The sequence below is a fragment of the Pseudomonas sp. W3I7 genome (assembly GCF_030816095.1).
Taxonomy (GTDB): domain Bacteria; phylum Pseudomonadota; class Gammaproteobacteria; order Pseudomonadales; family Pseudomonadaceae; genus Aquipseudomonas; species Aquipseudomonas salomonii.
Genome location: NZ_JAUSXP010000001.1, coordinates 2,635,584 through 2,743,594, shown reverse-complemented (window position 1 = coordinate 2,743,594; position 108,011 = coordinate 2,635,584). Strand labels below are relative to the sequence as shown.

At 58.8% G+C, this 108,011-nt stretch carries 132 protein-coding genes, 1 tRNA gene and 1 pseudogene (2 of these 134 cut by a window edge); 64 read left to right on the top strand and 70 right to left on the bottom strand.

Annotated features, from left to right (window positions below; translation table 11 throughout):
- A protein-coding gene (locus QF043_RS12780) for a nitroreductase (RefSeq protein ID WP_307418748.1) crosses the window boundary here: on the bottom strand, window positions 1–206 show its start. It extends 472 nt beyond the left edge of the window; only the first 206 of its 678 coding nucleotides appear in the window; the start codon lies at window positions 204–206; its stop codon lies beyond the left edge, outside the window.
- 95 nt (window positions 207–301) lie between these two features.
- Here QF043_RS12780 and QF043_RS12775 point away from each other — a divergent pair, with 95 nt between their 5' ends.
- Window positions 302–1,201, top strand: coding sequence for a LysR family transcriptional regulator (locus tag QF043_RS12775; RefSeq protein WP_307418747.1), 900 nt, complete (start codon window positions 302–304; stop codon window positions 1,199–1,201).
- Here the strand turns inward: QF043_RS12775 and treS are convergent.
- Window positions 1,198–3,264 carry a maltose alpha-D-glucosyltransferase gene (treS, locus tag QF043_RS12770; protein WP_307418746.1) on the bottom strand — a complete coding sequence of 689 codons (2,067 nt, stop codon included), beginning with the start codon at window positions 3,262–3,264 and terminating at the stop codon, window positions 1,198–1,200. The genes QF043_RS12775 and treS overlap by 4 nt on opposite strands.
- A gap of 72 nt (window positions 3,265–3,336) precedes the next feature.
- Window positions 3,337–4,095: an AraC family transcriptional regulator gene (locus QF043_RS12765; RefSeq protein ID WP_307418745.1), complete on the bottom strand. Its 759-nt coding sequence runs from the start codon at window positions 4,093–4,095 to the stop codon at window positions 3,337–3,339.
- A 322-nt stretch (window positions 4,096–4,417) separates the two neighbouring features.
- On the opposite strand from QF043_RS12765, the gene QF043_RS12760 reads away from it, so the two are divergent.
- From QF043_RS12760 to QF043_RS12740, 5 genes are read left to right on the top strand one after another with little or no spacing between them, the layout of a single operon-like run.
- Window positions 4,418–6,043, top strand: coding sequence for an APC family permease (locus QF043_RS12760; protein ID WP_307418744.1), 1,626 nt, complete (start codon window positions 4,418–4,420; stop codon window positions 6,041–6,043).
- 11 nt (window positions 6,044–6,054) lie between these two features.
- Entirely contained in the window at window positions 6,055–6,981 is a 927-nt protein-coding gene (locus tag QF043_RS12755) for a 4-hydroxyproline epimerase (RefSeq protein ID WP_307418743.1), read from the top strand.
- A 38-nt stretch (window positions 6,982–7,019) separates the two neighbouring features.
- Entirely contained in the window at window positions 7,020–7,967 is a 948-nt protein-coding gene (locus QF043_RS12750; RefSeq protein ID WP_307418742.1) for a dihydrodipicolinate synthase family protein, read from the top strand.
- Between the two features lie 60 nt (window positions 7,968–8,027).
- Window positions 8,028–9,599 carry an aldehyde dehydrogenase (NADP(+)) gene (locus tag QF043_RS12745; protein ID WP_307418741.1) on the top strand — a complete coding sequence of 524 codons (1,572 nt, stop codon included), beginning with the start codon at window positions 8,028–8,030 and terminating at the stop codon, window positions 9,597–9,599.
- Between the two features lie 3 nt (window positions 9,600–9,602).
- Complete coding sequence (locus tag QF043_RS12740) at window positions 9,603–10,859, top strand: FAD-binding oxidoreductase (RefSeq protein ID WP_307418740.1); 1,257 nt, start codon at window positions 9,603–9,605, stop codon at window positions 10,857–10,859.
- Between the two features lie 39 nt (window positions 10,860–10,898).
- On the opposite strand, the gene QF043_RS12735 is transcribed toward QF043_RS12740, so the two are convergent.
- Window positions 10,899–11,882, bottom strand: a complete 984-nt coding sequence (locus QF043_RS12735; RefSeq protein WP_056860122.1) for a GlxA family transcriptional regulator — start codon at window positions 11,880–11,882, stop codon at window positions 10,899–10,901.
- A gap of 471 nt (window positions 11,883–12,353) precedes the next feature.
- Window positions 12,354–12,959: a LysE family translocator gene (locus QF043_RS12730; RefSeq protein ID WP_056860123.1), complete on the bottom strand. Its 606-nt coding sequence runs from the start codon at window positions 12,957–12,959 to the stop codon at window positions 12,354–12,356.
- 267 nt (window positions 12,960–13,226) lie between these two features.
- Between QF043_RS12730 and QF043_RS12725 the strand changes: the two genes are divergently transcribed.
- Together QF043_RS12725 and QF043_RS12720 are read left to right on the top strand one after the other, a co-directional pair.
- Window positions 13,227–13,760, top strand: coding sequence for a GNAT family N-acetyltransferase (locus QF043_RS12725; RefSeq protein WP_307418739.1), 534 nt, complete (start codon window positions 13,227–13,229; stop codon window positions 13,758–13,760).
- Window position 13,761: 1 nt separating this feature from the next.
- A complete protein-coding gene (locus QF043_RS12720) occupies window positions 13,762–14,013 on the top strand; it encodes a hypothetical protein (protein ID WP_307418738.1) in 252 nt (83 codons plus the stop codon).
- A gap of 177 nt (window positions 14,014–14,190) precedes the next feature.
- On the opposite strand, the gene QF043_RS12715 is transcribed toward QF043_RS12720, so the two are convergent.
- The gene (locus tag QF043_RS12715) at window positions 14,191–14,352 is read right to left on the bottom strand and encodes a hypothetical protein (RefSeq protein WP_373460683.1); all 162 of its coding nucleotides are present in this window, start codon (window positions 14,350–14,352) and stop codon (window positions 14,191–14,193) included.
- A gap of 116 nt (window positions 14,353–14,468) precedes the next feature.
- Here QF043_RS12715 and QF043_RS12710 point away from each other — a divergent pair, with 116 nt between their 5' ends.
- The gene (locus tag QF043_RS12710; protein ID WP_236371168.1) at window positions 14,469–15,110 is read left to right on the top strand and encodes a hypothetical protein; all 642 of its coding nucleotides are present in this window, start codon (window positions 14,469–14,471) and stop codon (window positions 15,108–15,110) included.
- 56 nt (window positions 15,111–15,166) lie between these two features.
- Here QF043_RS12710 and QF043_RS12705 read toward each other — a convergent pair whose 3' ends face one another.
- On the bottom strand, window positions 15,167–15,508 hold the full coding sequence (locus QF043_RS12705) for a hypothetical protein (RefSeq protein WP_235593075.1): 342 nt from the start codon (window positions 15,506–15,508) through the stop codon (window positions 15,167–15,169).
- A gap of 229 nt (window positions 15,509–15,737) precedes the next feature.
- Here QF043_RS12705 and QF043_RS12700 point away from each other — a divergent pair, with 229 nt between their 5' ends.
- The gene (locus QF043_RS12700; RefSeq protein ID WP_235593076.1) at window positions 15,738–15,992 is read left to right on the top strand and encodes a DUF6124 family protein; all 255 of its coding nucleotides are present in this window, start codon (window positions 15,738–15,740) and stop codon (window positions 15,990–15,992) included.
- A gap of 84 nt (window positions 15,993–16,076) precedes the next feature.
- Here the strand turns inward: QF043_RS12700 and QF043_RS12695 are convergent, their stop codons facing one another.
- Window positions 16,077–16,901, bottom strand: a complete 825-nt coding sequence (locus QF043_RS12695; protein WP_058420407.1) for a TIR domain-containing protein — start codon at window positions 16,899–16,901, stop codon at window positions 16,077–16,079.
- Window positions 16,902–17,444: 543 nt separating this feature from the next.
- Between QF043_RS12695 and QF043_RS12690 the strand changes: the two genes are divergently transcribed.
- A complete protein-coding gene (locus QF043_RS12690; RefSeq protein WP_307418737.1) occupies window positions 17,445–17,654 on the top strand; it encodes a hypothetical protein in 210 nt (69 codons plus the stop codon).
- A gap of 3 nt (window positions 17,655–17,657) precedes the next feature.
- On the opposite strand, the gene umuC is transcribed toward QF043_RS12690, so the two are convergent.
- The 3 genes from umuC to QF043_RS12675 all read right to left on the bottom strand — a co-directional run bounded on the left by umuC (window position 17,658) and on the right by QF043_RS12675 (window position 19,659).
- Window positions 17,658–18,935 (bottom strand): translesion error-prone DNA polymerase V subunit UmuC, encoded by a 1,278-nt coding sequence (gene umuC / locus QF043_RS12685; RefSeq protein ID WP_307418736.1) that lies wholly within the window; start codon window positions 18,933–18,935, stop codon window positions 17,658–17,660.
- A complete protein-coding gene (locus QF043_RS12680; RefSeq protein WP_102368983.1) occupies window positions 18,928–19,353 on the bottom strand; it encodes a LexA family transcriptional regulator in 426 nt (141 codons plus the stop codon). Before QF043_RS12680 ends, umuC begins: the two co-directional genes overlap by 8 nt.
- A 96-nt stretch (window positions 19,354–19,449) precedes the next feature.
- Window positions 19,450–19,659 (bottom strand): hypothetical protein, encoded by a 210-nt coding sequence (locus QF043_RS12675; protein WP_236371984.1) that lies wholly within the window; start codon window positions 19,657–19,659, stop codon window positions 19,450–19,452.
- 83 nt (window positions 19,660–19,742) lie between these two features.
- On the opposite strand from QF043_RS12675, the gene QF043_RS12670 reads away from it, so the two are divergent.
- Window positions 19,743–20,423, top strand: coding sequence for an SOS response-associated peptidase (locus tag QF043_RS12670; RefSeq protein ID WP_307418735.1), 681 nt, complete (start codon window positions 19,743–19,745; stop codon window positions 20,421–20,423).
- Here the strand turns inward: QF043_RS12670 and QF043_RS12665 are convergent.
- From QF043_RS12665 to QF043_RS12575, 19 genes are all read right to left on the bottom strand, one after another.
- Window positions 20,420–21,214 carry a DNA adenine methylase gene (locus QF043_RS12665; protein ID WP_307418734.1) on the bottom strand — a complete coding sequence of 265 codons (795 nt, stop codon included), beginning with the start codon at window positions 21,212–21,214 and terminating at the stop codon, window positions 20,420–20,422. The genes QF043_RS12670 and QF043_RS12665 overlap by 4 nt on opposite strands.
- A 67-nt stretch (window positions 21,215–21,281) precedes the next feature.
- Entirely contained in the window at window positions 21,282–21,800 is a 519-nt protein-coding gene (locus tag QF043_RS12660) for a lysis system i-spanin subunit Rz (protein WP_307418733.1), read from the bottom strand.
- Window positions 21,797–22,330 carry a glycoside hydrolase family 19 protein gene (locus tag QF043_RS12655; protein ID WP_307421376.1) on the bottom strand — a complete coding sequence of 178 codons (534 nt, stop codon included), beginning with the start codon at window positions 22,328–22,330 and terminating at the stop codon, window positions 21,797–21,799. The genes QF043_RS12660 and QF043_RS12655 overlap by 4 nt, the downstream gene beginning before the upstream one ends.
- 57 nt (window positions 22,331–22,387) lie before the next feature.
- Window positions 22,388–22,774, bottom strand: a complete 387-nt coding sequence (locus QF043_RS12650; RefSeq protein ID WP_307418732.1) for a phage tail protein — start codon at window positions 22,772–22,774, stop codon at window positions 22,388–22,390.
- 2 nt (window positions 22,775–22,776) lie between these two features.
- Window positions 22,777–23,262: a pyocin knob domain-containing protein gene (locus QF043_RS12645; RefSeq protein WP_305453955.1), complete on the bottom strand. Its 486-nt coding sequence runs from the start codon at window positions 23,260–23,262 to the stop codon at window positions 22,777–22,779.
- A 79-nt stretch (window positions 23,263–23,341) separates the two neighbouring features.
- Window positions 23,342–23,980, bottom strand: coding sequence for a hypothetical protein (locus QF043_RS12640; RefSeq protein WP_307418731.1), 639 nt, complete (start codon window positions 23,978–23,980; stop codon window positions 23,342–23,344).
- A 349-nt stretch (window positions 23,981–24,329) separates the two neighbouring features.
- A complete protein-coding gene (locus QF043_RS12635; RefSeq protein ID WP_307418730.1) occupies window positions 24,330–28,259 on the bottom strand; it encodes a DUF1983 domain-containing protein in 3,930 nt (1,309 codons plus the stop codon).
- A 59-nt stretch (window positions 28,260–28,318) separates the two neighbouring features.
- On the bottom strand, window positions 28,319–28,912 hold the full coding sequence (locus QF043_RS12630; protein WP_307418729.1) for a tail assembly protein: 594 nt from the start codon (window positions 28,910–28,912) through the stop codon (window positions 28,319–28,321).
- Window positions 28,913–28,967: 55 nt separating this feature from the next.
- On the bottom strand, window positions 28,968–29,390 hold the full coding sequence (locus QF043_RS12625; RefSeq protein WP_307418728.1) for a hypothetical protein: 423 nt from the start codon (window positions 29,388–29,390) through the stop codon (window positions 28,968–28,970).
- A gap of 107 nt (window positions 29,391–29,497) precedes the next feature.
- Window positions 29,498–29,983, bottom strand: a complete 486-nt coding sequence (locus QF043_RS12620) for a hypothetical protein (RefSeq protein WP_307418727.1) — start codon at window positions 29,981–29,983, stop codon at window positions 29,498–29,500.
- Between the two features lie 852 nt (window positions 29,984–30,835).
- Window positions 30,836–31,600, bottom strand: coding sequence for a C40 family peptidase (locus tag QF043_RS12615; protein ID WP_307418725.1), 765 nt, complete (start codon window positions 31,598–31,600; stop codon window positions 30,836–30,838).
- Window positions 31,601–31,602: 2 nt separating this feature from the next.
- Window positions 31,603–32,355 (bottom strand): phage minor tail protein L, encoded by a 753-nt coding sequence (locus tag QF043_RS12610; RefSeq protein WP_307418724.1) that lies wholly within the window; start codon window positions 32,353–32,355, stop codon window positions 31,603–31,605.
- Between the two features lie 11 nt (window positions 32,356–32,366).
- Window positions 32,367–32,705 (bottom strand): phage tail protein, encoded by a 339-nt coding sequence (locus QF043_RS12605; RefSeq protein ID WP_307418723.1) that lies wholly within the window; start codon window positions 32,703–32,705, stop codon window positions 32,367–32,369.
- 3 nt (window positions 32,706–32,708) lie between these two features.
- Window positions 32,709–35,762 carry a phage tail tape measure protein gene (locus QF043_RS12600; protein ID WP_307418722.1) on the bottom strand — a complete coding sequence of 1,018 codons (3,054 nt, stop codon included), beginning with the start codon at window positions 35,760–35,762 and terminating at the stop codon, window positions 32,709–32,711.
- Window positions 35,763–35,789: 27 nt separating this feature from the next.
- Entirely contained in the window at window positions 35,790–36,092 is a 303-nt protein-coding gene (locus tag QF043_RS12595) for a DUF1799 domain-containing protein (RefSeq protein ID WP_307421375.1), read from the bottom strand.
- Between the two features lie 17 nt (window positions 36,093–36,109).
- Window positions 36,110–36,490 carry a phage tail assembly chaperone gene (locus QF043_RS12590; protein ID WP_307418721.1) on the bottom strand — a complete coding sequence of 127 codons (381 nt, stop codon included), beginning with the start codon at window positions 36,488–36,490 and terminating at the stop codon, window positions 36,110–36,112.
- Window positions 36,491–36,492: 2 nt separating this feature from the next.
- A complete protein-coding gene (locus QF043_RS12585) occupies window positions 36,493–37,164 on the bottom strand; it encodes a phage tail protein (protein ID WP_307418720.1) in 672 nt (223 codons plus the stop codon).
- A 69-nt stretch (window positions 37,165–37,233) separates the two neighbouring features.
- Window positions 37,234–37,653 carry a phage tail terminator-like protein gene (locus QF043_RS12580; RefSeq protein ID WP_307418719.1) on the bottom strand — a complete coding sequence of 140 codons (420 nt, stop codon included), beginning with the start codon at window positions 37,651–37,653 and terminating at the stop codon, window positions 37,234–37,236.
- Window positions 37,650–38,246 carry a hypothetical protein gene (locus tag QF043_RS12575; RefSeq protein WP_307418718.1) on the bottom strand — a complete coding sequence of 199 codons (597 nt, stop codon included), beginning with the start codon at window positions 38,244–38,246 and terminating at the stop codon, window positions 37,650–37,652. Before QF043_RS12575 ends, QF043_RS12580 begins: the two co-directional genes overlap by 4 nt.
- Before the next feature lie 129 nt (window positions 38,247–38,375).
- Here QF043_RS12575 and QF043_RS12570 point away from each other — a divergent pair, with 129 nt between their 5' ends.
- A complete protein-coding gene (locus QF043_RS12570) occupies window positions 38,376–38,732 on the top strand; it encodes a hypothetical protein (RefSeq protein ID WP_305453970.1) in 357 nt (118 codons plus the stop codon).
- A gap of 64 nt (window positions 38,733–38,796) precedes the next feature.
- Here QF043_RS12570 and QF043_RS12565 read toward each other — a convergent pair whose 3' ends face one another.
- The 11 genes from QF043_RS12565 to QF043_RS12515 all read right to left on the bottom strand — a co-directional run bounded on the left by QF043_RS12565 (window position 38,797) and on the right by QF043_RS12515 (window position 47,567).
- Window positions 38,797–39,189 (bottom strand): hypothetical protein, encoded by a 393-nt coding sequence (locus QF043_RS12565; RefSeq protein WP_307418716.1) that lies wholly within the window; start codon window positions 39,187–39,189, stop codon window positions 38,797–38,799.
- A 2-nt stretch (window positions 39,190–39,191) separates the two neighbouring features.
- Window positions 39,192–39,569, bottom strand: a complete 378-nt coding sequence (locus QF043_RS12560) for a hypothetical protein (protein ID WP_307418715.1) — start codon at window positions 39,567–39,569, stop codon at window positions 39,192–39,194.
- 10 nt (window positions 39,570–39,579) lie between these two features.
- Window positions 39,580–39,885 carry a HeH/LEM domain-containing protein gene (locus QF043_RS12555; protein WP_307418714.1) on the bottom strand — a complete coding sequence of 102 codons (306 nt, stop codon included), beginning with the start codon at window positions 39,883–39,885 and terminating at the stop codon, window positions 39,580–39,582.
- Window positions 39,886–39,940: 55 nt separating this feature from the next.
- Window positions 39,941–40,918, bottom strand: a complete 978-nt coding sequence (locus QF043_RS12550) for a major capsid protein (RefSeq protein WP_307418713.1) — start codon at window positions 40,916–40,918, stop codon at window positions 39,941–39,943.
- 3 nt (window positions 40,919–40,921) lie between these two features.
- Window positions 40,922–41,659, bottom strand: a complete 738-nt coding sequence (locus QF043_RS12545; RefSeq protein WP_047280233.1) for a hypothetical protein — start codon at window positions 41,657–41,659, stop codon at window positions 40,922–40,924.
- Between the two features lie 89 nt (window positions 41,660–41,748).
- Window positions 41,749–42,513 carry a hypothetical protein gene (locus QF043_RS12540; protein WP_307418712.1) on the bottom strand — a complete coding sequence of 255 codons (765 nt, stop codon included), beginning with the start codon at window positions 42,511–42,513 and terminating at the stop codon, window positions 41,749–41,751.
- A 26-nt stretch (window positions 42,514–42,539) separates the two neighbouring features.
- Window positions 42,540–43,055 (bottom strand): DnaT-like ssDNA-binding protein, encoded by a 516-nt coding sequence (locus QF043_RS12535; protein WP_307418711.1) that lies wholly within the window; start codon window positions 43,053–43,055, stop codon window positions 42,540–42,542.
- An 8-nt stretch (window positions 43,056–43,063) separates the two neighbouring features.
- On the bottom strand, window positions 43,064–44,176 hold the full coding sequence (locus QF043_RS12530; protein ID WP_373460682.1) for a minor capsid protein: 1,113 nt from the start codon (window positions 44,174–44,176) through the stop codon (window positions 43,064–43,066).
- A complete protein-coding gene (locus QF043_RS12525) occupies window positions 44,094–45,554 on the bottom strand; it encodes a DUF4055 domain-containing protein (RefSeq protein ID WP_307418710.1) in 1,461 nt (486 codons plus the stop codon). The genes QF043_RS12530 and QF043_RS12525 overlap by 83 nt, the downstream gene beginning before the upstream one ends.
- Window positions 45,554–47,044, bottom strand: a complete 1,491-nt coding sequence (locus QF043_RS12520; RefSeq protein WP_307418709.1) for a terminase — start codon at window positions 47,042–47,044, stop codon at window positions 45,554–45,556. Before QF043_RS12520 ends, QF043_RS12525 begins: the two co-directional genes overlap by 1 nt.
- A 1-nt stretch (window position 47,045) precedes the next feature.
- A complete protein-coding gene (locus tag QF043_RS12515; protein WP_307418708.1) occupies window positions 47,046–47,567 on the bottom strand; it encodes a hypothetical protein in 522 nt (173 codons plus the stop codon).
- A gap of 89 nt (window positions 47,568–47,656) precedes the next feature.
- Between QF043_RS12515 and QF043_RS12510 the strand changes: the two genes are divergently transcribed.
- Window positions 47,657–47,863: a hypothetical protein gene (locus QF043_RS12510; RefSeq protein ID WP_307418707.1), complete on the top strand. Its 207-nt coding sequence runs from the start codon at window positions 47,657–47,659 to the stop codon at window positions 47,861–47,863.
- Window positions 47,864–47,894: 31 nt separating this feature from the next.
- Here the strand turns inward: QF043_RS12510 and QF043_RS12505 are convergent, their stop codons facing one another.
- Window positions 47,895–48,329, bottom strand: a complete 435-nt coding sequence (locus QF043_RS12505; RefSeq protein ID WP_307418706.1) for a proteasome subunit beta — start codon at window positions 48,327–48,329, stop codon at window positions 47,895–47,897.
- 92 nt (window positions 48,330–48,421) lie between these two features.
- Between QF043_RS12505 and QF043_RS12500 the strand changes: the two genes are divergently transcribed.
- Window positions 48,422–48,676 (top strand): hypothetical protein, encoded by a 255-nt coding sequence (locus QF043_RS12500; RefSeq protein ID WP_307418704.1) that lies wholly within the window; start codon window positions 48,422–48,424, stop codon window positions 48,674–48,676.
- A gap of 47 nt (window positions 48,677–48,723) precedes the next feature.
- On the opposite strand, the gene QF043_RS12495 is transcribed toward QF043_RS12500, so the two are convergent.
- From QF043_RS12495 to QF043_RS12435, 12 genes are all read right to left on the bottom strand, one after another.
- On the bottom strand, window positions 48,724–49,041 hold the full coding sequence (locus QF043_RS12495; protein ID WP_187601396.1) for a hypothetical protein: 318 nt from the start codon (window positions 49,039–49,041) through the stop codon (window positions 48,724–48,726).
- Window positions 49,041–49,412 carry a chemotaxis protein gene (locus tag QF043_RS12490; RefSeq protein WP_025856073.1) on the bottom strand — a complete coding sequence of 124 codons (372 nt, stop codon included), beginning with the start codon at window positions 49,410–49,412 and terminating at the stop codon, window positions 49,041–49,043. Before QF043_RS12490 ends, QF043_RS12495 begins: the two co-directional genes overlap by 1 nt.
- Before the next feature lie 130 nt (window positions 49,413–49,542).
- The gene (locus tag QF043_RS12485) at window positions 49,543–50,055 is read right to left on the bottom strand and encodes a hypothetical protein (protein WP_307418703.1); all 513 of its coding nucleotides are present in this window, start codon (window positions 50,053–50,055) and stop codon (window positions 49,543–49,545) included.
- An 8-nt stretch (window positions 50,056–50,063) separates the two neighbouring features.
- Window positions 50,064–50,249: a Com family DNA-binding transcriptional regulator gene (locus QF043_RS12480; RefSeq protein WP_371919097.1), complete on the bottom strand. Its 186-nt coding sequence runs from the start codon at window positions 50,247–50,249 to the stop codon at window positions 50,064–50,066.
- Window positions 50,250–50,377: 128 nt separating this feature from the next.
- Window positions 50,378–50,920, bottom strand: coding sequence for a hypothetical protein (locus tag QF043_RS12475; RefSeq protein ID WP_307418702.1), 543 nt, complete (start codon window positions 50,918–50,920; stop codon window positions 50,378–50,380).
- A gap of 176 nt (window positions 50,921–51,096) precedes the next feature.
- The gene (locus QF043_RS12470) at window positions 51,097–51,294 is read right to left on the bottom strand and encodes a hypothetical protein (RefSeq protein ID WP_056861771.1); all 198 of its coding nucleotides are present in this window, start codon (window positions 51,292–51,294) and stop codon (window positions 51,097–51,099) included.
- A gap of 192 nt (window positions 51,295–51,486) precedes the next feature.
- A complete protein-coding gene (locus QF043_RS12465) occupies window positions 51,487–52,032 on the bottom strand; it encodes a hypothetical protein (RefSeq protein WP_056861770.1) in 546 nt (181 codons plus the stop codon).
- Window positions 52,029–52,607, bottom strand: coding sequence for a recombination protein NinG (locus QF043_RS12460; RefSeq protein WP_307418701.1), 579 nt, complete (start codon window positions 52,605–52,607; stop codon window positions 52,029–52,031). Before QF043_RS12460 ends, QF043_RS12465 begins: the two co-directional genes overlap by 4 nt.
- Window positions 52,604–53,074 (bottom strand): hypothetical protein, encoded by a 471-nt coding sequence (locus QF043_RS12455; RefSeq protein WP_307418700.1) that lies wholly within the window; start codon window positions 53,072–53,074, stop codon window positions 52,604–52,606. The genes QF043_RS12460 and QF043_RS12455 overlap by 4 nt, the downstream gene beginning before the upstream one ends.
- Window positions 53,074–53,880 (bottom strand): ATP-binding protein, encoded by an 807-nt coding sequence (locus QF043_RS12450; protein WP_307418699.1) that lies wholly within the window; start codon window positions 53,878–53,880, stop codon window positions 53,074–53,076. Before QF043_RS12450 ends, QF043_RS12455 begins: the two co-directional genes overlap by 1 nt.
- Window positions 53,870–54,727: a replication protein gene (locus QF043_RS30785; protein ID WP_056861766.1), complete on the bottom strand. Its 858-nt coding sequence runs from the start codon at window positions 54,725–54,727 to the stop codon at window positions 53,870–53,872. The genes QF043_RS12450 and QF043_RS30785 overlap by 11 nt, the downstream gene beginning before the upstream one ends.
- Window positions 54,728–54,938: 211 nt before the next feature.
- Entirely contained in the window at window positions 54,939–55,151 is a 213-nt protein-coding gene (locus QF043_RS12435) for a Cro/CI family transcriptional regulator (protein ID WP_056861765.1), read from the bottom strand.
- A gap of 88 nt (window positions 55,152–55,239) precedes the next feature.
- On the opposite strand from QF043_RS12435, the gene QF043_RS12430 reads away from it, so the two are divergent.
- The 5 genes from QF043_RS12430 to QF043_RS12410 all read left to right on the top strand — a co-directional run bounded on the left by QF043_RS12430 (window position 55,240) and on the right by QF043_RS12410 (window position 58,611).
- Window positions 55,240–55,899: a LexA family transcriptional regulator gene (locus QF043_RS12430; RefSeq protein WP_082463697.1), complete on the top strand. Its 660-nt coding sequence runs from the start codon at window positions 55,240–55,242 to the stop codon at window positions 55,897–55,899.
- A 48-nt stretch (window positions 55,900–55,947) separates the two neighbouring features.
- The gene (locus tag QF043_RS12425) at window positions 55,948–56,466 is read left to right on the top strand and encodes a DUF4823 domain-containing protein (protein ID WP_307418698.1); all 519 of its coding nucleotides are present in this window, start codon (window positions 55,948–55,950) and stop codon (window positions 56,464–56,466) included.
- Between the two features lie 36 nt (window positions 56,467–56,502).
- Window positions 56,503–56,742 carry a hypothetical protein gene (locus QF043_RS12420; protein ID WP_056861763.1) on the top strand — a complete coding sequence of 80 codons (240 nt, stop codon included), beginning with the start codon at window positions 56,503–56,505 and terminating at the stop codon, window positions 56,740–56,742.
- 93 nt (window positions 56,743–56,835) lie between these two features.
- A complete protein-coding gene (locus tag QF043_RS12415; RefSeq protein WP_056861762.1) occupies window positions 56,836–57,753 on the top strand; it encodes a hypothetical protein in 918 nt (305 codons plus the stop codon).
- A gap of 381 nt (window positions 57,754–58,134) precedes the next feature.
- Window positions 58,135–58,611 carry a hemerythrin domain-containing protein gene (locus tag QF043_RS12410; protein WP_056861761.1) on the top strand — a complete coding sequence of 159 codons (477 nt, stop codon included), beginning with the start codon at window positions 58,135–58,137 and terminating at the stop codon, window positions 58,609–58,611.
- Between the two features lie 162 nt (window positions 58,612–58,773).
- Here the strand turns inward: QF043_RS12410 and QF043_RS12405 are convergent, their stop codons facing one another.
- Window positions 58,774–59,202 (bottom strand): DUF2846 domain-containing protein, encoded by a 429-nt coding sequence (locus tag QF043_RS12405; RefSeq protein WP_307421371.1) that lies wholly within the window; start codon window positions 59,200–59,202, stop codon window positions 58,774–58,776.
- A gap of 223 nt (window positions 59,203–59,425) precedes the next feature.
- Here QF043_RS12405 and QF043_RS12400 point away from each other — a divergent pair, with 223 nt between their 5' ends.
- The 6 genes from QF043_RS12400 (at window position 59,426) to QF043_RS12375 (ending at window position 62,819) form a co-directional block, all read left to right on the top strand.
- Window positions 59,426–60,001, top strand: a complete 576-nt coding sequence (locus QF043_RS12400; protein ID WP_056861759.1) for a hypothetical protein — start codon at window positions 59,426–59,428, stop codon at window positions 59,999–60,001.
- 165 nt (window positions 60,002–60,166) lie between these two features.
- The gene (locus QF043_RS12395; RefSeq protein WP_056861758.1) at window positions 60,167–60,418 is read left to right on the top strand and encodes a DUF1654 domain-containing protein; all 252 of its coding nucleotides are present in this window, start codon (window positions 60,167–60,169) and stop codon (window positions 60,416–60,418) included.
- A gap of 660 nt (window positions 60,419–61,078) precedes the next feature.
- Entirely contained in the window at window positions 61,079–61,462 is a 384-nt protein-coding gene (locus tag QF043_RS12390; protein ID WP_056861757.1) for a response regulator transcription factor, read from the top strand.
- 158 nt (window positions 61,463–61,620) lie between these two features.
- Window positions 61,621–62,058, top strand: a complete 438-nt coding sequence (locus tag QF043_RS12385; RefSeq protein WP_307421369.1) for a hypothetical protein — start codon at window positions 61,621–61,623, stop codon at window positions 62,056–62,058.
- The gene (locus tag QF043_RS12380) at window positions 62,055–62,270 is read left to right on the top strand and encodes a hypothetical protein (RefSeq protein WP_307418696.1); all 216 of its coding nucleotides are present in this window, start codon (window positions 62,055–62,057) and stop codon (window positions 62,268–62,270) included. The genes QF043_RS12385 and QF043_RS12380 overlap by 4 nt, the downstream gene beginning before the upstream one ends.
- A 357-nt stretch (window positions 62,271–62,627) precedes the next feature.
- A complete protein-coding gene (locus tag QF043_RS12375) occupies window positions 62,628–62,819 on the top strand; it encodes a hypothetical protein (RefSeq protein WP_307418695.1) in 192 nt (63 codons plus the stop codon).
- Here the strand turns inward: QF043_RS12375 and ykgO are convergent, their stop codons facing one another.
- Window positions 62,820–62,975 carry a type B 50S ribosomal protein L36 gene (gene ykgO, locus QF043_RS12370; protein ID WP_307418694.1) on the bottom strand — a complete coding sequence of 52 codons (156 nt, stop codon included), beginning with the start codon at window positions 62,973–62,975 and terminating at the stop codon, window positions 62,820–62,822.
- A gap of 122 nt (window positions 62,976–63,097) precedes the next feature.
- Between ykgO and QF043_RS12365 the strand changes: the two genes are divergently transcribed.
- The 5 genes from QF043_RS12365 to QF043_RS12345 all read left to right on the top strand — a co-directional run bounded on the left by QF043_RS12365 (window position 63,098) and on the right by QF043_RS12345 (window position 65,529).
- Window positions 63,098–63,823, top strand: a complete 726-nt coding sequence (locus QF043_RS12365; RefSeq protein WP_198730133.1) for a hypothetical protein — start codon at window positions 63,098–63,100, stop codon at window positions 63,821–63,823.
- Window positions 63,820–64,383 (top strand): siphovirus Gp157 family protein, encoded by a 564-nt coding sequence (locus QF043_RS12360; RefSeq protein WP_198730132.1) that lies wholly within the window; start codon window positions 63,820–63,822, stop codon window positions 64,381–64,383. The genes QF043_RS12365 and QF043_RS12360 overlap by 4 nt, the downstream gene beginning before the upstream one ends.
- A gap of 7 nt (window positions 64,384–64,390) precedes the next feature.
- A complete protein-coding gene (locus tag QF043_RS12355; RefSeq protein WP_307418692.1) occupies window positions 64,391–64,633 on the top strand; it encodes a hypothetical protein in 243 nt (80 codons plus the stop codon).
- On the top strand, window positions 64,630–65,100 hold the full coding sequence (locus QF043_RS12350) for a hypothetical protein (protein ID WP_307418691.1): 471 nt from the start codon (window positions 64,630–64,632) through the stop codon (window positions 65,098–65,100). The genes QF043_RS12355 and QF043_RS12350 overlap by 4 nt, the downstream gene beginning before the upstream one ends.
- Before the next feature lie 69 nt (window positions 65,101–65,169).
- The gene (locus QF043_RS12345; protein WP_307418690.1) at window positions 65,170–65,529 is read left to right on the top strand and encodes a hypothetical protein; all 360 of its coding nucleotides are present in this window, start codon (window positions 65,170–65,172) and stop codon (window positions 65,527–65,529) included.
- Here the strand turns inward: QF043_RS12345 and QF043_RS12340 are convergent.
- Window positions 65,526–66,335 (bottom strand): DUF4145 domain-containing protein, encoded by an 810-nt coding sequence (locus QF043_RS12340; RefSeq protein ID WP_307418689.1) that lies wholly within the window; start codon window positions 66,333–66,335, stop codon window positions 65,526–65,528. The genes QF043_RS12345 and QF043_RS12340 overlap by 4 nt on opposite strands.
- 54 nt (window positions 66,336–66,389) lie before the next feature.
- On the opposite strand from QF043_RS12340, the gene QF043_RS12335 reads away from it, so the two are divergent.
- Entirely contained in the window at window positions 66,390–66,929 is a 540-nt protein-coding gene (locus QF043_RS12335) for a hypothetical protein (protein ID WP_307418688.1), read from the top strand.
- A gap of 24 nt (window positions 66,930–66,953) precedes the next feature.
- On the opposite strand, the gene QF043_RS12330 is transcribed toward QF043_RS12335, so the two are convergent.
- Complete coding sequence (locus QF043_RS12330; RefSeq protein ID WP_307418687.1) at window positions 66,954–67,172, bottom strand: hypothetical protein; 219 nt, start codon at window positions 67,170–67,172, stop codon at window positions 66,954–66,956.
- A gap of 109 nt (window positions 67,173–67,281) precedes the next feature.
- Here QF043_RS12330 and yejK point away from each other — a divergent pair, with 109 nt between their 5' ends.
- On the top strand, window positions 67,282–68,289 hold the full coding sequence (gene yejK / locus QF043_RS12325; RefSeq protein ID WP_307418686.1) for a nucleoid-associated protein YejK: 1,008 nt from the start codon (window positions 67,282–67,284) through the stop codon (window positions 68,287–68,289).
- A gap of 196 nt (window positions 68,290–68,485) precedes the next feature.
- Here yejK and QF043_RS12320 read toward each other — a convergent pair whose 3' ends face one another.
- From QF043_RS12320 to QF043_RS12310, 3 genes are all read right to left on the bottom strand, one after another.
- Window positions 68,486–68,845, bottom strand: coding sequence for a hypothetical protein (locus tag QF043_RS12320; protein WP_307418685.1), 360 nt, complete (start codon window positions 68,843–68,845; stop codon window positions 68,486–68,488).
- Window positions 68,832–69,206, bottom strand: coding sequence for a DUF6864 domain-containing function (locus QF043_RS12315; protein ID WP_166405635.1), 375 nt, complete (start codon window positions 69,204–69,206; stop codon window positions 68,832–68,834). The genes QF043_RS12320 and QF043_RS12315 overlap by 14 nt, the downstream gene beginning before the upstream one ends.
- A gap of 523 nt (window positions 69,207–69,729) precedes the next feature.
- A complete protein-coding gene (locus QF043_RS12310) occupies window positions 69,730–70,419 on the bottom strand; it encodes a hypothetical protein (protein ID WP_307418684.1) in 690 nt (229 codons plus the stop codon).
- A gap of 66 nt (window positions 70,420–70,485) precedes the next feature.
- On the opposite strand from QF043_RS12310, the gene QF043_RS12305 reads away from it, so the two are divergent.
- Both QF043_RS12305 and QF043_RS12300 read left to right on the top strand, forming a co-directional pair.
- Window positions 70,486–70,626, top strand: coding sequence for a hypothetical protein (locus QF043_RS12305; RefSeq protein WP_307418683.1), 141 nt, complete (start codon window positions 70,486–70,488; stop codon window positions 70,624–70,626).
- 287 nt (window positions 70,627–70,913) lie between these two features.
- A complete protein-coding gene (locus QF043_RS12300; RefSeq protein ID WP_307418682.1) occupies window positions 70,914–71,240 on the top strand; it encodes a DUF4406 domain-containing protein in 327 nt (108 codons plus the stop codon).
- Here the strand turns inward: QF043_RS12300 and QF043_RS12295 are convergent.
- Entirely contained in the window at window positions 71,237–71,578 is a 342-nt protein-coding gene (locus QF043_RS12295; protein WP_307418681.1) for a hypothetical protein, read from the bottom strand. The genes QF043_RS12300 and QF043_RS12295 overlap by 4 nt on opposite strands.
- 438 nt (window positions 71,579–72,016) lie before the next feature.
- On the opposite strand from QF043_RS12295, the gene QF043_RS12290 reads away from it, so the two are divergent.
- The 5 genes from QF043_RS12290 (at window position 72,017) to QF043_RS12270 (ending at window position 75,149) form a co-directional block, all read left to right on the top strand.
- Window positions 72,017–72,694, top strand: coding sequence for a hypothetical protein (locus QF043_RS12290; RefSeq protein WP_307418680.1), 678 nt, complete (start codon window positions 72,017–72,019; stop codon window positions 72,692–72,694).
- A 49-nt stretch (window positions 72,695–72,743) separates the two neighbouring features.
- On the top strand, window positions 72,744–72,989 hold the full coding sequence (locus QF043_RS12285; protein ID WP_307418679.1) for a hypothetical protein: 246 nt from the start codon (window positions 72,744–72,746) through the stop codon (window positions 72,987–72,989).
- Window positions 72,986–73,732: a hypothetical protein gene (locus QF043_RS12280; RefSeq protein ID WP_307418678.1), complete on the top strand. Its 747-nt coding sequence runs from the start codon at window positions 72,986–72,988 to the stop codon at window positions 73,730–73,732. The genes QF043_RS12285 and QF043_RS12280 overlap by 4 nt, the downstream gene beginning before the upstream one ends.
- A gap of 123 nt (window positions 73,733–73,855) precedes the next feature.
- The gene (locus QF043_RS12275; protein ID WP_307418677.1) at window positions 73,856–74,098 is read left to right on the top strand and encodes a DUF4224 domain-containing protein; all 243 of its coding nucleotides are present in this window, start codon (window positions 73,856–73,858) and stop codon (window positions 74,096–74,098) included.
- A 1-nt stretch (window position 74,099) separates the two neighbouring features.
- Entirely contained in the window at window positions 74,100–75,149 is a 1,050-nt protein-coding gene (locus tag QF043_RS12270) for a tyrosine-type recombinase/integrase (RefSeq protein WP_307418676.1), read from the top strand.
- Between the two features lie 100 nt (window positions 75,150–75,249).
- Here the strand turns inward: QF043_RS12270 and QF043_RS12265 are convergent.
- Both QF043_RS12265 and QF043_RS12260 read right to left on the bottom strand, forming a co-directional pair.
- Window positions 75,250–75,323: transfer RNA gene (locus tag QF043_RS12265), tRNA-Cys, on the bottom strand.
- A 212-nt stretch (window positions 75,324–75,535) separates the two neighbouring features.
- Window positions 75,536–77,818, bottom strand: coding sequence for an acylase (locus tag QF043_RS12260; protein ID WP_307418675.1), 2,283 nt, complete (start codon window positions 77,816–77,818; stop codon window positions 75,536–75,538).
- Between the two features lie 239 nt (window positions 77,819–78,057).
- On the opposite strand from QF043_RS12260, the gene QF043_RS12255 reads away from it, so the two are divergent.
- Window positions 78,058–78,435: a hypothetical protein gene (locus QF043_RS12255; RefSeq protein ID WP_056860132.1), complete on the top strand. Its 378-nt coding sequence runs from the start codon at window positions 78,058–78,060 to the stop codon at window positions 78,433–78,435.
- A 27-nt stretch (window positions 78,436–78,462) separates the two neighbouring features.
- Here the strand turns inward: QF043_RS12255 and QF043_RS12250 are convergent, their stop codons facing one another.
- Window positions 78,463–78,657 (bottom strand): hypothetical protein, encoded by a 195-nt coding sequence (locus QF043_RS12250; protein WP_065931559.1) that lies wholly within the window; start codon window positions 78,655–78,657, stop codon window positions 78,463–78,465.
- A gap of 172 nt (window positions 78,658–78,829) precedes the next feature.
- Here QF043_RS12250 and QF043_RS12245 point away from each other — a divergent pair, with 172 nt between their 5' ends.
- A complete protein-coding gene (locus tag QF043_RS12245; RefSeq protein ID WP_162843025.1) occupies window positions 78,830–78,967 on the top strand; it encodes a hypothetical protein in 138 nt (45 codons plus the stop codon).
- Window positions 78,968–79,015: 48 nt separating this feature from the next.
- On the opposite strand, the gene QF043_RS12240 is transcribed toward QF043_RS12245, so the two are convergent.
- From QF043_RS12240 to QF043_RS12220, 5 genes are read right to left on the bottom strand one after another with little or no spacing between them, the layout of a single operon-like run.
- On the bottom strand, window positions 79,016–79,777 hold the full coding sequence (locus QF043_RS12240) for an ABC transporter permease (RefSeq protein ID WP_307418673.1): 762 nt from the start codon (window positions 79,775–79,777) through the stop codon (window positions 79,016–79,018).
- Window positions 79,774–80,973, bottom strand: coding sequence for an ABC transporter substrate-binding protein (locus QF043_RS12235; protein WP_307418672.1), 1,200 nt, complete (start codon window positions 80,971–80,973; stop codon window positions 79,774–79,776). Before QF043_RS12235 ends, QF043_RS12240 begins: the two co-directional genes overlap by 4 nt.
- Entirely contained in the window at window positions 80,960–81,763 is an 804-nt protein-coding gene (locus QF043_RS12230; protein ID WP_307418670.1) for an ABC transporter ATP-binding protein, read from the bottom strand. The genes QF043_RS12235 and QF043_RS12230 overlap by 14 nt, the downstream gene beginning before the upstream one ends.
- Window positions 81,760–82,821 (bottom strand): acyl-CoA dehydrogenase family protein, encoded by a 1,062-nt coding sequence (locus QF043_RS12225; RefSeq protein ID WP_307418669.1) that lies wholly within the window; start codon window positions 82,819–82,821, stop codon window positions 81,760–81,762. The genes QF043_RS12230 and QF043_RS12225 overlap by 4 nt, the downstream gene beginning before the upstream one ends.
- 38 nt (window positions 82,822–82,859) lie before the next feature.
- Complete coding sequence (locus QF043_RS12220) at window positions 82,860–83,420, bottom strand: carboxymuconolactone decarboxylase family protein (RefSeq protein ID WP_307418668.1); 561 nt, start codon at window positions 83,418–83,420, stop codon at window positions 82,860–82,862.
- 102 nt (window positions 83,421–83,522) lie between these two features.
- Here QF043_RS12220 and QF043_RS12215 point away from each other — a divergent pair, with 102 nt between their 5' ends.
- The 22 genes and pseudogenes from QF043_RS12215 to QF043_RS12120 form a co-directional block, all read left to right on the top strand.
- On the top strand, window positions 83,523–84,434 hold the full coding sequence (locus QF043_RS12215; RefSeq protein WP_307418667.1) for an AraC family transcriptional regulator: 912 nt from the start codon (window positions 83,523–83,525) through the stop codon (window positions 84,432–84,434).
- A 158-nt stretch (window positions 84,435–84,592) separates the two neighbouring features.
- Window positions 84,593–86,143, top strand: coding sequence for a M91 family zinc metallopeptidase (locus QF043_RS12210; protein ID WP_307418666.1), 1,551 nt, complete (start codon window positions 84,593–84,595; stop codon window positions 86,141–86,143).
- 204 nt (window positions 86,144–86,347) lie between these two features.
- Entirely contained in the window at window positions 86,348–86,482 is a 135-nt protein-coding gene (locus QF043_RS30780) for a M91 family zinc metallopeptidase (protein ID WP_373460780.1), read from the top strand.
- A 184-nt stretch (window positions 86,483–86,666) separates the two neighbouring features.
- Window positions 86,667–87,563, top strand: a complete 897-nt coding sequence (locus QF043_RS12205) for a calcium-binding protein (RefSeq protein WP_307418665.1) — start codon at window positions 86,667–86,669, stop codon at window positions 87,561–87,563.
- Window positions 87,564–87,740: 177 nt separating this feature from the next.
- A pseudogene (locus QF043_RS30775) lies at window positions 87,741–88,874 on the top strand (cache domain-containing protein); the annotation flags it as partial.
- A gap of 15 nt (window positions 88,875–88,889) precedes the next feature.
- Window positions 88,890–89,735, top strand: a complete 846-nt coding sequence (locus QF043_RS30770) for a methyl-accepting chemotaxis protein (RefSeq protein WP_370589404.1) — start codon at window positions 88,890–88,892, stop codon at window positions 89,733–89,735.
- Between the two features lie 89 nt (window positions 89,736–89,824).
- Window positions 89,825–90,283, top strand: a complete 459-nt coding sequence (locus tag QF043_RS12195; RefSeq protein ID WP_307418664.1) for an SRPBCC family protein — start codon at window positions 89,825–89,827, stop codon at window positions 90,281–90,283.
- A gap of 111 nt (window positions 90,284–90,394) precedes the next feature.
- Entirely contained in the window at window positions 90,395–90,841 is a 447-nt protein-coding gene (locus QF043_RS12190) for a DUF411 domain-containing protein (RefSeq protein WP_307418663.1), read from the top strand.
- A gap of 3 nt (window positions 90,842–90,844) precedes the next feature.
- Window positions 90,845–91,288 (top strand): YqaA family protein, encoded by a 444-nt coding sequence (locus QF043_RS12185; RefSeq protein ID WP_058420418.1) that lies wholly within the window; start codon window positions 90,845–90,847, stop codon window positions 91,286–91,288.
- Between the two features lie 43 nt (window positions 91,289–91,331).
- Window positions 91,332–92,363 carry an alpha/beta fold hydrolase gene (locus QF043_RS12180; protein ID WP_307418662.1) on the top strand — a complete coding sequence of 344 codons (1,032 nt, stop codon included), beginning with the start codon at window positions 91,332–91,334 and terminating at the stop codon, window positions 92,361–92,363.
- 26 nt (window positions 92,364–92,389) lie between these two features.
- Entirely contained in the window at window positions 92,390–93,340 is a 951-nt protein-coding gene (locus QF043_RS12175; protein WP_307418661.1) for a D-2-hydroxyacid dehydrogenase family protein, read from the top strand.
- Window positions 93,341–94,028: 688 nt separating this feature from the next.
- On the top strand, window positions 94,029–95,585 hold the full coding sequence (gene glgA / locus QF043_RS12170; protein WP_305453661.1) for a glycogen synthase GlgA: 1,557 nt from the start codon (window positions 94,029–94,031) through the stop codon (window positions 95,583–95,585).
- A gap of 38 nt (window positions 95,586–95,623) precedes the next feature.
- The gene (gene treZ / locus QF043_RS12165) at window positions 95,624–97,369 is read left to right on the top strand and encodes a malto-oligosyltrehalose trehalohydrolase (RefSeq protein ID WP_307418660.1); all 1,746 of its coding nucleotides are present in this window, start codon (window positions 95,624–95,626) and stop codon (window positions 97,367–97,369) included.
- A complete protein-coding gene (malQ, locus tag QF043_RS12160; RefSeq protein ID WP_307418659.1) occupies window positions 97,366–99,450 on the top strand; it encodes a 4-alpha-glucanotransferase in 2,085 nt (694 codons plus the stop codon). The genes treZ and malQ overlap by 4 nt, the downstream gene beginning before the upstream one ends.
- The gene (locus QF043_RS12155) at window positions 99,447–102,203 is read left to right on the top strand and encodes a malto-oligosyltrehalose synthase (protein ID WP_307418658.1); all 2,757 of its coding nucleotides are present in this window, start codon (window positions 99,447–99,449) and stop codon (window positions 102,201–102,203) included. Before malQ ends, QF043_RS12155 begins: the two co-directional genes overlap by 4 nt.
- A gap of 24 nt (window positions 102,204–102,227) precedes the next feature.
- Window positions 102,228–102,497 carry a DUF2934 domain-containing protein gene (locus QF043_RS12150; protein WP_307418657.1) on the top strand — a complete coding sequence of 90 codons (270 nt, stop codon included), beginning with the start codon at window positions 102,228–102,230 and terminating at the stop codon, window positions 102,495–102,497.
- A gap of 124 nt (window positions 102,498–102,621) precedes the next feature.
- A complete protein-coding gene (gene glgX, locus QF043_RS12145) occupies window positions 102,622–104,781 on the top strand; it encodes a glycogen debranching protein GlgX (protein WP_099489000.1) in 2,160 nt (719 codons plus the stop codon).
- A 1-nt stretch (window position 104,782) separates the two neighbouring features.
- Entirely contained in the window at window positions 104,783–105,781 is a 999-nt protein-coding gene (locus QF043_RS12140) for an acyl-CoA dehydrogenase family protein (protein WP_307418656.1), read from the top strand.
- On the top strand, window positions 105,778–106,536 hold the full coding sequence (locus tag QF043_RS12135) for a PIG-L deacetylase family protein (protein WP_307418654.1): 759 nt from the start codon (window positions 105,778–105,780) through the stop codon (window positions 106,534–106,536). Before QF043_RS12140 ends, QF043_RS12135 begins: the two co-directional genes overlap by 4 nt.
- On the top strand, window positions 106,533–107,132 hold the full coding sequence (locus tag QF043_RS12130; RefSeq protein ID WP_307418653.1) for an SAM-dependent methyltransferase: 600 nt from the start codon (window positions 106,533–106,535) through the stop codon (window positions 107,130–107,132). Before QF043_RS12135 ends, QF043_RS12130 begins: the two co-directional genes overlap by 4 nt.
- The gene (locus tag QF043_RS12125) at window positions 107,129–107,788 is read left to right on the top strand and encodes a glycosyltransferase family 2 protein (protein ID WP_305453671.1); all 660 of its coding nucleotides are present in this window, start codon (window positions 107,129–107,131) and stop codon (window positions 107,786–107,788) included. The genes QF043_RS12130 and QF043_RS12125 overlap by 4 nt, the downstream gene beginning before the upstream one ends.
- A 177-nt stretch (window positions 107,789–107,965) precedes the next feature.
- Window positions 107,966–108,011: the start of a PIG-L deacetylase family protein gene (locus QF043_RS12120; protein WP_307418652.1), read on the top strand. It continues 716 nt past the right edge of the window; 46 of the gene's 762 nt are visible here — the first part of the coding sequence; the start codon lies at window positions 107,966–107,968; its stop codon lies off the right edge, out of view.

The window sequence follows — 108,011 nt, the reverse complement described above, 5'->3', positions numbered from 1 at the left end:
GCTGCCAGCAATGCGCTGGAGAGGCGCTCACGGGTCGCGCCGCTCACCACGTGTACCTGCCATGGCTGGGTGTTGCAGTTTGACGGGCTGTGCTGGGCATCAAGCAGTACACGGTTGAGTTGATGCTCGCTCAAGGGCGTCGGCAAAAACTGCCGGGTTACGCGGCGGCTGCGAGCGATATCTTGGAAAATCTCTGGCACCTTCATCGAAGCTCTCCTGGAAAAGATGCTAGCTTATTCATCACTTTGACCAGGATAAATGCACCTATGATTGTCACATTCACAACTAATAGTGATGGCTGATGGACAAGTTTCGCGCCATGCAGGTGTTTGTCACCGCCACCGATGCCGGCTCCTTCGCCGCAGCTGCCAACCTGCTTGAGCTGTCGCCGCAAATGATCGCGCGCTACATCGAGCACCTCGAACAGCACCTGCAAGTGCGCCTGCTCAACCGCACCACCCGGCGCCAGCAACTCACCGAATTCGGCCGCGCATACTACGCCCGCTGCGTGCGCGTGCTAGCCGACGTCGAAGCCGCCGACGCCCTGGCCCTGGAAACCCATGCCCAACCCATGGGCGCACTGAAGATCAGCGCAGCGCAGAACTTTGGTGCGCAAAGCCTGATGCCGGTGATCAATCAATTCCTGGCCGAGCACCCGTTGGTGGAGATCGACCTTGACCTCACAGATCGCTACGTCGACCTGATCGCCGAAGGCGTCGAAGCTGCGTTTCGCATCGGTGAGCCAGGTGTGGCCGACAGCACCAGCCTGGTGGTGCGTCCATTGCGCCCCTATCAACTGCTGGTGTGCGCCTCGCCGGCTTATTTGCAGGCCCACGGCACACCGGGGCACCCCAGTGATTTATCCAGTCACGCGTGCCTGGGCTATGTGTTCACCGACCGGGTGATGGACAAGGAATGGGCATTTACCCGCCACGGCAAAACCTATCCGGTGTCGGTCGCCAGCCGTTTGCGGGTCAACAGTGCCGATGCCCAGCTCAAGGCCGCCATCGCCGGTTTCGGCATGGTGATGGCCGCCCTCGACCTGCTTGCCCCGGCGCTGGCCAGTGGGCAACTGGTGCGGGTGTTGCCCAACTATGATGGGCCGTCCAAGCCCATGAGCCTGATCTATCCGGCAGACCGCCAACGCACGGCAAAGCTGCGGCATTTTATCGATCAGGCCATGAACGCCTTCGGGGCCTAAAGCATCGGCGACAGGCTGACCACCCGTAGCGCCAGCCCCTCATACGCGTCCAACGTGATGGTGAACTCACCCTCAGCAGTCAGATCGCCCTCAACCCGCTCGTTAATAATGTCCACCACCGGCCCCGGCGCAATGTCGGGCAGGTGCAGGGTTTCGGTCAGCGCCGTACTGCCGAAGTTAAGCGCGGTGATTTGCGTGCCCTTCCCGGCCGGCAACTCGTGAACCATGATCAGCAGCCCCGGATGCTCCACATCCGGCACCAGAATCTGGCGGCTGGCGGCGATGCCATAAGCGTTGCGCACCGCGAGAATTTTCTGCAGCTGTGACGCGAACGAGTCCGGGTCCTGCAACTGGCTGTTGAGGCTGCCGTAGAGGGTTTTCGCCCTTGGCATCTGGCCGGCGGACAGTTCGGCGTCCGGGTTCAACTCCACCAGGTCATAGGCACCGCGATGAATCCAGCGGGTGTCGCCATCGCCCATCAAGTGCGCCACCGCATCGGCCGCCAACGGCAACGCGCCGACCAGGTCCCAGCCAGACAGGGCAAACACCCCAGGCTGCATGGCGTTGTACATCACCAGCAGCACATGGATCCGGCGAATCTGCTCGATATCGGCCGGCGTGATCGCCTCCAGGTCACGGATGCCCAGGGCCGCCGTGATAATGCTGGCGGTGGTGCAAGAAACCCCATTGGTGACGAACTTGAGGTTATACGGCGCATGCTCGCCGGCCAGCCGCTCGTACATCTGCTCGCGGATATGCTCGCGCAGGCTGTTGCCGGGGAAGGTCTGGCCCTGGTAGAGGTAACTGTCGTGGGCGTGCAGGGTCCAGAAGTGCACCAGCTCCAGGGTCAGTTCATCGTGGTTTTGCAGCGCATGAATCAGGGAACCGGGGTCGATGCCCTGGCTGTGCATCTCGCGCAACATCAGGCGCAAAAATTCGGTGTCGCCCATCAGCAAGGCATGCTGATACGCCGGGCGCGTGATGAAGTCGTAGGACAGGTCGGCACCGCCGTGGGACATGGCGGCGATATCGTCGACGGTGAGGTTCAACTCCTGAAAACTGAAGCCGCCCGCCTTGCGAATCGCCCCGCCGAGCAGTTGGTTGCCGGTGATCGACAACGGGTGGCTTTCCGACCAGGCAGTGCCGTCCAGCTTGCGTTCCACGCCGAGGAAGCCGTTGGCGTCCAGACGCAGGATCTTGGCGCCCATCACATCAATGGCATGCAGGGCGTCGCCGATGATCATCTGCTGCGCGGCAAACGAAGGGTCCAGCCAGTTCAGCGACGGCTGGCCTTCCTTGAAGTAATGCAGGTACACCCAGCGGCGCGGTTTGGCGTCCACGCCAACGACCACCGGGGTTGCACTCCAGTCGGTTTCCTTGACGCCGGGCTCGAAGAAGATCACCCGCTGCAACTGGCCGACGATGTAATGCTTGTCGCGCAGCGCATCCACCTGCGCGGGGCTGAGGTTCTGCGCATCACGCCCTTCGGCCACATCGGGCAGCAAGGGCCAGTCTTCCTCGCGGATCTCGACCATGTGGTAGAGCCCCGGATAATCCTCATACGCCATCTCGGCCAGGCGGAAGTCCGCGCCCTTGCCGGTGTGGGATGGGATCACATCATCGATGATCACCGCATTGTGCGCGGCGGCCATACGCGTCAGGGCCTGCAACTGCGCCTCGGTGCCCAGCTGTGGGTCAATCTCGAAGCTGATGCGGTCAAAATTGCCATCGATGGTCGGCGTATGCCGCGTACCGTCCAGGCCGCCGGACTTTTTCAGCGGGCCGTTGTGAATGCCCTGAATGCCGATCTTCGACAACGCCTGCCACAGGCTTTCGTCGCCCAAGGCTTCGAGCACTGTGCCGTTTTCACGGGTCACAATCGAGGCCGGGTACGCGGTGAACCACACGGACGACAACGCTGAGGCATCACGCGGCCGGGTCTGGGCATACGGCTGCTGCCACAAGCGCCCTTGCCCGCTATAGAGCCTGGCCCGCTGACGCGCCGCGTTGAGCATGGATTGTTGCACCAGCCAGTTCACATGATCGTTGTCCGCCGCCGTCATAAGCCTGTTTCCTCTTGCCGTGAAAAGGTTATTGGTAAGCATAGGAGCAGCGGATGCCATGATTCGTTGCATTTACTCCAATTGCCGATACTGCCTGGGCGTAAACCCGGTCAACGCCTTGAACTGGCGGGTAAACGCGCTGTGGTCGGTGTAGCCGCATTGCAGCGCCACCTCGGTGATCGGCAGGTCGGTGTGCAACAGCCGGCGCGCATGCTCCAGGCGCACCTTCTGAATCATCTGCCGGGGCGTGAGGTGGAATACGCGTTTGCAGTAGCGCTCCAGTTGCGCCACGGAAATCCCGGCAATGCGGGTCAGCTCGCCAAGGGTGACGCGTCGGTTGAAATGCTGGCGAATGTGTTCATCCACAGCGGCCAGGCGCTGGTAGGCCGGGTGCGTTTCGCTGGCCGATTGCAGGTCCACCGAAATACCCGCCAGGCCGATGATCGTGCCCTTGTCGTTGTACAGCGGCCATTTGTGCGTCAGGCACCAGCCCGGTTCGCGGCTGCCATACAGGTGCAGCTCAAGCTGGTCTTCGAGCACAAAACCTTGCTCAAGCACGCGTCGGTCCTGCTCGGTGTAGCCCGGCCCCAATTGCGCGGGGAACACTTCGGCGCTGGTCTTGCCCAGCAGTGGATGCAGCTGTTTAAGGCCGCAGCGTTGCACCAGGGTGTGGTTGGCGAGCACGTAACGGGCGTCGATATCCTTGATGAAAATCGCGGCATTGGGGATCACATCGAGCAAGGGCAACAACTGCGCGACCCCGGCCAATAGTTGCTCGATGCTGCTGGGGCGATTGGCCTGTAGAACGCTCGCAAATGCACTGGGCACCATGGCCTGAACTCCGGTTTTTTTAGGCAGATTGCACTATGCCAGCCTCAGTATCCACACAACCTTGTGGGAGCTTGAAAGCCACACTCGGTCAAAAAATGTGGGAGCTGGCTTGCCTGCGATGCAGACGCCTCGGTCATTCAGGCAAACCGAGGTGATGCAATCGCAGGCAAGCCAGCTCCCACATAAAAGCTTAGATCGGCGGATTCAAACTGTGCCGAATTCGTCATCCACATCAACGCAAAACATCAATCGCAGCGCCCCTTGATCGGTTCAGGATATCGCCACTGCATGCCTATCCAATAACTCACAAGAAGGCGCCGCCATGTCTGCTCAAGGCAAGTTCAAGAAACAACTTTCACTGATGGACCTGACCTTTATCGGGTTAGGCGCCATCTTCGGTTCGGGCTGGTTATTTGCAGCCAGCCACGTGTCCGCCATCGCCGGCCCGGCGGGGATTATTTCCTGGTTGATCGGCGGGTTCGCCGTGCTGCTGTTGGGCATCGTGTACTGCGAACTCGGCGCCGCCCTGCCCCGCGCGGGTGGCGTGGTGCGTTACCCGGTGTACTCCCATGGCCCGTTGCTGGGCTACCTGATGGGCTTTATCACGCTGATCGCGTTTTCAAGCCTGGTGGCCATCGAAGTGGTCGCCTCGCGCCAATACGCCGCGGCCTGGTTTCCCGAACTGACCAAGGTCGGTTCCAGCGACCCGACCACCCTGGGCTGGCTGGTGCAATTGGCCCTGTTGTGCCTGTTCTTTGTGCTCAATTACCGCAGCGTCAAGACCTTCGCCATCGCCAATAACCTGGTGAGCGTATTCAAGTTCATCGTGCCGCTGCTGGTGATTGGTGTGCTGTTCACCTTCTTCAAACCGGCGAACTTCCAGACCCAGGGCTTTGCCCCGTTCGGTCTGTCGGGCATCGAGATGGCAGTGTCGGCCGGTGGGGTGATTTTTGCCTACCTGGGCCTCACACCGATCATCTCGGTGGCCAGTGAAGTGAAGAACCCGCAACGCACGATTCCGATTGCCTTGATCCTCTCGGTGCTGCTGTCGACCGCCATCTATGTACTGCTGCAAACCGCGTTCCTCGGTGGCGTGCCGACCGAGATGCTCGCCGATGGCTGGGCGGGTATCAGCAAGCAACTGGCGCTGCCGTATCGCGACATTGCCCTGGCACTGGGCGTGGGCTGGCTGGCGTACCTGGTGGTGGCCGATGCGGTGATCTCGCCCAGCGGCTGCGGCAATATCTACATGAACGCCACGCCGCGCGTGGTGTACGGCTGGGCGCAGACCGGCACGTTTTTCAAGCTCTTTACGCGCATTGATGAGAAGTCCGGCATCCCGCGTCCGGCGCTGTGGTTGACCTTTGGTTTGTCGGTGTTCTGGACCCTGCCGTTTCCGTCCTGGGAAGCGCTGATCAATGTGGTGTCGGCGGCGCTGATTCTCAGCTACGCGGTGGCCCCGGTCACCGTCGCCGCGCTGCGCCGCAATGCGCCGGGCATGGCGCGGCCGTTCCGGGTCAAAGGCATGGCGGTGCTCGGCCCGCTGTCGTTCATCATCGCCGCGCTGATTGTGTACTGGTCGGGCTGGAGCACCGTGTCGTGGTTGCTGGGCCTGCAAATTCTGATGTTTGTGGTGTACCTGCTGTGCGCACGCTGGGTGCCCACCGCGCACCTGAATCTCAAGCAGCAAGTGCGCTCGTCGGCCTGGCTGATCGGCTTTTATGCGGTGACCATCCTGCTGTCCAAGCTCGGCAGTTTCGGCGGCATCGGTGTGATCAGCCATCCGTTTGACACCCTGGTCGTCGCCCTCTGCGCCTTGGGCATCTACTACTGGGGCGCCGCCACCGGCGTACCGGCACACCTGGTGCGCCTGGAACACGAAGACGACGAAAGCGAAGCCGTCAGCGATGCGCATTACAGCGCGCCACTGTCCCCGGCCACTCACTGATGGAGCCTGTTATGAAGCGCCTGCACGTTATCGACTCCCACACCGGCGGCGAACCCACACGCCTGATAATGGACGGCTTCCCTGCGCTCGCCGGCGCAACCATTGCCGACCAGTTGCACACCTTGCGCAGCGAACACGATCAATGGCGCCGCGCCTGCTTGCTGGAGCCACGAGGCAATGACGTGCTGGTTGGTGCCCTGTACTGCGCGCCGGTCACGCCCGGCGCCACCTGCGGGGTGATCTTCTTCAACAATGCCGGCTATCTGGGCATGTGCGGCCATGGCACCATCGGCCTGGTTGCCTCCTTGCACCACTTGGGCCGCATTGGGCCTGGCGTGCACACCATCGACACGCCGGTGGGTCCGGTAGCCGCCACCTTGCACGACGACGGCGCCGTGACCTTGCGCAACGTGCCCGCCTACCGGCATCGCCAGCAGGTAGCGGTGGACGTGCCGGGCTATGGCGTGGTGCATGGCGATATCGCCTGGGGCGGCAACTGGTTTTTCCTGGTGTCGCAGCACGGCCACAGACTGGCGATGGACAACGTCGACACCCTCACCGACTACACCTGGGCGATGCTCAAAGCCCTGGAAACCCAAGGTATTCACGGTGCAGACGGTGCGTTGATCGACCATATCGAACTGTTCGCCGACGACGCCCACGCCGACAGCCGCAACTTCGTGATGTGCCCCGGCAAAGCCTACGACCGCTCGCCGTGCGGCACCGGCACCAGCGCCAAACTGGCGTGCCTGGCGGCTGACGACAAACTCGCGCCCGGCGCCACCTGGGTGCAGGCCAGCATCACCGGCAGCCAATTCGAAGGCCGTTATGAATGGGATGGCGAACGCATTCGCCCGTTCATTACCGGCCGCGGCTACATGACCGCCGACAGCACGTTGCTGATCGACGAGCAGGACCCTTTTGCCTGGGGCATCTGAGCCCGGGCCTTATTTAACTGAACGCTGGAGTTAGAACAATGAGCGACAACATCTTTACCGGTTGCATCCCTGCACTGATGACCCCGTGCACGCCTGAGCGCACACCGGACTTCGACGCTCTGGTCGCCAAGGGCCGTGAACTGATCGATATCGGCATGAGCGCCGTGGTGTATTGCGGCTCCATGGGTGACTGGCCGCTGCTGACCGAAGCCGAACGCCAGGAAGGTGTGGCCCGGCTGGTCGCCGCTGGCGTGCCGACCATCGTCGGCACCGGCGCGGTCAACAGCCGTGAAGCGGTGGCCCACGCCGCCCACGCCGCCAAGGTCGGCGCCCATGGTTTGATGGTAATCCCGCGCGTGCTGTCCCGTGGCGCTTCGGCCACCGCGCAAAAGGCGCATTTCTCGGCGATCCTCAAGGCCGCGCCGAACCTGCCGGCAGTGATCTACAACAGCCCGTATTACGGCTTCGCTACCCGCGCAGACCTGTTCTTCGAACTGCGCCGCGAACACCCCAACCTGATCGGCTTCAAGGAATTCGGCGGCGGCGCCGACCTGCGCTACGCAGCAGAAAACATCACCTCCCAGGACGATGCCGTGACCCTGATGGTCGGCGTCGACACCCAAGTGGTGCACGGTTTCGTCAATTGCAACGCCACCGGCGCCATCACCGGTATTGGTAACGCGCTGCCGCGGGAAGTGCTGCAACTGGTGGCCCTGAGCAAAAAAGCCGCCAAAGGCGACGCCAAGGCCCGGCGCCTGGCCCGTGAGCTGGAAGCCGCACTGAGTGTGCTGTCGTCTTTCGATGAGGGCTGCGACCTGGTGCTGTATTACAAGCACTTGATGGTGCTCAACGGCGACCAGGGCTACGCCCTGCACTTCAACGAAACCGACGCACTCAGCACCGCCCAACAGCGTTATGCCGAGCACCAGTACGCGTTGTTCCGCCAGTGGTACGCCAACTGGTCGGCTGAACAGAACGTCGCCTGACCCCCTCGCGCGCCGCTGTGGTTCTCACAGCGGCCAACCCTCACCTTTCAAGGACTCCCCATGACTCTGACGGGCAAGATGCTGATCGGTCAGCACGCAATCCTCGGCCATCGAGAAGCAATCCAGGCGATTAATCCCGCCACCGACCTGCCCTTGGCGCCTGCCTACCCTGGCGGCGATCGCGAGCACGTCGACCAAGCCTGTGCCTTGGCCTGGGCTGCGTTTGACACCTATCGCGACACCTCACCGGCAGAGCGCGCAGCGTTTCTAGAAGCGATTGCCGACAACATTGAAGCCCTTGGCGATGAACTGATCGAACGCGCCGCAGCCGAAACCGGCCTGCCGCGCGCGCGGATCCAGGGCGAACGCGGCCGCACCTGCGCGCAATTGCGCACATTCGCCCGCACTGTGCGCGCCGGTGAATGGCTGGACGTGCGCGTCGACACCGCGCAACCGACGCGTCAGCCATTGCCACGTGCAGACCTGCGCCAGCGGCATATTGCGCTGGGGCCGGTGGCGGTGTTTGGTGCGAGCAATTTCCCCTTGGCCTTCTCGGTGGCGGGCGGCGATACCGCCTCTGCGCTCGCCGCCGGTTGCCCGGTGATCGCCAAGGCCCATGGTGCGCATCCCGGCACCAGTGAACTGGTCGGCGGTGCGCTGGCCAAGGCCGTTAAGGACTGTGGTTTGCCAGATGGGGTGTTTTCGCTGTTGTATGGCTCAGGGCGCGAAGTCGGCATGGCATTGGTCACCGACCCGCGTATCAAGGCAGTGGGGTTTACCGGCTCACGCAGCGGCGGTCTCGCCCTGACCCAGGCGGCGCAAGCGCGGCCGGAGCCGATTCCGGTGTATGCGGAAATGAGTTCGATCAACCCGGTGTATCTGTTTCCTGCGGCGTTGCACACGCGTGCAGAGGCGTTGGCCCAGGGTTTTGTCGCCTCGTTGACCCAAGGCGCCGGGCAGTTTTGCACCAACCCTGGGTTGGTGATTGCGGTCGCAGGCGCGGCACTCGAGCGCTTTGTCGCCACGGCGAGTGAGTTGCTCCCGGCATGCGCCGCCCAGACCATGCTGACGCCAGGTATTTTCCAGGCCTATGAAGCGGGCGTCGGCAGCTTGACCGAACACGCCCAAATCGTCGCCAAAGGCATGGCGGCGCAAGGCCCGAATCAAGGCCAGGCGCAGCTGTTTGTGGCCCAGGCCAGCGCGTTTTTGCGCAATGAGCATCTGCAAGCGGAAGTCTTCGGCGCGGCCTCTCTGGTGGTGGTGTGTGCCGACGACGAGCAAGTGCGCCAGGTTTCCGAGCATTTGGAAGGCCAATTGACCGCCACACTGCACCTGGACGACGCCGACCTGGCACGCGCCCAAGCCCTGCTGCCGATATTGGAACGCAAGGCCGGGCGCCTGCTGGTCAACGGCTGGCCGACCGGTGTGGAAGTGTGCGACGCCATGGTCCACGGCGGCCCGTTCCCGGCCACCAGCGACTCACGCAGCACCTCGGTTGGCACCGCAGCGATCCTGCGCTTTCTGCGCCCGGTGTGTTACCAGGACTTCCCGGACAGCTTGTTGCCCGCTGCGCTGCAACACGCCAACCCGCTGCTGTTGCGGCGTTTGCTCGACGGCCACAGAGAGGCCTGAACCATGAGTGACAGCAACCGTGCTGATATCGCTGTGATCGGCGCCGGCATCATTGGCGTCGCCTGCGCCCTGCAATTGGCCCGGCAAGGCCAGCACGTGGTGGTCATCGACCCACAGGCGCCGGGCATGGGCGCCTCCTATGGCAACGCTGGGCATTTGGCCACCGAGCAAGTGTTCCCGATTGCCGACGTGTCGATCCTCAAGCGCCTGCCCGCCATGCTGATGGACCCCATGGGCCCGCTGCGCCTGGACTGGAAGTACCTGCCACGCGCCCTGCCCTGGTTTGCGCGGCTGTTGCTCAACCTGCGCCCGGCAAGCTACCGGCGCACGGTGGCGGGCATTCGTGCACTGAACGAGGCCAGCCTGGGCGCGTGGCAACGCCTGCTGCTGTCCATTGAGCAGCCGCAGTTGTTGCATACGGACGGTTCGTTGTTAGTGTTCGAGCGTGCTGAGTCCGGGCAAGCCATCGACGCGTTGCGTCAACGCATGCAGCAGCAGCATGTGCCGGTGGAATTCTGGCCCCGCGAGGCCATACGCAAGGCCGCACCGCAACTGAGCGAGGCGATTCAGGGCGGCCTGTTCTTCCCCGCTACAGGGCATTTTATCGATCCATACAGCGTGGTGTGCGCACTGGTGAGCGCGGCCAAGGCTTGCGGTGTGCAGTTTGTGCAGCAACGCGTGCTCGATGGGCGCCTGGAATCGGACGGCGTATCACTGCTGACCGATCAAGGCAGCCTGAGCGCTCGCCAGGTATTGATCGCCTGCGGCGCCCATTCGGCCAAACTCACCGCTGCACTCACCGGCACATCGGTCCCGCTGGACACCGAGCGCGGCTATCACCTGATGCTGCCCCACGAGCACCAGCGCCTGCCCTTTGCCGTGACCTCGTTCGAGCGCAAATTCATCATGACGCCGATGCGCGATGGCTTGCGCCTGGCCGGCACGGTCGAGTTCGCAGGCTTGGCGCGCCCCGCCAATATGCAACGCGCCTGGCAGTTACACCGCTTGAGCCAGGGCTTGTTTCGCCAGGACTTGAGCACCCGGGACGCAACCCCCTGGATGGGCTTTCGCCCGTCGTTGCCGGACTCGCTGCCGATCATTGATCGGGTGGCGGATGGCAAGGTGTTGCTTGCATTTGGGCATCAGCACTTGGGGTTGACGCAGGCGGCGGTGACAGCGGAGATGATCGTGCAACTGGCCGCGCCGGGTAAGCGCGTGGCGCTGCCGGAACTGGCCCCTTACCGATTGGCGCGTTTTTAGGCTTTGTGGCGAGCACAGTGACAGTGTTCGCCCCCAACGCTACTTGACCAAGCGCTTCTCTTTGGACGGCCGATAGCCGAAATACGCGCTATAGCACTTACTGAAATGGCTCGGCGACACAAACCCGCACGCCACCAGCACATCCACCTGTGACAGCTCGGTGTGCTGCAACAAGCGCCGCGCCTCGGTGACGCGCAGTTCCATGTAATAGCGTTGCGGCGTGGTGCCCAGTTGCTCCTTGAACAGGCGTTCGAGTTGGCGCCGCGAACGGCCGGCGTAGACCGCCAATTGGTCCAGTTCCAAGGGTTCTTCAAGGTTGGCGTCCATCAGCTTCACCACTTCACGCAGTGGCGCACTGACGCTGATGTTTTCCGTGGGTTTGATACGCCGGTAGCGCGATTCTTCAAACGCCAGGATGTCCTCGATGCCTTCGACCAGGGCTTTGCCATGCAGACTTTTGATCCAGTCCAGGGCCATGTGGAACGCGCCCGATGGGCTGGAGGCCGTGAGGCGATCGCGGTCGATCACGTAGGGTTCGCTGGTGACCTGGGCAGCCTTGGAGACTTCCGACAGCGCCGGCCGATGCTCCGGGTGGATCGCGCAACGATAGCCCTGCAACAGCCCGGCGCGGCCAAGGAACCAGGCGCCGTTCCACAGGCCGGCGAGGCTCACGCCTTGTTCGGCGGCGCTGCGCAACAGCTGGGTGAACTCATCGCCGGCTTTGAGCTCGGTGCGAAAACCACCACAGATCACCAGCAAATCCAGGTCCGGCAATGCCGACGCCTCCAGCCGCGCATCCGGGCGGATCACCAGGCCGAGGTCGCTGATGACTTCGCCCTCGTCACAGCCGAACGTGCGCGTGGCAAACAGATCGGGGCGTAGCAGGTTGGCAGTGATCAGCGTGTCGAGGGTCTGGGTGAATGCCGGCAGGGAGAAGTGTTCGAGCAGCAAAAAACCGACGCGGGTGACCGGCGACGGCTGTTGGAAGTTTTCATTCAGGTAGCGCAGGTTCTTGCCTTTCATGCCACCGCTGAACTGACGTCTTTCCATCGAGGCTTGGCCCACTCTTATTATTGATGCAGTGGGCGCTATCTTAGGGGCAAATGCGCCGGCTGTCGTGCCGCATTCCCGCAAAGAATAGTTCCTATGCGGCGCGCCGCTTCACTGGCAGCCGCCACGATGAAGGACGCTTGCCTAGTGATGGTCAACACGGCCTTCAAGCCTGATCTTTACAAAAGCGCCCGCCTCCCAGGCCCGTAGCCTGGCCGCTGCAGGCCCATCTGATACGGTTTTTTCTTTGCTATCTGCGTCTGTATCAAAACGCCGGTGAAGCGGACAATGGGCGCCATCCCGACACTCCTGTCGACTCCCTTCCCTTCGGAGGCCTTATGACCAAGATGGCACTTTTCCTGTTCGGTTTTCTGGTGCTGACCATCGGCATCGGCTTGCTGGCAACCATCTCGCCGGTGTGAGGTTCAGCGCAACGCCACTGCCTCACGCAAAAAGCATCGGGTACAACGACAGCACCAACAGCGCCGCCATCGACCCATTGAATACCCGCAACCAACGCGGCTCGCGCAGCACGTTGCGCAAGCCACTGCCACAGCCCACCCACACGCACACACTGGGCAGGTTGACCACGGCAAATACCAGTGCGATCACCAACACATTGGTCACGTAGCCTTCGGCCGGCGTGTAGGTGGTGATCGCCCCCAGCGCCATGATCCACGCCTTGGGGTTGACCCATTGAAACGCGGCCGCGCCAAGAAAGGTCATGGGTTTGCCGCGCTCGTCAGGGTTCTCGGACATGCCGCCAGCCGTGGCGATCTTCCACGCCAGGTAAAGCAAATAGGTCGCGCCCACATAGCGCAAAACCGTGTAGGCCCACGGAAACACCTTGAACACTTCGCCCAGGCCCAGACCTACCGAAATCACCAACAGCATGAAGCCGATGCTGATCCCCAGCGCGTGGGGCATCGAGCGGCGAAAGCCAAAGTTCACCCCCGAAGCGAGCAACATGGTGTTGTTCGGGCCGGGCGTGATCGAGGACACGAAGGCAAACAGTACAAAAGCGGACAACAGGCTGGTGGACATGAACATGGCGCGGCATCCAAACGGTAGTGGTATGCCTGCGACAGTAGTGGGTTACAGCCCTTGTCGCCCCGTACAGATAGGGGCGGATCGAGGCGTACACTTTGCGTTATCGAGCAGTTGGCGACAGTGTTAGGCGCTGGCTTGTGTGCCTCGACCATCAAAGCCGGACTTGCGCGGATGTCGAGCTGTTGAAGGATTTTGCATGGCTGTGTAAGGCGCATGGGTTAGGCTGGACGCGGTACGGGGTTCTACGTGCAAAGACCAAGGAAGAGCATGATCACCATTCATAAAGCGACAACAGCTGATATCGATACGCTGCGCGAGGTCGGCTGCCAGACCTATCGCGAGCATTTTTCGACGTTATGGTCGCCTGCCGGTATGCAGGGTTTTCTTGAGCAGGATTTTTCACCCACTGCGCTGCGCCAGTCCCTCGAACTGCCAGGCAGGCATGCGTGGTTTATTGCTTGCGATGAACAAGGCAGAGCCGTCGGGTTTGCCAAAGTGAATTGGGCAGTGCCTGCGCCGTTAACCGCTGAAGTGGGCGCGGAGCTGCAGAAAATCTACCTGCTTAAATCCGCCGCCGGGTTGGGTTACGGCAAGCAACTGCTGCAGTGTGTTCGCGATGAAGTCGCGCAACGTGGTGAGCACTTGCTGTGGCTGGACGTTCTTAAAACCAATGCCAATGCACAGGGCTTTTATGGCGCATTCGGGTTTCGCCACATGGGCGAAATCCCCTTCAGCACGGACCTTGCCGACATCGGGATGGTCGTTATGGGACTTGAATTGAAACAGCAGGCGCAGCGCTAAAATGGCCGAACTGATAGAGGGCCTCGACGGGCCCAGAACCGCGCAACAAGAACTGTTTTACGACCTCGACGATGCACGGGCAGTTATCGGCTGGTCGGTGGTTGAGCTGACGGCGATGGCCTCGAACGGCAGGACACCCGATGAAGCGGTGGCGCTGATGAAAATATGCGAATTGTTGGCTGCGCAACAGGCAAAGCTTGGCGTGTACGCCGAGGAAGTGAAGGCGCAACGGATTGTCCGCGCTGAGGCCTAGCGAGTAATAAAAAAGGAATTTATACATGCCGTTTTCATTGCAAGAAAGAACCGCGTTGCTCGCGCTCAAGGGCGTAAATGCTGCACGTTTTTATGACCATCACCCATCAATTAAAGGCGAACACCGTTACTGTGGCGAGCAGGCTTGCCCTGCGTTGGGCTGCGAAGCAGCCCCACCTCACCCTAACTGACGTGTCACGCCGCCTGAAACAGCGTCGGACAGCGGTTTGTCCGTTGTGAAGGTGGACGGGTAGCCGACGCGGATGGTGTCACCCGGCTCTAGCTCAGCCCAGGTGCCGTGGAAAAACTGGCGGGTGAATGCGCCGGCAGTAGTGGACATGGAGTGTTGTTCCTGGGAGTAAGAGAGCTAGGGTAATTACACAAAAAAAGATCTAATGCAGAAGCCAAAACAGTGATGGCACTGTAGCATCAACGCTTTTGTTTTGAGGCTCCCGCATGAACAAAAAACTTCTATATTGCACCTTCGCGCCTATCACATTGGCAGCTGTTGTTTATACCTTTCTTCTGTACGTCAATGTGGACCCATCGTATGAATTCAGGTTCTTAATGGCGCTCGCTGCGCTCATCGTGATGATCATGTGCGTGGCTGCGCACCTTGGCGCACTCGCTGATAACAAAGCGTTTCTGGAGGAAATAAACCGCTTTCCCACCGTGCGCATCACCCACCGACTGACTCGTGAAAACCTGATCAAGAAAATGCAGGCAGGCGTATTGATACCCTATCCGGCAAAACACGGCGGCCTGCCAGAATGGTTCGCCCATTGGATGGATGGCAAAGACCCAGCCACCTGGGTGTCCATTGGCAAGCCTCAAGACGTCAGCCCTGCTTTGCTGGGCTCCGTTCGTCAAAAAGAATGGACAATGGCAATCTCATTCCAAGTGCCAAGTGCAGACATCGTGATGCCGTCCGGCTTTATGAAACGCCCGTTTGGCTGCTACCAACAGCGGTTGCTCAAGACGGTGAAGATCCCGCGCAACGCTGATCTTTATGAACGCGTAGGGAAAAACTGGCAGCTGCTGAGCCGTCAGGAACGCCAAATACTGCGCGTTCAGGCTGCTAAGCCGGTAGCGGTTTAACAACCGAAAGGGAGGGGTTTACATCACTGAACATAGGCCCGTCCCTTCTACCCTCATCAGCGTTGGTCAATTTCTATTTTTTGCGTTGGATCGGGGCTGTACTTTTGGCGTTTTAATTGCGGATCACCTTTGGCCAGGCAAAAGAAGAATATCTCCGCCTCCCCGCAGCCGCCGTGCAAGGCGCATTCGCTTGACTGCATATGGTCTAGAAGAATTTCACGGCCTTGATACTCACAAAACTGATTCGCTTCTTTCAGCGCCTGGCCTTTCGCCGAGGCCGGCCCACCAAGGGGAACTCGCGTTGAAATGGTGTAGGTGTCAGGCCCCACTTTTATAGGACCGCTGTCGGCGCAGGCTGCGAGCATTGCCGTGACTAAAACCATCAGCCAGATTTTCATTGTTATCCCCCAGGAAAGGCATGAGGGTACATGGCACCTCGCCAGCTCGCCTTATAATTTTACTTTCTGAACGTCGCTAACGCTGCTCTGCTTGGTCTCGGACGTTTCCCACAAACTAACGAGGTTGAGCCATAGGAGGTGACTTGGTTAGGATTTGCCGTCGCAGTAATTACTGTGACCGGGCGTCGCAACCTGAATTGTCTGAGTATTGTTCTATGGAGCATCACTCTTGAAAACATCCGCACCTGGCAACGACCATTTGACTAACGCGTTTAAAGTGAGGACAGAATTAAGCACGGAAGACGCACTAGTGAATGCAAGTGAAATTTTAGCTTCGGCATCGGTTATGGCTAATGAACAAGCATTCGGATCAACTGGATCGCGGCGGCTTCAAATACTTGGGTTGGCGCAGCTGATTGAGAACGCGCAACTGCTCGTGGATGATGCGTTGGAGAAATTGAGTCCAACAGCCGCTGAGCATTGACCGCCTAGCAATTGAAGACGGGGAAGACCACCATTTTTAACATTCAGAAATTGTGGTCTGTCCCCTATATTAGTCCAAAACCACCTACTTCGAATCTGTCTCAGAGCGTGGCCCGGAATGTTTCCTTTTACTGAAAAGCGGGGTTTCAATAAGTCTATATTTATTTAATATCGACTCAACTTCGGATATTGGTACTCCGAGTATTTTTGCCGTATTAATAATTTCAGCGATAGTTATTTCAGGAGTCTGAGCCATAGCCAATATTTTAAGGATACTGCTAGGTGGACCAACCTCAATTACGGGGTCGCTAGGTATAGAAGCACGATGCTCTAACTCTCGCACCCTGCCAGCCAACATCCTAGTGTTAGACAAAATTTCTGCCAAAATACTATCGCCGGATCTCGGAGCGACGTCTACCTCCGCAGGCGTGGCTTCAAGAACCTCTTTGAACGAGGACTCGAATTTAGGCCAATATGTATCAAACACCTGTTTCAATATCCGCTCATCTAAACGGGCACTTTCTAAGCAGGAATTCAGCGAGCTTATTAGCCCCCACATTGAGGAGCGCTCTGGTGATGTATGGTTGAATTGTGCCAATGGGTCTTCAATGTCAGACGGAGACAAATCAATTAGAAAGGTACAGACACGATTGGTACTCAGGCCCTTGGCAAGTGCACCAGTTTCAAAAAGAATCCAAGGCTTATTTTTGTTTTCCTGAGTCAAACACACTATGCCAGCAGCCGTCTCCCGGAGCTGATCTGATATTTCAGAAAACCATATTGCACCTTTGTCAATATCACGTGTAGATATCCAGGGCTGAGAAGCCTGCAACACACATTTGATCCAGTCGCTCAGCAACTCTGCGACTGCCTTGCTCCTTTGTCCTGACCAGCTTACGAAAACCTTCATCCCGGATCCTTTGGCATGCATAAAAGAAGCAATATCTCACAGCGCTTACAGAAATCACATCCCCCATACTGGGACTTTCTGGACACCAACCGAGGGAGTATATCTCTGTTAACTAGTACCTACGACTATCCATAGCCCGCAATCAATTCCAAGCTTCACTGTCGTAGAGGCAATGAATGGCAAGGGCTTCACCCTAAGATTGCAGAACGCATGCCAGCAGTTGCGGAACGGTTCTTAAATCACAAGCAATAAAAACCCCGTAGACGTTAATCTACGGGGTTTCTAAGAGTGGAGGCCGAGGTCGGAATCGAACCGGCGTAGGCGGATTTGCAATCCGTGCGTGAAACTCAAGCGGGCTGCGGCCTGTAGCCAAATTCATTTCCGAAACCGCGCCATTTTCTGTGCCCTGGAGGCCGCGCAGAATGCGGGTTGTACTTTTTGTTTGGGAACTCTTTTCATCCCTCCCCGGCGTCCTGTCGAATAAACACCAAACCACACCAAATGCATCAACTGGTACGCTGTTCACTCCTTGGAGGAACACCGATGCCGAATTCAGACCTGATCCCTTCCCTGCTCTCAAAGCTCTACGAAAATCAACTCGCCCTTGAAGCCTCCATCATGGAGCTATCGACCTGGGTGGAGCAGCGCGGTTCCGCTGAAGTCGCAGAGAACGTGCGCGGTGCCCTGCAAACCATCGACGAGAACGAAGAGTTCATCAAGCTGACCTTGGCGGTACTAATGGCACCCGAGTAAGCACTACTTGCAAGCCACTGACCAGAGCTGGTCCAGCTTGGTGGTGTAGCTCTGGCTCATCATCTCCCGGCGCATCCCCCAGTCGGGGTTCGTCGGCACACTGGCCGACCGCAGCGTTCCCCTTCCCCACCTGTCGTTGATCTGGTCCAGCACGGTCATCACTCGGGTGGCCTCGGCCGGCTGAGACACCGCGAATAGATCGTCCGTGTATTCGCCTGGCTGGCACAGGTTGAGCAACATCACCTCGGCCTTGCTGTATTTGAAGCCTGGGCGGTAGATGTGGTCGAGCGCATCGACGGCAGCCTTGGTCAGCAGGCGCACGTCGTCGGTCGGGTACGGCATATCCACCACTACCCCATTGGCATACTTGGCTTCTTCAGGGTTAAACATGCCTGTGCGGATGCAGACACGGACCTTTTTGCACAGCGAGTTTTGGGCTCGCAGCTTTTCAGAGGCACGCATCATGTAGGTGGCCACCGCCTCCTTGATCGGCGGCAGCTCGGTAAGGCGCTTTCCGAACATCCGGCTACAGCAGATTTCCTGCTTGGGTGGGTCGGGCTCGTCCAGTTCCAGGCATGAGGTGCCGGCCAGTTCGCGGGCGGTCTTCTCGATTACCACGCTGAATTTTTTGCGGAGCGTCCAGGGGTCGGCCTTGGCCAGATCCATCGCTGTCTTGATGCCCATCGTGTCCAAGTGAAGTTTCATCTTCCGGCCGACACCCCACACCTCCGAAACGTCGGTGTTGCGCAATACCCAGTCACGCTTCACCGGGTCGGTGATATTCACTACACCGCCGGTCTGGGCCTGCAAGCGCTTCGCTGTATGGTTGGCCAGCTTGGCCAGGGTCTTCGTGCGGGCGATTCCGACGCCCACCGGTATTCCGGTGCACTGAAAGACCCGAGCCCGAATTTGACGACCGAGGACATCCAGAGCATCGATACCGGTCAGATCGGCGAAGGCCTCGTCAATGCTGTAGATCTCGACGGCGGGCACCATGCTCTCGATCAGCGTCATGACCCGCTCACTCATGTCCCCGTACAGGGCGTAATTTGAGGAAAACGGGACAATGCCGTGCTGCTTGAGCTTGTGCTTGATCTGGAAATACGGTTCGCCCATCTTGATGAAAGGCTTTGCGTCGTAGCTTCGGGCGATAACACAGCCGTCGTTGTTGCTGAGGACTACGATCGGCGTCTTGGCCAGATCGGGCCGGAATACGCGCTCACAGCTTGCATAAAAGCTGTTGCAGTCGATCAGCGCAAAGACAGGTGCCGACTCAGACATGGCTACGTACGGTGCTGGTGATCACGCCCCAAATCGACAGTTCGTCGCCCTCCAAAATGTACCGCGCCGGGTATTTTGGGTTCTCCGACAGAAGGATCACCTCTTTCCCGCGCTTACACAGGCGTTTGCAGATGGGGTCATTGTTCAGCAGCGCCACGACTACGTGCCCGTGGGCGGGCTCAATAGATCGGTCCACGACCGCCAGGTCACCCTCAAAAATACCCGCGCCCTGCATGCTTTCGCCAGTAATGGCGATCAGATAGACGTGCGGAGCCCTGATATTTAAGACCTCATCCAGTGAGATGTGCTGCTCGATGTGATCGGCCGCCGGCGATGGAAAGCCGGCGGGTACCCGAAAAGAGCAAAAGGGCAGCTTCGTACCACCCTCGGCGATAGGACCTAAAATTGAGAAGCTCATGACGCAGCCTTTTACAGATACTGTACGAATGTACAGTTAATATCGCAGATGGCTTGCGGTCAATTTGGTGTAAGAGATATCTGACAAGCGGGCGCGTCAGCCCAACTCATCTGCGTACGCAGCTACGGCCTCTTCGGTCAGTTCCCGCCACTCGCCGCTATCGATTGCGCCACGCTCTTTCATGTCGTCAGCCAGCGCCAGGCGCCTCTCATAACGCTCCTCCGGTGTTGCCGAGATAAAGTCCGGATCGTTTCGCAGGGAAAACCACGCCTCCATTGCGTTGATCTGATCGATGTTTATTGCCATGACGAATACCCGAGGCCAGTGTCTACAGTGTAGAGATTGGCCTGGGCCCGGCTGTTCATTGGGGCCGACGAGCGGAGACGACTATGTGCGGAAGACTTTCCCAGTACAGCGGCATTCACGACTTCGTTGCAGCGCTGAGCATGCCAAATGCACTGGCGAACTCCGTGGGTGAGTTGCCCCTGGAGCGGTACAACGTCGCCCCGACAACCCAAGTCGCCCTGCTCCACCTGCAGGGCGATTTGCTGCATGCCGACCTGGTGCGATGGGGATGGCGGCCGCACTGGGCCAAGGACCGCGCAGCGCCGATTAATGCCCGCGTTGAGAAGGTGGCCCACGGCCCATTCTTCCGCGCAATCTGGCCGCACCGGGCAATCACGCCCATCGACAACTGGTTTGAGTGGGTGGACGAAGGCGGACCGAAGAAGCAGCCCTACCTGATCCGCCGGCGGGATGGTGCACCCGTGCTGTGCGCCGCCATTGGCCAACTGCCCGATAGCGATGAAGGCCCGGGCGAGCATGACGGCTTCGTGATCATCACCGCCGACAGCGCCGGCGGAATGGTGGACATCCACGACCGGCGGCCCGTGGTGCTGACGCCGGACCTGGCTAGGGAATGGCTTGACCCGGCCACGCCCAAAGAGCGCGCCGAGCAGATGGTGCTGCACCAGGGCGAGCCGGCCGAGGCCTTCGAATGGTTCAAGGTCGATACGGCCGTGGGCAACGTCCGGAACAAGGGGCCCAACCTGATACAGCCCGCACCCTAGAAGAGCCCGCCGAGGTCAGAGGGTTTCCAGTTCATGATCACAAGCTCGCCGCTGACCTCGGCTTTTCCCTGGCGCTGATTGGTGGTGCTATAGCGGATGTCCAGCGTTTCAAAGTGGAACCCTTCAAACACCCGCCGAATATCAGGGTGGTCGTTGATACTCACCATGACCTTGCCTATGCAGCGGCGCATGAAGTCGGCCATCCGCTCATAGTTTTCGAACGGAAAGTCTACCCCGTAGCCTGCGGTCTGCCAGTACGGTGGGTCCATGTAGTGGAAAGTGTGGGGCCGGTCGTAGCGCTCGGCACATTCAAGCCATCCCAAGTTTTCGACATACGTTCCGGAAAGGCGCTGCCAGGCTGCGGAAAGGTTCTCTTCAATCCGCAACAGATTGATTGCCGGCCCCGTAGTGGCAGTGCCGAAGGTCTGACCGCTGACCTTCCCAGCGAAGGCATGGTGCTGCAGGTAGAAAAACCGGGCTGCCCGCTGGATATCGGTGAGGGTTTCCGGTCGAGTCATCTTCTGCCACTCAAATACCTGCCTGGAACTGAGCGCCCATTTGAACTGCCGGACGAATTCTTCCAGATGGTTCTGCACCACCCGATACAACGTCACCAGGTCGCCATTGATATCGTTTAGGACTTCAACAGGTGCAGCCTGGGGCCGCATGAAGTAGAGGGCAGCGCCTCCAGCGAACACTTCAACGTAGCATTCATGTGGCGGGAAGAGAGGAATCAGACGGTCAGCCAGGCGGCGCTTGCCGCCCATCCAGGGAACGATTGGGTTTGTCATTTTTGCAATCCTTTGCAAAGTGTATGTTCGTGAGGGTGGTGCTAATTTTTGCGACCTGGACTGTAGGTCAGGGCGCAATGGTCCTGACATAGGCCTGGCACGCCCGCAGCGCGATCAATCCTTGGTCGCCTGCGTCGGTGATGGCGATAATTCGTTGAGCATGCGCTGGGTCAAGTTGGGCTCGACGGTCTGCATGAACCACGCCGGCGGCGCCGGGGGTGGTAGGCACGTTGCAGCCACTGGCTGAATCCGTGGCGGCGAGAAGGACTGACAGCCGCAGTTCAGTAGTAGCAAGCTGGTCACGCACGCGAGTCTGATTCCGCTGGGCATCGGATAATTCCTTGGTGTGCTGTTGGTCCTGAGTGGCGAGCTGATGCTCGGTTGCCAAGCGCTTGTTTTGCTCGGCCTGCTGCTGACGCCAGGCCTCGCCGGTGATTGCGTCGAGGTTCTTCTGGTGCGCGTCACCTTGCTCGGTGAGCTGCTCGGCGAGTTGCTTGCCCAGTCGCCAATCCTGAACCTTCCAGGTGCCGGCCGCGCTAACGGCCATGGACAGCAGGATCGCCGCCAGGATCTGCACCGGCGTCATGCCAGCACCTTCAGCGCCCTGTCGTACAGCGCCAGGCGGTCGTCCTGGCCGATGAGCCCGCCATTTATGCGCAGGGTGATTTTGGCGAAATCTTTCTGGTCGGCCAGGGTGTTCAGTCCGCGTGTGGACCAGAACCAGGCAGCCGACATTGCGGCGTTCTGGGGAAGCTCGAGCAGTTCAGGCTGGTTGATCAGGTCGAGGCCCAAGGCTTCCGCACATTCCTTGTAATTGGCCCGGCCGGTGATCTGGATCAGGCCACGGCCACGGAACTTGGAGCCATCTCCCTTCATGGTGTTGCCAAGATCAGCGCGGCCCTCATAGCCGAGTTGCTGGGCGGTTGGCCCCCAGATCTCGCGCACGTAACGCAGCTGGCCAGACTCATGCCCGACTTGGGCAATGAATGCGGCTACCCGCAGCGTGCCGACGATGGCGTAGCGGTTCATGGCGGTGTTCAGCGCAGAAACAAAAACGCCGGCTTGGCGGCCGGCGTTCGGGAGGATCTGCAGCAACTGCTGCTCGGCGATCGGCATACTTTTCTCCAGGCGGAAAAAACCGCTCAAGGCGGCATCGTTTGAACCGCGAAGTAATTAGGCTTCGGCGTCCTCTACTGGCGGCTCAGGCTCTTCTACAGATTCGGGAAGCTCAATGGGTGGCATCGGTACAACGGGCGCATCGGGCACCAGAATGTGCAGCGTGATCATGTGCTTTAGGTCATACGGTTTGTCGTCCTTGGTGACCGCCACCGTCAGCACACCTTCCTCGAACTGAATGTCCACGTCTGCCCGGCTGTCGATCTGGTTAACCGTGTAGCCCCATCCATCATCGATCGGTGGGAACGGCACCATGCCCAAGCATCCAGTGATCTGGTACACCCCCGCCGATTTTCGCGAAGACGCGATAACGCCTGCGCCAGCGGTCACAAAGTCATAGGTCGCGCCAGTAGCGCCGAGTATGTTGATTGCTGCTCTTGCCATGGTCAGATCGCCTTCAAGGTGCCATCAGCGGCACGCGTGGTGTTGCCAGTGTTGTAGGTCATCCGCCAGGCCTGCCACGTCCCAGCGATTTTGGCCCTGGTGTGCAGCGAGCCATCAGCTTCAGACCTGAACTCTTGAATGACGTAATTGGCGCTGATCGGTAACGAAAATAGCCAGCCGTTACGGTGCCCGGTCGGCGTGCTGTAGCCGGAGTTGATGTAGCAGTATCCGAACGTTGTAAGTACATCCACGCCGTACTCAACGAAGACTGGCATAATGCCGAATCCATAGTCTCCAACCTTGAGTACTCTGCCTGCTGTTACGTCAGTGGTACCCACCGTCAAGGCTGCGTTAGAAGCCGTCCCAAGCAGGGCCTGTCGTGCATAAAGCTCTGTCATCATCGCGTTTATCTTGACACCAGTACTACGGGTTGTATCACCACCAACACCGGTTGGAGCGGTACCGAGATTGATATCTTGTCTTGCCATGATTCTCTCCGAGCTTAACTTTTTTTAGATTTAAATGAGCGAACTGGCCCACCCACTTTTGAAAAATGCCGCATAAAACTTATGATAGAGGCTTGGCAAACAATATAGGCAGAAAAAGCGCGTCAGTTCTGAAATCGCCAAGATTATGAAGAGTAGCTAAAATTCTATTATTTGTATAATCACAACTGCAAGATAGCTTCGACCAAGAACTTTGGCCTGGAAGGTCCATTGCAATATTGTTGATCAGCATATAATCGCCAGAAGTCAAGCTAGCAGGTGTCGTATATACATATATCCACGTACCGGGTGACGGATTGGTAAGAGACAATAAAGACCATGTTGTGGCAACTAATGTGAATTGAGCGCATGGCGTTCCGTTGTCAAACAAAAGTTTTGAGGCTCCATCCCATAGCCTTAACCCATAGCTTGCTGTTTCTTTTGATTCATAGGCGGCCAAGAAGTATGTCCCCGGCGCGTTTGCTGGGTTTGAATTAGAAAACCCTGTCCAGTTCCCCGGAGTCCCAATAAGCCTCACATACTGAAATGACGAGTTGTTGTCAGGCCTTACAAAAATAAGAGGCGGCTCTTGAGAAGTGATCGGGGCTGGGAAAAATGCACCTGCATTGTATCTAGCAGAGTACAAAATCACTAGCCTCGAAAACTCTGAATCCAAGGTAACAACGTCTGAAACGTTGGTGAATTTTAAACCGTAGGCCATTACCTATACCTCATCACCAAAAGCCTTTGTGTTCCAACCCCGAAAGATGTTGCTGTAGGCATATTTCGATTCGTAAACCAAACCACAACTCCACCTTGCACAACCTGAGCATCGAACTGCGAGTTCCTGGGGTCCTGACCACTAGGGTCGCCAGTGAAAGAAATATTAGGAACGCACACTGCTATATAGTTGGATGGATTTACCTCGGGTATCGATATTGTGACATTCCTTGTCACGTTGGGCCGCTCAACGTTTCTTGTTACAAGAGCTGAATAAACAACCCTTACAGTGAAAGAGTTCTCATCAAGCTGCAAGGATCCGTTAGCCCCCCATATTCTAATGCCATTAGTCATTCGGTTAGATCTCCGATTTGAACCCGCTTAACTCCGTTTACATCCCAGAATCGCAGCGATCGGTTTGTCATAACGGAACGCCCCTGACCGGCGACGATGCCGTTAATTTCAAACGTACCATCGAAGTTCAGCCTCCAACCAATAAGGCCAGGGTCGTAGTTGTTGGACTGGATAAAGCTACCGATCTTGGCGTTTGTAATCGACGCATCTTGGATGAACGCAGATTTTATGAAGGTCTGCCCCCCCAGCACCGCGAACGGCACAGTTCCGGCCTGTCCAATGGCGAACCGGTCAGCGTCAATGATGAACTGCGACTGCAGTCCACCCGGGCCGTTCTCCAGGCCGAGCCCGATACCGGCGTACTTGTAGAGGCCGGTACCGGTGTCGTACTGCATGCGCACCGACCAGCTACCTGTGACCTTTCCGTCGACCGTTTGAATTGCAGTGGCGTTGGTCTGGATGGCGAGTGTGTTTCCGCCGACCGTAGACTGGACAGTATCGATGCGTTGACCCAGAGCCTGGTCAGCAGTTGTCCTGGCGGTGATCTCGCTTTGCACGGCGGAAGCGTTGCTTTGGCTCTGAGCCTGAACGGTATCAATCCTCTGGCCAAGCGCCTGGTCAGCATTGGTCCGCGCAGTGATTTCGCTTTGAACTGCTGAAGCATTGGTTGCAGTCGCGGCGGTGACTGTATCGATCCGAGATCCAAGCGCGCTGTCAGCCGTGACTCTGGCGGTTTGCTCGGACAGCACAGCGGCGGCGTTGGCTGCCGTTTTTACCTCGACAGCCTCTGTGCGCTGCCCCTGAACTAGGTCACCCTCAATGAGAGCTGACTGCGTAGACCAGACACCAACATAGGACGACTCGGAACCCATCAGGGCGCTGTCATCGCCCTGAAGCGGCGGGTTCACTTGTAGGTAGATGCCATCTACCCGTTGCGCTGTCGTTGTTACCTTGCCGTCAAGCGTTGTGACCGAGGTCTTGAGCGAGCTGAGACCGCTTGCAGTCGCACTTACACCGGTGACGGGATCGTTTACGGTCGTCCTCACAGCGCTTAACTGCTGGGCCTGGGCCGTGATGTCGTTCCCGTGCTGGGTGATCGTTGCGCTGTTCTGCTGCACCTGCGTAGAAAGCGCATTCACCGTTTGCGCGATCGTGCCAATGTCCGTCCAGTAGGTAGCATTGGGCGGCGAGCTGCCAGCGGGTACAGCAATTTTTGCTTGGTACAGATGCTGATCAAGACGCACTATCTCGTTGACCTTGTAAGCCTTCGCAGGATCATAGAGCAGCGCATCTGTAATATCGGTGATCAGCGCTTCAAGCTCCTGCTTCACCTCTTCAATGCGGACATTCACCGATCCTGGTCCGATGCCGTCAATGAGGTTTATGCGGTCTTTCAGCGTCTTGCCCAGTTCGGTCTCAGCGATTTGCCCCTTGATCTGCTCAAGAATTGGTCCCGCATCCGAGCTGGATTGGCCCATAACGCCGTTAACCACTGGAAAGAACGGCCCGATGTTGCCGGAACGGTCCACCAGGCGCGCCCAGAAGAACAGTGTCGCGCCCGCCAGCAACTGCTGCATGCGGTATTCAGTTTGCGGATAGGCCAGGTCTGCCAGCTTCGAAGAGGCCGGCAGACTGTTCGCCGGACCATACCAAAGCTCAGTGCGCTGTGTGTCCTCTGCACCAGCGGGAAATCCCCACTTGATGCTGATACCGAACAACTCGCTTTTGGTGGTCAGGAACGACACCGCCGGCGGCAAGCCTACCTTCCCTTCCAGGTTGGTCAGGTTGGAGCTTTTCCAGGTCGAAGAAATCTCAAAGGCGCTCACCGAACGAATACGGGCCAGATAGGCGCCCGAGTAAATTCCGGTGACGTCCACGCTCGTCGAGCCGGTGCGCTGCACCTTGATCCAGTTGCCGCTATCCTTGCGCCACTCCACGTCATACGCGACCGCGCCTGCGACAGCGGGCCACGAAATGTTCATGGTACTGATGGCGATACCCTGATTCACGGCGTAGCTCGACGTCAGCGTGACACTGGCCGGCGCCGGAACTACGGTGATAGGGATAACACTGATCGGCCTTTCTTCCAGGCGCGCGCCGGTGTCGATGTGCGCAAACTTGCTCGGGTCGTACTGCACGGCCGAGATCTCGAACACGCCAGGCTCTGGCCGGGCCACGCTCACCACACGGTAAAGAGGGATGGCCAAGTCGTCGGCATCCAGCGCCCACACCAGTTCAGGTTCGGGCGTCACCGAATAAGCCACGGTCACCGTGACTTTCCGACCGCTCACCAGTTGCACGGTCCGCCCCTCACACTTGCCGTTTGGCAGGTTGAGGATGAGCCGGTCGCCAGGCTTGGCCTGGGTGTCTCGGTCCAGAGTGATGACCTTGCCGTTTACGGCCGAGATACGACCGCCTACTGGCCGACCTGCCAGCAGCTCGTCAGCGATAGGGATCACGTAACCAGGCAGCGGGATTCGACCGTCGAGGCCTACCTTGAAGGTGACGGCCCGGTCCTTAGAGTTTGTGAGCAGCGCCCACTTACCCCGGCGCTGGGCCTCGGATTCGCGCGTGCAGCCAACCGCACTGATCTCCAGCGGGTTGTCGCCGTAGCGCCGCTGCAGCTTCTGGTCGGTCACAGCAGTGACGTCTGTGTCGTAGTTGTTCAGCGGGTTGTCGTAGCTAATCAACGCCCTGGTGTAGCGAGTGCGCTCCGACGCGCTGGAGTAAATGAACGGCTGTCGCCCCTCGGTGATGACATTCGCGCCGGTATAGGCGAAGTCAAAGTCAGTGGCACGCGGCATGTCCGCCAAGGTGAAGACTTGGCCCTGAGCCCAGTAGGTCATGCCCCGGTAAATGGCGGAGATGTCACGCAGCAGAGACCAGGCATCGGCCTTACTTTGCAAGTTCAGATTGCAGATGAAGCGCGGCTCCATACCGCCCTTCCCGTCCGGCACCAACTGATCGCAGTACTGCGAGATCCGGTAAAGCTCCCACTTGTCGACCATCCAAGGCTTTATGCGGCGGCCAAGGCCAAAGCGGTCGTTGGTGGTAATGCCGAGCGTCGCCCAGGTCGGATTGTTGGTGTAGGCCTCCTTGAAGGTACCATCCCACACGCCGCTGTATGTGCGCGATGCGGGATCATAGTTGCTCGGTACTGACCATTTTCGAGCCTTGCAGCCCACTGTTACCGCCGGAATACTGCGAAATTGTTCAGCAGAAAACTCGATGTAGAGTATTGCGGTGTTCGGGTAACGGATCTTCGCGTCGATCACCTCGGTGAAGCCGGCGATCTGCATGATGTCGGAGAATTTGGCCGGGCTGTTTTTGTTGACAGTCAGTCGCGTGATTCGCATCAGCCAGCCCGTGTTCGCTTTGGGCAGATCAATACGGCGAGTGCGCTCGTATAGGCTGGTTGTTTTGCCGTCGACAGCCTCGCTCAATACCTGCTGGTAGGCACCACCGTCAGTGGCCAACTCAATTTTATACTCAATGCGGTACCCGTTGATGTTGTTGCTGGCATCGACGGACTGAAGCGCAGGCCAGCCGAAACGGACGCGCACGGCGGAAAGCTGTGTATTGCTGATTGCCCGCACCCACGGAGTACCACTGCGCAATTCGGTGCCGATGGTGGTCTCGTTTTCAATCGACGGAATGCCCTGGATATAGGTCTGATCGACCGCGCCAGTACGCCATTCCCACTTCACGTTCGGGAAGTTCATGTTGCCTTGGGGATCTTGCAGCGGGGTGTTGTCGAGATAGATGTCCTTGGCGGTCGGCGTACCTTCGAACTCACCCTCCCCTATAGCGATCAACATTTTGGCGATGGCAACGGAGCGCAGGCTGTCCGGGGCCTCAGTTGGCCTTTTTGGTTTCTCTTCGCCGCCCTTGGCGCCGTGGATGTCAATCTTGCGTGCTGCGCCCATACATTTCTCCAGGCAATAAAAAACCGCCTCATGGGGCGGCTGCGGTGCTCAGGTATTGGCTACATCTGGTCTTCGGCGTAGATGGCGGCACTGATTATTGCCCCACCCCAGCGGCGCTCGCCGATGCATAGCGGTACCGGATTACCGGATGCTGTGGTGTTCTTGGCGCTTCCGAAGGCGTAGCCGGGTGTGTTTTCTGGCGCGGCGCTTGTCTTGAGGCCCCCGGCCTGCGGGCTGAGCATCTGAATCACGCCACCGGCTACAAGGCCGATACCGGCGCCAATAAGCGGCGTGCCGAAGGGTGTCGCGGAAAAGATGACACCGACAACGATCAGGATCGCGCCGACGATGGTCTGAAGGACGCCGCCGCGCTTGCTGCCCACTACCACGGGGGCAATACGAATGTCGCCAACACCGTTGTAGCTCAACTCCTTCTCGCCAATGTTGCGCTTGTCGCGAAACACAGCGAACTCCAACCCTCGCGACTTGGCATTTGATAGGAAGCGCTCAAAACCGGGGATCTGGATACACAGCGCTTTAATGGCCTCTGCCGGTGACTTCACCGCGAGCCTGAAAGACTTCCCGAACTGCCGTAACTGCCCGTGCAGACGAATCGTTGTCATGGGCTGGTAGTTGATCGCTGATGCCTGCATCATTTTCTCCGGGCAATAAAAAACCGCCCGGAGGCGGCTTTATGATTTTCGTTTTTCAGTTGTAGTCGACATAAGGGCCGATGTAGAAGCCGCCTATATCACCGCTGATCCTGTACAGGCTTTCCTTTCCAGGCTGCACGGTCGCCGCAATCGTACGGATCGCCGCTCCAGCACATAGGCCAGACCCTGCCAGGCCAGCGCCGAGATTTGGTGATCCCGGCGGAAGGTAAAAGGTAGCGCGCTGACCAGTACCAATTTTCGCAGCCTTGCGCCCATCTACATAGACGACGATATCGCAGCCCGAACCGACGGCGCCGGAGTCGCGCACAACCGTAATTTTCCCACTTTCGCCAGATGGCTTGGACTGGAAGGCATAAACCTCATCTGCCGGCACCGGCTTTGCGTCGCGCACTGAAATTGCCGTGGAGGCGCACCCCGCCAGCATCACCACCGCTATCGCCGCTATCAAAATCCGCATGTCGTTCCCTCTTTGGTTTGGCGGGACTGTAGCACTGAGGGAGCAAGATGCAAAAAGCCGATATCTGGACCAGTCCGGGTAGAGCCCCCTTCCGCTGACCTCAAACACTAAGGCTGCTGCAATTGCCCAGAGCTCGAATCCAAGCGCGCCATCAACTCCTCCATTCGGCCCTGCACTACGCCGCGGTTGCGAGAGAGCATTTCCAAACTTGGATCAATGCTTCGCAGATAGAGCCGACACTTCTTTTCGCTAAAATTGTCGACATTTCTATGGATGTCTTCCGCCAATGCTGCCGCGTCGCGGAGACACATCTCAAGATGCTCTCGCTGTCCGAGAAGAAACTCCAACATCACGCCGACCTCTGGTAAGGCCGCCGAAAAGCGCGCTTCAACTTGTTTAATAACTGATTCATTTTCTCGACTCAGCTTGTGCCACTCTGAACGTGCCTGCTCAGACTTGATTACAAGACTCTGGCGCAATGAGAAAACCTCATTGGATTTTGTTCTTCCCAGTGCACGTACGGCCACCAGCAAACTCACCAAGGCAATAAGCAATGTCACTGCATCAACTAAGGAAACCGTACCTAGCTCCATTATGCGTCCCTACCCAGTGGAAATCGTTAAAACATACCTGAAACTTACAAGGCTTTGCCCCGATCTGCGCCCATCCTAGCTGGATGGAAAGCCAGTAGCAGAGTTGACGGTAGATTCAGTAGCGTTGCGCCAGCAAAGCGGCGCCCGGCCTGCAGCGCCAAACAGACCAAGGACTGGGCGATATCAACGAAAATCAGGAGAGTCATTTGAGCGCTTACACCATACCGGATGGGGCTAAATTCGTACAAATCAGGTTCTTGCGAAAAGATGGAGAAGTCTACGACCTACCACCTGGGAGGCCAGTGGTGGTTGCAGCTTTAAGATACGATCCAGAGCACGGGAGTGGCCCCAGAACGATAACAGGCTTCAAGGTGACGTACGCCCTGGTCGACACGGGCGCCGACCACAATTATGCAACCCCTAAACTTATTGCCGAAGCCGGCTGCCCTCAGATCGGAATTGCCCGAATACGAAATGCCGGAGGATGGACTGAGTCCACTCAGCATGTAGCTCACATATTTTTTCCTGAGACAGGCAACCAATACGAGACAGACGTATTTTCGTCAAGCCTCGTTGACGAGAGCAGCAAGGGCGAAAGTCTAATTATTGGTGTCTTAGTCATTAAAACAGGACGGCTAGTTATGGACTTCCAAGCCAATATCTACCGTCTCTACGTCGAATAATTCCGCCCTTGCGGAGCTTTCACGTACGATAAGCGCTCGGTCAATTTGAGCTGGGGCAGCTTGATTTGATCGACCCAAGAGTTTGGTGATTTCTTGGGGGAGCTCTGCCCTGATTGAGCAAGCTCGATTTCCATGTTCGATTTCCATTGTTCAGGCTCCCCTTGCTGCGTCATTTTGGTTGTTTTGCGTCTTTGTGCCTGAGGATCAGGCGCGTTCTGTCATGCCACGGCCCCCCAAAAACGATGATCTCGGACGGCCTGCCGTACAGGTGGTGCAGCAGGAACGGTCCGGGGCCGAAGGTGCCCGACTCTTCGCCTGGTAGCGCCGGGTTAGTGCCCAGGTAAATCCCGGCGTGGTTCGGGTGAACCGTCCGGCCGACCTGCATAACGATCATGTCGCCACGCTGTGGGCGGTCGACACGCACGAAACCTGCAGCCTCGTAGTTCGCCTCATACAGGCTGGCGTTCTCTGCACTCTCCCACCAGCCATCGGTGCGCTGGAAGGCCTCGAACTCAATCCCCCACTCCCGCTGATACCAATCAGCGCAAACCTGCCAGCAATCCCAGGCCCCATGCACGAACGGCCGCTTGAGCAGCGGCGTGCTACCCGTTGGCGTGATCGTGCGCATGTCGCCTTCGGGCCAGGACAGAATGTGCCAAGGCAAGGCCGTGGCTTCGCACATAGCGAGGTCGTGGGGTGACGGTCTGCTGGTGGCGTCCGGGTGCGAGTGAACGATACCGATCACCTCGCCGAGGTCTTCCGCCGCCGCGTAGTCCTCAGGATCGAGCCGGAATTCTTCGCTCGGCTCCGTGGCGATGTTTCGGCACGGAACGTATTTCTGCGCTCGGCCCACGGCCAGCAGCAGGCCGCAGCACTCGCGCGGGTACTCGGCTGCCGCATGCGCCTGGATGGCCGCAATTATGTGCTTGCGCATGTTCAGCTCCGGGCAATGAGGGAGACGGCGGGGAATCCACCGAAGGAAAGTTCGTTGTTCTCGCCGAACCGCAACTTGCAGGACGACAGACAGCCCTTGCACTGGTCCAGGGCCGGGTCATCCGTTGGGTTGTCCTCGTCGTCGAACATGGCCGCGCCGGTGTAGCCGCAGTCCGGCCCTCGGTAACCATTGGTCATGGCCCAGTGGCAGAACGTCGTCATCTGGCGCCCGGGAAGTCCATGGTTGTCGATCTCACCCGGGGAAGACAGCTCCCAGACCACCGCCTCGCCGTCCTCGCTGGTTTTCTGGTCGATGTACCAGATCTCCAGCGCCTCCTGGGTCGGGTCTGCAGTCGGATTGCCCTCAGGGAAGTTCGCAGCGTCCAAGTACTGCGCCAATGTCTCCCGAACCGTGAGCTTGAACTTCAGCATGTCCTCGAACGCCAGGCACAGCGCCGTCACGCGACCTTTGACGTTGCCAGCAGCGAAAGTCGGCCGGGTTGCCGTGCCGTCGCTGCTGGAGCCAATGCCTTCAATCTGTACCGGCCAGGCCGCGTACTCGGCGCCCTGCCACCAAATTGACTTGGCTGGCAGATCCTCTTCCGAATGCTCGTAGGCGAGCAGCTCTTCGGACGTGTGCGGAATTGCGTGCCCATGGAAGCGCAGGTAATCCGCGCCGTACTCGGTGCCGTCAATTTCGAACAGACGGATCTCGCCGCCGGGCTCCAGTTTCTGGATGTCCGTGATCAGTGCCATGGGCGGTTATCTCAGGGGTGAAAGGTTTGCTGAAAGGTGGCGGTGATGGCGTAGACCTGGCCGCCACGATGAACCGGCTTGTAGCCGTTGCACTTATAGAGGCCAAGCTCGCCGATGGGCGGCGTCCAGAGAAAGCCTTTTGCCCCCTTATGCCTGTCGAGGAACTTCCTGATCTCCAGGATACGGGATGCCATACCGGTAAACGTCACCGGCCAGGACTCTGACTGATTATTCAGTCCGTCCTCGACCGACTGCTCATAGCCATCGCCAAACTTTTTGGAACGGACGCGCTGGGTAATCTCCCCCTCCGCGCCCTTCTCCGTTGCCCAGGTGAAACGTTCGATTGCCATGAGTCATCCCTTCACGTTGCGGCGGCTTACACCACCCTGTCGCCAAGATTTGGCAATTTCTTCGACTGCAACCTGCCGGGTGCGCGTCTCCATGTTGCGCTGGAAGGTCTCGGCGTCGAACTCAGCACCATCAGGTCGACCGGCTTCCTGATCGCTCAGGATGATCGGCATGCTGAGAATCAGATTTACACCGCCGCCTCCCCCGCCCATGGCAACAACGCCGAGCTTCCCGCTGGAAGTCCTGGCCAGCGGCATAATGGCCTCCTCCCCCGCCTCGCCCATAATCCCGGTTTTCCCATTGGCCATGCCAAACGCGGTGGGCTTGCTGACGATAGAATTGGTGAAGACGCCGCCGTCGGCGAACATCTGCACGCCACCCGCCCATGCGCCACCCTTGGCCTGCGGAAAGTACGAGCCGGAATAGCCGCCTGCAGATGCACCAAGATTCGACGAAGCGGCACCGGCGGATCCGGCCGCCAAACCGTTGCCACCGGCGGCGCTACCACCGAAGTAGCTTGCCGCCGCACCCACCAGACTTCCCAGCAATGCCGAACTGGCTTGGCGTGTGGCAATGCGTGCCATGTCCGCCAGGATCGACTTGGTAAAGTCAGCGAACGACGCTTTGCCTGATAAGGCGAAGTTAACCAGCGAGTCTTCCATTGAGCTGAAAGCGTTGCCGAATAGGCTTTTCGTCTGGCCGGCTATGTTGCGCGCCGAGTCAAGGTAGTTATCCCAGGCAGCTGTCGCCCCCTTCGTCCAGTCGCCTTGGGCATTCTCTACATCCGCGTAGTTCTGCCGAATTTGGTCGGTAGCCGCTTCGTTCGCGTCTGCGAGCGCTTGCGATTTTCGGGTGAACTCTTCCTCCGACATGTTCCGCGACGGGTCCGACTTCTGGTTGGCCAACTCCAGAGACTGCTGAGCAAACCGGACTTGCTGGCTGTTCAGCTCGCCACTAAGGGCATTCTGGCGGTCACCCTGACCCACGCCAAGCACGGCGCGCTGACCCGCAAGCTCCAGCGCTCGCTGTTGCTGCCCCAGCGCCTGCACGTAAGTGCTGATCGCACGATTCTGTTTGGCCAGGCGCCCGGTCTCGTTCGTCGCCAGCACTTCAAGCTGGCTGTCAGCGTCCTTCTGCGCCTTGACCATGCTTGCGCGTGCGTCGGCGATCTTCTGGTCCAGCTGGATGCTTTGCGCGGCCGATGTGGTCTTCTTGCCCTTGACGGCTTCCAGTGCGGTGATCTCGGCCTCGTAGGCTGCCGTTACCTGGTCGCGTTCGTTGCCGATGAGAGCTTGGCGCCGTAGCAGGTAATCGGCCTCGGAAAGCAGGCCGGCCTTTTGTGCCGCTTCCAGCTCCTTCTGGTAGTTTTTGTAGTCAGCGGAGATGGACGCAAGGTTGTTCTTGGCATCGTTGAAGCCGGTCAAATCTACCTGCGTTCCGGCAGTCTTTGAATCTTTGAACTGGTCGTTGATATTCGCCAGGTTCTTATCGATCGCTGCCTGATTCAGTCGCGGGTCATTCGGCGCAACCTTGCGGATGTTTTCGAGCTGCCGCTTGTAGTCCTTGATCGCCTCTGTGCGCTTTTGCTCATTCGTCCATGCAGATTTAGTCAGCGCGTCGATTTTCGTCATGGACGAAACAGCGTCGCTTTGCGCTTTTGCCTGCTCACCTTCGAACTTGGCGATATCTGCCTGAGCGGCTTTTTCATCCTCCAGCATGTTCAGGCGGTTCTGCCGGAACTCGATCATCTCTTTTTGGTTTTGGAACAGACCAATATTGCCCTTCTGGGCCTCGTCCAGATCGCGGCGGGCCTGCTCTATATCTGCACCGATATCAGGCCGACCGATATTCTTGATGCCGTCTGCAGCATGTGCTACCGCGTTGTATGCCTTTTCCCAGAGGCTGAGGTTTGCCAGAATCTTCGGCGTGCGCTCGTTGATGGAATCTGCGTAAGTCTCCGTCGCCAGCTTCACGGCGCCTGCGTGATTGCCTTGTTGTTCCAGTGCTGCAATCTGGGAATAAACCGAGGCAGTCAGGTAATGGTATTGCTCATTCAGCGCGGCGGATGCCTTGACCGGATCATCAGCCAGTTTGGAGAACTCAGCGACCGTTTCGCTTACCGCCTTGCCGGTAGCCTCCTGCATCGACACGGCGGCCTGGGTGATACCTGAGAAACTCTCGCCAGCGATCTTGCCGTTGTCAGCCAGCAGGGCCAGTACCGCGGCAGCCTGCCCGGTAGTACCGACCGTCGCGCTCACCTGGCGCGCCATATCGCCCAACTGTCCGGCACTCACACCAGCATAGTTTCCGGTGAGGATCAGCGACTTGTTGTAGCTGTCCTGTTCTTCACTGCCTTTGTGGTACGCGTAGGCAAGGCCGCCCACGGCGGCAGTCGCCAAGGCAAGCGGAGCAAGTATGGCAAGGAGCCCAGCAGCCCCTGCACCAGCGCCAGCCCCCAACTGAGCCACGGCACGAACACCGCTACCCCAGTCGCCGGACGACAGCGCGTTACCTAATTGCACGACGTTTTCTTGGGCCTGGCGTGTGCCGAGCCGAAGCTTGTCGAAGCCGTTTGTAGTCTTTTCGAGCTTTGCGTAATCCTTGTCGATCTTGCTCAGGGCGCTGTTGTACTGATCCTGGCTGATCCGCCCCTCGTCGAGGTGCTTGCCCAGCTGCTCCACCTGGGTATCGAGCTTGGCGAGTGCCGCACGCGCTGGATCAATCGCCCCCAGCAGGCTGTTCAGCGCCTTCTGTTCATCCATCGCAGACTTGGCCAGCGCCACCTGCTGCTTGTCGAGCTGCGCGGAGATCTTCGCGGCTTCGGCCTCGCCATAGGCGCCGGTTTTGGTCAGTTTGGCGAGCGCGTCACGCTGCTTTGCCAGGTCCTGCGTGGTTTTGGCGTTGGTAGAAAGCGACTTCTCCAGCGCCTGCATTTCGTTCATCAGCGAAACAGCGGACTGCTCGGCCCGGCCGCCGGCCTTCGCCATTTCATCCAGGCTCGTTTTTGCCTGGATTGCATCGGCCGAGTCGATCTTGACGCCGAGTTCTGCAATGTTCATCGACTCACCTTGAATAAGTGCCCGTCTTCACGGGCTGTTTTCCCTTTCCTCCGCCATCACGCGCAGGGCTTCGCCTTCCAACACCTGAAGGTCAGGGAAGATTTCAGCGAGTGTCTTTTTCTTGATGCCGAAGAAGCCGGCCACGTCGCGAATACTGCTGTAGTCGAGGCCGATCGCGCCGCCTGCGCCTGCTCGCCACTGGGTCGACATGCGGTTGAATAAGAAGAAGGCCGGCCAAAGGCACGGCCAGACCTCAAACTCCTCTTCCATGTCTTCGACATCCCAGCCAAAAGCGGCAAGCTGCTCCGCATCAGGCGGAGCCTCATACAGGGCTCGGGCGGCGCGGATCAGTTTCCCGTGCGCGCCTTAGCGAAAGCAGATTGGTACGCGTCCACGACAGCTTCGGTCGTTCCGTGGCAGGAGGTCACAAGCGCCTTGATGCTTTCGTCATCAAACTTGTCGTCAAACTCCCAGCCGACAACCAGATCCTTAATCTGCTGCATCTGATTTTCGGTATCAGCGGCAACAATTTCCGACACCTTTGGATTTTCACCAAACCGCTCAGCACCATCACTGCGCCGCTGATTCCATTCATCGAACAATGCCGCAAGCTCGATACGGTTCCGATATTTGAAGGTGAAGCCCACCTTCACCGGATCCTGGCCGACTACCGGAATCATCACTGCCCCGAGAAAGGTCGGCGATTGGGCAATCTTGAATTTCGCCATGATTAAGCCCCACCGCCAGCAACAACTGGTGCGCGATACGCGGTGATCTCTGCGTTGATGGTGAAGCCAAACGCCACGGCGGCACCCTCGTTGCGCACCAGGGTCGGGCTTTTGTTGAAGGACGCGTAACCGGCGTAGTAGATCGTTTTCCCATTCGGCAGCGACATACGCAGGATCCGGACTTCCTTCTCGCGGTCGGCCTTATCCAACTCTTCGTACCAGGCCAGGCTGTCGTCGTCAGCGAGCTGGAACGAGAAAGCCTGGGCATTCTTAGTGGTTGGAATCTGCTTGTCGCGGCGCGATTCGAGCGGTGCGTACGTCCAGTACTGCTGCTCACCGCCGGACATCGAGTTGCCGATAACCTGATTCACCGCAACCCAGCCGGTGACCTTCTTGGCCGTACCTGCACTGATGCCGTCGGGAAAGAACGAGGTATTCGAGGTGTCGATACCTTCCAGGGTGAAGGCGCCGGCAGCAGCAGCGGCAACACGCACGGCACGCTCGTTGATATCTTCCCAGCCGGATGTGACCAGCAAGATATCGCCATTGGCAAAACCGTTGGCAAGCGCGGTGGCGACGCCTGGGTTTGCATTCGTGATGCTGGTGATCACCTTAGCAGCGGCAAAACCGGTAGAGATCGCCAGTGTTGCCCCGTTGGGGAAGTAAACAGACATGGGTTTTCCTCTTTGCAGAAATGACAAAACCCGCTCAATGGCGGGTTCAGGATTTGCCCAACGGGCGGGTTATGGCGTGGTGTCGGAGCGGTATGAGAACGACAGCGGGACGGTGTAGGTTGAGTCGCCAGTAATGCCAGGCCCAACATCTACTGGCGTCATGGGCGTGACAACGAAACCGTTTTTGGTGTCTCGTACATATAGCGGAAACAGTGCGGTCAACTCTGCCGAAATTGGGTTCGTCCTGGTTTTGCCGCTGCCCGCCGGCGCGATGATGCTCACTTGAAACACACCGGTGAAAAGCCGGTGATCGCCACCGAGCGTGTTGCTCGCGGTGTCGCCCGGGATAGTGAAGGCTCGCAGATAGGTCTCGCCCGCCGCCGGCGTGTAGGCCGTGTTCTCGAACACGATCTTCAGCTTCTCCGGCCTGGTAACGTTCCAGGCGATTAGCTTGGCCTCGTAGATCGAAGCGATAATTGCGTGACTCATACCTGGTTGTTCCTGATGGCCTCCAGCACGATCTGCTGAAAGCGAGCCACGGTGACCCGAACCATGCCGCCGGGGGCCTGGGTGGAATGGCCGAACTCCAGAGGAATCGCGTAGGGCAAATTGTTGATGATGTAGGCCATCTGGCCGGCGGTGAAGTCGCTCATTGCAGCCACCAGTGCGGCAGTGGTTTCGGCGCCGCTCGGGTCTGCATCGTCGAAGGTGACACTCTCGACAATGCCCAGCGAGATGTGCCAGTTCGCGCGGAACCGGCCACCGACGTAGCCCTCGGGCGCTTTTACATCCATGCCGTCTATGAGCTTACGGCCCTTCTTCAGCCTGCCACCCTTCGTGAGGTTGGCCGGATCACTGCGCAGCGCGCTGTTGTGATCGTCGACGGCCTTGTTGTACTGCGTCGCCACTGCGTTTTGCGCCCAGATCTCCGGGTTACCCACTGGAGACATGCGGATCAGGCTGCTGCCGACCTCAATGATGATTTCGCGGACGCTGGCGTCGATGGCTTCGCTGGTCTGGGCAGCGAACTCGGCCAGGCTCAGGGCGAAGCTGACAGATTGACTGGCACCAACCCGACTCACGACCTCACCTGCAGCTCGAACATAATCAACGTGTAGGCGAGATTGAGCTTTGTGCAGCCCCTACTGATAATCTGCGAAGCCACTTTAGCTACAGACTCATAGAACCAACGCATAAGGAAATCCTTTTCTATGAAAAAGCCACACACAAAGTCGCCCAGCAATTCAAAGGCCAGACTTACGCATGGAGAACAGGGGGCCCAAAATATCGCCAATGCAACGGATCGCATGCTAGCTGACTCGGCCGCAGGCAAAGATCTTGCCGGTAGCGCAAAGAAGCTCCGCGAAGCCATTGCGAATAGCTGTAGAGAACATCACCCCGAGTGGGTCATAAAATTTGGGACAGGTGTAGTGCCCTCGAACAAACAACTTTCCGACCCCGCTGTTACGCTCTTAACTACTCTAGAAAAAGAGGTCAAGGCGGGAGAGGTCGATATCGAAACACTTAACGAGCTTGCCCGGCTGCTTTTGGATCGGGATTTTGTATAAGTCGGCGCGAACCGCTAATGCAGTGGACAAGTTAAAAAGGGCATATCAGCACCCTAGTAGGCTTTCAGTGTCTAAGCTGGAGCACCCACGTTGCGTCAGCGGAATCCGAGGAGACGCTCATCACCCGCAGCCCGTTGACGATATCGCCAATGGCCGGGGCAGCCGGTACTGCTGTCGGCACACCGGCCTCCGACACGAATAGCTCGTTTTGCAGAACCAGCAGCTTTTTGTCGGTGGTCTGGATGAGGGATCCATCGATTTCCTTGGACAGGTAGCTGCCAAGAACGCCGCGGCCCGAGTACGTTACGGTGGTCTCAGGCGTTTCGCCACCCAGGTCGGGGTCATACTCGCCCGCGACCTTACGCGCGCCTGTCACGGGCTTGACTGCATCGGCCAGCCCATCGGGGTCGTCGAACGCTTCAGCCATTTCGGCTTGGATCTCTTCGCGCATGCCCATGATCAGATCCTTTTCAGCATCATCACGCCGGAGCGTGTGATCCACGGCGCCAACAGGTCCAGGGCGAAGTTCACGCCAGCCGACTGATCGGTAGAGCCGGCCACGTAGGTCTTGCTCACCGATGTGCCGGACTGAGCCGATACCGTCTTGCTCTGAACTTCCTTCTGCGTGGACGTGTACAGCTTGCCCGCCGCCGCTTCTTTTGCGACCTGGGCGCCGGCTGTTTTGATCTCGGACGGTACCGGATCGGGAACAGCCCGCTTGATCTTGGCCGTGAGCCAGGCATTGGCCATGGTCACAGCAAGGACCGGATCACCGGTGCCGGCCCAGTCAGGACCGAGCTGGGCGTCAACATCGGCAACAGTGATGTAATCGGTCATGTGCTTGTCCTTATTCCGCCGGCACCATGGCCTGCAGGTCTTCTTTCTTGGCAGTCGCGTCGAAGGCAATGCCCTTCTCGGTCAGCCATTCTTTCAGCTCGGGGACCTTCATTTTCAGAGGGTCGGTTTCTTTGCTCTCTGGCTCCTTGCCGTCGGAAACCTTGATGCCGGCGGCCTGGTAAGCATCGAAAATATCCGGTGCATCACCATCAACGACCACCTCGGTCGCGGAGCCGATGACGCCGAAAAACTCGCTCAGCAGGCGGTAGCAAACGCCGCGCTCTTTGCCCGGCTTGTCCGTGTAGATCACTTTCATGAGTCACCTCAAAAGCATCCCGGCGCCATGAGGGCGCCAGGCTGTGTGGGCCGAGTTACGGCGTGGTGGTACCGCTGATCACAGCGGCGAACGGAACCTGCTTGCGGCTGAACACCCGCTCCCAGTTGGCAGCAGCCGCGTATTGGGTCGCGGTCGGGCTGAGGTTCTGAGCCTCGGAGCCCTTCCAGCTGAAGCCGGCAGGCTGGAGGATGTAGGTTTTACGCTCCCACAGCACCTCGGCGCCGCCACCGTTACCGCCGCCTGGCTTACGCTCCAGCTCTACCGGCACCTTCGGGGTGCCTTCGCCGTAGCCGAAAGCGCCCTGGCCGAAGAACACGGAGAGATACTTGCCCGCGCCATACACCAGGGCATCGTCCATGAACACCGGCTTACCCAGGTAGGTGGCCAGGATGATCTTGCCGTCGGAGTCGCGCAGGTACTCGATGAGGTCCTGCTTGACCATCTGGTTCATCACGACCGAGTGCACGCCGATCGCGCCGAACTGGTCAGCGGCATCGCCGGCGGTGAACGCGGCATCCTGAAACGCATTCGCGCTGATGGTCGCGCCGGCGTCGATGACCATGTCACCGCCGTTGTTCGCGATGTTCGATGCGATGATGCCGCGGGCCGCGCCCAGGGTGTAACGCTGCCACTGGCGGCTCCAGTAGGTGCCGAAGCGGTTGCGGATCTGCTGCTGTGGCTCGCTGTTTGCCAGCTCAGCGGTGAGGTCAGTCACGCCGTAGCCTTTGTTGAGGTACAGGACGCGGGCACGCATGCTGTCCTGGGTGACTTTGCCAACTTCGCCCTGGTCGTTCGGGTCGTCGTTGCTGATGTTCGGCGCTTCATCAGCGTTGAGATCCTGCCAGTAGCTGATCTCGGCGGTACCCTGGCTGCCGGAGGCGATCGCGTCCAGCACAGGGGAACGAGTAACAATGCCCGACTCGTATACAGCAGTCTTTTCCGGGCTGTTGACCGGGGCCAGGGAGGCGTAGTAGTCACCGACGAAGATGTCGGTCAGTTGGGTAGTTGCCATGGATTAGGTTCCTTTGGTGGCCTGGATTTTCTTGAAGAGCTCAGGGTTGTCACGGGCGATCGCAGCGCGCTCGGTTTCCGTGTACTCACCCCACTTTTTCGTGGCCTTGCCACCGTTGTCGCCGGTCTGCCCGGCACCCTGAGCCCTTGGCCACAGGTGTGTTGCTGTTTCGCGCAGCGATTCCGCCCATTCGAGCGGCGATAGAGGGGTCTTCCCGTCCTTCCCGTAAACGACCTCGCCGTCACGGTCGGTGGCAATCGCCTCGCCGTCTTCACTGAGTTTGAAAGTGCCCCGGGCGCGCAGGATGATGTCCTCGGCAGCCTCGGGGAGCGCGCCGGCCTTGATGGCTGCGGCGCGGATGGAATCGGCCAGCACCTTGTCGCTGTACTTGGCAGCGAATTGCTCGGCCTTATCGGCACGGGCCTTCTCAGCGGCCAGCTTGGTGTCGTAGTCGGTGCGCAGGCGCTCCGTACGGCGGGTGATGACCTCGTCCAGCTTGCCCTCGGCAATCAGCTTGGTCTCTTCGTCCTGGCCAACCTTGGTCAGCAGCCCTTTCACGGCGGCGATGTCCAGGCCTTCAAACTGGGACTTGAAGCCGTCCAGCTCGGTTTTGGTGGTCCGGAGGGAGCCAAGCAGCTCGGTGTTTTTGTTCTTGAGGCCCAGGGTTGCAGCCTCAACGGCTGCAGCAATGGCGGTCTGAACTGCTGGGTCTTCAAGATCAATCTGGTTTTCGTCTGCCACTTGGTGCACCCCTTGGGTTTGGTCGGCCCGCTTTGCAGGCATAAAAAAACCGCCGATAAGGCGGTTTAGATAGTGATATAAATTCAGTGTTACGATTTTGGCTCGCCATAATCCAAGAACAAACCGGCGTCTAAACGAGCTTGAGCCTCTTGATTGAAGGAAGCAACCTTTTCAGTTGCTTCCGCTTTTCTAGTGTTTGATATGTAGCCCGACACAAACTTAGTAAACTCAGCATCCAACTCAACAACTACATCTTTGCTTACCAATCTTATTAAGAAATAACTTCGCTGGGCGAAAAGTTCGTCTATAGCTTCGAAAAATCGTTTGTCGAGCTTAAAGCCATCGCCTAAAGCATCAATATTACTGCGATGTAATTTCGCAATGGTCGGAGCCGCCCACCGTTCAGCTATCCCGTAAATGCCATTTTTGTTAACCGAGACAACATCAAGATGATCACCCCTTTGAAGCTTCGTATCACGCCCGCCCTTCGAAATATTGCTGAACGCAAAAAGGTCAATCTTGGAACCATCTTCATGATATATGAGGTCGGCAGACAAGACGCTTTCTGGCACGACACCTTCAGAAACCACACGAACTAACAATTCATCAGTCGTAAAACGATGAATAATTCTAACTTTAGGTAACTCTTTTAGTTGTTGTTTGTGTGATTGCCACAGCGCAAACGCCACCGCTGAAAATGCACCGATCGCAGATGCCCAGTCTCCTAGACTGCCCCAGTTAGGTACGAATTTTACAGTTGACTCGGGATTAAGACTTATCCCAAGCGTAAGCCCCAACAAGCCAAAAACTGCACATGGCAATATGCAAAGAAAAAATATCACTGTCCACTTCATATGACCTCCCATTCCCTAGGCAGGCCTTATATCAAACGACTCGTCACGTGAGCTACCGATTTCACTAAATGCAGCCCGCGCATCACCAGGTAATCGGCAAATTGCGTCCTGCTCGGCGCGTACGGTGGCGGACGCATGCGCAGCCCTGGCGTATCTCGGTTGAGCCGCGTGCGCCGGCCATTTGGCTCAGTGCAATGCGTCGGCTCTTCGATCTGGAAGCCCTGCTCGTCAGCGTATAGCTCGACCGCCAGCCGTACCTGGCCCCATTCAAGCTCGAAGGGCACGAATGTCTCAGAGAGCGTCTCGTATTCGATCTTGCAGTCACGCCGGGGCCATGCCATTCCCTGGTCAGGATTGCCCTTGCGCCCCTTCCACTGCCGCCCGTTGATGTCGGCCGCAGCGCGCAGCAGCAGTTCGGCTTGCTCAGCAGCAGTTTCAGGTATCCGGAACCCGTAGTAGTCGCGGTAGAAGGTCAGCTTCTCCAGCGGCACGAAGCTATTCGCGTCTGGCCTGCCCTTCCCGTCCTCAACGATGATCTGCATGTGCTATCTCAACCTAGTTGAGTGCCGAGTGTAACGCCTGCTCGGGTGAACATGTCAGGCTCTGCTTCCTTCAGCTGCGCCAGCGTCAGTGGCTTGAATGACTTGTCGAGCTGCAGCTTTGCGAACTTCTCCGGCGTCAGCCCGCCATCACGGAACAACTTGCCTCTGACCGGCCCAAGGGCGTGATCTTGAAAGCTCGCCGGCTGTGTCGCCAACCACTCGTAATAGTTCAGGCCTGCGTCGACCTGAGCCCCACCGTTGTCGCCCACCGAAGCGCGCGTGGCGTCCTTGGCGAACATCTCCGAAAGCCTGCTGGTCGGCACCGTGGTTGACCGGCAGTTGATGTGTGCCGGCGGCAGCGGGCCTTTGCCCAGGTCAAAACGCATCCCATCCAGGCCCTTGCATTGCTGCGAGGTCTTGCGGTCGAGCGTCGACACCCAGCGATAGCCCAGCACCACGTCACTGTTGGCCTTCAGCGTCTCCATTCGTGCCGTGGTGGCTACGTGTTGGATTGCCGTCTGTACCACGGCGGCAGCATTGCGGTTGCTCACCGCCAGGACGCCGTCCGTGAAGTTCTGCGCCGCGGTACCGCGAATTGCCTGGATGATCTGGGCGTTGGTCTGGCCCTGACCGAAGCCAAGGCGGATGGTGTTCGTGACACGCATCGTCTCGGCGCGAGTCCAACCGCTGACAAAGCTCTTCAGCAGTTTGCCGCCGTCAATGCCCTTCACCTGCAGCGGATAGGAGAACACCGCCGCACGAATCACAGTGTTGGTCGGCACCACCGCGTCGATGGAGAGTGCATTGCTCAGGCTTTTAACCTCGAAGTTTGACTCGTACAGCGCGATATCGACCAGATCGGCCTGCATCAGGTCGCCGTAGGCCTTGTAGATCTCCAACAGCTTGCCGTCCACCCGAGCCAGGAACTGCTCAAGGCGGTCCCGGCTGTAGGTGGTCAGCTCCTTGCGGGTGAGTTGATCCCGCACCAGCTTGTCGATCTGGCGCAGGTACTTCTCGAACTTCTTGACCTCACCGGCTTTAAGCCGCTCCAGCATTACCGAGTGGCGTGTCGTCTGCTCCAGCAGTTGGCTGTCCGCCTGCACCAAGTTTGTCGATGGCATCGTCGTTGTCCAGGTTGATGCCGGCCGACTCGCGCTCATCGCTGATCAGCCCGGCCTCTTCTTCGTATGGGCGGTCCGGCAGCTTGCCGGTGGTGAGGTACTGCCAGTAGGTGTCGGCGCTGATCGTGCCGGCCATCACACCCTTGAGCAGCTCGGCGAGCACCTGCGCGTCGACCACTGGGGTCACGAACTCAGGGTTCACCTTGAACTTAACCTGCTTGGGGTCGTAGCCCTTCCACTCAGCGGCGTACCGCAGCCCCTGCTCTACCGCCTCCGCCACCGTGATGACGATGCTGTGCAGCGTGGCGTGCTGATCGTTCTGGCGTGTTTTGCGCGCCTCGCCCGACTCGGTACCGGCGACGTCCATAACTTTGGCACCGGCCTCAAGCGCGGCGTTCCTCTGGTCGTCCATCGCCTTGCGCACGGCTTCGATACCTGCGCCCTGGAACTCCAAGTAGCCGCATTCGCCGTTCGGGCCCAGGTCCCAGGCTGCCGACGGTCCGGTAACGCTCAGTTCCACAGTCTCATCCAGGCCAGAAACCCACGGCTGCGGGTGACTGGTCTGATGCAACGACGTGAAGTAGTCAGCACTCAACTGGTAGGACTTCAGCGCGGCCCGCGCCATGGTGAGCAGCGGCACCTCATCGACATCCGGGGAGTTGTCGGTGGAACCGCAGTAGATCACCGGCAAGTACGGCAGGCCTTTAACCAGACGGTTGTCAGTTCCTGTTGTGCCCAGCGGCGTTTCGTCCTCAACCAGCTCACCGCCTTCATTCCGCACGGCGGTGTAGCAGACCTCGTTGAGCATGAAGAACTCACGGAACACCGTGTCGCAGTCATGGCTGTATCGGTCCCCGCCCTTTTTGCGGAATTCCCGGAACACCGAAAGGACCAGGTCCTGCCGACCGCCTTGATCAGCCGTGTCCCAGTTGATGGCGTTGCGCGTGGCGTACGTCGAGAAATACGGCTCGCCGCTCTCGTCTATGTTCACCACCAGCGGCACCCGACCATGGGAGATCGCCTGGCGCACCATGCGGAAGAACAACTGCTTCAGGCCGAAGCCGTCGGCTGTGGCGTTGTCCTCCAGCCCTTTCAGGCCGCTGGGCAGCTCTATCTCCGGGATCAGCCGAGAAACCAGGCCCATCATTGAGCGCAGTGAGTCCCGCACCCAGTGCTCATACTGAGCGCGGGCCGTGTAGTTCTCGTAGAGGTATTTGTTGCCGGCGCCGTCGAGCTTTTCCGCCTCGACCATACCGCTCGGCTTGGGCAGGTTGCGCTCGTTGCGCTTTACGGCGCACTCACCTTCAAGCGCGTCGTCCATCATCTCCCACTCGGCGATGTGCGCGTCGTAGTCGGGGTTTGTCGATTGCACTGGCATCAGGCCAAGCCTCCAATTCGGCGTGTTCCGCCTGTGCGTTTGCGTCGGCCCATCGAGACGGCGAAGTAGCGGAAGGCGTCCGCGCCATGCGATGACCAGTCGTGAAGTGGTTTGTCTTTCCAGCAGCCCCGCTTGTCATCCCACTCCTTTCGGTAGTTCTCCAGGCAGGAAATACCCAGTTCGCACTTGGACTCATCGAAGGCACAGGCCGGAAGGATTTCCCGAACCTGCTCAATGCCTTCGTCGATGCCGAGCTTTGGAACAACGCTGAACTTGAGGCTGTATTTTTGCCCGTCGATCTCGTAGCCCTCCCGGGCCAGTTCACGCCGGGTCTTGCCGTCGCTGCCGAATTCGCGGTTATCAATGTCATGCGGGCCCCAGTGATCGCCATACGTGTATTTGCGATCCTTGAGCACCTTCATGTAGTGCCGCAGGCCTTCACCGCTGTTCTCGTAGAAGTCGATGACGTGGTACTCCTCGCCGACGATCCGAACAAACCAGATGGCCGTGGAGTCGCCGACGCCGATATCCCAAATCGTGTGCACCGGCAGATGACTGTTGTCCGGCAGCGGGCCAATGCGCTGGGCGCCATACAGCTTGGTGAACTGCTTGGCGTAGTAGGCTCCCTCGATCGACTGCTGGAAGGCTTCGGCCGGCAGTGACGGGTATTCCCGCTTCATGTCGTCGCCGAGCGTCTTTTCCTTGGCTGCGTACCAGGCGCGCTGGCCTGTGTTCGTGTCAATGCCGTGCTTGGCGAACAATTCGTTGAAGTAGTCAGTCAGGCGCTGAGGGATGATCGCCTCGGCCGGATCGAGCCAGTAGGCCTTGTTCTTCCACCAACTGAAGAAGAAGAACTTCCAGTCCAGCTTGCCCAGGGGCGTGCCAGACAGCAGCTGCTTCTCGGCACTCTGCGAGTAGTCGAAGAAGTAGCCGGCCCGCCCCTCCGCCGTCGATTCAATCGTGACGAAGCAATCGGTGGCGACAGCCTCGAAGGCGCCGGTGACGATCTCTCTGGCCTTGTGGGGAAACTTGGCGCAGATCTTCCCGAACTCGGATACGTGCAGATACCGTAGAGTCCCGCCCCGGAAGGACGTGGACACGTAGAGCGATCCGCCTTTGCTGAACACAAGCTCACCAGCAGCATCGTTAGAAGCAGGATTGGCGGCGCGTATCTCTTTAGGCAGGTTGTCGTAGGCATATTTGACCTTCTCCCGAAACAGGCGCTTGGCGTCGTTCAGAGTGTGGGCGATCAGTGCGCACTTGGCTGACTCAAACAGAGCCGCGTCCAGTTGAATGATGCAACACTCGGTTGTGAAGCCAAGCTGCCGAGCCTTCAGGATGATGTTGCGGGTGTGCATCCCATCGAAGTACTCGATCTGCTCGTCCGTCATCCGGAAGCGGACTTTCTTGCCCGCTTTATCGGTGATGAAGTAGAGATTGTTCAACCGCCAGCGCTTGTCCCGGAGCAGCTTCAAGTGCTCGGGCTTCATGTCAGGCTTCCTTCGATAGATCGTCCATCAGTGCAGCCAGGTCGCTGACTGTCTTGTCGCCGGTCTCGGTGTCGAGGTTGTAAGCCTGGCGCTCGCCCTTGATAACTTTGAGCTGAGCGTCGACACCTGCGTTCAGGGAGCGGGCAAAGTCGCCGGCGTTGTCTGGAGTCACTTCCATGTCGGATAGAACGTAGCTGAGCTTATCGGCAATGCCGCGCCACTGAGCTAAACCCACTCGGTGTGCAAGGATCACTGCAGCAGCCTGGTCGGACGCCTCTTCGATGATCTCGGCATCGGTAACCACTTTCGACTGGTTACCTTTACTGGTTACCGCCGTGGTTACCTTCTGCTTGGTTGCCGCTCTAACCTGGTCGGTTAGGTCGCGCTTCCAATCTTCTTTCTTTGCCCGCTTCAGGATGGTCGCGTGGTTTACACCATGCGACTCACCTATTGCGCGGACCGAAAGCAACCCGGCCCGGTAGGCGCGTTCGATTGCCTCCCAGTCGGATTGCTTGCTTGTCATAAATTGTCTCAGGTGAGCCTAAGGGCGGGATTGAAATAGTGGCGCGTTGCCGGTATTGGTAACGATCAACTCACAGCAAGGAAGATGGCATGTCGGATCTTTACAAAGATTTGCTCGTTACTGATTTCAACGGAGACCCTGAACCGGTAAAAGCTCGAGAGGCAGCAGTAGCGGCCGCCCTGAAACTCATTGAGTCCAAGGTTTTGAATTCGACTGGCTCAAGTCAACTTCAATGGGAGCTGAATAATTTGTCGGGATATGCCGACCTTATCCAAGGCGCACTGAAAGTAGAGTGATTCATCAGTGCCGCACTCACCTGCGGCACACCTACCCCTCCCTAATGATGACCAGCTTGCGCACTCGCCCACCAGTGCAGGTGTCGCGCTTCTTCGCCATGCGTATCGCATCAGTTGCGGTGGCGCCCATATCCATTGCCGTCAAAGCGTGAGCGCATCCACTGCCTATTGCATACGGCCGATCCAGCTCCAAAGCATCCTTCCATCCGCCAGTCTTGTCGTCGTGTCCAACCAGCCAAAGTGTGCTGCCATCCCAGGCCAAGGCTGAAGCCTCAACTGCGCCTGGCGCCTCACCCCCGAAGAAGGCATCAATCAACGCCGGGAAGTCGCAGTTCGCGCCAGTGCAGAGAAAAGAGACACCCTTGACCGTGTACAGCTTGTTTGCGTCGTCATCCAGGATGGTGGTGCCACGGGTGCAACGGGAGTCATAGGCGATCACGCCGTCTTTGTAGGCAATGGTCGTCATACGCTGGGGCTCTCTCTTGAAAGCGCCACGTAACTTGTAGGCGGCGCTATTTACCAGTATTGATATCGCTCCAAGACTCACGGAGCACAGATATGAAGTTCAAAGTGAAGGCTTATTACAACCATCAGAAGCATCGCGCCCTTGCAATCCCGGAAGACAAGACGATTGACGATTTGTCTGAAGAAACTCTCAACTGGATCGGCCCGGAAGTGACCGAGGACACACGAGAGCTCGACACGTCCGAGAGGCTATTTGGATTTGATCCGCAAACTGTCTGGGATGACTTCCAGGCTAAAGGGTTCTCGACCTACGAGATCAAGGCAACGATAAATGTGATCGATAAGTAGCTGGTAATCCGCGCCACGATTTGGCTCATCAGAATATGTGGCGCGGATTACTGCGATACGCGGTTGAGGGCTTCGTCCGCTTTGTCGGCAGCCTGGGCCGCAGTAGTTGCAGCCTTCGTGGCTTTGTCGGCGGCGGTACCGGTTTGGCGAGTCAGCTCTTCCAGGCGCTTGTCGCGCTCACCCATCGCGGTGTCGTAGGCCTTGCGAATGTCGGTCACTTGGCTGCTCTGCTTCTCGGCGAGCGACCAGTAGGCGGCCTGGTAACCCAGAACTGCACCACCACCCACCAGCACGACTGCAATGGCCCAGACCTCGGCCCGGCGCCACCAGCGGCGCGCGATAAATTCCAATGCGCATCTGTCCATCAGGCGATTCCTCCCAGCTTGGTGCGCAGGCGAGTGATCTCGTCGCTCTGCTGCGTCACGCGGTCAGTGAGTTGAGCAACCTGGCTGGTCAGCGCTTCGATCTTGCCTTCCATGCGACCAACAGCGGCGGCCAGGTCATTCCGCTCTTTCGCGAATTGATCGGCGCGGGCCTCGGCTTCTTTGCGGGCGGCGCGCTCTTGGTTCAGCAACTCGTTGAGGCGCTTCAGCGTGCCGATATCGGCGCTATCCATTGCCCGGTCGGTCGCATCCTTGGAAAGGAACCGGCGCAGCCAAAGCAGGCCGCCCAGAACAACGGTGGCACTACCGCCCAGCCAGGTAGCTGTGCCTGGGCCGAGGTCAGTAGGATCCATCGTCACTCCATGAAGAAAATGGCCTTGGCCAGAATTAGGTCAGCCCCGGCGGCACTCCCTGCTTAGAGCGAAGGGTGTGGCGGGGCCGAAAATGAAAAAGCCCCGGCGAATGCCGAGGCTCTTGGTCGAGTTAAAAAGCGTTGTTCCAGTGATAAGTGTAGAAAGTCGAGAGATCACCCGTACTGTGATCTGGATAGAACACACCACGTGTCGGAACAGCGGTCGGGGTGAAGCCAAATCGAGCCCACCGAGGAACCCCATCTACAACGACAACGTTGCCGTCATCTTGCACCTGCAGGTAAGCGCGATCCGCAGCCCCGTTGATCCAATCACCCTGGGTTGCCCAGGTGCGACTACCTACACGGTCCACCAAAAAGGCAGAGCCTTGCATGTAGAAGCAGGTGACCAAATCTGTATTTGGACGGTTGTCTACATACGTGTAGGGAACACTGCTATCAGCCACCCAGATTGGAGCGCCGTTATCGTAGAGCCGTAGATTTCCATCAGCCTCTAGGATCAGCTTGTATCGTTTGCTTGGAGATTCGAGATACTGCCCCGCCACCAGACAGTTACGCGGAGGTAGGATAGCGGTGCCATTATTGGCGCTGTTAAAAAGGATAATACGAAAACCACTGTGGGACATTTTTTCACCTATTGAATCGAATGATTGATAGCGGAGGATTCCGCATTCATGTCGCTCAAAGGCGATTGCTCGAGGCTCGCGGCCTTCACATGATTCAGCGTTCCACATCGGGAACATTTGATCTGGAGCTCTGTAAACCCACCCGTACGGGCGAGAAGTCTTTTGCAATTACCGCATCTGATTTCTTTCAACATCTGCAAATTCCTTTTGCAATGTCTTTCTCGCGATCAAAAAAAGCCCTGCAGTAGCAGGGCGATTTTCAAAACACGTGGGATAAAACATCGAATCTCTTACCGGTAGCTAATGCTCCCAAATAGTCTGATCATGTTGGGCCGGGGAACGTCATCGGCTGAAGCAGCGGAGTCTTGCACACTGCTATTGCGTGTGCTGCGGCACCTAGTCTGTCGTTCTCCCCAAGGGTAATGTTGTAAGCCTTTGCCATATCAGCACGCACTTCAGTTGCCAGAGCATTCAGAGCAAGAACATCATGTGATCCACTCAAACCACTTGAGTCCAAATTTTTAACGGTAATTGCTGAAGCACCGGCCGCACCGCTGAACGCCGCAATCCAAGTCGCGTTCGCAGCAGCGTTTGCTGCGATCAACGCCGGGGCGACCACTGAGCCCGCGACTAGCCCGCCTATCGCGATCATATTCGTATTCCACGCCCGATCTTCTGCCTTCTTGCTTTTCACTCCTAAGATCTCAAAGCAAGGTTGAAGCATCTCGTCGACTTTTTTGGTCACCTCGAGAATCGTATAACGGTCATCATTTTTAGCTTTGGCACTTAAACTCGCAGAATCCGGCTCGACTGGTTGACAACCAGAGGTCATAAAAAGAAAAACAGCAATAGAGCTTTTTTTCATCGGGGCAGCCCAACCATTCCGTTGAAAACTCTTAGTCCATTTTCGAAGATGATCAAAAGTGGAAGCCTCGGGGCTTCACCAGCCCAAAGTGCCATCATTACAATAGACAATTTATTGGGTCTTGCACTTCAAATAAAAACCCGGCGCAGCAGCCGGGCTTCTTAAGACATACAGAATCAATTGTCGGGATGCTCGCTCGCTACTGAATCAGCGGCGTCCACATCCGACATATCCTCTTCGAGAGGTGCATCGTCGTCCGGCGGCAGCGGGATCTTGTCCTCATCACGCCTAGGATCGTGCCCTGTCTCGTTATCAGTGCCGCGTGTGACTTCCTGTTGAGAAATGTTGCCTGGCGCACTCTTATCAATGTCCATGCTTGCTCTCCGCTCGTATGCTCGGGATATCCGAGCTTAAACATGTGAGCAAACAGACCGAAGCGAGTGCCGAGCAATGGACGAACGGAGGAAACAAAAAAGCCCAACACTGTGGTTGGGCTTTCTATCCAATCCCCGATAATCGCAGGAATGACAGGATGGGTAGATAATGGCTCAATGGTTCATCCGCAGTCAAGCGACTTTTGTCCCAATTAGTCCCTCAGCATCCAAGACGGCCTGTACAGATACCAAGGCTTCATCTACCTCCCGTTCCAGCAACTTTCGAATATCTCTTCTCCACCGCTCCTGGGTCTTGATCGGGTGCGGCTCATCAGACCAGTTGTCCATCTCGTACCAGCCGGACGGCAGCACATTGGTGGAACGCTTGCCGTCTACTCCGGGAAGCTTTGGCAGCGCCCAAGTCACCACGGCGCAGTGCAGGAACCGTTCAGGCGCTGGCGATCGCACAGACCGGGTCAACTCTGCAATTGCGTCGTGCTTGCGCTCCTGGTGCGTCGAGTACTTCGCCACAAGGGCCCGCCAGTGCGCCGGCGTCAGCGCCCTGTGCAGTCGACCGAAAACCCAGCAGTCCTGGAGAAACGCCGCCTCCTTGCCGACGATCTCCCCCTTCTGCTTGGCGCACTGCACTTTGGGCTCAAAGTCGCAGCCGCCGGCGGAACTGATGGTCTCGGCCGCAAGGGCGCGAACTACTGCTGAAACAACGTTGCGATAGGTCATGCGGCTTCCCCTTTTTTCAGCTCTCTGGTCTTTGCCCGGTAGTCGGCGGTCATCGCCTTCAACTCATCCACGGTGTACTTCTTGGCCTCATGAGGACCATCCAGCCAGTCGACAGCCTCGGCGCCGATACGCTTCACCAGCTCAATGCGGTAATTCACGATGTTCCCGGAAAGCCGGGTGTTGCATGGCGAACACTGGCGGTGGCAGTTCATCGGCTCGAAGCGCAATGCAGGATTGCTCCCCACTGTCCGATAGTGGCCAGCGTCATACTTGCCCTGGTGGTGCCGGCCGCAGCTGACGCACGGCAATGCCGCGTCACGGGCGCGTACCCAGGCATTGAAGGCCTGCTGTGTGTCTTTGAGATGATCCGCCCTGCTCTTCAGCTTCTCCTTGCGGACCTTGATCTCGCGGCGCTCAACCTGGGCAAGAGACTTACGCGCCTTGGCCTGGTTTACATCCTTGATGGCCAGGCCGCATTTCGGACTGCACACGGCTTGGCCCAGGCGCTGCGGCGGGAAGTTGATGCCGCATGCCGGGTTCTTGCACTTCTTCGGTTTGGGTTGCTTGGCGATCATGCAGCCTCCTTGCTGAGTAGATCAGTGAAAACCACACCTTGGCCTGCGAAATAGGTGGCGATGCGGTCGGTGTAATTGATGCCTTGGGCGCGATTGAACAAGCTGGTCACAGGGAAGCCATCCGGCCCGAACAAGTGGCACTCCCCCATCATTGCCAGCTTCGTTTCGTAGGGTAGATGACGCATGACGCGGTACCACTCGGCCTGAAAGCCAGCGTCCTCGTTCAGCAGGATCTGCACGCCGAAGTGCAGCTTGCAGTACCGGCGAGCATCGGCCGCATCGCCGATCTGGGTCATTTCAGCGATGCGCTTGTACATCCCAAACCACAACCGGTTCTGGTCAAGCGTGCGGTCCTTGCCCGGGCGCAGTGTCACCACGACAAACTTCTTGTCTTTGTACATGGCGCTGATTTTGGTGATGACCTCGGAGAGCTTGGCCTGGCAGTTGACGCTGATTTTGTCGGACATCAGAAACCCTCCTTACCGCGCTGCGATTCCCACTCAAACGGAATGACGATCACCCCGCCCTCTCGAAGGCGATCAATGCAGCGCTCGCCGATGGCGGCCGGCAGCGACTGGCCGTCCAGGTTGGAAACGATGACCGTCGGGCGAAGTTCTTCGTAGCGGCCGTTGATGATTGCGAACAGCGTGGTCAGCTCGAAGTCGCTGGGCTTCTCCTTGCTGACGCCGATCTCGTCCAAGATGAGCAGCGAGGGGCTGATCAGGCTGGCCAGGATCTGGCTTTCGCTCTGGTCGCTGGAGTGGTCGTAGGTCGCACGGATGGCCTGCAGCACGGCGCCGATGGTGCGGTACACCGCCGTTGCACTGGACTTGGCCATGATCTCGTTGGCGATCGCCACGGACAGGTGCGTCTTGCCGGTACCGGGCTTGCCCAGCAGCAACAGGCAGCGGCCAGTCTCGGCGATCTGCGCGAACTCAGCGGCATACCGGCGGCTGGTGTTCAGCGCCTTGCGTTGCTCCGTGCTGGTGGCGACGTAGCCGTCCAGGGTCTTGCTGGCGAAGCGCTTGGGGATCAGCGCGGCACCGAGCTTGCGCTCCATGGACATGCGCAACTCCATCGCCTTGTTGGCCAACTCCGCAGCTTCAGCCTTCTCGCGAATGATCCGGCCGCACTCAGGGCAACCGCTTTTCAGCTCCTTGCCCAGCACCGGAAAAATCTTCTGGTCGTAGTGCCCGTGGGTCTCGCACTCGGCGGGCTGGATGCGGGTGCCCGGCGGCAGTTCAGGGGTTTGCTGGACCGGCTCAGATCGCATAGGAACCGTCCTCACGCTGAATCAGGCCATCGGTGTAGTTGCGCTCGGCAAACCCGGTGTGGCGTGACTGAGGGGCTGGTGCCGGTGCGGACTCAGCCAGGCGCTTGATCACCCACGAAGCCTTGAAACCCTGCCAGCCGGAATTCAGCGCTTCGGTGATTGCGTCCTCTGCAGTAATCCCGGCCTCGGCGCACTTATCCAGCTCGGTGTTCACGGTCGACCAGACGGTGGCGGTCACTGCAGCGCGCTTGGCCTTGCGCTGGGTCAGCCAGTCGGCCAGCAGTTGCTCAGGGACGTTGTGCGGGTTGTCGGCCAACAACTGCGCCATGCCGAACGGAGCCTTACGATCAGGCTTCGGAGGTTCGACTGGCTCCTGGGGCGGATTAATCTCTTTCGAAGAAAGAGTTAATAGGGGTTCTTTCTTTGTATAAAGAAGGGAGTGAGCAGTTTTGGTCTCACTCGCAGATGGTCTCAGTGAGACGATATTGGCTGAGTGAGACGTTTTGGTCTCAGTGAGACGTTGTTGTTTTTCTTCGAAGAAAGACCACTCACGGACTGGCGCGATGCCGATATCCCCACGGCTCCCGCCAACGCGGAAAATTATTCGGCGCTCAAGAAGATGGCTGATCGCCTTCGACGTAACGTCGCGGCGCAAGTTAGTCTGTTTGCCGATATCGTCGGCAGTCAGGCGTTTGGTTTCCAGTTGATAGCCGATGGTCTGGCGTGCAATGGCCATGAGAACGCGCAGTTCACGCGCTGGCAGATCAACCGTAGCCAAAGCCTCCATAAGGCTATTGTCCATACGGGTGAATCCCCGAGGGTTGTGTAACGCAACAATGTTTGGCATGATTTCTCTCGCATAAAGTTGTTGAAGAAGCCGACCTCGTACGTCGGCTTTTTTTTGCCTGGAATTCGGTGCGAAAGCGCCAACCTCCCCGCCCTGCTCCCCATTTCGCCCCTCTCAAACCCCACTGGATAAAACTCCAGCAACTTCAGGTTTCTTACTTCGCAGACCGTCTGGGCCGATACTGGCTACACCGATCAAGTGAGCGCGGGAGTCAGGCGACCGACTGGATGCCTCTTTGGCGCATACACAGCTCGCGAGCCGTTATCTGTCCGCCGGTTAACTCTTCAGCCTTAAATGCTTTTTCAGCGCCCATCGGATGAATCCCGGAAACCCAGTACGAAACCGCGGCCTGCGAGACGTCGAGCGCCAAAGCTGTTTTGGTTTGCCCGCCGAAGAAGTCGACGAGCCTTTCGATAGGGGTCATGAGAGCGCCCTCCTGATAAGCCTGCTTATATCCTAAGTAGAAGGACACTTATTTGCAAGGCAATAAGGGAACTTATAAATTTCAGTTCATGAGCACACTCGCCGAACGAATCAAAACCGCACGCAACCACGCCAAGCTGACGCAGAAGGCTCTCGCCTTAAAAGTGGGTGTTGAGCAGCCGGTAATCTCCCAGCTGGAGACCGGAAAAAACCTTCAAAGCGCACACCTCCCGAAGATCGCGCACGTGTGCGGTGTGAACGCTATTTGGCTCTCGGAAAACACCGGTCCAATGACTGGAGTGAGCGCCTCGGAATCGAACATTTCAGTTGCCGCCCAGCCCACCAAATCATTCCGCTACCCAGTAGTCAGCTGGGTTGCCGCCGGTGCCTGGTCGGAAGCCGTTGAGCCCTACCCGACCGGAATCTCGGACTCGTATGAGTTTTCGGAGTACGACGCCAAAGGCCCCGCTTTCTGGTTGACAGTCAAAGGCGACTCGATGACGGCGCCCGCCGGCCAGAGCATTACCGAGGGCACGCTAATCCTTGTGGACACCGAGGCTGAAGTCGCACCAGGTAAGCTGGTGGTGGCCAAGCTTCCGGACAGCAATGAAGCCACATTCAAGAAGCTGGTCAGCGATGGCGGCAGGCTGTTCCTGAAGCCACTGAACCCGAGCTACCCAATTGAGGCGGTAGACGAGAACTGCCGGATCGTGGGCGTGGTTGTGCAAGCGCTGCAGAAGTTTTACTGATCAAGAGATTTAACTCAATTTTGCAGGACATCTGAAAAGGAAATCGAGATGCGCATGCCCGTAGTTCTAATCTTGGTCGCGGCGCTTTCTGGCTGTGCCGACTCCCATCAGTGGCTACCAAATCAGTCTGGCTCTACTCAGCAGCTCAATCGAACGGACAAGATATACATAGCTACTCCGGTTGATGGTGAATACGGCGACCAGGTGTACAAAGGCTCCGGTCGTAATACAGCGCAAATCCTCTACGCGGCGTTCGCGCGAAGATCGGCAGCAGTAACGGTAGATCCAGAAGCCTCTAGCTATGATCTGGCCTTAGAAAAAGCGAAGCGCAGCGGGCAAGATATCTTGGTTCTTCCGGCCATCCTGCATTGGGAAGATCGCGCAACTGAATGGTCGATGATCCCTGACAAGGTAGAGGTCAAAATAAGCGTAATTCGGGTTTCTTCAGGGGCTGTAATCAGCTCCGGGATCGCGTCAGGTGAAAGCGGTATTGCAACATTTGGCGGGGATCACCCACAGGACTTGCTGCCCGAGCCGGTTGAGACATTCGTCTCATCTTTATACTGAGCCGGCGCCAGCGCCTATCGATTCGGAGAAAGTCCCGTGCCCCTCACCAAGCCAAACCAAGATCTCAAGCGCGACCTGCAAGGCGTCGCCTCCGACCTCAAGTGGTCAGCCGTAGAGCTCATGAGGATTGCGGAGCAGCTGAGCCTGGCGGGGAATGAGGCGGACGCCCAGGCCGTGCTGAAGATGTGCACGGTGCTTCATGCGGACGAGGATCGGCTGGCTGGGTATGCGGACGAGGTGAAGGCGGGGCAGATAAATCGAAGCAAGCCTGAATAGGCGCATAGTTTGGCGCGGAGGGATGCTGTAGCCTCTCGCTTTCGGACGGGCAGCCATAGTCTTAAATAGACAGAATCACGCACGGAAGCAACAATGGAAGACATGAGCAAAGCATCGCTACAAGTCGTTTATGACGGGCCCGCGCTTCAATCGCACGAGATGGAGGTGCGTGATCTTGCGCCCGCCCTTCTGGCTCTCGGGGAGCTTTTCGAAGAGGCAAACGCCACGCTCAACGATGGCCGAACCAAGCTCTCCGTCAGCGTCAAAGGATCATTTAAAACTGGCAGTTTTGGAATTGATCTTGGCGTAACGCAGAGTCTGATTCAGCAAGCCCAGGATCTTTTTGCCGGTAGCCCGGTTACCGCAGCGGCGAATCTGATCGCCCTGCTCGGCTTTACGAGCCTAACAACGAGGGGTGTTTTTCAGCTCATCAAGTGGGTTCGCAATCGAGATATCACAAAAGTTGAAATCCTTAGCGATGGCGTTGTCAGGGTTTTCTGCGATCAGGAGCATTTCGACACCGAGGAAAAGGTGTTAGCGCTGTTCCGAAATTGGAAGCTACGCAAGGCTTTCCAAGACGTAGTGCACAAACCGCTCCAGCGGCCGGGAGTTGATTACTTCGCCGTTCGCGAGCCTGATGGCGATTTCGTAGCGGCATCAGAAACGGAAGCCGAAAACTTCATCGCTCCCGAGCAGGAAGAGGAGCGACTTGATGAGAGTGAGCGAGTGGCCAGCCTTCAGTTGGTGAACATCGCCTTTCGCGACGAAAATAAATGGAGATTCCACGATGGCGCGTCCACGTTCTACGCGTCAATTGTTGATCCAAGTTTCCTTTCGATGATTGAGAGTGGCGATCTGCGATTTGGCAAGGGAGATATCTTAAGGGTTCGCCTAAAGGAAATTAAAACACTTGTGGGCGATCAGTTGAAGGCCGAGCACCAAGTTTTGGAAGTGCTTGACCATCGCCGCTCTGGCACTCAGCTAAAGCTTCCAATTCAACACCCCGATTGAATCAAGCCCGGCCCAGCGCCGGGCTTCTTGTTTCTGCCCTCCCCGATCTGAATCCCTAGCCCGCCACCGAGCGGGCTTTTCTTCGCCTGCTAAAACCCCTTCTCGTAGCTCATGGTCTACATTAACCAGCGTCGAGTGACCACTCTCCCTTTGAAGCCCGACATTGGCCCGCGGATGCGGGCTTTTTATTTGTTGCGATCTGCACTGTCCCGACGGCCAATTCGGGCATGGTGCATGAGCGCGAATAGCCATCATGGCGCGTAACGGACTGATTTAGAGGAGATTCGCGATTTCCTGATTCTGGCACGCCGTATGCGATATCCATCCAGAAGTCGCCGACGCAGATCGGCAAAAAACACTCCGTGATAGCGAGATTAAAAGATGAACGCCATAGACCTGCTCAAAGCCGACCACGAAAAAGTCAAAGCCATTCTGACTCAGTTAAGCGAATCGACAGATCGCGCGGTGAAGAAGCGCACTGATCTTCTTGATAAATTGGAAATGGAAATCTCAATCCACACTCAGTTGGAAGAGCAGATCCTTTATCCAGCCTTCAAGGCAGCGGGTGGCAAGGAAGAAGCCGAGATGTACTACGAAGCAAAGGAAGAGCACCGCACAGTCGACTCACTGGTTCTGCCCGACCTTAAAGCTACAGACCCTACGACACCGGAATTTGCTGGTCGGGTCAAAGTGGTCAAGGAGTTGCTCGAGCATCACATAGAGGAAGAGGAAACTGACATGTTTCCAAAAGCCAAAAAACTCCTCGGCAAGTCCAAGCTCGATCAGCTCGGCGATCAAATGTTAGAGCTGAAGGCATCATTGAAAAAGAGCCTAAGCGCTTCCAAGCTCGCTGCATGACCTGTGCGTAGTCAGGCGTCCCGGCGCCAGAAAAAAGCCCGGCCCAGTGCCGGGTTTCTTGTATCCAACCCAGCTCCTGGAGAACCCTTTAAGCCCGATACTCCCCGTCGCAGGCATTTCTTTTTCTGCGATTTGAGTTTCATTATTGCGTTCCGATTAGAGCTAGATCGCTTCAACCTTTCTACATTGAGAAATTTCGGGCAATGCTTGATCGGCAGAGACTTGATTCAGTTGCCATTTCAGCTCAACCGCAACCGCATTGAAGCGGTTTGCCTCCACTCTCCTGCCGCTGGATGTGAGGCTGACGTAAGACGCATTTGAGCTTTTAACGTCAACGACAGCTGTGGTGGTACCGCCCTCAAGATCGGTATTTCCTAAGATGCCAGCTTTCCATTTTTGAGTAATCGTATGCTCACCTGGTGCTACAGGCACGGCTATGTAGCCACCGTTCTCTAGAGAGGCTACTTGCTTTCCATCCAAGGAAATCAAGGCGGACATTAGGCCCATATCGTAGTTACTGGGCCGGTATACGTAGAGAACACCACGTCGAGAATCCACGTTTTCAAGTGGCGTGAATTTTGGCCCTGTCATAGTGCAGGAGCTGAGGAGCCCCAACCAGAGAAATGCTGAAACCTTCCATACCCGTGTCATAACCGCTCCATTCTGATTAAGCGCTTTATGATCAGCAATGCAGGTCACTCAATCAAACCTTTTATGGTGATTTTGCACACGCCACACTCCCGTCAGGCTTCCCGCCAATGGTGGCTGTACGCCACGAATGGTAAAATGCGCGCACAATTATGGGAGGGATCCAATGAAAAGATTTGGGACGTTTGCACTCATCGTCGGCGTCTGCTGGCTGATCTTCGCGGTGAGCATGGATGTGTCTGTGCCGACTGGCGCCGGCGGACGGGTGAACAACCTGGGCCTCATGGCGGACCGCCAGGTGCACACGATTGTCGGCGGAGTGATTGCGCTGGCCGGCCTGCTCATGATTCTGCTTGGCGGGAAAAGCCAGCCTCTTGTCTCATCGGCAGAGAAAGACACGCGGCCCTGCCCTATGTGTGCCGAGAGCATCAAGACTGCTGCGATCAAGTGCAAGCACTGCGGGGCAGACGTTGAGCCCGCCGCAGCACCAAGGCTGAAAAACGGCTGGGTAGCATCCACGGCGTGCCGTGACGTGGAAGAGCAACAGCAAACAATGGAAGCCATCACCAGCGCCGGACTTCCAGTTGTTTCAATGATTGGCCTGGCCGTGGGCGCAGGTCCATTTGAAACTAAGGAGGAAGCCAAGCAGGCTCTGGCCACTATGCGCGACGGCCCCAGGCTATTCAGCGAAATCGTCTACAGGGATTCGGTCAGCGGAAAGTATCCACCGATTACCGACTGACCCTTCCAACTCCAGAATGCCCGCCATGTGCGGGCTTTTTCATGCCAAACAGAAAGCACGTAGCAAGCCAATATGCATTTATGCATGAAACTTCTTGTCGCCCTATTGCCAACATATGTCAGCGCCAATACTGTACGCACATACAGTATTCGCAAGGAGCGAGGCATGAACCAGGCACCCTACCCCACACCTAAACCGAGAAACTCCTACGAGCTTGTGGGCCACCGCCTGCAACGCTTGATCGCTTCTCCCCAGGTCCAGAGGATTCAGTTGGTGGAGGTATCCAGGCGCGACGATGAAAGCCCTGAAGCCTGGCACCAGGTAATCCAGGATATCGGCGACACCGCAGGCATAAGGATCGAGCATTTGGATGACGGCGCCGTCCGCATCGGCTGGCGCGAGTACTGCGATTCCTAAATGAGCCCGCCAGTGAGCGGGCTTTTTATCGCCCCCAGGAAAATATATAAGCCTGCTTATTGACGCTAAAAATAAGTTGGCTTATATTTCATCTCAAGCCAGCAACGAACATCTCCGGCCAGCAGCGAGAGCTGCGCCGCTCTTTAACAGTCAGCGCAATACAGAAATACCAACAGACCGCATTGCCTCTACCGGCGACCGGCGATCAGACGGGTCAGATAGCCCGCCCACGACAGGAACATCCTGTACGGCTGATCGAGAGCAAAACGCTCGAACCGTGCGAATGACCTGGCAAGCAATGCGCCCCGCGAATCCCAGCGGTAGAAGGGAGACTCAACTGAACAGAATTAGCGGTCCCGATAGCTTCGGCTGGGAACGCCGGACCTCATGCACCCTGCCCCACTCAGCCAGGGCATTCAGAGCTGTAGCGTGCATGTTGTAAGGACCTGTGATCCATGGCGAACAGATGCTGTTTGACGCTGTGAGTAGGAAGCTCGAAGCCCACACCGATGACGACCGGCCTGCCCTGCAATCAGCAGCGGGCAACGGGCCACACCGCTGACGCAACAACCCCAGCCTGACGCCAGTAGCGAGGTCGGGGGTTTCACCGATAGTCCTTGGCAGCAGGGACTAACGGGAAACCAAACGAGGGTCACCACGATGGAAGCAACAATCATCAACGGTTCATGGAAAGGCCACCTCGGACGTGGCCTAGCGCCGCGAGAACTTCAGTTCCTTCTGTGGATTGCCCAGGGCTTCACCTCGAAAGAGATCGCCCGGGAAGCAGGCATTGAAGCTGGCACCGTCAAAAAGCGCCTAACCAATGCGATGTTCAAGCTGGGCGTTACGAAGCGTACTGCTTTGGTGGCTGAGGCCATGAAGCGCCAGATCATCACGCCGGTTTGCATTGTGCTGGCGGCGCTGATCGCAATGCACTCGATGATCAGTGACGACTCACTGCGTCGTGATCGCCGGGCGCCGGAAAGGCGAATGGCTCAGATGCGGACGGTGCGCAGGGCGGAATGCGCCGAGCTGTTCTCCTGATAGGTACGCAACAAACCCAGGCCGTCGCCAGTAGCGTGCCTGGGCACCCTTCCCCACCTCTATTACGTCAGCACTCCTCCCCCGCGCCCATCGGCAACCAGCGGGAGGCATGAGTGTTGACGAATACAGGTGAACAACCCGCCACCTTGGAGGCGACCATGAACGCAGCATTGAATATTTGCCAGGAGCGTTACGACGCTCAGTTGCCTCCAGAGGTCAGCGAGAGCGACGAGGTGACTGACTGGCTTGAGCATTCGGCGGAGCGCCTGGTGTGCGGCGTCGACATCAAGTGGAAGCGCCGCTACGGCCAGCCGCAGGTCGTGACGTTCGACCGGTTCTGCACTGTCCTGCAGGGTCACCTAAACCAGCGCCAGATAGACGGCCTGGACCAGCGCGATTCGTTTGCCCGCCTGCTGCTGTCGGCAATGCTCGGCAGCCAGAGCGATGCGCGGGCCCACGCCGCCGACCTGCTGGGCCAGCAACGGCCCATTGAAGCGGTCGAGAAGATCGCCGTAGCGCTGCTGAGGCCGTATGCCGCAGACGCAGTAGCAGCGGAGCGGGAAGAGGCAGAAGACGACGTGGATGACGAGCTATGAGCCCGCACGTCGAAGTTTCGATCGCCCTGCTCGCCTTGGATCATCCCGACTCCACAGTTTTTGCAGAGTCACTGGTTGAAAAACTAATAGTGAGTCACTTCACCAGCGGCACCTTCACAGCGGATGAATTTCACCACTACAGCGCCTGGTTACTGAAAGCCAGCCGGAAGCGGCTGGCTCAAATGGATAGAACTGCAACGATCCTAAGTTGAACGACCTGCGTTACGATTTTGTTGTTTTTTAACGCCTTTCCCGTTTTTACGCTCGTACAGATGGTGAATTAACCAAGCAACCAGAAGCAGCCCAGCCAGACAAAAAACCAACACCATCAGCTCTATTGCGGGACCTTCGTGTGAAAACATTTTTCGTTCCTCTTCCTGAAGTATCGCGCCTCACAAACAGGCGCCTCCGAAATTATTCGTAACAATTCGAACATTTTCAGAGTAAACACCAAATTCTGAGGTGACAACCCCTAATGCCCTTAGAACCATTGATCTAGACACGTCACTCGTCGAAAAAACCATTCGCGGGCACATCAGAATCAGCGGCGCATATACAAGGAGAAGGCCATGACTACTGCACTAGTCCAATCACTGATCGACGAGCAGATTGAGGATATCAGCGCTCACAACCTACGCGAGGCGTACAGTTTGGCAGAGCGCCGCGGCTTCTACGGTGCACCAATTGAGCAATACGCAGAACCAGGATACGGAGGTCGCGTTCTCCAGGTCCTGCGCTACCGAGTAGAACCGCAGAGCTGATCAACTCTTCCCTTTGTTTTTGTTCTTCGCACTGCCCTGCCGCGCTTTGAATTTCGGATTGGATTTGCAGATCACGTAGATCCGGCCCCGGCGCTTCACGATCTGGCAGTCGCGATGACGGTTTTTCGCTTCTTTGAGTGAGGACAGAACTTTCATAGGTGAGGCTCCTTGCATTGAGTTGATACGTTATTACATATCTTAGATACGAATAAGAACGCTTATCAACTCTTATTTCCCCTCCCCCTTTATCGCTGCGAGCATCGCGGCAAGGAATCCCCATGTCGACGAACATGCAGATCTGGGAAAAGGTCAGCACGACCGATACCCGCTACACCAAAGCTGCCGAGGTTGGCGGTCAGAAGATCACCAGCCTGAACGGTACGGCGATGATCATGAAGGCCACCGAAGTGTTCGGCCCGGTCGGAATTGGGTTTGGTTGGACGGTCATGGAGGAGCGCTTCGACGAAGGCTCAGAAATGGCCAGCGGCGAAGGCGACAAACGCCTGGTGCTGGGTCGTGAACTCAACCACACCATCAAAATTCGCTTCTGGTTCGAGCTGGACGGAAAACGCGGCGAGATTGAGCAGTACGGATGCACTCGCTACCTCTACAAATCGAAGTTCGGTACGACAACCGATGGCGAGGCGCCGAAGAAGTCGCTGACCGATGCCATCAAGAAATCGCTATCGATGCTCGGCTTCAGCGCCGACGTGTTCCTGGGAATGTTTGACGACGCGGAGTACGTCAATCAACTGAAGGATGAAGAGCTGATTGAACACGCCGAAGACAAGGAGGCCGAGAAGGCTCGCCAGCAGCAGGAGCGCCTGGACTACATCAAATCGGTTATCGACACGATGGCCGGAGCCCAGTCCCCCCAAGAGCTGAAAAAGATCCATGACGTTGCGGTACGCAAACTCACTCTGCGCAAGGACACCAAGGGCGCCGAGCGTATCTCGCTGGAATGGAAACGAATCACTGATGCCGAGAAGGAGAACGCAGCATGACCCAGTTATACACATTGGCCGGCAAGCTCGCCGAGCTCCAGTCCATGGCCGACACGGATGATGAGGGCCTGAAAGAGGCCTTGCAGCATGCCATGGACGAGATACAGGGCGAGTTCAGCGATAAGGCAGAAAGTGTCGTAATGCTGAGTCGGAATATCCAGGGCGATATCGATGCAATAGACAAAGAGGTCGACCGGTTGAATGAGCTCAAGCGCATCCGAAAGAATACCGTTGGCAAGCTCGATGAATACCTGCGCAACAACATGGAGGCCGCCGACATCAAGACGATCCGACGGCCCTTGTTCACGATCACTCTGGCTCTGGCGCCCGAAAAAGTCATTGTCGATAAAGAAGATGACATCCCGGACGACTTCATCGATACCAAAACCGTGTTCTCACCTGACAAGCGCGCTATCGCCACCAAGCTCAAAGCAATCCGCGACCACAATGCTGAAGTGCGCAAGCGCATGGCCGCCGGCGAGGACGTCGAACACGAACTTCTCGAAGAGCCGAAATGGGCTCACCTCGAGCGCGGCGACAGCTCAATCCGCATCAAGTGAGGCCGACATGATCAGCAACCACCTCAGCCTGGTCGAGCAGCACCGCCAGGACGCTTACTCAATATCGGAACGCACGGCGGAGTTCTTGGCCGCTGGCGGGACAGTCGCGCAGTTGCCAAGCCCGCCACGCAAACCGCTGCCACCTCCCCGCTCCACCAAGATCGATCCCGAAACCATCCTCAAGCGCCGCAAGCCGCCCATCACCCGGGCCGAGCGTGAAGCGCTGCGCAAACTTGTGGAGGCACTATGAAAAAGCGCAAGCCTCATAACCTGCAGGCACGCATCGCCAGGTCGTGCCGCTCGCTGCTGACCTCCAACCACGTAGCGGTGGTGAACATCGACCCGAGCGGCCGCCAGGGCATGATCAATTACAAGTCGCTGAAGAACATCGCGCCGGGGAAGATCGGCCAGGCCGTCTGCGGCATCCCCCACAGGTGGACGATCTACCTCAGCGCTCTCTGCATCGACGCCCGCGGCGACCGCTACAGCAAGTCGATGGAGGTGGCGCCCGATGGCGTCTACCTCTCCGACCACCTGGAAGACGTGATCGAGCATTGCTACAAGAAGCTGCGCGACCAGGCCAATCAAAGCCAGATGGTGGCTTCTGGCTGGATCGCTATCCCCGACACCCTGTCGCTAGGCGAGGAACATGCCGCGCGGATCTTCGAAGCGGTCGGCGCTTGGCGCCAGGTGAAGGTCGACTCATGCGCCGCATAGCTCGCACCCAGCAACGCAAACGTCAAACCTGGCTCGCACTGCCGGCCAGTGGAATAGAAGAGGTAGGCCATGGCCAAGACTGTGCAGGAGCGCTCGGCGAAAACCGCAAGGAAGCGCGTGGCACTTGCCGAAGAGGAATTGAGGCTCAGGGTTCGCCCCGGCACACGCCAGGCACTGGCCGACCTGATGGAGTGGTCAGGCATTACTGAGCAGGGCGAGGCGATGACGCTGATGATTTACCATCTGCATGCATTAGGGCCTCAAAAGTGTTTGCCGCTGCTTGATCCGCCTCGACACGAAATCACGGTTTCGCCGCCTGTGGCGCGGAAGCTAGAGCAGTTCCACATTAGTCGGGAGCTGCGTTCGCCTGGACTGATGCTCGGCGACGACCCGGACGATTCGGGGGTATTGATCCCCGCAACTAGTTAGCCGTGCCGACCGACAGGTCCTTTGGCATCGTTGATCCGCTTTGCCAGCTCCCGCGCTTTCAGCCGGGTCTCGCTGTACAACTCCTCTAGCAACAAATTCATGACATCAAATGCGTCCAATGCGTCAGATCTCGAAAGTGAAGAGTTAGAATGGCTTCCATGGTTACCGAGCCACCGGATAGCATCGAAAAGCGCCTTAACCGCCTCCCTTTCAGGGGGAAGCTGATTGATTCGCGAAGAAAAGCTGAGATAGCCGCCATCTGCTTTTTTGAGGTCGATTTTCAGGTCTGTAAGAATTTCTTCGGCTGCCGCACGAATGCTATTGCAGCACGAATCAGGCTGGCAGAAGTACGCCTCACATGCCGCCCTGACCTTCTCCTTTACCGTGTAGGGAGTTTTTTCTGGGCAGTTCACGAGCTTTAGCGGTGGGTGGAAAAATCGAGGGTCGAAGTATTCCACCCACTCGGATGACCAATTACCGGTTTCGTCAACTTCATGCTCTGCCTCAACGCCGCCAGTCCCGACAACAAAAACGATATCGGAGCAGGTCGTGCACACCAACTTTCCGTGAAAGTTCAGAACTACGAAGTCAGGATCACTACCGTAATCCTGATCTTTTTTTGATGCCTCGGTCGCATGGCTATCCAGCTTGCCCTCGACTTGGAGGATGCCCGCTTCGCAGTGCGGGCAGGCGTAGGGAGGGACATTGGAAGCGGTGAAGGCATATTCCAGCTGATTCCGTTTAAGTCGCATTTCTCGACACGCCCTTCTAGTTCGGAGCGTGAAATAGACCACAAACTTAGGCATATAACCACCACGCCGCACCGGTCACGGAGGGCGGCGCCTGACTGGAGATAATCCATGAGCAACTACATGTACAAGACCACCGCCCCGGCCGTGGTTGCCGCGGTAATCGCCTGGGAAGCCAAACGCAAAGAGTGGGACGCCCAGCGCGCCAAGCTTGGACAGGTGTTTGGTGGTGCGGCCTCGCCGATGCGGTCAGGTAATCGGAGCTACGTCGGCGGCGTGAAGATCAGTGATAGCCGCGAACTGGACGTGCACTGGTGCCGCCCCGACCAGTACGACTACCGCGCCCTTCGCTCAAGCGCCAAGCCGGCGAAAGGAACACCAAAGGAAGCGCGCGCCTCCCAGGTCGTCGAGCATGAGCGCCTTTTGACACTGTGGAAGGAGCATTGCCCCGCCAGTATCGATATGGACGCGGCCTGGGAGTCGATCGGCCTGAACACCGGCGCGCTGCGGATGTGCGGCGGCGTGTTCTTCGAGCTGGATGGGGTCGTTTACCTGAATCTCGGCCTCAGGCTTGAGGATGGAAATGAGAAAATCCAGGGCGCTGCCGAGATCCTCGGCAGCGGTTTGAAGCGGCGCGGCAGCGGGTATTAAGCCAGCGCAACGCGGCTTGAATTGTTACTCCGTCCTTGATAGCACCAGCGCGTGAGCATTACTAATCTCTTGCGCCGCCTGAACCCCGTATGCGTTGCTGGCAATTTGATAAGGGCTGCCGCTGTCTATGATATATACGCCTGCCTTTTCAATGATCTTTCTGACGTCCGCACCGCTTGTTTCTGCGGCTGCAATTACGGCGACGAGCGCCTGCTCCAATGCAACTTCACGTTCTGTAGGCATCTGTCTCTCTCCTTGATCCGGCTCCATGCCGGTCACCCGTAATACCCCAACCCAAACCAAATTGCCACCACCGGCCACCGGAGGGCGGCGCCTGCCCGAGGTAAACGCAATGCCCATCCTTCACAGCGTCATCCACAAGATCGACAAGAAGCCCGACGGCAGCCCGGCCGTTCTGTTCCTGGGCACATCCGAGCAGGTCGAAAGCCAAGACCGCGACGACTTGATGAGCCAGCTCAACGAAAGCTACAACGCCACTGCCGGCAAGGGCTGGGGGTTCTTCCACCAAGAGTCAGGCGCTCACCCATTCAGCGGCTGGCTCGGCAAGTACCTGGCCGGCGTTACCGACTTCCTGGACTTCACCACCACCGCCGTCGAGCACCTGAACAGGCTGATGGAAGAGTCGAACCTCACCACCGGTGGGCACGCCCTCTTCTGCCACTACCAACAAGGCATGACCGATTACCTGATGATCGCCCTGGTGCAGGAAACCGAAGCGGTGACAATGACCGAAGGGCTCCACCTGATGACGGTGAAGCGCCTCGACTTGGATCACATCCGCCTAGCCGCGCGCATCAATATCAGCGAGTGGCAGAACAACCCGCAGTCGAAGCAGTACATCTCATACCTCAAGGGCAAACAGGGCCGCCGGATCAACGAATACTTCCGCGACTTCATCGGCTGCCAGGAAGGGATTGACGGCCCCGGCGAAACCCGAACTTTGCTCAAGGCGTTCAGTGACTTTGTTGAAAGCGAGGATCTGCCAGACGAGTCAGCCCGCGAGAAGACGCACGCGCTGGTCAGTTACTCAATGGCCCAGGCCAAGCTGGGGGAGCCGATCACCCTCGACGAGCTGTCAGGGCTGATCGACGAAGACCGCCCAAAGAGCTTTTACGACTTCATCAAGGCCAAGGACTACGGGCTTTCCGAGACCCTGCCGCCAGATAAGAAGACCCTCAACAAATTCCGGCGATTCACCGGCCGCGCTGAAGGTATGTCGATCAGCTTCGAAGCGCACCTTCTGGGCGACAAGATCGAGTTCGACGAAGCGGGTGGCACTCTGACGCTGCGCAACCTGCCGACCCAGCTCACCGATCAAATAAAACGTGTAGTTGCCTGATTAGAGTTATCCACGCCACGAAATCGTGATTAGCGAAAACGTGGCGCCGCAATCTAATGATTAAAGTTAAGATCGAGCTTAAGAAAAACCCTGAATGATAGATACTACCTCTAAACTAACATCACATCTCAACATAAAACCCTTTAAAACCAGTCGCATTTAGTAAGTCAGGATTATTGCCCGCACTCACCACTTGCTAATCATCCTCTGACTTTCCACGCTCTTTTTTTCCAAACAAGTAACCCATGGACAAAGTTATTATTGGCGCAAACACACTCCACGTCTCTTTTAAAATAGACAGACAATTAACCCCCTTATTAAAATATATATCCACGATAAAGAGCACAACTATAACCAAAGCAGACAGCCTAACCATTCTTGTGATCAAATACCAAACAACCGAATCCTTTGCTTGGTCGCCCTTGCCGATTAAGTGAGAGAATGGATTACTATTAAAAGAAAAAAAACTGGAGCGCGGTTGCCGCGGCGCTAGAACTGGCACATCAATCTTATTGCCTAATATTATCGAATCACCATCATCCTCACTCATCGCCATTTTCAACATCCTTGTTTACGGCATTCAGCTTAACCAAAGTATACTCACAAACCCGACTTTTATTTTTATTCGTTCTCACGATGAACGCCAAACCGAGTGGAGCCCCCCCCATAGTTCCCACTCGCAGAAAATCACGAGTCCTGCCGCGGCCACCACTTGATACATAGTTCACCAAGTGAAGATTTAAGATCTTCCCTCCGCCATCTAGCTTCATACGAGAGTCGCCTTCGTCGCTCTCAAATATGAAGTTAAATGTAAGATCCTGGACACTTAGAGTCATAAGACTTTGGTCTGTCGGAATGACGACAGTACCAGAGGCTATTACTTTGTGATCACCTATAGCAATCGATTGTTTGATCAACGCAATCTCCTTAACTTCCGCTCAGCAAGCAAATAACCCTAGCAATCCTCAAGGTCCAAACCTTCGTAGTAGCTACGCTTCCAACCATGGCTACCCGATTAAGCTATCACCAACAGCCATCTTACTCGATCGTAGTGATTGAAGACTATCAGCAATTCGTTTCGAAATCGCCTATTCTCAATTTTTGTGTATTACTCAGATCGCTTGATCCGTTCGATTAAGCCAGTCCGCTTAAAAACTAGGACTCGAATGAGAGTTTTCTACTCGGGGCATCGGTTTTAAGGTGATGTCATCGTTGCGATCTCTCGCCTGTGACTGACGTGTTGAAACAAACCCTCAGTTCAATGCGTTGGCTCACAGAGGCTGAGGTGCCCAGATATGCAAACAGGGTAAAGGCAGTGCTGGTAGACACCAAGGGCGAGCCGATCATTAACCCGAAGACGAGGACGGCGAAGGTTGTCTGGAGTGAGTTGGAAGCCCTAAATATGAACACTTTAACTGAGTTTCTCTTTGCGCAGCACCGTTACCTTAGTAGTTTTTTCCCGATCTCTAAGCCTATGGGCCCGAGTAGCCGATCAATGTAGGCGTTCACATCCTTGGTCGTTCTCCCTGCAAATTTCCTCACCTCTGTGAAAACTTGTAATGCCACACTTGAATATACGGCCCTATGTTTTTCCGCTTCATCCACTCTAGACCAGCGGAGATATAGGGTAATGCATTCATGACACTGAGTTCCTAGCCAGGATACTTTTTGAAAGTCCTCCCAGATTGTTTCGCCCCACAATGCTCGGCACTCCAAGGCAATAGAGTGCACCTCTGCGTTAATGATCTCAAGGTCCCGAAGTTGGCTTTTTACCTCATCTAAAAACCTATCTGACACACCGCCCTTGCCTATCTCAAGTTGCATATTTGACATAAGGTAGTCCGTAAACTCCCATGCCCGGTACGAAGCGAACTTGTATCGTTGCAAGGTGACTGCCACCCTTCTTGCAAGCTCATGATCAGACGTTGCGACGGCCTGCTCTCGCCAAGCGTTAATGCCTGCAGTAGCAAGAAGAACCGCTATTACTGTGGCAATCGCGCCAATGATTTCGGCCAGGTCGTGAATATCGCGGACCACGAAAAAGTCTGTACTTATCGGAACCATCCCCCAGACGGTCCCAGCGGCGAACATGCAAATACAGCAAGTCCAGACTACCCAGTCCCTTTTCATAATCACTCCCTAAATTTGCCGGCGGGCATTATGCCAGACCGCATAGCCGCCGAGTGAGGACTCCCCATGCCTACAGAAAACAAATTCACTCTGAAGCAGCAGCGAGCCGAGCAGGTCAACCAGATGATCCGGATCATCGGCACCCACGGCCGGCGCTTCTTCTTCAACCAGGCCGCTGATTGCTACGCCAGCATGGAAGTGGATTAGCGCGGCAAGGTCTGGTTCATCGACGACTACAGCGCACGGCGCATCTTTACGCACAAAACAACCTGGGGCAGTCGGTGGAGCGGCTTCAGCCATGGCGGCACGTTTCGGTGGCTCGTCGAAGGGTTCCGGGATTACATCCGCACCGGGGAGCCAATGTACCCTGGTTACCTCGGTCCTGAGCGGTTCGACGACAGCAACATCTGGGGGTACGACGCGGAAGGAATGAAGGTGGTACGCGAACAGGCCGGCGCCCTACCAGTGTTTCGCCAGCCAATCGCGGAGGCTGCATGAAGCGCATCTACCTCAGCGGCCCCATGACCGGCCTACCCGACCTCAACTTCGCCGCCTTCCACGCCATTACCACCGACCTGCGCGCCGAAGGCCACACTGTCACCAACCCCGCCGAGATCAACCCAAAAGGCGGAACGTGGACCGACTGTATGCGCCGCGACATTGCTGCCCTGATGGGCTGCGACACCATGGCCACCTTGCCAGGCTGGGAGCATTCAAAGGGTGCCCGCCTGGAAGTCCTCATCGCCGAACGACTCGGCATGACGGTTGTGAATTTCCATGATCTGGTAACGATGGGCGCTATTACTCAGCCCGGTATTTAAGAGCCACTAGCGGCAATATCAATCAAATTTTTTGCAATAGCAGTGATTGACCCGGCCCCCGCAAGCCATTCGCTCAGGCGCGATTTTTTCACGATCTCCGTCTTATGCTCGAGCGTCGCGTCTCGACTTTTCAATAACTGCTCAATCACATCGCGCACCAGATCTTGTGGTGCATCGGCGGGCAGGCCAATTCGCGCGAGGGTTATCGGCTCAAAAATATCGAAAGCAATTCGATTTCTCTCCGCTCTGCTTGATTCGAAATGAATATCGACGTCAGAAGATGCTCGAATGCCGACCCCGTTATCGCTTACATCGCTATTGATGAACCGTATAGCCATTTTGACAAGCTCCAGGTTGCTGCCCAATGCAGCTACAACCTGAATACTCCGAATATCTCAACCAAGCAACAATCCTTCCCCTTCAAAGTCAGCCGCTATAGCGGCAAGGATTCGGCATCAGGGATAGGGAACAAATTCTCCCAACCACGCTCGTGCAATCGGGACCGCGTATTCGAGCAACTCAAGCGGAACATCCGGTATGAACAACGTCACCTCAAATCGAAGCATTTCATCATTTCGAAATATCTCAAACAACGGACCGTTGTTACCCCTCCAGCACTCCATCGCAAGTCCATCGTGTCCTTCGACGACGCTTGAGGCGCAACAAAATCGGTATTCAACTCCGTGTACGACCACATCGCACCTCCCTATCTGAGGAGGCAACGATACCTCTCCCCTCTATGAATTTGATAGCCGCTATAGCGGCAAGGACGACTCATGTCTCAAGTAAAGGAACGGCCGATCCTGTTCTCGGCGCCGATGGTGCGCGCCATCCTGGAAGGCCGGAAGACGGCCACCAGGCGGGCAATCAAGATTCAGCCGCATATCGACGTTAGTGGCAATTTTTGCGTAGGTAACTCCAATTACGGCCAGGACGGCTACGGCAAGCCTGTAACCAAGCACTTCGTCAACGGCTGCTGCCCCTTTGGCAAGCCCGGTGACCGGCTGTGGGTGCGCGAGACCTGGGCGGCGGACGCACAGGTTGATGCGGTAGCGCCGCGAGACCTGAGCCAAGGCGAGCCGATCCAGTACCCAGCAGATGGGGCCGTCCGGCAGACAGGATGCTCGATGATCGCGCCTGGGAAAGGCCGCCCCTCTATACACATGCCGCGCTGGGCCAGCCGCATCCTGCTGGATATCACCGACGTGCGCATCGAGCGGTTGCAGGACATCAGCGAAGAGCAGGCGCTGGCAGAGGGTGTCGTCGGCGTTGCTTTCCGGCCTGATGACGGATGGCCTATCTGCACGGGCTACATGATCGGGCCTGACGATGGCAAGACAGGCTTGCAAACAACGGCAGCGAACGCCTTTTCTGGCCTTTGGGATTCCGTCGGCGGCAACTGGAGCGGAAGCCCGTGGGTCTGGGTGGTCGAGTTCAAGCGGGTGACGCCATGATCGCCACACTCTGGTTCGCCTACGTCTTCATCTACAAGGGGCCGAGACCATGAATACCTATCGACACACCTTCGCAGCTATCTGCCCTTCCGTCGGCGAAACGATCCTCTATCGGCTGGAGTTGCGGTCGAGCGCCATGATTCGCGTCGAGCACATCAAGGCGACGACAGCGTTGATCACGAAAGGCTGGCATGAACAGATAGCCGACAGCCTGGCCGATTCCCTGGGCGGCGATCAAACCATCATTGCCACGCACCAGGGCGTTGAGATCGAAACAGTGAGGCTTAGCGGATGATCCATTACCACGGCTTGCCGATAACCCCAGAGACAGCCGCCGCTGCAGCGATCGGTGGTGGTCACGCCTTCGTGAGCTTCAGCGATCCTCGGCAACTCGCACTGGCGGCTCAAATTTGCCAGTCGTTTGCCATCGACAACGGAGCGTTTTCCGCCTGGAAGCAAGGCAAGCCGGTTACCGATTGGCAGCCGTTCTACCGCTGGGCGGCCGACGCAAAGCTGATCCCCGCCTGCGACTTCGCGGTAATACCTGACGTCATCGACGGGGACGAGAAAGCAAACGACGCGCTGATTGAGGAATGGCCGCTGCCACGATGGTTTGGTGCGCCTGTCTGGCACATGCACGAAAGCCTTGATCGGTTGGAGCGCCTGGCAAGCAGTTGGCCAAAGGTGTGCATCGGCAGTTCAGGCGACTACTCGCAGCCAGGCAGCGTCGCCTGGTGGGCGCAAATGGGAAAGGCGATGCGGATTGTTTGCGACGATGACGGCAGGCCGATGTGCAAGCTTCACGGCTTGCGCATGCTTGACCCGGCAATCTTCGGCCACCTGCCCCTCTCAAGCGCTGACAGCACGAACATCGGCAGGAACATCGGAATTGACCAAGCCTGGCGCGGAACCTACTCCCCGCCAACTAAAGAGGCTCGCGCGTTGGTAATGCGGAGCCGCATCGAGTCGCACAATTCGCCGCCCCGCTGGACCTACCAAACCCCAGAGCCGGCGCCGAAACAAGGCGCACTGCTCTAACCCCAATCCACGTACATGCCTGCCGGTGAGCGGCAGGCCCACCCTCTAACGCCCAGCGCGGCAAGGACACCCCATGAACATCATCAACACAGCGCCGCCCACTGCGGGCAGCGGGAGGTAGGCATGCAAGCAGAGATCCTGTCGGACGACGAGCTCGCCGACCTAACCGGCTACAAGCAGCGCGCTCACCAGCGCAAATGGCTGAAAGACCGAAACTGGGTATTCATCGAGAGCCGTGGCGGCCGCCCTCTGGTGGGCCGGATGTTCGCGCGCATGAAGCTTGGCATGATCAACGCCACAATCACAGATCCAAGCCCGCCGCCAGCACGCCCGGCTTGGACGCCTGATTTTTCCAGAGTGAATTGATATGCGCCCCCGTAACACAGAGAACAGGGACTTGCCGCCAGGGATGGTCAGGCGCAAACGCCCGCGCAAGAACGGAACTGTGTGGGTTGGTTATTACTATAGGGACGCGAACGGAAAAGAACTTCCGTTGGGGGGTGATCTCGACAAGGCCAGGCTCAAATGGGCAGAACTGGAAGCCAAGGCGAAGCCAGCAGATCTGAAAATCATGCAGGGGATTTTTGATAGGTACGAGCGGGACATTATCCCGAAGAAGGCGCCGCGCACGCAGAAAGATAACAGAGCTGAACTCAAACACCTGCGCAAAGGTTTTGAGGGAGCGCCAATTGACGCGATAACCCCGTCAATGGTTGCGCAATATCGCGACGCCCGCACAGCGAAAACTCGAGCCAACAGAGAGATCGCGCTGTTATCCCATGTGTTCAACATGGCTCGAGAGTGGGGTTTCACCGATCGGGAAAACCCCTGTGCAGGCGTTCGCAAAAATAAAGAGAAGGTGCGCGACTACTACGCCAATGACATGGTCTGGGCGGCAGTGTACGGGCAGGCTCCGCAGGAATTGAAAGATGCGATGGACCTGGCATATTTGACTGGCCAACGGCCGGCAGACGTTATCGCGATGAAGAAGGGAGATGTGGAGGGAGATTTCTTAACAGTCCAGCAAGGCAAGACCAGCAAGCGATTGAGGATTCAGATGCAGACTGACTCGGTAAAAAACAGCCTGGGTTTACTTATCGACGACATCACCGCCAGGAACAAACATCACATCTCGCAGCACTTTGTGCTCAGCAAAACGGGAATGCGAGTCTCACAGCAGATGTTGCGTAACAGATGGGATGATGCCCGCGAAGCGGCTGTGGCTCTGGCAGCAAGCGAAGGACGAGCTGGCGACGCGGAAAAGATCCGGCAGTTCCAGTTTAAAGACATTCGCCCGAAAGCCGCGTCCGAGATTACAGATATCGCCGATGCAAGCTTGCTACTTGGCCACTCAGAACAAGAGATCACCAAGCGTGTCTATCGACGCATCGGAGCGGTCGCCCAGCCGTCGAAATGAAATAGTTTCGGAACTCCACCCCCTAAAGTTTCGGAACTCCTGCGCTTTCACGCGGGCAATAAAAAACCCCGTAGACGTTAATCTACGGGGCTTTCAAGAGTGGAGGCCGAGGTCGGAATCGAACCGGCGTAGGCGGATTTGCAATCCGCTGCATAACCATTTTGCTACTCGGCCTCAAACGATCAATGCCCTGATTACTGACATTCACCGCATAAAAACTTGAGTGGGCTATAAAACCCTGCCTCTACTCTAACTCATTGAATACATTGAAGTTTTAAATGCTTCGTTGCGTTCGATGGGCGCCATTATGTACGTATTTGCTTTCACCTGCAACCCCTTGATTTCAAAAATATTTCGTATAGCCATCAAGGGGTTGCGGGCCTGCCCTACTCCTGGATGCGCTGCTGCTGAAAGTGCGGGTCGGCCTTGATCTGGGCTTCGGTGAAGGGCAGCGCGCGCAGTTTTTTCTCGGAGAAAGCTTGGGTCTGGTCCTTGGCGTGTTTGGACGCAGGGTTGCTGGATTCGGAGAATGCCAGCACGCCGAGTGCCTGGGGGCCTTGGTCGTCGAAGGTGACGATTTGCAGGTAGCTGGTGCCGCTGACGACTTCGCGTTTGCCGTCGGCGCGGGGCACGGTTTGCATGGCGTTGTAGATGCCCAGCTGTTGCGGGCCGCCGTGCATGGGGGTTTGGCCGCTGACCTGGATGTCGCCCCAGCGGCTGGTGCCCTTGAGTTTACTGACCTCGGCACTGGAGGCCAGCATGGCTTCGCGCAGGGCGTTGGCCACCTCTTCGCGGTCGATCGCCAGGCCACGGGGTGTGGTCAACGGCTGCGCCGCGTCGAAAGGCACGCGCCAGGCGTCGGGGATTTGCTGCAGGTGTTCGACCAGGTTGATGAAGTGCACCAGGCCAATGCCGCTGTGGAGGTTGGCGTGTTGGTCCCAGGCTTTCAGGCTGGTGCACAGAGGTTGCAGTGCGGCGGCGTCGGCGCCCAGGTGTTTGGCGCAGAACTCCAGCAGGTCGGGCATGACCTGGCCGGCGAGGTACACCTCGTTGTCCATCACCATGTTTTGCAGGTCGGCCACGCTGATCGGTTGCTTCTCCAGGGATTGCAGGCGTTGCACGGCAAAACGTGCGCGGGGGCCGAGGCCGATGTGGTCCTGGCTGATCACCGGGGAGAAGCCGGTGAGTGGCGCCTTGGGGTTGGCCAGCCACGCCGAGTCATTGGAGTGTTGCACGTAGTCGGTGCGCTGCAGTTGCGGCAGTTGGTCGGCAGCGAAGATGCCGGGCTGCGCCGCACGCGGGTCAACCTCCCAGGCGCAGGCGCTGTGGGCGCCGTCGAGCATGATCATTTGCAGGCCGGCGCGTGGGTCGCTGCATTGCGCCAGTTTGGCCGCGCTGACGTTGGGCACCACCGACAGGTTCATGTAAAGGCTCTGGCCCTGGTCATCGGCGGCCACGGTGTTGACCCACGGAATGCCTTGCAGGGTGTGCACCGAGGTTTGCAGTTCTTTAAGGCTGGTGGCGCGGTTCATCGCGTACCACTGTTGCAACACGCGGTCGTTACCCAGGTTGGCGTCGCGCAGGCTGAAAGCGTAGTGGCTGTCCCAGTCGAGTTTGCCGGGCCATTGCACCACCGGGCCGAATTGCGAACTGTAGACCGTATGAGTGACCTCTTTGAGGCTGCCATCGGGTTGTTTGACTTGGACCTTCACCGCACGATGCTCCATAGCGATGGATTTCCCATCCAGCAGATAACGCGTGGAATCCTTGGGATCGAGGGTCAGCCGATACAGGGTGAAATGCTTGGACGTGTCCACCGTGTGGGTCCACGCCACGTGCTGGTTGAAGCCGATATTGATCACCGGCAAACCCGGCAGTGCTGCGCCCATCACGTCCAGTTGGCCGGGGATGGTCAGGTGCATCTCATAAAAACGCATGCCACCGACCCAGGGGAAATGCGGATTGGCCAGCAGCATGCCACGGCCATTAAACGAACGATCACGGCCCACGGCCACGGCGTTGCTGCCACGGTCGAGGCTGAAGCGTTGCTGATTGGCTGCTGCCAGCTCAAAGGCCTTCACGTCCGGCGGTACAGCGGCAGTGGCGTTAGGCGGCGTGGCGCCGACCAGGGCTTCGGCGAACTGGCCGACACCGCCTTCCACCAGCAGCCTGCGCGTCAGCTTGACCAGGTCTTCCGCTACCAGTGGGCGCACCCACGTGGCGTGGCACTGGGTCGGCGCGCCCTGCTCTTTCAGATAACGGTTGTAGCCGGCGACATAGCCTTCGATGCGCTGCTGCATCTGCGGGGTTTGCGCCTTCCAGAATGCAGCTACCGCCTGGGGCGTGTTCAGCCACTTGAAAAACACATCACTGGCCAGGTTGTTGCGCTCTTCGAGAGTCGCCTGGTCCGGGCCGAAAAACCGCGCGCGCTCGCCGTTCACCGTGACCACTTCATTGGCCAGCAGGCACAGGTTGTCTTGCGCATAGGCGTAACCAATACCGTAGCCCAGGCCGCGCTCATCATTGGCGCGGATGTGCGGCACGCCGAAGCTGGTGCGACGAATATCTGCAGCAGCCTGTGTCACCTGTTCACGCGCTGAAGCGCTCAGGCTCAGCCCCAGCAACAGCCCTGCCACGCACGCCTTGGACAACCGGTTGGAAATAATCACGCAAGCTCCACAGTCAAATTGAACACCCTTACAAGGGGCAACGACCCCACCGTAAGAACGCAGGCAACCGGGAATAATTTAGCCACAGCGGGTGTTTTTCAAAGGCGGTTGAAGTGTGACAAAGCGGATACCGACAAAATTTCTACATCCGGGACTTCATGATTTCGCTCGCTCGTTCGTCTTATTCAAATAAGAGCGCCATCATTTTCCTGATCAGGCTCTGATAAGGAGTTTTTTGCATGTACAACCCGCAACCGCCCACGGATGGACATTCACCGGCTGCCGATGCCAATTACGGCGGCGGCGCACAAGCGTTCGGCAAGGCGCCGGAGCACGGCAACCAGCGTATCCGCCATTTGCTCAAGTGCTTCGGTTTGCGCACCAGCCTGATCCGGCTGAAGGTCATTGACGCCCTGCTCACCGCCGCCGACAACCAGCGCACACTGGGCGTGCGCGGCGTGCACAGCCATTTGCTGGAGCTGGGCATCCCGCTGTCGTTTCTCAGCGTGCGTGAGGTGCTCAAGCGCCTGTGCAGCGAGGGCGTGATCACCCTCAATGCCGATAAAAGCTACAGCCTCCATGCAGAGGCTGCCAAAGTGCTGGACGGTCGCGCCTGACGCTTTTGCCTGGCGCTCCAGCAGGCATCAGAAGTGAGGTTTGACCTTGCGCCGCATGATGCCGTTGATCACCACCACCACTACGGCAATCGCAATCGCGAGGTACTGGAACGTTTTTTCGCTGATCACGCCGGTGTTCTGCAGGTAAGACAGGCCAAACATCGACGCCAGTACTGCCAGGGCGATCAGAATCGAATATTTCAAACGTTGCTTTTGGGTCATGACGGGTTCCTGAACCTTAAGAATGTATCCACTTTGTACCGCCGCGCATGCCAAGCACATACCCGGTTACGGGGATGGCACGGGTTCGGCAGGGTCATATGTTACAGGCGCTGAGAAATTTTGGCTTGTTCCGCGCCTGATTGAACCTGTCGGTACTTTAGAGGATTTGAAAATGCTCCGTCGAATCACATTGCTGATTCCATTGCTGATCATGCTGACCATGAGCGGCTGCTTCTTTTTCCCACGCGGCGGCGGTGGCGGCTGGCACGACCACCGCTACGATGGCGGCCCTGGCTACGAACGTCGCTGACACCGGGCGCCTCTCGCTTTCCAGGATGGAGAACGAGAGGCGCGCCATTCAACCCGCATGCACCCAGCGCTGATGCAACCACCGCGCAAACGCATCCAGCGCAAACCCCAGCAGCCCGATCACCACCACCATCGCCATCAACTCCGAATACGCCAGCCGATCGCGGGTGTCGAGGATGTAATAGCCGAGCCCCGCGCTGACCCCAAGCATCTCGCACGGCACCAGCACGATCCACAAAATGCCGATGGCCAGGCGCACGCCGGTCAGCACATGCCCGACGACGCCGGGAATGATCACCCGTCGCAGGGTTTCCCAGCGCGTGGCGCTCAGGCTTTTACTCAGCTGCAACCAGCGCGGGTCCAACTGGCGTACGCCGGCGGCGGTGTTGAGCATGATCGGCCACACCGCGGCAAACGCCAGCAGGAAGTAGATGGGCTGGTCGCCCACGCCCATCAGCATCACCACAATGGGCATCCAGGACAGTGGCGATATCATCCGCAGAAACTGGAACGCCGGTGTGGTGGCCGCCTCCAGGTTGCGCGAACTGCCCACCAGCAGCCCCAACGGCACACCGACCAACAGCGCCAGAAACAGCCCAACGAATATGCGCTTCAGGCTCACCGCGATGTGCAGGTACAGCTCGCTGCGCCCCAGCAATTCCCACAAGCTGCTCGCGGTTGCCGCCAGCGAAAAGCGCGCCGATAAACCCTCGGCGTCGCCAAACACCTTCACGCCCAACCACCACAGCAGCAACAACCCCGCCAAGCCACTCACCCCCAGCCACCAGCCAGGGATTCTGCCGTTGTTCAAACGCCGATCTCCTCGTGCCGTTCATAACCGTCGGGCAAACCGAAGGTCTTCATGCCGCCCACGGATTCGATGGCATTGCGCACAAAGCGGTCGTCCACCAGGTCCTTGGCCACGAAGGCAGGGTCGAGGTCGGCGAGGAATTTTTTGTCGCCTTCGATCAAAGTGTCCTTCAGGCGCCGCACCAACTCCTCGGTGTAGCTGGGGAATGGGTACGGTTGGAAGTCGATGCGATGCTCGTCCCAATTGGCGTGCTGGATCGCGCCGTCGGCCAGGTACGCGGCACGGTCGGCGGCGGCCGGGGCCAACACCTTGCTCAACACCGGCTCGGCGTGCGGGGTGTAGCGGTTAGAGCCGTCTTTGGACAAGAGCTTGACCGCCTCTTCGCGGTTATCACGGGTCCACACCTGCGCCTTGACGATGGCGTTGACCACCTTCTGCGACCACTCCGGGCGGTTGGTCAAGTCATGCTCATGCATGAACACCACGCAGCACGCGTGGTTGCGCCACACATCGCCGGTAAAGCGCTGCACGCGGCCGACCTTGAGGTTCTCTGCCAGGGCGTTGAACGGCTCGGCGACGATATAGCCATCGATGCGTTTGCTGGCCAGGGCCGGCGGCATATCCGACGGCGGCAACACGATCAGGTTGACCTCATTGGCCGCAATCGCAGCACCGGCGGCACGCGCCACGGGCGTAAGGCCGTTGTCGCGGAACAGTTGCTGCACCACCACGTTGTGGATCGAGTACCAGAACGGAATCGCCACCGACTTGCCGCCCAGTTGCTTCACCTCGGTAATGCCCGGCGAAACCGTCAGGCCCGAACCGCCGACATGGTTCCAGGCCACGACCTTGGCCGGCACCTTACTGCCGTAGCGCGCCCAAACCGTCATTGGCGACAGCAGGTGAATCACGTTGACCTGCCCGGAGATAAACGCCTCGATGACTTGCGCCCAACTGCGCAACAGCACCGGGCGCTCGGCCTTGATGCCTTCGGCCTCGAACAAGCCGTTGTTATGCGCGACCAGCAAGGGCGTGGCGTCGGTGATCGGCAAATAGCCGATGCGCACCGGTGCGTCCGGCTCACTGGCGGCGCGGGCCTGCAGGCTGCTGAGCAACGGCAAGGCACCGGCGGCACTGAGCACCGCCGAGAGTTTGAGAAAGTCACGGCGCGAGTGCGTGAGGTCATCCAGACACATGTGAAAACTCCTGTTGGTCAAGGGGGTTGGGTTGAGGGCGGCTCGCCTGCCGTAAGGTTTTCAGAATCTCGATACGCAACGCGCCGATGGCTTCAACCTGCTCGTCGCGGGGTTGCGGCAACTCGATGCGCCATTCGCCCAAGGTCCGCGCCGGGCGGTTGCCCAGTAGCAGGATGCGGTCGGACAGCAGCAGCGCTTCGTCAATGTCGTGGGTGATCAACACCGCCGCCGACCCTTGCTCACGGTTGACCTTGAGCAGCAGGTGCTGCATGTCGGCGCGGGTGACTTCATCCAGCGCGCCGAACGGCTCGTCCAGCAGCAACACCTGCGGCTGGCGGGCCAGGCAACGGGCCAACGCGGTGCGCTGGGCCATGCCGCCGGACAACTGCGCTGGAAACTGCTGACGCGCATGTTCCAGGCCGACCGCCGCAATGGCGTGGTCGACGCGCTGGCGGCGCTCCTCAGGGCTCAAGTGCGGCTGACGGGCGAAATCCAGGCCGAAGGCGACGTTCTTTTCCAGGTTCAGCCAGGGCAACAGGCTGGGGTCTTGAAACGCCACTGCCACCCGTGGATGCGGCCCGGCCAGTGGCTCGCCCAGCACCTGTACGCTACCGCCCTGGGGCGCCTGCAAACCGGCAAGCACCCGCAGCAAACTGGATTTACCCACGCCGCTGGGGCCGAGGATCGACACCACTTCACCCGCCTGCAATTGCAAGTCAAAGCCTTGCAACACCGGCCCGCTGGCATAGCCCAGGCAAATGCCCTGGGCGTTCAATACCGCCTGACTCATAGGTTGGCCTGACGGTGCAGCTCGGTGCGCAGTTGCACCAGGCTGGGCGTCACGATCGGCACAAAGGCCGACTCGCGCCAGCGCCGCGCAAAGCCGCTGCCATGGGCGGTAAGGTAGGCCTTGCCGCCGCTGGCTTGCAGTTCCAGCTGCACCGCGCCGGCGGCGGTTTCGGCAAGGGCGATACGCAGTTTGAACAAAGGCACCGGCTCGGCGGCGAAACGCCCGGCGAGCAGGCCGCTTTTCAGTTCTGTGACCAGATGATCCAGGGTTACCCGCAGGGCTTCGAGCTCGTCACGCAGCACCGTGCGTGAGGCGCCGAGGTGGTTGGCGACTTCCGCCAGGGAGCGTCGCGCCAGACCGATGGACATGCCGCACTGCAAGCCCAGGAACGCCGGGCGCACCGCCGGCAGAAACTTGCGCGCATCTTCATGCAGCAACCAGTCGCGGCTCAGCTCCACGCCTTCCAGGCCCAGGGCCGCCGTGTTGCTCGATTGCAGGCCCATCAGCTCCAGGTCACGCGAACGCTGCAGGCCTGCGACCGAATCCGGAATCGCCAGGATAAACGGCGCGCCGCCGCCGGCATGCTCGATCGCCGCCGCCGCAACAAAACCGTTCTTGCGCAGGTTGGTCACCCAGTGCAGGCGACCGTTGAGGGTCCAGCCATCATCGGTCGGCTGCGCGCTGATTTGCAGGGTTTCGATGCCGGACAAAAACTTCATCGCGTTCGACAGCCCGGTGGCCCCGGCCAGCTTGCCGCTGAGCAAGTCCGGCAGCAGTTGCTCGCGCAACCGCTCATTGGGGCTCTGCAACAAATACTCGATAAAAGACCGCTGGCCCCAGCACACAAACGCCGCCGCCAGGGAATGGCTGGCCACGTTGGCGATGGCTTCTACCGCGCCGGTCACATCACCGCCCAGCCCGCCCAGCGCCTTGGGCACGCCGATGCTTAATACATTTGACTCTGCCAGCCGTGGCAGCACTTCCTGTGGATCGCAACTGCCCACATCCAGGGCCTGCGCTTGAACATCGAGCCAACGGCTCAAGATTGGGTCAAGCATTCAATTCTCCTTTTTACAGCAGGTGGACCATCGCCGATTCAGCTTGCCGGTTTTTCCCAACGGTATTGCGCCAGTTCCGGGTTCAGCGGGGTACGGGCAAACACGTTAGCGAAGTTGCACAGGGTTGCCAGGCTGACGCCCAAAATAACTTCCAGCGCCTGGCCATCGGTATAGCCGGCGGCGCGGAACGCTTCAAAACCCGCGTCGCTGACATCGCCACGGGTGGCGATCACTTCGCGGGTGAAAGCGGCAAGTGTCTCATAACGGGCGTTGGGCAATTCACCGCGCTGGCGCAAGGCGTCAATCACGTCTTCGGGCAGCTTGGCTTTATTGCGCGCCACGGCGGTGTGGCCGGCCACACAGAAATCGCAGCCGTGGGTGGTGGCGGCAATCAACTGCACCACTTCGCGGTCGGCCAGGCTCAGCTCCGACTTGGCGTTGAGCCCGGACACGGTGATGTAGGTTTCCAGCGCCGCCGGTGCATTGGCCAACACGCCGAGCAGATTAGGGATGAAACCCGAGCCTTTGAGGGCGTTTTCCAGGAAGGGCTTGGCCGCTTCCGGGGCGGTTTCGGGGGTGAGCAACGGTACACGGGACATGGAGTGGTCTCCTGATGGGTTCATCACCTAAGTCTGTTGGTTATAAAAAAACGCCTCAATAGGCTAAAGTAGCGATTACTTGCTCTAGAGTCTTTCCGTTAGATGAATTCGTCCAGTGCACTCGTTGATTGGTTATTAGACAGCCTCGAACTCAACACCAGCCTGTTCCATGTCGGCCGCTATTGCGGCGCGTGGCACGCCAGCACCCATGGGCTGGCCAGCGCGAGTTTCCATCTGATTGTGCAGGGCCAATGCTGGTTGCATATTGACGGCGAACCCCTTCCCCTACACTTGAATAATGGTGATGCGGTATTTCTGCTGCGTGACCTTGAGTATCGGCTGTCCGGCGAGGCTACGGCGGCGGCCGCGCAGGAATGCCCACGCCGACCGATGCTGGCACTGGACAGCAACGCCGACGATGGCGTGGGCCTGGTCTGCGGCTTTTTTCACTTCCATTCCGGTTTGTCGGCAATGATCGTCGACGGCTTGCCCGCCTGGATCATCCTGCGCGCCGGCGACCCATCGCTGACCGCTGCGCGCAATCTGTTCGAATTGATCCTGCAAGAGTGCGAGCGCGTCCCGGCGCCCTCCTCGGCACTGCTTGAACGTCTGTGCCATTTGTTGTTTCTGTATGTGTTGCGTCAGCAGGTCATCGATAACCCCGAACTGGGCGGCTTGGCAGCGCTGGGCCGGCAACCGGCGTTCACCGAACTGTTGGAGCAATTGATCGCCCGCCCGGCAGACCCATGGACCCTGGAAAGCATGGCCGCCTGCACCGGCTTGTCGCGCTCGGCCTTCTTCAAACGCTTCAGCGAGCTGTGCGGGCAATCGCCGGGGCACGTGCTGTTGATGATGCGCATGCGCCATGCGTGCCGTCTGTTCAAAGAAAACATGACCGTGGCGGATGTGTCGCTGGCCGTGGGTTATCAGTCGGTGGCGGCGTTTACCCGGGCGTTTCACAAGACCACCGGCCAGCAGCCTGGGGCTTATCGCAAAGGTCAATTGCAGAATTAAGCAACCGGAATGTCGCTATGCGTGCTCGCGGCTGTCAGAAATGGAAATGTGTTGCTCAACACATGCCGTATTAGTAAACCCTATGAGCGTCCGGGAACGCTTTCAGCTCAATCCTCAACATAGGGGCTATGCCAGCCACCTAATGTAAGGACGCCCGAATGCTATCAGTGCACGGTAATTCCCCCTCCACTTACACACCGAGCACCCTCACGGCAGCGCACGATATCGCCACGCCGTCCCCCTATATTCCGCCGTCCGATCTCACCCAAGGCGGGGTTAACCGTAGAACACATACACTGCATGTCGACGGCAACATCAAGATAAGCCGGGTAATTGATTGGGATGCGTCAGATCCAAAATCGCCAACGATTGCGCAAAACAGGCTTCTCGTGGAAACCGGTGATGAGGCAGACCATGTTCACGTGGGCAATGGACCTGACGGGAAGACGCACATCTCGATCAACGGCAAATACTATAACTTCGACACCGTCGATCATCCGGACTTCGAACAGACCCTTTGGATCAAAACCCACGGCGGCAACGACACGGTCATAGTCGAGGACCAAGTCAAACTGTCTTTGGATGTGGAAGGCGGCGATGGCAAGGATTTCATCCAGGCGGGCGGCGGCAGAACCAGGCTTTATGGCGGACGCGGCGCAGATACCCTGCAGCTGGGAAGCGGCCTGGGTTACGCCGAAGGCAATGCCGGCAACGATACGATCACCGGCGGGACAGGCAACGCCGTGATGTACGGCAATGATGGTAGAGATGAACTCGACGCCGGTGCCGGCCCCGCAACCAAACAGAGTTACCTGGACGGCGGCAACGGCAAAGATGTGCTCAAGGCGGGCAGCGGGCACAGTGTGTTACATGGCGGCAACGGTAATGATCGCTTAGTGGGTTTGGATCGCACCACCTTCTATACCGGTAAAGGCGATGACCGCATCAAGAACAATCAGCGCCACGACCTCATTTATGCCGCAGCCAATGACAAGTTCAACCGTAAGGTGGGTTCGACGTTCGTCGAGGTGAAACCCAGCAGCGCCGGTGAGCAAGCTTTCACGGTGCAAGGTGACCGGGATTTTCGACAACGCGTCACCGATGACTTGGAGTTTCTGCGCAGCTCGCCTCTGGGCCAGCAGGCCCTCGCCACCCTGGATGACTTGGCCCAATTGAATGCAGGCAAGATAACCATCAAGCCGGTCTCTGCCGGCAATCACGGGTACTTATTCGGTAGCACCACACTGGATAACTTGCCACCAGGGGATGAAGAAGAGGAAGAGGAAGACAACCCGCTGCATGGGACCATCAATAATGGCGCGCCCGGTGCCCGCGCCGATCGTGCATCGATCTTCTACGACCGCCACTCGGTACTCGAAACGGCTGACCGCACCAATACAATCGTCCCCGTAACTACCCTCTTTCATGAAATTGCACATGCCTACAATGGCGCCACCGGCACATTCCTGCCTGGCGCGACCAACGAGCAACTGGAATCCGGCGAATCGGAACCAGTACCTAATGAGGAGTATCAAGCCATCGGCCTACCCAGCGATGCGCAACCCTTTGACCTGGATAACAACCCCTTGACGCCCCCCAGTACGATTAATCCGAAACCGTTCACGGAGAACGGTCTCAATGAGGAAATGGGCAAACCGTTAAGAAAAACCAAACATATTGATTTCAGCGATCAAGGCATCGGCCAGTAGCTAGCTGAAGACGGTTTGCTTACCATCGTCTGTGAGAAACGGAACTGTGTTGCTGGTTAAATCCACATAACGAGTCCATAACCACAGACATTGGAACTATGACTCCGACCTCGCTCGCTTACGCCCCGCAGTCTGGCAACCGCATGAACACGCACCAGTCAGTGGTGATGCTGAATTCAAGCAACGAGTAGATGACGACTTCGAATTCCTGCGCAGCAACCGTTTGATTTCGACAACGACCCCTCTACCCCGCCCACCACCATCAATCCCGAACACTTCACGGAAAACGGAATGCACCGTGAAATGGGCCGGCCTTTACGCAAGAGCTACCTGGTCTGACCCTCTACGGTAGATCGTCACCGGGCATAGGCCAGGTGGCGCTTGAGGGCATCAAGGCGCGAACGACATATCCTGTCGCAAGCTCTGCGCGGTTGCCAGGAACGCTCTTGCATCGATCGCCCACGTAAAAGGAGCCCTGACATGCTGTCAGGTTTATACCCTGGTCATCGAGAAGGACATCACCATGCTCTCTCCCTACGCTCACGCCCCAGCAACCGCGCGTCACCTTGTGCCAAGCGTCGAGCCGGTCAAGCCCAAAGCTTCACCCTATGATCCACCCGCCGACCTGGCACCAGGCGCGCGCGAGGTCAGGACACACGTTCTGCTCCAAAAAGGCAATGTGACCTTTAGCCGGGAAATCACCTGGAGCACGGCGTACCCCGATAAACCGAAGATTGTTGCCAATCGACTGCTGGTGGAAACGGGCAACGACGCCGACACCCTCCGCGTGCGCAGCTGGCCAGGGGACAAATTGCAGTTCATCGTTAATGGCCAGTCGTATGTGGTTGATATCCCGCCACAACAAAGCTTGAACAACAGCCTGTTCATCAAAACAAATGGCGGTGATGACAGGGTTATCATCGATGATGACGTCAAGCATTACGTGCTCATTGAGGGTGGCGATGGCAACGACACGCTCCAGGCCGGCGGAGGCGTTACCGGCCTGCGCGGGCAACGCGGTAACGACACCCTGCGGCTCGGCAGTAATTTTGGCTATGCAGAAGGTAACGAAGGAGATGACAGGCTCTACGGTGGCACCGGCAATAGCGTCCTGACCGGCGACGAGGGTGACGATGTTCTCGAGGCCGGGTTCAGCGATGCGCACAAATGGAGCAAGCTGGAGGGTGGCGATGGCAACGACACACTCATGGCCGGTAGCGGAGACAATTATCTGCATGGCGGCAACGGTGATGACCGCTTGTGGGGCTATGACCGCACGCACTTTTTTACCGGCGAGGGTAACGACCGCATCCTGCATAACTCGAGCCAGGACAGCATTGTCGCCGGGGCCAATGATCAGTTCGACCGCACCCAAGGTTCAACGTTTACTGAGGTGAAGCCGGGCAACGCTGGCCAATAGATTTGTTCGGCTGACCGCGCCTACCTTCGGTGACCTTGCGCAGCAAACGCCAGCAGGGTCGCCACTCACCCAACAACTTCGCACCATCGTACCTAAAGCTCCTCCTCCCCAAGCCGATAGCCCTACGAAGCTCTAACAAAGCCGCGTCGATAATAACGCTTCGTAAGGACGACCCCCATGCCTCCACTGCGCTCTATCCAAACCCGCTACACCCTGTTTCTGGTGCTGTTCGTCCTGCTGATATTGGTGTTGACCGTCGTCGGGATCGGCCAGTTGGTGGCCCCCACGCTGCGCCATACCGAAGAACAGGTGGTGCTCAACCGCGTCGCCGAAGTGGCTGAGCGCATCCAGGGCGAACTGAACAAGGTTCAAGCCCAACAACGCAGCATCACCCAAACCATTCCCCTGCTCGACAGCGATGCCATCGACAAGGTGCTGCCCGGCCTGGTGGACCAGTATGGCGAGCTGAAAGTCTTCGGCGGCGGTATCTGGCCACTGCCCAACCAGCGCGCGCCTGGGCGCAACAAGTTCAGTACCTTCTGGCACCGCGATGCTTCGGGCAAGTTGGCGGTCAACACGTTCTGGAACAGCGACGCTGCGCCCAACTACTACGACCAGAGCTGGTACAAAGGCGGCCTCGCCTCGCCACGCGGCCAGTGCGCCTGGGCCGCCGCCTACAAGGACGACGCCAGCCAGGAGCCACGCACCAACTGTGCCATGGCCATTCAGCGCGATGGCGCAGCCTATGGCGTGGCCACCATTGACGTAACCCTGGGGTTCTTCAATGAGCTGGTGGCCAGCAAGGAAAAAGACATCGGCGGCCAGATGCTGATCGTCGAAGGCGACGGCAAGATCATCAGCAACAGTTCGCGCATCAGCGGCCCGGTGGTGTTGAAGAACATCAGCGAACTGGTCGGTACCTCGGCGTTTGCCGCCCAGGTGAGTAAAGCCCTGGCCCACCGCGACCAAGGGCTTGTACGCGCCGAGTTCGACAACCAGGGCGTGGCCAGCACCTTCTACCTGCGCCCGATCGAGGGCACGCCGTGGTTCCTCGCCACCGCCCTGCCCACCTCGTTGATCACCGCCCAACGCGATGACGTGCTCGGCAGCCTGGCCCTGATACAAATCCCCATGGTGTTGCTGCTGGTGCTGCTGGCCGCGTATGCGATCCGCCAACTGGTGCAGCGCATGCGATCACTGAAGACCAATATCGATGCCTTGTCCGCCGGCGATGCCGACCTGACGCGGCGCATCACCATTCGCGCCGAAGACGAACTGGGCGCCATCGGCCATTCGGTCAACCACTTTATCGTCTACTTGCAGAACATGATTGGTGAAGTGACCCAAGCCACGGGCGCAATGTCGTCGAGCCTGGCGCAACTGCAGCAGACATCGGCCCACACCAACCAGATCCTGGTGCGCCACGCCTCGGAGACCGACCAGACCGTCACCGCCATCACGCAAATGAGCTCGACTGCCGACACCGTCGCGCAAAACGCGGCGGAAACCGCCTCGTTCACCCAGCGCGCCAACGAGCACGCCGACCGCTCCCGCGTGGTGGTGGGCGAAGCGTCCACCAGTGTCAGCGCCTTGATCGGCGAAGTCGCCAGCGCCACCCACACCGTGGAGGCCATGCGCCAGGACGCTGCACGCATCACCGAGACCCTCGGGGTAATCGGCGCGATTGCCGGCCAGACCAACCTGCTGGCCCTCAACGCGGCGATTGAAGCGGCGCGGGCCGGCGAGCAAGGCCGTGGTTTTGCGGTGGTGGCCGATGAGGTTCGGGCATTGGCGGCGCGCACCCAGGCCAGCACCTCGCAGATCAACGAGATGCTCGCACGCCTGACTACCGGCGTGAGTTCGTCGGTGGCGGCCATGGAAAACACCCAGGCCAGTTGCCAGTCGGCGGCCGACGCCACGGCACGGGTGAACACCGGGCTGGACGAGATGGCCGGCTCCGTCAGCCATATCAATAACCTCAGCACCCAGATCGCCACGGCGGCCGAGCAGCAAAGCGCGGTGACCGAGGAGATCAACCGCAGCATGGTGCAGATCCGACAGATGGTCGATGAGTTGGTAGAAAGTGGCCACGCCACGCAAACCAACACCCAGAGCCTGTTGGATGCCAATGGCCGGGTCATTGCATTGATGGGGCGCTTCAAGGTGCGTTGATAAAAGACTGAGACACTCCCGTGCAATGCGCGGGAGTGGGACTATTCTGACAGTCTCAGGACAAACTCTCGCCACACAGGAGGTGTGTCATGCACGCTGCTGAGCATTCGGTCCGCTTGGAGCGGATCAGTCAGGAACGCTTCATCCAGGCGCCGATCGAGGTCATCTACGACTACGTGACCCAGCCGGATCGCTGGCACGAGTGGCACCCCACCTCCCTGAGTGCCGACACCGGCACCACCGGCTCACTGCCGGCCGGCACGCGCTTTACCGAAATCATCGACCTGCTGGGCGTGCGCGTTCCCCTGAGTTATCGCGTGCAGATCGCCCGCTGCCCCAGTGAATTCAAGACCGTGTTCACCTCCCTGGCGGTAGACGGTTCAATTCACTACTTCCTGCAACCCCACCGTGACGGCACGCTGTTCAAACGGGTGCTCACCTACGAGACCGAGTTGCAACTGGCCACTTTGCACACGCGCATGGTCGAGCTGTCGGCCATTGCCCTGGACCGGCTCAAGCACCGCCTGGAAAATGTGGCCTTCGTATAATTCAGATACATTACTGACGCCCTGTCACCCCGTGGGAGCTGGCTTGCCTGCGATGACGTCGTCATGATCGCCGCAAAACCCCGACGCCGTCCTCTTGCCCACGAGACCCGCATGAAAAACCCGTTACGACTGGCCTTACTCTGCGCCCTGTTCACCACCACACTGGCCCAGGCCGCCGACCTGATCCCAATCGACGTACACCGCGACGCCAACTGCGGTTGCTGCAAAAAATGGATCAGCCATCTGGAATCCAACGGCTTCAAGGTCAATGACCATGTCGAAGCCGACATGAGCGCCGTCAAGCAGCGCCTGGGTGTAGCGCCGCGCCTGGGCGCGTGCCATACCGCCGTGATCGACGGCAAGTTCGTCGAAGGCCACGTGCCCGCCGAACAGGTGCTGGCGTTGCGCACACGCGATGATCTGCTGGGTATTGCCGCCCCCGGCATGCCCATGGGTTCGCCCGGCATGGAAATGGGTGACCGGCGCGAGGCCTACCAAGTCATCGGCCTGACGCGCGAGGGTCAGGATGTGGTGGTGGCCGACTACCCGGCCCGTTGATTCATGCTCGCCGGTTACCTGGGGCTGTTTTTCGCCGCTTTTGGCGCGGCAACCTTGTTACCGCTGCAATCGGAAGCGGTGCTGGTGGGCTTATTGCTCAGCGGCCACTACAGCCTGTGGCTGCTGCTGGGTATTGCGACGGTGGGCAATGTCCTGGGGTCGGTGGTCAATTGGTGGCTGGGCCGCTGGGTTGAACACTTCAAGGATCGCCGCTGGTTTCCGGTCAGCGCAAAGCAGCTCGACAAGGCCAGCCGCCATTACGAGCGCTGGGGGCACTGGACGTTATTGCTCAGTTGGGTGCCGATCATTGGTGACCCACTGACCTTGGTCGCCGGGGTCATGCGCGAACCGCTGTGGCGGTTTTTGCTGCTGGTCACGCTGGCCAAAAGCCTGCGCTATGGCGTACTGGCGGCGCTGACCTTGCAGTGGGTGTTAATCCCCACTTAATCCCCTCGCAACAGCATCCGGGCATTCCCATCGGAGCCCTTCCATGTCCTTAATTCGCGCCTTTTGCATCGCCGGGCTGCTGACGGCAAGTGCCGCTCCCGCCCTCGCCGCTCCCGCCCTCGCCGCTACTGCCCTTGCCACCGCCTATGGCCCCGAGCTGCAAGGCTTTCAATACCCTTACCCGGTCGAACATTTCAGTTTCCAGTCCCAAGGCAAAACCCTGCAAATGGGTTATATGGACGTGCCTGCCAAGGGCCGTGCCAATGGCCGCAGCGTGGTGTTGATGCACGGCAAGAACTTCTGCGGTGCGACCTGGGAGGATTCGATCAAGGCCCTGAGCGCAGCGGGTTACCGCGTGATCGCGCCGGACCAGATCGGATTTTGCACCTCCAGCAAACCGGACCACTACCAGTACAGCTTCCAGCAACTGGCGATCAACACCCATCAATTGCTGGAAAAACTCGGCATTCAGAAGGCCACCCTCGTCGGCCATTCCACCGGCGGCATGCTCGCCACCCGTTATGCACTACTTTATCCGCAACAAACCGAGCAGTTGGCGTTGGTCAATCCCATCGGCCTGGAAGACTGGAAAGCCTTGGGCGTGCCCTATCGCAGCGTCGACCAGTGGTACGAGCGCGAGCTGAAACTCAGCGCCGATGGCATTCGCCAGTATGAACTCAACACTTATTACGTCGGGCGCTGGAAGCCGGAATACGAGCGTTGGGTCGACATGCTTGCCGGGCTGAATAAAGGCCCCGGCCACACCCAGGTCGCATGGAACTCGGCGCTGATTTACGACATGATCTTCACCCAGCCGGTGTACTACGAGTTCAAGGACTTGCAGATGCCCACGCTGCTGCTGATCGGCACCTCCGATACCACCGCCATCGGCAGCGATATCGCGCCGCCGGCGGTCAAGGCCAGGCTTGGTCACTACGCCGTGCTGGGCAAACAGGCGGCCAAGCTGATCCCCCATGCGACCCTGGTGGAATTCCCGGGCCTGGGCCACGCACCGCAGATGGAAGAACCGGCGCAGTTCCATCAGGCACTGTTGCAGGGGTTGAACGCCCTTTAACCCAAACTTTTTCGAGGCACTCGTGAATGTCGGTACAGATCGCAGTCATTGATGATTGGCAGAATGTAGCCAGTGGTGTGGTGGATTGGTCAGCGCTGGCGTCGGTGGGCGAGGTGCACTTTCTGCACGATTACCCCGCTGATACCGCCACGATGGTTGAACGTTTGCAGGGGTTCGACGTGATTTGCCTGATGCGCGAGCGCTCGACCTTCGATCAGGTCCTGCTGCAAGGCCTGCCCAGGCTGAAACTGCTGGTGACCGGCGGCATGCGTAACGCAGCCATCGACATTGCCGCCGCTAAAGCCCTGGGCATCCAGGTGTGCGGCACCGACAGCTACAAGCAGGCGGCACCGGAATTGACCTGGGCGCTGATCATGGCGTCGACCCGCAACCTGCTGGCCGAAGCCAACTCACTGCGCGCCGGCGGCTGGCAGGTCGGCTTGGGCGGCGATCTGTATGGCAAAACCCTGGGGGTACTCGGGCTGGGCAGCATCGGCCAGAAAGTCGCCCAGTTTGGCCAGGCATTCGGCATGCGCGTAATTGCCTGGAGCGAGAACCTCACGCCGGAGCGTGCCGCCGAGGCGGGGGTGAGCTGGGTCAGCAAGCGTGAGTTATTTGAACAGGCGGATATTCTGAGCGTGCACCTGGTGCTCAGCGAGCGCAGTCGCGGCCTGGTGGATGCCCAGGCGCTGAGCTGGATGAAGGCCAGTGCGCGTCTGGTCAATACATCACGTGGGCCGATTGTGGATGAGCAAGCGCTGATCGAGGCGTTATCCGCCGGGCGACTGGCGGGGGCCGCGCTGGACGTATATAGCGAAGAGCCACTACCGGTTGATCACCCCTTCCGGCGTCTGCCGAATGTGTTGGCCACGCCGCATGTCGGGTATGTGAGTGAACAGAATTATCGGCAGTTTTATCAGCAGATGATCGAAGACATTCAAGCCTGGGCCAGCGGGACGCCGATTCGCAGCCTATAGGCGGTTTGCCAAACAGGCTTCTCCTGGCATGCACGCTTGTTGTTGCAAGCAGGCCTGTTGTGGCGAGCAGGCTTGTTGTGGCGAGCAGGCTTGCCCTGCGTTGGGTTGCGCAGCAGCCCTATTAATGAACACACCCGATCTATCTGACGCACCGAATGGGCCATTTGGGAGCGCTGCGCGCTCCAACGCAGGGCAAGCCTGCTCGCCACAGCTCGCCACAGCTCGGCACAACTCGGCACAACACGCCTGCATGCCAAATAAAACCTCCTTGCCACAGTGAGCCTGTTCACTACACCCAGGCAATTCGCCACCATCACCCCGCCGTTCTCGCACAATCACCACAGTTTCGAACGGTGCATATCGTTACAAGTTTTTTGTCCTACAAAAAACGCCTATAAACCATACAGGCTCTGGGATCTGTCCTAGACTCATGACCGATGGGTCCGTTCCAAAACAAAAACCCCGCAAAAAATCGAAACTTTACAACTCTGCCGCAGGTCAAGTTTTTAAGGGAGGCGAGCGAAGGCACTTGTGCCGAATGCCCGTCCATCCACTCTTTTTTCGCAATGAGTGCAACTGGCATACGCCTTGCCAGTTTGTACTGTGCTTGTGCGCCTGGCCGCAGGATGTGGCCAATCGGAGCCGATGGCAGCGGGCCATCAGCCGACCCAATATGTAGGAGAGAACGATGATCAGTGCTGCAGTCGATACTCAGGGAGAGCGTTTTAGTCAGCCGGCAGGGGGACCGACTTCGTTGGCCGACCTGCCCAACACTGTGCGGCCGATCGTGAGTCAGAACCCTAATCGTAAGAAAGTCCTGTTTGTAACGTCCGAATTCGCCGACCTGGTGAAAACCGGCGGCCTGGGCGACGTCTCCGCCGCCCTGCCTCGTGCCATGGCGCACCTGCATGATGTGCGCGTGCTGATCCCCGGCTACCCGCAGGTGATGGAAAGCGACAACCCGATCCATATTATCGGCGAACTGGGCGGCCACGCGGCGCTGCCGCCGTGCAAGATCGGGCGCATGGACCTCAAGGATGGCCTGGTCATCTATGTGCTGATCTGCCCCGAGCTCTACGAGCGTGAAGGCACGCCCTACGGCGCCAACAACGGCCGCGACTGGCCGGACAACCATATTCGCTTCGCCCGCCTGGGCCTGGCCGCCGCCGACATGGCCGCCAACCTCGCACAAATCCACTGGTGCCCGGACCTGGTGCACGCCCATGACTGGCCCGCAGGCCTGGCGCCGGCTTATATGCACTGGCGTGGGTCGCGCACCCCTACGCTGTTCACCATCCATAACCTCGCCTACCAGGGTGTGGTCAGCCTGGCCTCGACCCCTGAGTTGGGCATTCCACCCCACGCCCTGCAACAGGAAGGCATGGAGTTCTACGGCAAGATGTCGTTCCTCAAGGCCGGCATGGCGTATTCCAGCCATATCACCACTGTGAGTGCGACCTACGCCCAGGAAATCACTACGCCGGAATTCGGCTGTGGCCTCGATGGCTTCCTTGCCAGCAAGACCCAGCAAGGCCTGCTCAGTGGGATTCCCAACGGCATCGATGAAAGCTGGGAAACCTCCACCGACACGCACCTGACCCATAACTTCAATATCGGCGACTGGGACGGCAAGGCGGTGAACGCCGCCCATGTGCGCGAACTGTTTGGCCTGCACGACTCCACTGGCCCGCTGTTCGCGGTGGTATCGCGGCTGGTGTACCAGAAAGGCCTGGACCTGACCGAAGCGGTCAGTCGTTACATCGTTGAAAACGGCGGCCAGATCGCGATTATCGGCCGCGGCGAGCCGGAAGAAGAACACGCCATGCGCGAACTGGCCCTGCGCTTTCCTGGCCAGGTGGGTGTGCGCATCGGCTTCAATGAAACCGATGCGCGACGCATGTTCGCCGGCAGCGATTTCCTGCTCATGCCCTCGCGTTACGAGCCCTGTGGTCTGAGCCAGATGTACGCCCAGCGTTTCGGCTCGCTGCCGGTGGCGCGCAATACTGGCGGCCTGGCGGACACCATCGAAAATGGCGTCACCGGCTTTCTGTTCAATGAGTCCACCGTCGAGAGCTATGAAGAAGCGCTGAGCCGCGCGTTCAGGGTATTTGCCAATAAAGGCCTGCTCAACGCCATGCGCAGCCGCGCCATGACCCAGCCGTTTAACTGGAGCCAGGCGGTGGAACCCTACGCTGAACTGTATGAACAGCTGGTGGCCAAGGCCCTGGGGAAACCCACGAAGTAATTTTTAGTTGTTGTTTAAAAAAAGGGAGGTCTTCATAGATGCCGTCACGGACTCTGGAAACCTGGCCCCACGGCGCAATCATGCTGGACGCGCAACACACGCGTTTTGCCTTGTGGGCGCCAGACGCGTTTTATGTCAGCGTTGAATTGCAAGACGGCAAGTCCATCGCCATGCTGCCCCAGGCAGATGGCTGGTTCGAGGTAGAAACCAAGTGCCCGGCGGGCACTTGTTACCGCTACAACATCGACGGCGAACACGACGTGCCCGACCCCGCTTCCCGGGCTCAGGCTACCGACGTACACGGTTGGAGCATCGTCGTCGATCCCCTCGCCTACCAATGGCGACACAGCCAGTGGCAAGGTCGCCCTTGGCATGAAGCCGTTATCTACGAACTGCATGTCGGCGCAATGGGCGGTTATGCAGCCGTAGAAAAACAGCTACCCCGCCTGGCCGAGCTTGGGGTGACCGCCATTGAACTGATGCCATTGGCGCAATTTCCCGGCGAGCGCAATTGGGGCTACGACGGCGTACTGCCCTACGCCCCGCAAGCCTCCTATGGCTCCCCCGAACAACTCAAGGCCCTGATCGACAGTGCCCACGAACACGGTTTGGCGGTGATCCTGGATGTGGTCTACAACCACTTCGGCCCCGACGGCAATTACCTGGGCCAGTACGCCCAAGGCTTCTTTGAAGAGGACGTGCACACGCCCTGGGGCGCCGGGATTGATTTCGATCGCCGCGAGGTGCGCGACTTTTTCCTCGACAACGCGCTGATGTGGTTGCTCGAGTACCGCTTCGACGGCCTGCGCCTGGACGCGGTGCACGCCATCGACAACCCCGGTTTCCTCAAGGAACTCGCGCAACGGGTACGCCAGCAGGTCGACCCCGGCCGGCACGTGTGGCTGGTACTGGAAAACGAACTCAACCAGGCCAGCCTGCTCAAGCACGACTTTGATGCGCAGTGGAACGACGACTTCCACAACGTACTGCACGTGCTGCTCACGGGCGAAACGGATGCGTATTACAGCGACTTCGCACAAGACCCCACCGAGAAACTTGCGCGCTGCCTGGGCGAAGGTTTTGTCTACCAAGGCCACACCACCCGCCACGGCCACACACGCGGCGAGCCCAGCGGCGACCTGCCACCCAGCGCCTTCGTGGCGTTCTTGCAGAACCACGACCAGGTCGGCAACCGTGCCTTGGGCGAGCGCCTGCACCAACTGTGCTCGCCCCAGGCGCTGAAAGCAGCCACCACCTTATTGCTGATGTCGCCGATGATTCCGCTGATGTTCATGGGCGATGAAGTCAACGCCGAGCAGCCGTTCCTGTTTTTCACCGATCACCACGGTGAGCTGGCCGAAGCCGTGCGCGAAGGTCGGCGTAACGAATTCGCCGACTTCGCAGCGTTCAAGGACCCTGAGCGGCGCGAACATATTCCCGACCCCAACGCACTGCCGACCTTTCTACAGTCGGCGCCCCGCTTTACCGAAAACGAACACGCGCAGCTATACCGCCAGCTGCTGAGCCTGCGCCATCGGCATATCGTGCCGCACTTGCCGGGCAGCGTGGCCCTCGGCGCGCAGGTACTGGCCGACGGCGCCGTCAGCGCGCGCTGGCGCCTGGGCAACGGCAGCGTGTTGCAGATCGACCTGAACCTGGGCGCCACGCCGCTGGATCATCCGGCGCCGCCACACCTGCTATTCGAGACGTCTGCTCATGGAGGCGCGCAACTGGCGCCATTGAGTGCACGCGTCGCCATATCCCCTGCTGGAGATCACCCTTGAGCGAAGCGAACCTGGAAATACTCGCCAGCCGCGCGGGCCTGGCCGTCGATTGGATCGACGCCAACGGCCGCCCGCAACATGTCAAACCCGCCGCCTTGCGTGCCGTCCTCAAAGGCCTGGGCCACCCGGCCGATACCGACGCCGAGATCGATGCCAGCCTGCTCGAAATGGAACGGGTGCAACAAGACAAGCACCTGCCGCCGCTGATGACGGTGGACACCGGTGCGGGTCTGGACCTCGCGCGTTACTTTGCCCCGGACACACCCTGCCGCGTCAGCCTGGAACAGGGTGAAACCCTCGAATTGCGCCTGGATGGCAATGCCGAACTGCCCGGCGTGATCGCACTGGGTTATCACCAGGTGCATATCGACGACCAAACTTTCACCCTGGCCGTGGCCCCCACCCATTGCTACAGCGTTGGTGAAGCGGTGGACAGCCAATCGGCCCGCGCCTGGGGCCTGAGTGCGCAACTGTATGCACTGCGCCGCCTGGGTGACGGCGGCTTCGGAGACACGTTGGCGTTGGAGCACTTGGCCCGCAGCGCCGCCGAGCGCGGCGCCGATGCCTTGGCCATCAGCCCGATGCACGCCATGTTCAGTGCCGACACCGAGCGCTACAGCCCCTATTCACCCTCCAGCCGTTTGTTCCTCAACAGCCTGTATGCCTCGCCCGCCTGCATCCTTGGCGAGCGTGAAGTGCGCAACGCCATCGAGGCACTGGACCTCACCGATGAGCTGCACGAGCTGGAGCAGCTCAGCCTGATCGACTGGCCCACCGCCGCCCGCGCCAAGCAGCGCCTGTTGCGCGCCTTGTATGAAGATTTCCGCCACGGCCAGCACCCGCAACACGCCGACTTCCTGAGCTTTCGCCAGGCCGGCGGCGAAGCCCTGGAAAACCACTGTCGCTTCGAAGCCGTGCAGGCCCTGCGCGCCGCCGCCGGTGAAGAACTCGACTGGCGCCACTGGCCCGAAGCCTGGCGCTCGCCACAGAGCCCGGCGCTGGTGCAATTTGCCGCCGAACATGCGGATGAAATCGGCTATTTCGCCTTCTGCCAATGGCTGATCGCCCGCTGCCTGGAGCGCGCGCAACAAGCTGCGCGTGGCAGTGGCATGGGCATCGGTCTGATCGCGGACCTGGCCGTGGGTGCCGACGGCGGCGGCAGCCAGGCCTGGAGCCGGCAGGACGAGTTGCTGGCCAACCTTACCGTCGGCGCGCCGCCCGACATTCTCAACCGCGCGGGGCAAGGTTGGGGCATTTCAGCGTTTTCCCCCGAAGGCCTCAAGCGCAACGGTTTTCGCGCGTTTATCGAGATGCTGCGGGCCAACTTCGCCCACGCCGGCGGCCTGCGCATCGACCATGTGATGGGCCTGCAACGCCTGTGGGTCATCCCCATGGACGCTACGCCGCGCGATGGCGCCTACCTGTATTACCCGGTGGATGACCTGCTGCGCCTGCTGGCGCTGGAATCCCACCGCCACCAGGCCATCGTGCTCGGTGAAGACCTGGGTACAGTACCCGATGGCCTGCGCGAAAAACTCAGCGGCCGCTCGATCCTGGGCATGCGCGTGTTGCTCTTTGAGCAAAACCACGAAGGCCACTTCACGCCGATCCTCGACTGGCCGGACAACGCCCTGGCCACCACCAGCACCCACGACTTGCCGACTCTCAACGGCTGGTGGCACAGCCGCGATATCGAATGGAATATCCAGCTGGGCCTGATCGATGCGCCCACCGTGGAGCAGTGGAGCGAACACCGCCTGCGCGAACGCCAGGCGCTGCGCCAGGCCCTGAGCCAGGACCCGCAGAACTTCGTCGATGAAATCCGCAACGACACCGACCATATGATCGACGCCAGCGTGCGCTACCTGGGCCACACCCGCGCGCCGTTGGTGCTGTTGCCGCTGGAAGACGCGCTGGGCATTGAGGAACAACCCAACCTGCCCGGCACCACCGACACCCACCCCAATTGGCGCCGCCGCCTGCCGGGTGAGGCCGCCAGCCTGCTCGACAACAACGGCGCCGCGCGTCGCCTGGAGTTGCTGGCCGTGGCGCGCAACCAAGCCCATGAGCGTGACCGATGAATGCATTACCCCTGCGCGCGACCCAGCGCCTGCAATTTCATAAAGGTTTTACCCTGGATGATGCCGTGCCCCTGGTGCCCTACTTTGCCCAGCTCGGCATCAGCCACTTGTACGCCTCGCCGCTGCTGGCCGCCCGCGCCGGCTCCATGCACGGCTACGACGTGGTTGACCCAACCCGCGTCAACCCCGAGCTTGGCGGCGAACCGGCCTTGCACAGGCTGGTTGCGGCGCTGCGCGAGCACGGGATGGGGCTGATCCTCGATATCGTCTCCAACCATATGGCCGTCGGCGGCGCGGACAACCCGTGGTGGCTGGACCTGTTGGAATGGGGCCGCCTGAGCCCCTACAGTGAGTTTTTCGATATCCAGTGGCACTCGCCGGACCCGCTGCTCAAGGGCCAGTTGCTGATGCCGTTTCTGGGCAGCGACTACGGTGAAGCGCTGCAAAGCGGCAACCTGGCGCTCCAGTTCGATGCCGAACACGGCGGGTTTTACGTCGAGCATTACGAGCACCGCTTCCCCATTTGCCCGCGTGACTACGCCATGATCCTGGGCAGCGATGAGCCGTTGAAGCCCCTGGCCGACCGTTTCAGCGCCCTCGCCCACCAGAATGACGCCTACACTGAAGCCGGCTGGCTCAAACACGTGCTGGCCGAACGGGCCACGGAAGCCTCGGTGCTGCACGCCATCGAAAGCCGGCTGGCCGAATTCGATGGGCGCCAGCCGGACGGCTTCACTCACTTGCACGCCTTGCTGGAACAACAGGTGTATCGGCTGGCCAGCTGGCGTACCGCAGCGGACGATATCAACTGGCGGCGCTTCTTCGACGTCAACGAACTGGGCGGCCTGCGCGTTGAGCGCAGCGCCGTGTTCGAAGCCACCCACGGCAAGATTTTCGAGCTGATCGGCCAAGGTCTGGTGGACGGCTTGCGCATCGACCATATCGACGGGCTGGCCGACCCACGCGGGTATTGCCGCAAGTTGCGTCGGCGCGTGGACTCTCTTTCGCCCGACCGGCATTTGCCGATCTTCGTGGAAAAAATCCTCGGTGAAGGCGAAACCCTGCGCGAAGACTGGCAGGTGGATGGCACCACCGGCTATGAATTCATGAACCAGCTGTCGCTGTTGCAACACAACCCGGCAGGCTTCGGGCCGTTGGCTGAGCTGTGGACGCGCCACAGCGAACGGCCTGCTGCCTTTATCGAAGAGGCCTGGCTGGCCCGCCAGCAGATCCTCAACGGCTCCCTGGCCGGTGACTTCGAGAGCGTGGCCCAGGCGCTGCTGCAAGTGGCCCGCGATGACGTGATGACCCGCGACCTGACCCTGGGCGCGATCCGCCGTGCCTTGCAGGAACTGATCGTGCACTTTCCGGTGTACCGCACCTACATCAGCGCCCGTGGGCGCAGTGCGCACGATGATGTGTTTTTCCTGCAAGCCTTGGCCGGTGCCCGCAGCACCTTGGGCGAAGGCGACTGGCCGGTGCTCGACCACCTGGAAAAATGGCTGGGCGGCCAGCCGTGGCGCAATCGCCCGGTGGGCCGTGAGCGCAAGATGCTCAAGCATGCCTGCGTGCGCTTCCAGCAGCTGACGTCGCCGGCGGCCGCCAAAGCGGTGGAGGACACCGCTTTCTACCGCTCGGCAGTGCTGCTGTCGCGTAACGATGTGGGCTTCAGCACCGAACAGTTCAGCGCGCCGCTGGCGGACTTTCATGCGGCCAATCAGCAGCGCCTGCAGACCTTCCCCGACAACCTGCTGGCCACCGCCACCCACGACCACAAGCGCGGTGAAGACACGCGGGCACGCCTGGCGGTACTGAGTGAATGTGCGCCGTGGTATGTCGAACAGGTCGAGCACTGGCGCCGCCTCGCCGCACCGTTGCGCGATGATGCACACAGCCCGTCGGCGGGCGACGAACTGATCCTTTACCAAGTGCTGCTCGGCAGTTGGCCGCTGGATACCCACCCGGACATGCAGCCTTACCAGCAACGCCTGTGGCAATGGCAGCAAAAAGCCCTGCGCGAAGCCAAGTTGCAAAGCAGTTGGAGCGCGCCCAACGAAGCCTATGAACAGGCGGTCGAAGCCTTCCTGTCACGCTTGTTGCTCAGCGATGCCGGCGCCACGCTACGCAACGCCATCGGCAGCGCCGCCCAGGCTATCGCCACGGCGGGTGCACTCAACGGCCTGGCGCAATCCTTGCTTCGTATCACCGTGCCGGGTGTACCGGACCTGTACCAGGGCGATGAGTTCTGGGACTTCAGCCTGGTGGACCCGGACAACCGCCGCCCGGTGGATTTCAACGCACGGCAACACGCGCTGCAGACCCCACCGAACGTCGGCGAGCTGTTGTCCCACTGGCGCGACGGGCGTATCAAACAGGCGCTGATTGCCCAGGTGCTGGCCGTGCGCAAGGCCAATGCCGAACTCTTCCAACGCGGCAGCTACACCCCGCTGGAAGTGCTGGGCAAACACGCCGATCACGTCGTCGCATTTTGCCGCGCGTATCAGGGCAAACACCTGCTGGTGGTGGTGCCACGCTGGCCTCATCGCTTGCTGGAAAACGGTGAACAACCCCATATCAATGCGCAGGTTTGGGGCGATACGCGGGTGAAATTACCGTTCGCCACCACAACACAAAACTGGAAGGGACTTTTTCATACAGGCGCAGTCACACCAAACAAGGAGCTGTTGATCAGCGCTGCCCTGGGGGATTTCCCGGTCAATGTCTTTATCAATTCCGATGATCAAGAAAGCTGAAAATTTTCTGTGAGGAGTATTGCGATGAGTACTGAAGACAAACGCGTACGCGAGTTGGCGCATCAGATCTGGGAGTCCGAAGGCAAGCCCCACGGTGAAGATGCACGCCACTGGGAGATGGCGCGCAAGTTGGCCGAAGCCGAAGCGCTGACCCCGAGCAAACCCAAGGCTGCGGCCAAGCCCAAGACCGCGCCCAAGCCCGCGCCTAAATCCAAGCCGCCGGCCCCGGCAGCCAGCAAGCCCGCACCGCCAGCGGCGAAGAAGCCTGCGGCGCCGAAAAAACCGAAACCTTAACAGCCCACGCGCCTCCTGCCGACACGCTCGGCAGGAGGCCCTTTTTACTTTTCAGTGCGTCAGCTGAGCAACCGTCGGCACGGTAGCGCTCGGCCCGAAAAAAGACCCTTGCAGGAGCAATTTAATGAGCAAACCCGATAACAACTCAGCCACGCCGGAAAACGAGCCGTCGCGGATTCGTGAAGGTTTGCCCTTCCCTCTAGGCGCCACCTGGGATGGCCTGGGCGTCAACTTTGCGCTGTTCTCAGCCAATGCCACCAAGGTCGAGCTGTGCCTGTTCGATGACACCGGCGAGGTCGAGCTTGAACGGATCGAACTGCCCGAATACACCGACGAAACCTTCCACGGTTACCTGCCCGACGCCCACCCAGGGCTGATTTACGGCTACCGCGTGTACGGTGCGTATGACCCGGCCAATGGCCACCGCTTCAACCACAACAAATTGCTGATCGACCCCTATGCCAAACAGCTGGTGGGTGAACTCAAATGGTCCGAGGCGCTGTTTGGCTACACCATCGGCCACCCGGACGACGACCTCAGTTTCGACGAACGCGACAGCGCGCCCTTCGTGCCCAAGTGCAAGGTCATCGACCCGGCGCACACCTGGGGCAACGACCAGCCGGTTCGGGTGCCATGGGACCGCACGATCATCTACGAAACCCACCTGCGTGGCATCAGCATGCGTCACCCCTCGGTGGGCGAGTCGGTGCGCGGCACCTGTGCCGGGCTGATGGAAGATGACGTGCTCAAGCATATTCGCCAGCTCGGCGTGTCATCCGTTGAACTGCTGCCGGTGCATGCCTTCGTCAACGACCAGCACCTGCTGCAAAAAGGCATGACCAACTATTGGGGCTACAACAGCATCGCCTTTTTTGCGCCCGACCCGCGCTACCTGGCCAGCGGCAAGATCGCCGAGTTCAAGGAGATGGTCGCGCACCTGCATGAACAGAAGCTCGAAGTGATCCTCGACGTGGTCTACAACCACACCGCCGAGGGCAACGAGCGTGGCCCTACCCTGTCGATGCGCGGCATCGACAACGCTTCGTACTATCGGCTGATGCCCGACGACAAACGCTTCTACATCAACGATTCCGGCACCGGCAATACCCTGGACTTGAGCCACCCCTGCGTGCTGCAAATGGTCACCGACTCCCTGCGTTACTGGGCCACCGAGATGCACGTGGACGGTTTCCGCTTTGACCTGGCGACCATTCTGGGGCGTTACCGCGACGGTTTCGACGAGCGCCACAGCTTCCTCGTGGCCTGCCGCCAGGACCCGGTGCTGCGCCAGCTGAAAATGATCGCCGAGCCCTGGGACTGCGGCCCCGGCGGCTATCAAGTGGGCAACTTCCCACCGGGTTGGGTGGAATGGAACGACCGCTTCCGCGACACCGTGCGCGCCTTCTGGAAAGGCGATGACGGCCAGTTGGCGGACTTTGCCGGGCGTATGACCGCCTCGGGCGAGATGTTCAACCACCGGGGGCGCAGGCCCTACAGCTCGGTGAACTTCATCACTGCCCATGATGGTTTCACCCTGCACGACCTGGTGTCGTACAACGACAAGCACAACGAGGCCAACGACGAGAACAACCAGGACGGCAGCAACAACAATCTGTCCTGGAACCACGGCGTCGAAGGCCCCACCGAAGACCCGGAAATCAACGCCCTGCGCCTGCGCCAGATGCGCAATTTCTTCGCCACGCTGCTACTGGCCCAAGGCACGCCGATGATCGTGGCCGGTGACGAGTTCGCGCGTACCCAGCACGGCAACAACAATGCCTATTGTCAGGACAGCGAGATCGGCTGGGTCAACTGGGACCTGGACGACGACGGCAAGGCACTGCTCAAGTTCGTCAAACGCCTGATCAAGTTGCGCCTGGCCTACCCGATCCTGCGCCGTGGGCGCTTCCTGGTGGGCGACTACAACGAAGATCTCGGCGTTAAAGACGTCACCTGGCTGGCGCCGGATGGCAACGAGATGAGCACCGAACAGTGGGAAGACAGCCATGGCCGCTGCCTGGGTATGCTGATGGACGGCCGCGCCCAGGAAACCGGGATTCGTCGCCCAGGCGGTGACGCGACCCTGTTGCTGGTGGTCAACGCCCACCACGACATGGTGAATTTCCGCCTGCCGCCGGTGCCCCAGGGTGAGTTCTGGACCTGTATGCTCGACACCAATGCCCCGGCAGTGCGCGGGCAGGAACGTTTTGATTTCGAGCACGAATACGCGGTGACGGGCCGTTCCCTGCTGCTGTTCGAACTGCAACGAGACGATGAGGTGTGACATGGCCCTGCATGGATTCCTTCAAGGCAATCGCAGCTACGCCGATACTCAGGCGCTGGGCGTTGCACTGAAGGCGCTTCAGGAAGAAGGCCTGGACCAACTGCCATTGCCCGGCAGCGGCCAGACGCTCGAGCGCTTCAGCCGGTTGGCACAGGTGGCAGGTCATGACCTGCGCCTGTGCAAGCTGTTCGAAGGCCACACTGATGCCCTGGCGATCATCGCCGAGCTCGACAGCCCCTTGCCGCCCTTGGGCAGCGTTTGGGGCATGTGGGCCGCCGAACCGCCGACGGCCAAGGTGCGTGTGCGCCGTGACGGCCAGCGCCTGATCGTCGATGGGCGCAAAGCCTGGTGCTCCGGCGCAGCGGTGGTCAGCCATGGCTTGCTGACGGCTTGGGACGAAGACGACCGCCAGCAGTTGGTCGCGGTAGAGATGGATCAGCCCGCTGTCACCGTCACCCACGAAGGCTGGAAAGCCGTGGGTATGGCGGCCACCGGCAGTGTCGAAATCCTCTTCGATGAGGCCCACGGCATTGCGGTCGGCGAACCGGGCGACTACCTGTCACGACCGGGCTTCTGGCACGGCGGCGTCGGTATCGCCGCCTGCTGGTATGGCGGCGCACAACGCCTGGCGGAAGTGCTGCGCGCACATTGCAGCCAACGTCCTGAACCCCATGCGCTGGCGCATTTGGGCGCGGTCGACAGCGTGCTCAACAGCGCCGCCTGTGTACTGCGTGACGCCGCTGAGCAGATTGACCGCGACCCTCGCGCCGATGCGCAGCAGTTGGCCCAACAGGCACGGGCGTGCATCGAGGATACCGTCGAACAGGTCATGCACCATGTCGGTCGCGCGGTGGGTGCCGGGCCTTATTGCAAAGATCCGCACTTCGCCCAGTTGATGGCGGACTTACCCGTGTATGTACGCCAAAGCCACGCCGAGCGCGACCTGGCGGCGTTGGGAAAGCTGGTGGCGGACGACCCCACAGGGAGGTGGCTGTTATGAAACCCAACCCCATCGTTGGCCAGGGCACGCCATTGCATCAGTGGCAAGGTTCCGCCCTGATGGCCCAGTTGCCGCAGATCAGCGTCGAGCAGTTGGTACCGCCGGGGCACCGCGCCGTCATCATAGCCCCGCACCCGGATGACGAAGTGCTGGGCTGCGGTGGCCTGTTGCAAGGCCTGGCCCTGCTGGGCCGGCCGATCCAGCTGATTTCCGTCACCGATGGCAGCGCCAGTCACCCAGGTTCCAGGCGCTGGCCGGTCAAGCGTTTGAGCGTGGTGCGCCCGCAGGAATCGGCCCAGGCCCTGCACCGTCTCGGCCTGCCATTGCACAGTTTGCAGTGGCTGCGCGCAGGTTTTGCCGACAGCCAGGTCGCGGCCCGTGAAGATGAGTTAAGCGCATTCATAGAGCGTTATCTCAAGCCCACCGATGTGGTGTTCACCACGTGGCGCGAAGACGGGCACTGCGACCATGAAGCCGTTGGCCGCGCCAGCGCCAAGGCGGCGCAGGCGATCGGTGCCACCCTGTACGAGCTGCCCGTGTGGACCTGGCATTGGGCAACGCCCGAAGACAGCCAGGTGCCGTGGCACCGTGCGCGCAAGATCGCACTCACACCTGAAGCGGTGGCGCGTAAACGTCACGCCATTCATGCCTTTGCCAGCCAGTTGGAAGGCGACCCGCAGGTGGGCCTGGCACCGGTGCTGGCACCCTATGTGGTGGAGCGTTTGCTGCAACCTTTTGAAGTGGTATTTGTATGAGTGTGGCCACGCCGTATTTCGATCAGTTGTTCGCCGGCAATGACGACCCATGGGCCTTTCGCCAGCGCTGGTACGAACAGCGCAAGCGCGCAATGACCCTGGCCGTGCTGACCCGCCCCCATTACACGTCGATCTTTGAACCCGGTTGCGCCAACGGTGAGCTGAGTGCCGAGTTGGCAGCGCGCTGCGACCGCCTGGTGTGCTGCGACACGGCCGCCGCGGCTGTGGCGCTGGCGCAAACCCGCTTGATGGCGTTTCCCCATGCCCAAGTCCGGCAAAGCCGCCTGCCCCAGGAATGGCCGCCCGGCCAGTTCGAACTGATTGTGTTGAGCGAGCTTTGCTACTACCTCGATGCCGACGATTTACAGCGCCTGATCGACTGCGCGCTCAACGCACTGACCGACAACGGCCAACTGCTCGCCTGCCACTGGCGCCCCCACATCGACGGCTGCCCGCAAACGGCTGAACAGGTGCACGAAATGCTCGCGCAACACTTGGGCATGGCCCACCTCGTCCACCATCACGACAGTGACTTTCTACTCGACCTGTGGAGCCGTGACGGCACCTCGGTCGCTACCCATGAGGGCTTGCGATGATCGGCATTCTGATCCCGGTGCATAACGAAGAAGCGCTGTTGGGCGACTGCCTCAAAGCCGCAATGATTGCTGCCAGCCATCCGGGCTTGCTCGGCGAACCTGTGCAGATCCTGGCCGTGCTCGACAGTTGCAGTGATGGCAGCGCGGCGATTGCCCAGGCGTATCCGGTGCAGTGTTTGCAGGTGCAGGCACGTAACGTCGGGCATGTGCGCGGAGTGGGTGCGCGGCACTTGTTGAACCAGGGTGCGCGCTGGATTTCGTGCACCGACGCCGACAGCCGTGTCGCCCCCGACTGGTTGGTGGCGCAACTGGCTTTGGGCGCCGATGCCGTGTGCGGCACAGTAACGGTGGATGCCTGGAGCGAAGGCTTCGATGCCGCCGCCCAGATCCGCTACACCCAAGCCTACGAGGCCCGCGACGGCCATCGACATATTCACGGTGCCAACCTGGGCGTGAGTGCCGCCGCCTATGTGCAATCCGGTGGTTTCGAGCCGCTGGCTTGCCACGAGGATGTGCAACTGGTGCGCAACCTGGAACGCTGCGGCGCCTCAATCGCCTGGAGCCACACACCCCAGGTGATTACCAGCGCGCGCCTGGACTGCCGTGCACAGGGCGGTTTTGGTGATTACCTGAAGAGCCTGATGCAGGCCACCTGAAAATTTCGGCCGTGCAAAATGTAAAAACGCCGAATCCTTGACTATGCTGAAATCGCCTTGCTGGCCATCCAGGGTTGGATGGCCGCAGTTCATCGCAGCGGAGCCTGTGCTGAGTACAAGAGCGTCGTCCCGTCAACGGGGTACGACCCGGCATTATTCGACAAGGACGTGACACCCATGAAATCTGCCTCATTGAGCGAGGGCCGTCGCGGCCCTGCGCAAA

Coding starts and splice junctions, on each gene's coding strand:
- QF043_RS12350 (WP_307418691.1), top strand. CDS start 64,630: ATGAAAAAGCGCAAGCCTCATAACCTGCAGGCACGCATCGCCAGGTCG.
- QF043_RS12190 (WP_307418663.1), top strand. CDS start 90,395: ATGAAAAACCCGTTACGACTGGCCTTACTCTGCGCCCTGTTCACCACC.
- QF043_RS12645 (WP_305453955.1), bottom strand. CDS start 23,262: ATGGCAAGACAAGATATCAATCTCGGTACCGCTCCAACCGGTGTTGGT.
- QF043_RS12650 (WP_307418732.1), bottom strand. CDS start 22,774: ATGGCAAGAGCAGCAATCAACATACTCGGCGCTACTGGCGCGACCTAT.
- QF043_RS12605 (WP_307418723.1), bottom strand. CDS start 32,705: ATGGCAATCGAACGTTTCACCTGGGCAACGGAGAAGGGCGCGGAGGGG.
- QF043_RS12610 (WP_307418724.1), bottom strand. CDS start 32,355: ATGGCACTGATCACGGACATCCAGAAACTGGAGCCCGGCGGCGAGATC.
- QF043_RS12245 (WP_162843025.1), top strand. CDS start 78,830: ATGCTCCGTCGAATCACATTGCTGATTCCATTGCTGATCATGCTGACC.
- QF043_RS12525 (WP_307418710.1), bottom strand. CDS start 45,554: ATGCCAGTGCAATCGACAAACCCCGACTACGACGCGCACATCGCCGAG.
- QF043_RS30785 (WP_056861766.1), bottom strand. CDS start 54,727: ATGCCAAACATTGTTGCGTTACACAACCCTCGGGGATTCACCCGTATG.
- QF043_RS12590 (WP_307418721.1), bottom strand. CDS start 36,490: ATGGCGAAATTCAAGATTGCCCAATCGCCGACCTTTCTCGGGGCAGTG.
- QF043_RS12535 (WP_307418711.1), bottom strand. CDS start 43,055: ATGCAGATCATCGTTGAGGACGGGAAGGGCAGGCCAGACGCGAATAGC.
- QF043_RS12585 (WP_307418720.1), bottom strand. CDS start 37,164: ATGTCTGTTTACTTCCCCAACGGGGCAACACTGGCGATCTCTACCGGT.
- QF043_RS12415 (WP_056861762.1), top strand. CDS start 56,836: ATGGAAGACATGAGCAAAGCATCGCTACAAGTCGTTTATGACGGGCCC.
- QF043_RS12640 (WP_307418731.1), bottom strand. CDS start 23,980: ATGGCCTACGGTTTAAAATTCACCAACGTTTCAGACGTTGTTACCTTG.
- ykgO (WP_307418694.1), bottom strand. CDS start 62,975: ATGAAAGTTCTGTCCTCACTCAAAGAAGCGAAAAACCGTCATCGCGAC.
- QF043_RS12510 (WP_307418707.1), top strand. CDS start 47,657: ATGTCGGATCTTTACAAAGATTTGCTCGTTACTGATTTCAACGGAGAC.
- treS (WP_307418746.1), bottom strand. CDS start 3,264: ATGACGGCGGCGGACAACGATCATGTGAACTGGCTGGTGCAACAATCC.
- QF043_RS12425 (WP_307418698.1), top strand. CDS start 55,948: ATGCGCATGCCCGTAGTTCTAATCTTGGTCGCGGCGCTTTCTGGCTGT.
- QF043_RS12410 (WP_056861761.1), top strand. CDS start 58,135: ATGAACGCCATAGACCTGCTCAAAGCCGACCACGAAAAAGTCAAAGCC.
- QF043_RS12730 (WP_056860123.1), bottom strand. CDS start 12,959: ATGTTCATGTCCACCAGCCTGTTGTCCGCTTTTGTACTGTTTGCCTTC.
- QF043_RS12275 (WP_307418677.1), top strand. CDS start 73,856: ATGCAAGCAGAGATCCTGTCGGACGACGAGCTCGCCGACCTAACCGGC.
- QF043_RS12405 (WP_307421371.1), bottom strand. CDS start 59,202: ATGACAGGGCCAAAATTCACGCCACTTGAAAACGTGGATTCTCGACGT.
- QF043_RS12375 (WP_307418695.1), top strand. CDS start 62,628: ATGACTACTGCACTAGTCCAATCACTGATCGACGAGCAGATTGAGGAT.
- QF043_RS12760 (WP_307418744.1), top strand. CDS start 4,418: ATGTCTGCTCAAGGCAAGTTCAAGAAACAACTTTCACTGATGGACCTG.
- QF043_RS12215 (WP_307418667.1), top strand. CDS start 83,523: ATGAATTCGTCCAGTGCACTCGTTGATTGGTTATTAGACAGCCTCGAA.
- QF043_RS12430 (WP_082463697.1), top strand. CDS start 55,240: ATGAGCACACTCGCCGAACGAATCAAAACCGCACGCAACCACGCCAAG.
- QF043_RS12530 (WP_373460682.1), bottom strand. CDS start 44,176: ATGCCATCGACAAACTTGGTGCAGGCGGACAGCCAACTGCTGGAGCAG.
- QF043_RS12710 (WP_236371168.1), top strand. CDS start 14,469: ATGAACAAAAAACTTCTATATTGCACCTTCGCGCCTATCACATTGGCA.
- QF043_RS12750 (WP_307418742.1), top strand. CDS start 7,020: ATGAGCGACAACATCTTTACCGGTTGCATCCCTGCACTGATGACCCCG.
- QF043_RS12680 (WP_102368983.1), bottom strand. CDS start 19,353: ATGAGCTTCTCAATTTTAGGTCCTATCGCCGAGGGTGGTACGAAGCTG.
- QF043_RS12295 (WP_307418681.1), bottom strand. CDS start 71,578: ATGGCTATACGGTTCATCAATAGCGATGTAAGCGATAACGGGGTCGGC.
- QF043_RS12360 (WP_198730132.1), top strand. CDS start 63,820: ATGACCCAGTTATACACATTGGCCGGCAAGCTCGCCGAGCTCCAGTCC.
- QF043_RS12630 (WP_307418729.1), bottom strand. CDS start 28,912: ATGCAGGCATCAGCGATCAACTACCAGCCCATGACAACGATTCGTCTG.
- umuC (WP_307418736.1), bottom strand. CDS start 18,935: ATGTCTGAGTCGGCACCTGTCTTTGCGCTGATCGACTGCAACAGCTTT.
- treZ (WP_307418660.1), top strand. CDS start 95,624: ATGCCGTCACGGACTCTGGAAACCTGGCCCCACGGCGCAATCATGCTG.
- QF043_RS12570 (WP_305453970.1), top strand. CDS start 38,376: ATGAAAAAGCCACACACAAAGTCGCCCAGCAATTCAAAGGCCAGACTT.
- QF043_RS12675 (WP_236371984.1), bottom strand. CDS start 19,659: ATGGCAATAAACATCGATCAGATCAACGCAATGGAGGCGTGGTTTTCC.
- QF043_RS12175 (WP_307418661.1), top strand. CDS start 92,390: ATGTCGGTACAGATCGCAGTCATTGATGATTGGCAGAATGTAGCCAGT.
- QF043_RS12765 (WP_307418745.1), bottom strand. CDS start 4,095: ATGGTGCCCAGTGCATTTGCGAGCGTTCTACAGGCCAATCGCCCCAGC.
- QF043_RS12490 (WP_025856073.1), bottom strand. CDS start 49,412: ATGGATCCTACTGACCTCGGCCCAGGCACAGCTACCTGGCTGGGCGGT.
- QF043_RS12280 (WP_307418678.1), top strand. CDS start 72,986: ATGATCCATTACCACGGCTTGCCGATAACCCCAGAGACAGCCGCCGCT.
- QF043_RS12635 (WP_307418730.1), bottom strand. CDS start 28,259: ATGGGCGCAGCACGCAAGATTGACATCCACGGCGCCAAGGGCGGCGAA.
- QF043_RS12355 (WP_307418692.1), top strand. CDS start 64,391: ATGATCAGCAACCACCTCAGCCTGGTCGAGCAGCACCGCCAGGACGCT.
- QF043_RS12310 (WP_307418684.1), bottom strand. CDS start 70,419: ATGAAAAGGGACTGGGTAGTCTGGACTTGCTGTATTTGCATGTTCGCC.
- QF043_RS12480 (WP_371919097.1), bottom strand. CDS start 50,249: ATGTTGAAAGAAATCAGATGCGGTAATTGCAAAAGACTTCTCGCCCGT.
- QF043_RS12435 (WP_056861765.1), bottom strand. CDS start 55,151: ATGACCCCTATCGAAAGGCTCGTCGACTTCTTCGGCGGGCAAACCAAA.
- QF043_RS12500 (WP_307418704.1), top strand. CDS start 48,422: ATGAAGTTCAAAGTGAAGGCTTATTACAACCATCAGAAGCATCGCGCC.
- QF043_RS12470 (WP_056861771.1), bottom strand. CDS start 51,294: ATGGACATTGATAAGAGTGCGCCAGGCAACATTTCTCAACAGGAAGTC.
- QF043_RS12715 (WP_373460683.1), bottom strand. CDS start 14,352: ATGTCCACTACTGCCGGCGCATTCACCCGCCAGTTTTTCCACGGCACC.
- QF043_RS12520 (WP_307418709.1), bottom strand. CDS start 47,044: ATGAAGCCCGAGCACTTGAAGCTGCTCCGGGACAAGCGCTGGCGGTTG.
- QF043_RS12460 (WP_307418701.1), bottom strand. CDS start 52,607: ATGATCGCCAAGCAACCCAAACCGAAGAAGTGCAAGAACCCGGCATGC.
- QF043_RS12495 (WP_187601396.1), bottom strand. CDS start 49,041: ATGGACAGATGCGCATTGGAATTTATCGCGCGCCGCTGGTGGCGCCGG.
- QF043_RS12475 (WP_307418702.1), bottom strand. CDS start 50,920: ATGAAAAAAAGCTCTATTGCTGTTTTTCTTTTTATGACCTCTGGTTGT.
- QF043_RS12735 (WP_056860122.1), bottom strand. CDS start 11,882: ATGAAAGGCAAGAACCTGCGCTACCTGAATGAAAACTTCCAACAGCCG.
- QF043_RS12130 (WP_307418653.1), top strand. CDS start 106,533: ATGAGTGTGGCCACGCCGTATTTCGATCAGTTGTTCGCCGGCAATGAC.
- QF043_RS12195 (WP_307418664.1), top strand. CDS start 89,825: ATGCACGCTGCTGAGCATTCGGTCCGCTTGGAGCGGATCAGTCAGGAA.
- QF043_RS12340 (WP_307418689.1), bottom strand. CDS start 66,335: ATGCCTAAGTTTGTGGTCTATTTCACGCTCCGAACTAGAAGGGCGTGT.
- QF043_RS12775 (WP_307418747.1), top strand. CDS start 302: ATGGACAAGTTTCGCGCCATGCAGGTGTTTGTCACCGCCACCGATGCC.
- glgA (WP_305453661.1), top strand. CDS start 94,029: ATGATCAGTGCTGCAGTCGATACTCAGGGAGAGCGTTTTAGTCAGCCG.
- QF043_RS12255 (WP_056860132.1), top strand. CDS start 78,058: ATGTACAACCCGCAACCGCCCACGGATGGACATTCACCGGCTGCCGAT.
- QF043_RS12210 (WP_307418666.1), top strand. CDS start 84,593: ATGCTATCAGTGCACGGTAATTCCCCCTCCACTTACACACCGAGCACC.
- QF043_RS12380 (WP_307418696.1), top strand. CDS start 62,055: ATGAGCCCGCACGTCGAAGTTTCGATCGCCCTGCTCGCCTTGGATCAT.
- QF043_RS12365 (WP_198730133.1), top strand. CDS start 63,098: ATGTCGACGAACATGCAGATCTGGGAAAAGGTCAGCACGACCGATACC.
- QF043_RS12390 (WP_056861757.1), top strand. CDS start 61,079: ATGGAAGCAACAATCATCAACGGTTCATGGAAAGGCCACCTCGGACGT.
- QF043_RS12580 (WP_307418719.1), bottom strand. CDS start 37,653: ATGAGTCACGCAATTATCGCTTCGATCTACGAGGCCAAGCTAATCGCC.
- QF043_RS12185 (WP_058420418.1), top strand. CDS start 90,845: ATGCTCGCCGGTTACCTGGGGCTGTTTTTCGCCGCTTTTGGCGCGGCA.
- QF043_RS12235 (WP_307418672.1), bottom strand. CDS start 80,973: ATGTGTCTGGATGACCTCACGCACTCGCGCCGTGACTTTCTCAAACTC.
- QF043_RS12395 (WP_056861758.1), top strand. CDS start 60,167: ATGAACCAGGCACCCTACCCCACACCTAAACCGAGAAACTCCTACGAG.
- QF043_RS12725 (WP_307418739.1), top strand. CDS start 13,227: ATGATCACCATTCATAAAGCGACAACAGCTGATATCGATACGCTGCGC.
- QF043_RS12155 (WP_307418658.1), top strand. CDS start 99,447: ATGAATGCATTACCCCTGCGCGCGACCCAGCGCCTGCAATTTCATAAA.
- QF043_RS12180 (WP_307418662.1), top strand. CDS start 91,332: ATGTCCTTAATTCGCGCCTTTTGCATCGCCGGGCTGCTGACGGCAAGT.
- QF043_RS12335 (WP_307418688.1), top strand. CDS start 66,390: ATGAGCAACTACATGTACAAGACCACCGCCCCGGCCGTGGTTGCCGCG.
- QF043_RS12400 (WP_056861759.1), top strand. CDS start 59,426: ATGAAAAGATTTGGGACGTTTGCACTCATCGTCGGCGTCTGCTGGCTG.
- QF043_RS12600 (WP_307418722.1), bottom strand. CDS start 35,762: ATGAACATTGCAGAACTCGGCGTCAAGATCGACTCGGCCGATGCAATC.
- QF043_RS12330 (WP_307418687.1), bottom strand. CDS start 67,172: ATGCCTACAGAACGTGAAGTTGCATTGGAGCAGGCGCTCGTCGCCGTA.
- QF043_RS12285 (WP_307418679.1), top strand. CDS start 72,744: ATGAATACCTATCGACACACCTTCGCAGCTATCTGCCCTTCCGTCGGC.
- QF043_RS12485 (WP_307418703.1), bottom strand. CDS start 50,055: ATGTCCCACAGTGGTTTTCGTATTATCCTTTTTAACAGCGCCAATAAT.
- QF043_RS12615 (WP_307418725.1), bottom strand. CDS start 31,600: ATGCGCAAGCACATAATTGCGGCCATCCAGGCGCATGCGGCAGCCGAG.
- QF043_RS12670 (WP_307418735.1), top strand. CDS start 19,743: ATGTGCGGAAGACTTTCCCAGTACAGCGGCATTCACGACTTCGTTGCA.
- QF043_RS12455 (WP_307418700.1), bottom strand. CDS start 53,074: ATGTCCGACAAAATCAGCGTCAACTGCCAGGCCAAGCTCTCCGAGGTC.
- QF043_RS12540 (WP_307418712.1), bottom strand. CDS start 42,513: ATGAAGTGGACAGTGATATTTTTTCTTTGCATATTGCCATGTGCAGTT.
- QF043_RS12125 (WP_305453671.1), top strand. CDS start 107,129: ATGATCGGCATTCTGATCCCGGTGCATAACGAAGAAGCGCTGTTGGGC.
- QF043_RS12505 (WP_307418706.1), bottom strand. CDS start 48,329: ATGACGACCATTGCCTACAAAGACGGCGTGATCGCCTATGACTCCCGT.
- QF043_RS12320 (WP_307418685.1), bottom strand. CDS start 68,845: ATGGCGATGAGTGAGGATGATGGTGATTCGATAATATTAGGCAATAAG.
- QF043_RS12755 (WP_307418743.1), top strand. CDS start 6,055: ATGAAGCGCCTGCACGTTATCGACTCCCACACCGGCGGCGAACCCACA.
- QF043_RS12660 (WP_307418733.1), bottom strand. CDS start 21,800: ATGACGCCGGTGCAGATCCTGGCGGCGATCCTGCTGTCCATGGCCGTT.
- QF043_RS12465 (WP_056861770.1), bottom strand. CDS start 52,032: ATGACCTATCGCAACGTTGTTTCAGCAGTAGTTCGCGCCCTTGCGGCC.
- QF043_RS12745 (WP_307418741.1), top strand. CDS start 8,028: ATGACTCTGACGGGCAAGATGCTGATCGGTCAGCACGCAATCCTCGGC.
- QF043_RS12270 (WP_307418676.1), top strand. CDS start 74,100: ATGCGCCCCCGTAACACAGAGAACAGGGACTTGCCGCCAGGGATGGTC.
- QF043_RS12205 (WP_307418665.1), top strand. CDS start 86,667: ATGCTCTCTCCCTACGCTCACGCCCCAGCAACCGCGCGTCACCTTGTG.
- QF043_RS12555 (WP_307418714.1), bottom strand. CDS start 39,885: ATGAAAGTGATCTACACGGACAAGCCGGGCAAAGAGCGCGGCGTTTGC.
- QF043_RS12250 (WP_065931559.1), bottom strand. CDS start 78,657: ATGACCCAAAAGCAACGTTTGAAATATTCGATTCTGATCGCCCTGGCA.
- QF043_RS12450 (WP_307418699.1), bottom strand. CDS start 53,880: ATGCGATCTGAGCCGGTCCAGCAAACCCCTGAACTGCCGCCGGGCACC.
- QF043_RS12300 (WP_307418682.1), top strand. CDS start 70,914: ATGAAGCGCATCTACCTCAGCGGCCCCATGACCGGCCTACCCGACCTC.
- QF043_RS12515 (WP_307418708.1), bottom strand. CDS start 47,567: ATGACAAGCAAGCAATCCGACTGGGAGGCAATCGAACGCGCCTACCGG.
- QF043_RS12225 (WP_307418669.1), bottom strand. CDS start 82,821: ATGCTTGACCCAATCTTGAGCCGTTGGCTCGATGTTCAAGCGCAGGCC.
- QF043_RS12655 (WP_307421376.1), bottom strand. CDS start 22,330: ATGCCGATCGCCGAGCAGCAGTTGCTGCAGATCCTCCCGAACGCCGGC.
- QF043_RS30770 (WP_370589404.1), top strand. CDS start 88,890: ATGATTGGTGAAGTGACCCAAGCCACGGGCGCAATGTCGTCGAGCCTG.
- QF043_RS12290 (WP_307418680.1), top strand. CDS start 72,017: ATGTCTCAAGTAAAGGAACGGCCGATCCTGTTCTCGGCGCCGATGGTG.
- QF043_RS12695 (WP_058420407.1), bottom strand. CDS start 16,901: ATGAAGGTTTTCGTAAGCTGGTCAGGACAAAGGAGCAAGGCAGTCGCA.
- QF043_RS12230 (WP_307418670.1), bottom strand. CDS start 81,763: ATGAGTCAGGCGGTATTGAACGCCCAGGGCATTTGCCTGGGCTATGCC.
- QF043_RS12135 (WP_307418654.1), top strand. CDS start 105,778: ATGAAACCCAACCCCATCGTTGGCCAGGGCACGCCATTGCATCAGTGG.
- QF043_RS12665 (WP_307418734.1), bottom strand. CDS start 21,214: ATGACAAACCCAATCGTTCCCTGGATGGGCGGCAAGCGCCGCCTGGCT.
- QF043_RS12150 (WP_307418657.1), top strand. CDS start 102,228: ATGAGTACTGAAGACAAACGCGTACGCGAGTTGGCGCATCAGATCTGG.
- QF043_RS12140 (WP_307418656.1), top strand. CDS start 104,783: ATGGCCCTGCATGGATTCCTTCAAGGCAATCGCAGCTACGCCGATACT.
- QF043_RS12705 (WP_235593075.1), bottom strand. CDS start 15,508: ATGAAAATCTGGCTGATGGTTTTAGTCACGGCAATGCTCGCAGCCTGC.
- QF043_RS12560 (WP_307418715.1), bottom strand. CDS start 39,569: ATGACCGATTACATCACTGTTGCCGATGTTGACGCCCAGCTCGGTCCT.
- yejK (WP_307418686.1), top strand. CDS start 67,282: ATGCCCATCCTTCACAGCGTCATCCACAAGATCGACAAGAAGCCCGAC.
- QF043_RS12565 (WP_307418716.1), bottom strand. CDS start 39,189: ATGGGCATGCGCGAAGAGATCCAAGCCGAAATGGCTGAAGCGTTCGAC.
- QF043_RS12625 (WP_307418728.1), bottom strand. CDS start 29,390: ATGCGGATTTTGATAGCGGCGATAGCGGTGGTGATGCTGGCGGGGTGC.
- QF043_RS12690 (WP_307418737.1), top strand. CDS start 17,445: ATGCCGAATTCAGACCTGATCCCTTCCCTGCTCTCAAAGCTCTACGAA.
- QF043_RS12345 (WP_307418690.1), top strand. CDS start 65,170: ATGGCCAAGACTGTGCAGGAGCGCTCGGCGAAAACCGCAAGGAAGCGC.
- QF043_RS12305 (WP_307418683.1), top strand. CDS start 70,486: ATGCCTACAGAAAACAAATTCACTCTGAAGCAGCAGCGAGCCGAGCAG.
- QF043_RS12620 (WP_307418727.1), bottom strand. CDS start 29,983: ATGGAGCTAGGTACGGTTTCCTTAGTTGATGCAGTGACATTGCTTATT.
- QF043_RS12720 (WP_307418738.1), top strand. CDS start 13,762: ATGGCCGAACTGATAGAGGGCCTCGACGGGCCCAGAACCGCGCAACAA.
- QF043_RS12220 (WP_307418668.1), bottom strand. CDS start 83,420: ATGTCCCGTGTACCGTTGCTCACCCCCGAAACCGCCCCGGAAGCGGCC.
- QF043_RS12550 (WP_307418713.1), bottom strand. CDS start 40,918: ATGGCAACTACCCAACTGACCGACATCTTCGTCGGTGACTACTACGCC.
- glgX (WP_099489000.1), top strand. CDS start 102,622: ATGAGCAAACCCGATAACAACTCAGCCACGCCGGAAAACGAGCCGTCG.
- QF043_RS12740 (WP_307418740.1), top strand. CDS start 9,603: ATGAGTGACAGCAACCGTGCTGATATCGCTGTGATCGGCGCCGGCATC.
- QF043_RS12385 (WP_307421369.1), top strand. CDS start 61,621: ATGAACGCAGCATTGAATATTTGCCAGGAGCGTTACGACGCTCAGTTG.